Raw genomic sequence first — 113852 nt, 5'->3', positions numbered from 1 at the left:
ATTCGAACTTGCCGCTCGATGTGAATGGCGATGGCTGGACCGACATCGTCAGTGTGAACTATCGCAGCAAGAGCCTCTTCTGGCTGGAGAACCCGGGCGAAGTCATCAAAACCAAACCCGACACGCCGTGGGAAAAACGGCTCATCGATACGCCCGGGCCGATGGAGACGGGCCGCCTCGCCGATCTCGATGGCGACGGCGATCCCGACATTGTGCCGAACGGAATCGGCTTCGCGTGCTGGTATGAGTTCGACAAAGGGAAGTTCATCAAGCACGACCTGCTGGCGGAACTTTCGAGCCATGGCATTGGCGTGGGCGATATCAACGGCGATCGGCGGCTCGATTTAATCGGCACCGGCGGCTGGCTCGAAGCGCCCGCCGATCCACGCAACGGCCGTTGGATCTGGCATGCCGAGTTCAATCTCTCGCGCGACGCGAGCATTCCCGTTCTCGTGCATGATGTCGACGGCGACGGCGATGCCGATTTGATCTGGGGCCGCGGCCATCAGTTCGGTTTGTATTGGCTCGAACAAACCAAAAACGATGGCAACCGCGACTGGGAACGCCACACGATCGACACCGAGTACTCGCAATTCCATTCGCTACTGCTCGCCGATCTCGATGGGGATAAAAAGATCGAGCTCATCGCCGGCAAACGCTACATGGGTCACGAGGGGAAAGATCCCGGCGAATACGACACGCTCGGTATCTTCTCTTATAAATTCCTGCCGAAGACCCGCAGTTGGGAGCGCACAGCGATTCATACTGGCGGCGAAGTTGGTTTTGGAGTCGATCCGAAGGCCGCCGATGTCGATGGCGACGGCGACATTGATCTGGTGATGGGTGATCGCGATGGTTTCTTCTTGCTGGAGAATCGATTGGGAAAACCCGTCGAAGGTCCGCCCTTGACGCCTCCTTATCCGCAGCCAACGGTGCTCGATCCGAGCTATCACCAGCGGCCACTTCAAAAACAGCTGGAGTCGAAAATCGAACCCGTCAAAATAGCGGCAGACTGGGCGGCCCGCAAAGCAGAAATTCGCCGCGGCATGGAACTCGCCATGGGCAAGCTCCCCACGCCCGATCGCCGTGTGCCGCTCGATGTAAAAATCATCAGCGAAGAGGAAACGCCCGAATACACGCGCGTGCTGTTGTCATACGCCTGCGAGCGCGGCGATCGCACGCCCGCTTATCTGCTCATTCCCAAAGCGGTGAAAGCAAACCCCGGCAAACGGCATCCTGCCATGCTTTGCCTCCATCCGACGAACAAGGATGGCAAGCTGCAAACGATCGGCCTTGTCGGCGAACAGACGCGGCATTATGGCGATCAGCTCGCGAAGCTCGGCTTTGTTTGCCTGGTGCCCGACTATCCCAGCTTCGGCGATTACAAAGAGTACGACTTTGCTCAGAAGGACGCCGGCGGCAAAGAACCGCTCTACGTCAGCGGCACGATGAAGGCGATTTGGACGAACGTCCGCGCGCTCGACTTGCTCGAGACGCTCGACTACGTCGACGCCGAAAAAGTCGGTGCGATCGGCCATTCACTGGGTGGCCACAACGCGCTCTTCACCGCCGTGTTCGAGCCGCGCATTAAGTGCGTCGTGACGAGCTGCGGCTTCACGGGCTTTCACGATTACTACGGCGGTAAGCTCGCCGGTTGGACCAGCGACCGCTACATGCCGCGGATTCGCGACGTCTACGAAAACAATCCGGACAAGATGCCGTTCGACTTCCACGAAGTCCTCGCCGCCATCGCCCCGCGGCCGATCTTCGTCGCGGCCCCGCTGCACGATTCCAACTTCGACAATCCGGGCGTTCGCAAAGTCATCGCCGCCGCCGGCGGTGTGTACGAACTCTACGGTGCGAAAGACAAACTCACGGCCATCTATCCCGACTGTGCCCACGACTTTCCTGATGACGTTCGGGCGCAGGTTTATGATTGGTTGAAGAAGGAATTGAAGTAGATCGCTTTTTCGTACCAAATTCGGGCGAATTTGAAGTAGAAGAAAATCGTCCTCCGTTGTATTATATTACAACTCTTGAGTCGTGCCCTGCCGATGATTCAGGTGCGGAATGGATCGAGACATTCAGATTATCTGGGATATCGAAGATGACCCACAGGGAAACATTCAGCACATCGCCGAACACGACATCACTGTCGAAGAGGTAGAACAAGTGCTGCTGGATCCTGCGAGCCAATTTGCATCCAATCGGAATCCAGCGGGCAATAAGCTGACTTTCGGGTTTACCGCGGCGGGGCGCTACCTCGCAGTTGTTTGGGAACATGTCGGTGACGATCCGTTAACCGTCTACCCTGTTACAGCGTACGACGCGCCCGAGCCACGCAAACGGAAGGCAAGGTGAAAGATGATCCGCAAAGCTGCTACCAAAAAGCCGTTGAAGCCTGCGGCAGAAGTCCGTCGCCTCACTGCGGTTCGCGAAAAATTCCAAAGCGAACGACCGTCGCTGGAGACCCTGCTGGCGTCCGGTGAATACGACGCGATGCCGCAGGGAGAGCATTTTGCTCTGATGCGGGCGATCTCTGAATTGAAAGAGATTCGTCAACATAAGAAGCTCTCGCTCGCCAACCTCGCCAAACGCTCGGGCATCGACAAAGCCGCCCTGAGCCGATTGGAGAATGGGCAAAACTCTAACCCCACGTATTCCACGCTCTCCGCCATCGCCCGCGCACTCGGTGCGGAACTGCAGATCGTAGTGAAGGGAGCGAAGTAACTTCTGCGGAGTCGCCTCTCTCTGCAAATTGTTGCTTGAGCACACTTCCGGGTTTACATTCTCGCAGGTGCCAGCCGCGAACTGCTTTATCCGAGAGGAGTTCTCATGTCTGCCGAAAACATTGCGATTGCTCGCCGGTGGTTTGAAGAAGTTTGGAACCAACGGCGGGCGGAGACGATCGACGAATTGGTGACTCCCGACAGCTTGTGCTACACCGACAACGGTGTGATTCGGGGCGCGGACGAATTTCGCCAGCAGATGTACGAGCCGTTTCTCGCGGCGTTTCCTGAAATCGTCATTCAAGTCGAAGATGCGATCGGCCAGGGCGATCACGTGGTGGTCCGCTGGACGGCAGCGGCCAAACACGCCGGCGCTGGCCTCGGCTTCGCCAGCACGGGCCGCGACGTGCAGTTTCGCGGCTTAACCTGGGTGCAAATCCGCGACGGCAAATTCGGCGTCGGCTGGCAGAGTTCGAATATTCCGGAAGTGGTTCGCGGACTTTCGCTGCCGCAGGAGTGAGGAAGGGAGACGAGGGATGAGAGGCGGGAGAAGAACAACGAGGCAGCGGCGAAGCCGCTTGAACTCCCTCGCCCCGCTGCGGGGAGAGGGCTGGGGTGAGGGGTCGAGCAGCGAGTGTACTCGAAGTCTTGTTAGCTCGCCGCCGAGGAATTTGCGTCCGATCTTCTCGAGCAGTAGTTTAGGTGAAACCAATCACCGGAACCAACTGCCATGACAACGCTCAGTGCTCCTCGCCGTTCGTACTTGAGCTTTTCTTTTCGTACATTGCTGATCGCCATGACCCTGGCCTGTTTCGGTGCGGCATATTACCTCCATTGGCAGCAGCAGGAACGGCGAGCCGTCATTGCGCTGCGGTCCATGATGATCGACAGCCATTACGATCATGAGCATGCGGCGCTGCCGACAATGGAACTCGCCCACAGCAAAGGCCCGTTCGCATCATTGTTTCGGAAACGCACGCCAACCGAGCCCGATGCACCAAAGATCTTACGGCAAGTACTGGGTGACGATTACTTTCAATCGGTTACCGCCGTCAGCATCGTCACCAACGATGTCAACGAAATCAAAGCGGCCCTGCCGCATTTGAAACGGTTGCGAAATCTTCGCGAAGTTCTACTGCACTCCCCGTCGTGCATCATGGGTTCGACTTATGGTCAAGCCGAAGCCCTGCTGCTGAAAGAATTGCCGCAGGTGAAAGTCACCAGCTTTGGCAGTCTGCCAATCGTCGGCTAATCCTGCCGACGATGACGACTTACTTCGCCAACCCCAGCGACAACCCCGGCGCTGGCAGGCTGCTGTTGCCCATCAAAAACTCATCGATCGCGCGAGCAGCACCACGGCCTTCGTTGATGGCCCAAACGACTAGCGATTGGCCGCGGCGGCAGTCGCCGGCGGCGAAGACCTTTGGCACGCTTGTCGTGAACCGGCCGTGGGCCGCTTTGTAGTTGCTGCGCGGATCGTACTCGAGGCCGAGCATTTCCGTGGCGTATTGCTCGGGGCCTTTGAAACCCATCGCGAGCAGCACGAGGTCGGCTTCCCAGAACTTATCGGTGCCGACGAGTTCTTTCAGCTTCCACTGGCCGTCGATTTTGTTCCATTCGACTTGCACGGTGCGAATGCCAGCCACGCGGCCGTTTTCGTCGCCGACGAATTCCTTGCTCATCACGCAGTAGGTGCGCGGGTCGGCGCCGAACTTGGCGGCGACTTCTTGATGGCCGTAGTCAGTGCGATAAATCCGCGGCCATTGCGGCCAGGGATTGTCGGCGGCGCGTTCTTGCGGCGGCTGCGGCAGGAGTTCGAAATTCACCAGGCTCGCGCAGCCGTGACGCATGCTCGTGCCGATGCAGTCGGTGCCAGTATCGCCACCACCGATGACGATGACACGTTTGCCTTTCGCCGAAATGTATTGGCCGTCTTCGAGCTTGCTGTCGAGCAAGCTCTTCGTGTTCGCTTTGAGGAACTCCATCGCGAAGTAAATGCCGTCGAGACCACGGCCGTTGATCGGCAGATCGTTGGGCTTCGTCGCGCCGGTCGCGAGGCACACCGCGTCGAAGTCGGCAACAAGTTGCTTGGGATCGACGAAGTTTTCTGAATCCTTGTTGCCGACGTCTTGATTGGTGAGGAAGGTGATTCCCTCGTCGCGCAGCAACTGCACGCGGCGTTCGACCACGCCCTTGTCGAGCTTCATGTTCGGAATGCCGTACATCAGCAAACCGCCGATGCGATCGGCTCGCTCATACACGGTGACCAGATGGCCCGCTTTGTTCAGCTGAGCCGCCGCGGCAAGCCCTGCCGGACCACTGCCAATCACGGCGACCTTCTTGCCGGTGCGGCTCGGCGGTGGTTCGGGCTTCACCCAACCTTCGGCAAAGCCGCGATCGATGATCGCGTTTTCGATGTTCTTGATCGTGACGGCCGGATCGGTGATGCCGAGGACGCACGCTCCTTCGCACGGAGCGGGACAAGCGCGCCCCGTGAACTCCGGAAAGTTGTTGGTCTTGTGCAGGCGATCAAGCGCTTCGCGCCAGCGGCCGCGATAGACCAAGTCATTCCACTCGGGAATGAGATTGTCGATCGGACAACCATTGTCGCTCTGGCAGAACGGCACGCCGCAATCCATGCAGCGGGCGCCTTGCGTCTTCAGGTGATCTTCTGGCGGCTGCGTGAAGATCTCGCCGTAGTCCGCGAGCCGTCCCATCGGATCGCGATACGGGACGGCTTTGCGAGGATACTCTTTAAAACCAGTTGGCTTACCCATGATCAAAACTGTCGGCAGGAGCCGTTATCAAAAGGAACTTTGCGTGTGCGTGAATGAACGAACTAGCGGCCGCCGGCGACACCATGGACGCCTGCTTCGGCTTCTTCATCGTGGCGGGCCCGTTCCCGCAGCACGCGCTTGTAATCGGTCGGCATCACCTTGACGAACTGCGCGGTGCTTTCCGGCCAGGACGCGAGAATCTTCTCGGCGACCGTCGAGCCGGTGTACTTGAAGTGCAGCTCCAGCAGGTTCAGCAGCTCGGCGAGATCTTCCGGCGTTTCCACCGATTCGAGTTCGACGATGCCCATGTTGCAGCGAGTGCTGAAATCAAGTTTGCCGGCGGGATTCCAGATGTAAGCAATGCCGCCGCTCATGCCGGCTGCAAAGTTGCGGCCGGTAGGACCGAGGATTACCACACGACCACCCGTCATGTATTCGCAACCGTGATCGCCACAGCCTTCGATGACCGCTTGAGCGCCGCTGTTCCGCACGCCGAAGCGTTCGGCAGCGCGACCGCGGAAGAAAGCCTGGCCACTCGTGGCGCCATACAGCAGCACGTTGCCCGCGACAATATTCTGCTCGGGTGCGAACGAACTGTTCTTCGGCGGATAGACGGCGATGCGTCCGCCGCTGAGACCCTTGCCGACGTAATCGTTGGCGTCGCCTTCGAGTTCGAGGAACACACCCTTGGCCAGAAACGCGCCGAAGCTTTGACCAGCCGAGCCGGTGAACTTCACGTGAATCGTGGCATCGGGCAACAGGTCATCGCCCCAGCGTTTGGCAATCTCATGGCTGAGCGTGGTGCCGACCGTGCGGTTGGTGTTGATGACCTTGGTTTCGAACTTGATCTTCTCGCGGCGGTCGATGGCGCGGCGGGCTTTGCGGATCAGTTCGTTGTCGAGCGACAGATCGAGTTGATGATCCTGCTTCCGCGTGCAATAAACTTCCACATCGGGATGCGGCTTGGGCGCGGGCGTGAGGAGCGGCGTGAGGTCGATCCCCTTCGCCTTCCAGTGCGAGATCGCGGCGTCGATTTCGAGCAGATCGACTCGGCCGATCAGTTCGTTGAACGTGCGAATGCCCAGCGACGCCATGATCTGGCGAGCTTCCTCGGCGACCATGAACAAGTAATTGATCACGTGCTCTGGCTTACCGGTGAACTTCTGCCGCAGGACGGGATCCTGCGTCGCAATGCCGACCGGGCAAGTATTGAGATGACACTTCCGCATCATGATGCAACCGAGCGTGACGAGGGGCGCGGTCGAGAAACCAATTTCCTCGGCGCCAAGCATCGCCGCGATGACCACATCGCGGCCTGTCTTGATCTGACCGTCGGTTTGCAGCACCACGCGACTGCGCAGGTCGTTCATCACCAGCGTTTGGTGCGTTTCGGCAATGCCGAGTTCCCACGGCAGACCGGCATGCTTGATGCTCGTGAGCGGCGAAGCACCTGTGCCACCCGTATCGCCAGCAATCAGGATGTGATCGGCGTGCGCTTTCGCTACGCCCGAAGCAATCGTACCGACGCCCACTTCGCTCACCAGTTTCACGCTGATGCGAGCGGCGGGGTTCGAGTTCTTCAGGTCGTAGATCAACTGTGACAGATCTTCGATCGAATAGATGTCGTGGTGCGGCGGCGGGCTGATGAGACCGACACCCGGCGTCGAATAGCGGATGCGGGCGATGTTTTCATCGACCTTGTGCCCCGGCAATTCACCACCTTCGCCCGGCTTCGCGCCTTGGGCCATCTTGATCTGCAATTCGTCAGCATTCGTCAAATAGTTGATCGTCACGCCGAAGCGGCCCGAGGCAACTTGCTTGATCGCCGAACGCTTTGAATCGCCATTGGCCATCGGCAGGAAGCGTTCCGGGTCTTCGCCACCTTCGCCGGTGTTGCTCTTACCGCCGATGCGGTTCATGGCGATGGCGAGGGACTCGTGCGACTCGGCACTGATGCTGCCAAAGCTCATCGCACCAGTGCAGAACCGCTTGACGATCTTCGCGGCAGGTTCGACCTGCGTGATCGGAATCGCCTTACTGGTAGCTTCCTTGAATTTCAGCAAACCACGCAGCGCACTCTTGCGAGTTGCATCTTCGTTGGTGTGCTTGCTGAACTTCCAATAAGCGTCCGAGCTGTTTTCGCGAGCAGCAGCCTGCAGATCGGCAATCGATTGCGGATCCCACATGTGGCGTTCGCCATCGGCCCGCCAGTGGTATTCGCCGAAGTTCGGCAGCACCGGCAGCCGTTGCTGATCGCGGCTGGGATAACCAATCTCGTGACGACGAATCGCTTCTTGCGCGAGGACTTCAAAGCCCACGCCCTTGATACGACTGGCCGTGCCGGCCAAGCAGCGATCGATGATTTCGCTATCGAGACCCACGGCTTCGAAAATCTGCGCGCCTTTGTACGACTGCAGCGTCGAGATGCCCATCTTCGACATGACCTTGAGCATGCCCTTGGCGACCGACTTCTGATAAAAGCCGACGATCTTTTCATCGGTGTATTCAGCCGGCAGCAAGCCATCGCGCTGAGCGCTCCAGAGCGCTTCGAAGGCGAGGTAAGGATTGATGCCGTCGGCGCCGTAGCCGACGAGCAGGCAGTGGTGATGCACTTCGCGAGCCTCGCCCGTTTCGATGATCAGACCGATCTGCGTCCGCTTCTGAGCGCGAATCAAGTGATGATGCACCGCGCCGCAAGCGAGCAGCGAGCTCAGCGGCACGCGTTCGGGCCCGGCAGCACGATCGGAAAGCACGACCAGCGAATAGCCGTCGGTAATCGCTTGTTCGGCTTCGACACAAATGCGATCGAGCGCCGGCTGCAAACCCGCCGTGCCGTCCTGGCGATCCCAAGTGATGTCGATCGTCTTCGTCTTCCAGCCGCGATGATCGAGGTGCTTGATCGCCGCGAGTTCTTCATTGGTGAGAATCGGATGCGGCAGCATCAGGCGATGACACTGCTCTTCTTTCGTGGCGAGCAGATTCTTTTCAGGGCCGACGTAGCACTCGAGCGACATGATCACTTCTTCGCGGATCGAATCGATCGGCGGATTGGTGACCTGGGCAAAGAGCTGCTTGAAATAGTCGTAGATAATGCGAGGCTGATCGCTGAGGACCGCCAGCGCGGCATCGTTCCCCATCGAGCCGAGGGGATCGCGCTTTTCGGCGACGAGCGGCAGAAGCATGAACTGCATCGTCTCGACCGAATATCCGAACGATTGCATCCGCTTCTCGAGCGTCTCTGGATCAAAACCGTGAGCGTTCTCGCTCTTCGGCAGTTCCTTAAGCTCGATCCGCTGATTACGGAGCCATTCGGCGTAAGGCCGTTCGCTGGCGATGGAGTTCTTCAACTCATCGTCGGGAATAATGCGACCTTGTTCGAAGTCGACAAGGAACATGCGGCCCGGTTGCAAGCGGCCCTTTTCCTTGACGAGCTTGGGATCGACGGGAATCACGCCCACTTCGCTGGCCATGATCACGCGATCGTCAGTCGTGTAGTAATAACGACTCGGGCGGAGACCGTTGCGGTCGAGCGTCGCGCCGATGTAGCGACCGTCGGTGAAGACCACCGAGGCGGGGCCATCCCACGGTTCCATCAAACAGCTGTGGTATTCGTAGAAGGCCCGCTTGTTTTCCGGCATCGTATCGTGGTTTTGCCACGCTTCCGGAATCATCATCATGACGGCTTCGGGCAAGCTGCGGCCGGCCATCAGCAGCAGTTCGAGCACGTTGTCAAAAATACCTGAGTCGCTCGTCGACAGATCGGTGATCGGCAGCAGCTTCTTCAGGTCTTCGCCGAAGAGTTCGCTCTCGAGCTGCCCCTGGCGAGCAGCCATCCAGTTCACATTGCCGCGGAGCGTGTTGATTTCGCCGTTGTGCGACATAAACCGCATCGGCTGAGCGCGCTCCCACGAGGGGAACGTGTTGGTGCTGAACCGCGAGTGGACCATGGCCAGGTGGCTGGTGTATTCGGGGTTGAGCAAGTCGGGGTAATACAGCGGCACTTGCGGCGCGGTGAGCTGACCCTTGTAGATGAGAATTCGCGACGAAAAGCTCGTCACGTAATACATATGCCGTTGCGTGAGCGTTTCCTTGCGGAGCGCATGGAAAGCTTGTTTGCGGATCAAGTACAACTGCCGGCAGAATGTGGTGCGATCGCAATCGGGAGCAGCCGTGACGAACAGCTGTTCGATGGCGGGCTCACCCTTCATCGCGGTCGGACCGACGTCGGCCAGCGTGGGATTTGTCGGCACGACGCGCCAACCAACGACGTTCTGGCCCTGTCGCTTGACGTACTTCTCCAGCGTCCGCTTGCAGATATCGCGTTCGGTTGGATCCTTCGGCAGGAAGACCATCGCGATGGCGTACTGTCCCATTTCGGGCAGCGTGGCCATGAAGAGCTTTTGCGATTCGGCGCGCATGAACTCGTCGGGAATCGCCGTGAGAATGCCCGCGCCGTCGCCGGTGTTCGGTTCGCAGCCGCAGGCGCCGCGGTGATCCATGTTCTTCAGCGCTTCGAGCGCGTCGCGGACGATGGCATGGCTCCGCTCGCCCTTGAGATGCGCGATGAAGCCCACGCCGCAGCTGTCCTTCTCGAACGCCGGGTCGTACAAACCTTGCTTCTTCGGCAGGCCGTTCTCAAACTCAATTCCAACAAACTCAGTCGTCATCACCACACCTGCAATCCGCAGAGGAGCGTCGCGACGATGAATTTTGGTTACTTCGTCGCGGCACCGAATTACGAAACTTTCGGTCGCGCCGTGACTGCCAGCGAGGCAGCCTCGTCGCGTGCCGACAAATCATCAGCCGTGACGTCCGTGTCTTCCGTTGCGTCGCCAACTCCATCGGCAGCGTCGAGATCGATCCCTTCGAGGTCCGCGCCGGTAATTTCCAGCGAGTCAGCCGCGAGCACGATGCTCGCCGGATTATTGAGTAGCAGCCGCATGAACCGCTGGGCCGTTTGCCCCAGTTCCTTGCCGCGGCGCTGAATAATGCCGATCGGGCGTTTCAAGTCGGTTCCCGTCAGCGGTCGCGCTACCAGCGTGCCGAAGGTAATTTCGCGATCAACGGTCGGTTCGGGGAGCAAGCTCACACCGGCGTTGATCTCCACCGCCCGCTTGATGGTCTCGGTATTGTCGAACTCCATCGCCACGTGCGGTTCGACACCGGCAGCCGTAAAAGCTCGGTCGATATCGGCCCGAATCTCGAGTTCCGAATCAAACCCAACCATCTCGACATTTTGCAAATCGGCCAGCGAGACCTTTTCTTTGGCGGCCAGCGGGTGATCGGGGGCACAGACCAGCACCATCGGCTCTTCCCGCCAAAGGGTGGCTTTGATGGCGCGGGTCGACTTGGGAAAGCTCACGAGGCCGAAGTCAACGAGGTCGGTTTCGACCAATTCATATACCCGGTCAGGATGCTGATACTGCACCCGAACGTTGGCCTTGGGGTGGAGCTTCAAAAAGCTCTGCACAAAGCGGTTCATGTGCGACAAGCCGATCGAATAGATCGAGGCCACGCTCACCCGACCGGCGACTTCGGCCGACAAGGTTTTGACTTGTTCTTCGAGGGCGAAATACTGCTGCACCATCTTGCGGCAGCCATCGTAATAGATTTCGCCTTCAGGAGTTAAGACGAACGGCCGGCGGGTGCGGTCGAGCAGCTTAACGCCCAGTTCTTCCTCCAGCGTATTCACCACCTGACTGGCGCCAGACTGGCTAATGCCGTTCTCGGCCGCGGCGCGAGAAAAGCTGCGCCGGCCGACAATATCGCAGAACAATTTCAGCGATTTGAGTTGCATGAGCGGGAGGGAGAGGAGAATCGGAGTCGAACAGGAATCAGCCCGGCCGAATCAGTCGGGGCGATAATGAGGCCACGATGTATCAGCTAAGGATATGACAGAGTATTCCGACAAAGGTTCGGCGTCAATTACCATTTCGGAAATTTGCGCGTGGTACTATTAGGGAAACTGCTTTTGTGATTGTGGTGATAGCGTTGCAACGAGCTCCCTTGAGACTTTAGTCGGCACATAGAACAACGGTGGATAAGCCACCACTGACACGGCTCGGACCAGCTTTTACTCAGCCAAGCGAAAGCCCAGAACCCGGTGTACTTCGGCCCGAGAAGTGAGGCCGGCAGCTAGCAGATCGGCCGCTCGCTTCCGCAGCGGCACCATTCCCGCAGCCTCTACAATCGTTTGCAGCTCCGCTGCATCGGCATGCCGGAGAACTGCCGTGGCGATTTCGTTAGACAGCGGTGGCAACAGTTCCGCCGTGGCGATCCGGCCGCGATAACCACTCTGCAGACAGTCGCTGCAACCGCGCGGTTCACTTTGGCCGGCGGCACATGAGCACAAACGACGTAACAGCCGTTGCTGCAGCAACAAAGCCAGGCCGCTGCGCAGTAGATACGGCTCGATGCCCATCTCGGCGAGTCGCGAAATCGCTTCGCAGGCGCTGCCAGCATGAAATGTCGAGATCACCAATTGCCCTGTCAGCGCCGCTTGAAAAACAGCCGCCGCGGTCGGTTGATCGCGAATCTCGCCGAGCAACACGACCTCCGGATCTTGTCGCAACAACGAACGTAACCCGCCGGCCAGATCAAAGCCCGCCGCTGGATTCACCTGCGACTGCGAGACACCGGCGATGGCGACCTCGATGGGATCTTCGAGCGAAACAATACTCCGCGCGCCTTTGGTCGATCGCACTACATGCCGCAAACAGGCGTAAGCAGTCGTCGTCTTCCCACCGCCGGCTGGGCCTGTAATTAATAGTGCACCGCTCGTGCGTGCGAGCGCCTTCTCAAGTGCGCCGGCAACTTCATCTGGCAGTCCCAGATCTGCTAGCTGTAACAATTCCTGCGGCGCGACAAACAAACGAATCACAACGCGTTCGCCGTGCAGCGAAGGAAAGGTGCTGACGCGCATCTCCGTGCCGGCGCTCTCGGCGGGAATCCGGCCTTCCTGCGGAATATCGGTTCGATACGTCAGCAGCCGTGCTAGCACTTTCAACCGCGCTGCCACATCGGTTGCTTCACCGCGAGGAAACTCGCCGACGCCTTGCAACACGCCATCGAGCCGCCAGCGGATTTCGAGGCCGGTGGCCGTCGGCTGCAAGTGAACATCGCTGGCCTTTACGTCGTGGGCCGCGGCGAGTAACAGTTCGACAAACCGCGTGGCGTAGTTCACCTCGCGCGGATTGAGTTGCTGCAGTTCCGTCGCAATCGATGCTGGCATGACAGCAGCTTTCGGTAGGTTTGTCGATAAATTCTGCGCAACCGGCAAATCTTCTCAACTCTCGCCAGCCAACGGTCGAAAATCGCATGCGAGGCACTGCGCATTTTAGTTGGTGGGCCGCGCGAAGTACCGCTCGACCCACCCTACGAGCTCATTTTCAGAAACATCATGTCCACCGATTCCTCACTTCCGCAATCCCCGCAGCCAGCTTCCAACGGTGGTTGGTCGACGGCCATGGGCGATGCACTTGCCGATTGGGGCGGCGTGGTGGTCGATGGCGTGAGCACGATCGGCGACATCACGATCTTTGCCTTCCGCACATTGGCTTGGCTGTTCATGCGAGCGCCGAAGTGGGAAACGCTGCTGCCGACGTTTTATCAGGTGGGCGTGCTTAGCCTCCCCGTGATCGCCCTCACCGGCACGTTCATCGGCATGGTTCTGTCGATGCAGAGCTACTTCCTGTTTAAAGACCTCAACCTCGAGTCGTATCTCGGCGCGGTGATCAACAAGACGCTGCTCCGCGAACTCGGTCCGGTGCTCGCCGCGACGATGCTCGCTGGTCGCGTTGGTTGCGCCATGTCGGCCGAGCTCGGCACGATGCGCGTTACCGAGCAGATCGACGCGCTCGAAGGGATGGGGGCCGATCCGATTCATTATCTGGTGGTGCCGCGATTTCTTGCCTGCATCTTCCTGATTCCCACACTCACGATCATGGCCGATTACATGGGCGTGGTCGGCGGTTACTTTCATGCGGTGGTCGTGCTCGATGTCGACAAGCATTACTTCTGGTATCACAGCGAACGCTTTGTGAATACGTTCGATCTCTTCTCGGGCGTGCTGAAGAGTTTCTTCTTCGGCGCGGCGATTGCAATCATCAGTTGCCATCGCGGCTTCAACTGCACACCTGGCGCTGAAGGCGTCGGTCGAGCCGCGACGGCGTCGTTCGTGTTGTCGTTCGTGATGATCCTGATCATCGACCTGGTTCTCGGCCAGGCTTTGTATTCGGTTTATTACCGCATGTACCCCGAAGCGGAGAGCTTGTTCTAATGGCCATGCCCGCGTCGAACTTGCCGAACGTTCTCGAGATCCGCAAGCTGCACGTGCAGTTCGGATCCCAGACGGTGCTGCGCAATCTCGACTTCACCGTGCCGAAGGGGCAAACCCTGGCGATCATCGGTGAAAGCGGCTGCGGCAAGACAGTGATGCTCAAGACGCTACTCGGACTCGTGAAGCCCGCGCAAGGCGAAGTGCTGTTTGATGGCAAGAACTTGTCGAAGCTCAACGATCGTGATCTGGTCGAGCAGCGAATCCGCTTCGGTTATTTGTTTCAAAACGCAGCGCTCTTCGACAGCATGACGATCGGCCAGAACGTGGCCTTTCCGCTACGACAACATCGCAAGCTGCCGGAGCTCGAACTCAAACGAGTGGTACTCGATCGCCTCGCCGAAGTCGGTTTGCCCGACTCGGTGGTGGTGAAAAAACCGGCCGAGCTCTCGGGTGGTATGCGGAAGCGCGTCGGCATGGCCCGCGCTCTGATTTTGAATCCCGAGATGATGCTCTACGACGAGCCGACAACCGGGCTCGATCCAATCATGAGCGACGTCATCAATGAATTGATGATGCGCACGCGGCGGCAACACCAGGTAACGAGCCTGGTCGTGACGCACGACATGCGTACCGCTCGCAAGGTTGCCGATCGCGTGATCATGCTTTATCCGCTGGCCCGCCTCGGCGCCGGCGAATCGCAAATCATTTTCGACGGCCCGCCGAGCGAACTCGAAAATTTCCCCGATCGCCGCGTCCGCCAATTCGTCCGCGGCGAAGCCGGACAACGACTAATGGAACTCCGCGAAGCCCGCGGAGTGGCGAATGAAGACCTTTAGAAATGCAGAATGTAGAACGCAGAATGCAGAATGCAGAATGAAACATGGCTGAGTTGTCTTTCATTCTGCACTCTTCGTCCCGCATTTTCCCCTAGTCTCTAACCTCTAATCCCTTCAGCCCTGCCTGCTTCCCATGGACGAACGTACCCTCCGTCTCCGCGTTGGCGTCGTGGTTTTGGCCGCGATCCTGGTCACCGGCATCCTTGTGATGCTGATGGGTGACATGCCGTTGCCCGGACGATCGAGCAAAGTGATTTACGTTTTGTTCCCCGAAGCGCCTGGCGTTTCGGTCGGCACTCCCGTGCGCAAAAGTGGCATCACGATCGGCCGCGTGTCGCGCGTCGAATTGATGAAACCAACCGGCGTGCGGATCACCACCGATATCGATCCGCAGTTCACGCTGCTCGATAGTGAATATTGCCGCGTGAATAATGCCTCGCTGCTCGGCGATGCGCTGCTGGAGTTTGTTCCCGGTCTCGATTCGCGCAATGCCAAGCCGCTCGAACATGGCGCCGAAATTCAAAACGGCGTCGTCGCCGGAAATCCGATCAGCGCCTTCAGCAACCTGGAGCCGGATATCCGGGCCGTGCTCGCTCAAATGAACGAAGCGGCCAAGCAGTTCCAAATTACTGCGCAAACGCTGAATAACGTCGTCGCTAACAACGACGATCAGGTGCCGCGGATCATGCAGAAGTCGGAGCAAGCCCTCGACCAGTTCAACATGACCATGAAGTCGATGAACGACTTGCTGGGCGATCCAGAGCTGCGCGTCGGCCTCAAGAAAACACTCCGCGACGTGCCAGCTCTCTTTGCCGAAGCTCGCAGCACCTTGCAACAGGCTAACGAGAGTTTCGCCGGCATGAAGGTCGTCACCGACCGGGCCTCGAAGAATCTCGAAAACCTCGAAAACTTCACTCGCCCCCTCGGCGAGCGCGGCGAAGCCCTGGTGAACAACCTCGACGGCAGCCTCGCGAATGTGAATGCGTTGCTCGAACAACTCGTCGAGTTCACCGACAACCTCAACAGCAAGCAAGGCACACTCGGCCGGCTGATGAACGACGAAGAGCTCTATCAAAAGCTCAATCGCTCGCTGACGAACATCGAAGAGATTACGTTCAGCGTGAAGCCGATCCTGGCGGACTTCAAAGTCGTCTCGGACAAGCTCGCTCGCGATCCGCGGCAGCTCGGTCTGAAGGGTGCGCTCGACGGACGTCCTCTCGGCGTAGGCGCCAAGCAAGTCGGCTACGGCGGCGAATCGTTCATCCACGGTAACGGATACGAATACAACGAAGACGTCTATTGCCCGCCGTCGCAAGTGAATCAGTCGCGAGCCGCGATGCCGATTTTGAAACGATAAGCTGAATCGGCATGAACCGTGTGTGCCACTGGCTCCTTAGCCAGTGCCGATCAGCTTGAGCAGGTGGGTGAGCAGCTCAAAGCAAACGTCTCGACTTTTGGCACGACGTGACGTCATCAACCATTGGCTGTTACCAAAACAACCATCTGGCCGCCGCTCAACCTATTGCCAGAAGGTCCAATTTCACTGTCGAACAGCGATATCGCCCTCACTCGCCAATCCACACTGGCTCTGGCCAGTGGCACACTACTCGCTAGCAGCCGAAATGCGATGCCCGCGAAAAGATTGGCGTTGACCCTTTTCCTGGCGACTCCTACTATCTTCGCGCGGGCGGATTTCCGCGCGTGTTGTCACGATTGGCTGGACTTTGCTGATCGTGCCAACCGAATGGAAGAAATGGACGAGGTGTCAGTCAAGGATGACGGCCCGTTCACTTCAATTTACTAACAGACAACCCGGATCAGTGCGGACCGGGCCGCTTGCGGGCTGAGAAAGGATTCTCCTGCCATGCGCAGAACACGTTTTTCCAGTTTGAAGATCGCCACCTGCCTGGCTATTGGTCTGGTTGCTTCGAGCACTGGCTGCAAAATGGGCGGCTGGGGTGGTAGCTGGAACCCAAGCGCTTACGTCTGGAATCCGATGAAGATGTGGAAGAGCGATGCTCCTCCGCCCGCTTCGTCGCTTGCAGCGACGAGCAAGCCGAGCACGCAAGTCCCCACGCCGTCGCCAGCCGGCAGCGTGGCCACGCGCACCAGCACGCCTGCTGCAACCAACAGCTGGGCCACGAGCCCACCGCCAACGTACACCGCTGGCGCTTATGGCGGCGCTACTGCTCAACCGAGCGCCACGGCCAGCTATCCGAGCACGGCCGCTGCCAACGGCTATCCGACGCAACCCGCCACGAGCTACGGTTCGCCGAATCAACCTGGCGCTGTCGCTCCGGCCGCTGGTTACGGCGCCGGCGCTTACGGCATGGCTTCGCCAGCCGGTGGTACGGGATCGTATCAGCCGACCTACACCGCTTCGGCACAGCCTGGCTACCAACAGCCGAGCCCGTATCAAGCTCAACAAACGCAACAAGCTCCGGCTGGTTACCAAGGCTACCAGGGTTATCAGCAACCGGCCGCGGCTGCTCAACCCAGCTACGCTCAGCCGCAGCAATATGGCCAACCGGCTGATCAGGGCTACAACACGCAGTACAACAATCCAGCCGGCGGCTATCAAACACCGTCGTACAATCCGCCAGCCGGCGGCCAAACCACCACCGGTGGTTACATCCAAGGTGGCTACGGCGCTGGTGCGAGCACGCAAGCTCCTGCCGCTGCAAGTGGCTATGCTTCGGCCACGGCCAACAACGGTTATGACGCAGCTCCCGCTGCCGCCACTGGTGCCCCGACAGCTGACTATGCCACGGCCTATCAAACTCCCGCTCCTGCCGCCAACAACGGCATGGAAGTCTCGGGCGTGACGACCGGCGCTCCTGCCGTTCCGGCCTCGCTGAACGCTGCTGGCGGTTATCGCCCCGGCAGCACCGGCCGTGACACGGGCGTCGCCAACGCTGGTTACAGCCAACCCAGCACGGGTTACAGCAGCGGTGCCACGACCTACCGCTAAGCTCGCCTGCTGAGAAACTCAAATCAACGTACCGGCCGGAGTTCATTCTCCGGCCGGTTTTTTGTTGCGCTGAGGGCAATTTCAGCGAGCGCTCCCCTTACTTTGTGCAGAGCGCTTTGCGAAAGTAATGCCATGAACCCAGTCGTCACCATTGCGAAAAAACGCGACGGCCGTGAACTCTCGCGGGCCGAAATCGCTGACTTCATCGGCGGCTTTGCCACCGAGAAAATTCCTGACTATCAGATGGCCGCGCTGGCGATGGCCATCTACTTGCGCGGCATGACTACGGCAGAAACAGCTGCCCTGACCGACGAGATGCTCGGCAGCGGCCGCGTGTTGCAGTGGCAAGACGACGGCCGGCCGGTCGTCGACAAGCACAGCACCGGCGGCGTGGGCGACAAAACGTCCCTCATTCTCGCGCCGCTGCTGGCCTGCTGCGAACTGCGCGTGCCGATGCTTTCGGGCCGTGGCCTCGGCGCAACTGGCGGCACGCTCGACAAGCTCGAAGCCATTCCCGGTTATCGCACCAATCTCGACACCGACGAAATCGGCACGCTCGTCAACAGCATCGGCTGCGTCATCACCGGCGCGAGCCAGGAACTGGCCCCCGCCGATCGCAAGCTCTACGCGCTGCGCGACGTCACCGCCACGGTACCGAGCATTCCATTGATCACCGCGAGCATCATGAGTAAGAAGCTCGCCGAAGGTTTGAACTCGCTCGTACTCGATGTGAAGTGGGGAAGCGGCGCGTTCATGAAATCGGCCGCCGATGCGAGGGCTCTCGCCAATTCACTCGTCAGCACCGGCGAGCGCATGAATGTCAAAACAGTGGCCCACGTCACTGACATGAATCAGCCTCTCGGTCGCATGTGCGGTAATGCACTCGAAGTGAACGAGTCGCTCGATTGCCTCGTCGGCAAAGGCCCCGCCGATTTGTGGGAAGTCACCGAACTCCTCGCCGTGGAACTGCTGCTGCTCACTCAGCGAGCGCCTGATGCTGCCGCGGCCAAAGAGATTTTGAAGGGACACATCACCAGCGGCCGAGCACTCGCCAAGTTCGCCGAAATGGTCGCCGCTCAAGGAGGCGATCTCGATGCCCCTCGACCTCTGGCGCCAACTGCCGAGGTTCTCAGCGAGCGCGTCGGCAAGATCCGATCGATCGATACCGAGCAACTCGGCCTGGCCATCATCGAACTGAAAGGTGGCCGCAAGGTTCTCAGCGACAAGGTCGATTTCTCAACCGGCTTGGAAATGCTCGTCCGCCTCGGCGAGCGCGTGGAACGAGGTCAGCCGCTCGTGAAACTTTTCGCTCATCCGCAGCAGCGCGAAGTTGCCGAGCGGCTGATTCGCGAAGCCATCGCGGTGGCCGAAGAATAGGCCTCCGATTCTTGGCGGGATTTCAGCCATTCGGCTGGCGTTTGATTGTGGCGGCTGGTGGGTGTATCTAAACTGACGGTTTACCCGCCAGTGCTTTCCAGCAGCCGCTAGGAATCTCGCCGTGCAGCTCTCCCACCGATTCGTGTTCGTTGCCTGTCTGCTTTGGCCCGCGCTCGCTGCCGCAGCGCCCGGCAAGGTTAGTTTTCAACGCGACATCAAACCGCTCCTCACGCATCGTTGCTTCACCTGCCACGGCCCCGATGAAGCCGAGCGAAAGGCCGACTTGCGACTCGACCTGCGCGACGAAGCACTCAAAGGCGCGATCAAGCCCGGCGATGCGAAAGGAAGTGGTCTGTACGAACGAATCACCTCGACCGACCCCGAACAGGTCATGCCGCCGCCGGCTGGCAAGAAGCCCTCGATCAAGCCGGAAGAAGCCGAACTCATCCGCCGCTGGATCGATGAAGGCGCGCAGTACGACGCGCACTGGGCATACGTGCCACCTGCTCGTCCGGCGTCTCCCGCGATCAAAAACGCCGCCTGGGCTCGCGGTGAAATCGATCGCTGGATTCTCGCCGCGCAAGAGCAACGCGGCTTGAGCCCTTCGGCCGATGCCGACAAGCGAACACTCCTTCGCCGCCTCAGTTTCGATCTCACCGGTCTGCCAGCCACGCCCGAGGAACTTGATGCGTTCGTGAAAGACACTTCGCCGCAAGCGTATGAAAAAGTCGTCGATCGCCTGCTGGCCTCCGAGCACTTCGGCGAACGGATGGCCCTCTATTGGCTCGACGTAGTTCGCTTTGCCGATACGGCTGGCTATCACAGCGATAATCATCGCGACCTGGCGCCGTATCGTGATTACGTCATTCGTGCGTTCAACACGAACAAGCCCTTCGATCAATTCACGCGTGAACAACTGGCGGGCGATCTGCTGCCAGGTGCGACAAACGAACAGCGAATCGCCTCGGGCTACAACCGTTTGTTGCAAACAACCGAGGAAGGTGGCGCCCAAGCCAAAGAGTACACGGCGAAGTACGTCGCCGACCGGGTTCGCAATACATCGGCCATCTGGATGGCCAGCACGATGGGCTGCTGCGAATGCCACAACCACAAGTTCGATCCGTTCACCGCAAAAGATTTTTACAGCCTCGGCGCATTCTTCGCCGATGTGAGCGAAACCGCCGTCGGCCGCCAGGCACAAACGAAAGTGCCCACGCCTGCCCAGGAACAACAAGCAAAATCGCTCGAAGAACAATTGGCCGCCACCCGAGCGAAATACAACGTGACGACGTCGGAGCTGACGGCAGCGCTCGCGAAGTGGGAGCAAACGGCGAGCGAGTCGCTCCGCGAATCGGGCAACACCTGGGTCGCCGTAAATCCCGAGAAAGCAGAATCCTCCGGCGGTGCGAAGCTGACGCAGAAGGACGATCTGTCCCTCATCAGCACCGGCAAGAATCCCGCCAAGGATAATTACACACTGACGATCACCAGCAGCCTGCCGCAGATCACGGCGATTCGTCTCGAAGCGCTCACCGACGATTCGTTCCCCAACAAAAGCCTCTCGCGCGCGAATGGCAACTTTGTACTCTCTGAGTTCGAGGTCGAAAAAGTCGCTGCCGACGGCAAAGCGGAGAAGCTAGAGCTCTCGGCTGCGGATGCAGACTTCTCGCAGGAAGGCTTTCCCGTCGCGAACGCCATCGACGGCAACGCAGCCACCGGTTGGGCCGGCAACGGCCACCAAGAAGCCAAGTCGCGCATGGCGGCCTTCACATTCGCGATGCCCGTGAAGCTTGCCGCTGATGAACGGCTGCAAGTAAAGCTGATCCACCAATCGCAATACGCCCAGCACAACATCGGCCGGCTGCGATTGTCGTTGACGAGCGCAGAAAAACCGACGCTCAGCGGCAGTAGCCTGCCTGCCGAAGTTGCCACGATTCTGCTGACCGAAGCTGACGAGCGTTCGCCCCAGCAAAAGGAAAATCTGTTCGCGCACTTCCGCAGCATCGCGCCAGAGCTGAAGGTCGAACGCGATTTGGTTGCCCGCCTCGAGGCCGATCAGAAGTCGCTGAACGACAGCTTTCCTTCGACACTCGTTTCGATGTCGACCGCGCCGCGGATGGTCCGCATCCTGCCGCGCGGCAATTGGCTCGACGATTCTGGCGAAGCGATGCAGCCCGCCGTGCCGTCGTTTCTGAACAAGAATCCCACCAAACCCGAGCAGCGGCAGACTCGCCTTGATCTGGCCAATTGGCTTCTTGCGAAAGATCATCCCCTCACGTCGCGGGTGTTCGTCAATCGAGTCTGGAAGCTGTACTTCGGCCGCGGTTTGTGCCGATCGCTTGAAGACTTCGGCATGCAGGGGGAATATCCGACGCATCCCGAGTTGCTCGATTGGTTGGCTGCGGATTTCATCGACAACGGCTGGGACGTGAAGCAGCTGATCAAGCAAATGGTGATGTCGCACACCTATCAGCAAACATCGCAGGTCAGTGCCGAACTGAAAGAAAAAGACTCGACCAACACTTACTTCACCCGGCAGAATCGTTGGCGCATCGAAGCCGAACTCGTGCGCGACAACGCACTCGCAGTGAGCGGTCTGCTGATGAAGAAAATCGGCGGCGCAAGCGTCAAGCCGTACCAACCGGCCGGCTATTGGCAGTATCTCAACTTCCCCAAACGCGAATGGCAAAACGACAAGGGTGACGAACAATACCGCCGCGGTTTATATACCTACTGGCAGCGGACATTCATTCACCCGAGCCTCGCGGCCTTTGATGCGCCGAGTCGCGAAGAATGCACCGTCCAGCGCCCCGTAAGCAACACGCCGCAACAGGCGCTCGTATTGCTCAACGACCCAACTTACGTCGAAGCAGCCCGCGCGCTCGCAGGGCGTATCGTTTCCTCAGGCGGCGGCGATCTAACCACTCGCTTGCATTTCGCGTATCAACAGGTCGTTCTTCGTGACCCCACGGCCGCTGAGCAAAAGCTGCTCGAATCGCTCTACGAAAAACATCTGGCTCAGTACAAGTCCGACGCTGCTGCCGCCGTTCAGATTCAGACGGTCGGCGACCTCAAGCCGGCTGCGAATCAAGATGCTGCCGAACTAGCCGCTTGGACAAGCGTGGCGCGGGTGCTGCTCAATCTGCATGAGACGATTGTGCGGGAGTAGAATGATGGCGGTGCGGCTTAAGTAGCTGGAGGCAATTCATGATCACACGCTCGACAGAAACGGAACTACTCCGGCTCTCGCCAGCCGCAGCTGGCGTGATGCTCACGATCGAAGAATTCGATGCCATTGAAGAGTTCGAAGAAGGTTACCGTTACGAGCTAATTCGCGGAGTCGTCGTTGTGACCCCACCTGCCTCTGATGCGGAAATGGATCCCAACGGCGAATTGGAATTTTTGCTCCGTTTCTATAAATACCAACATCCAAACGGACACCACTTGGACGGCACGCAGATGGAACGCGAAGTTCGCACGCACGTCGGTCTGCGGCGAGTAGATCGGGCAATCTGGTGCGGACTAGGCAGGTCTCCTGATAGCCGGGTCGATTTGCCAACGATCATCGTTGAATTTGTATCGCCCGGCCGTCGTGCTTTTACACGTGACTATCAAGACAAGCGCAAAGAGTACCTGGAACTTGGCTGCCAGGAATATTGGATTATCGATCGCTTCCGACGTTGCCTGACTATCTACTGCCCCGACAAAGAACCAGTTGTTATTGAAGAGAAGCAAACCTACGAAACTAAATTGCTGCCAGGGTTTCAATTGCCTCTCGCTCGCCTTCTGAAACTCGCAGATCTGCATCCGGACGATCTCATTTGAAGTAGCAGGTTGCTCGATGAATCATTTATCCAAAGCATTCGCTTCCACGGTCTCCCGGCGCACGTTCCTCGGTCGCGGCGCTTGTGGCATTGGTTACGCTGCGCTCGCGACGTTGTTGAATCCGAGCGCGCGAAAGGCTTCTGCTGCCGAGGCCGATCCGCTGGCAACACTCGGCGAGCTCAAGCGGTTGCATCATGCGCCGAAGGCGAAGCGCGTGATCTTCTTGACGATGGCCGGTGGGCCGTCGCACTTGGAGACGTTCGACTACAAGCCCGAGCTCGCCAAGATGCATGGCGAGCCGATGCCGGAGTCGTTTACTAAGGGGCAGCCGATCGCGCAGCTCCAGGGGCAAAAGCTCAATTGCTTTGGGCCGCAGCACGAGTTCAAGCAGTTCGGCCAAAGTGGTCAGCGGATCAGCGAGATCTTTCCAAAGATCGGCGAAATCGCCGATGACATTTGCATCGTCAATTCGCTCCGCACGCAGGCCATCAATCACGATCCGGCCCACACGTTTTTCAACACCGGCACGACCATCAGCGGCCGCCCCGCGATGGGTTCGTGGCTGACGTATGGTCTCGGCCAAGTGACGCAGAACCTGCCGGGCTTCGTGGTTCTCACTTCCACCGGTAAGTTTGGCCAGGCACAGCCGATCGCGTCGCGGCAGTGGCACAGCGGATTTTTGCCGAGCCGTTTTCAGGGAGTCGAACTCCGCAGCAAGGGCGATCCGGTGCTGTATGTGAATCGCCCGAGCGGCGTGTCGGCTGGTCAGCAGCAGGACGTCGTCGAAGCGGCTGCGCAGCTCAATCAGTTGCACAACCAAGCCGTTGACGATCCGGAAATCGCGACCCGCATCGCGCAGTACGAACTAGCGTTCAAGATGCAGAGCAGCGTGCCCGAGCTAATGGATGTCAGCGACGAACCAGCCGCCGTGCTCGAAGCCTACGGCACGAAGGGTGGCGACGGCACGTTCGCGGCCAACTGCCTGCTCGCCCGCCGGCTGGCCGAGCGGGGCGTGCGGTTCATTCAGCTTTATCATCGCGACTGGGATCATCACGGCGGCGTGAAAGATCAGATCGCCGGCACGGCGAAAGAAGTCGACGGCCCTTGCGCCGCGCTCATCAACGACCTGAAGCAGCGCGACATGCTCAAGGACACGCTCATCGTCTGGACCGGCGAGTTCGGTCGCACGCCGATGGCGCAGGGCAACGGCCGCGATCATCACATCAAAGGCTTTTCGATGTGGCTTTGCGGCGGCGGCATCAAGGGCGGCCTGACCTACGGCAAGACCGACGAGCTCGGCTACAACGCCGTCGAAAACATCGTCGAAGTGCATGACCTGCACGCCACGCTGCTCCACTTGCTGGGCGTCGATCACGAACGCCTGACCTATCTCTACCAAGGCCGCGACTTCCGCCTAACCGACGTGCACGGGCACGTGGTGAAGGACATCCTGGCGTAGCGTTGCCATGCAAGAAATCGACTCGCTCATCAGCGATTTTGTCGCTCGGCGTTTTGAGTCCCATCCCTTCCCGCGGGCGCTCGCCATTGCGCGCTCGTCTCCAGCAAATGCACAGCTGCTCGCGCTGCGGTTGCTGCGGGAACTTCCTGAGCACGCCACGCTGCAGAATGCCATGTTCACCTTTGTGCCCGCCGATGGTTGGCAGGAATTGGTGAATGAGGCGATCGAAATTATGCGCACGGATCAAGCGCATGAGCCGGCAGCTGCCGTCATCGAGCATGCGGCGCTGCAATCGTTGGCGACTTTGCATCCGCATTTGCCCGAGCTATTTCGCTTGGCTCCCAATCGCGGTACGCATTGCGAAAACTGGCCGTGGCGGGAAGCGAGTCCCGCCGATGTCAAGCATTTGGTTGCTGTTATCAAGGCGTCTGCCGAAGAGCAAAGCGAATGCTTGCGGGCCTGGGAATACCTGCTGGAATCGCGTTCGCCGGAATTGCTGGAGCAAGCGCTGGTCTTGAGCGAGCGCGTCGAACTCAATTTGAAAATGAGCGAATGGGGACTGCCGCCATCACTGACGACGGCGGACTTTATGCATGAAGTGGGCGTTGAGCAATTAACAAACGGATTTCGTCAGCTGTATTCGCGAGACGCCTGGCATCTCGTCTTCGCCGAGGATTATTTCGTCGAGAAGAAACCCGTTTGGAGCTCGCGCGAGAATCATCCCACGTGGCAAGCTCCCGCCCATGGCGATTGCGAAACGGTGCAGATCGGTGGACCAGGAAGTTCCGTGTGTCGCAGTTGCCAAGGGGAACTGCATCGCCTCGTGTATTTCCCCACAACGAACGCAATGCCGGGAGTAACGCTGCCGCAGCTGTCGATCGAAACATGCCTTTCCTGCCTCGGCTGGGAGGTTGGGCGGATGTTCTATCAGCACGACGAGCAAGGACTTCCCAGTTGCCTGGCGAGCACCACCTGCAAGCCGAAGTTTCCCAGCACTGGGCTCGCCGCAGCCGCAGCGAAATTGGTTCAGCAGGGTGAACGCTGGCGCTGGCAGACCTGGGATGATGCCCAAAATCTGAATCGCGTCGGCGGCCATCCGGTTTGGGTGCAGTCAGCCGAGTATCCGCCGTGCCCGCTCTGTCACCAAACGATGTCATTCCTGCTGCAACTCAACAGCGAATTGACCACCACCAACCGCCGCGAGTTCATGTGGGGCTCGGGCGGTTTGGGATATGTCTTTTGGTGCGACGCCTGTCGTGTGAGCGGACTGCTGTGGCAATGCACGTGATTGCTCGCCTCACCCGCCCCACCAGCGTCTCAAAATTCCCGCAATCGCGAATTGCACTCCCAGAATCGTCATGACGGCCAGCATGTTGGTAAGACTCCATCGCCAACGCAGTGGAATGGCGACGGTCTGGCTCGCGCGCAAGCGGTTCGACCAGGTCCAATTCGCAATCGCCACGAACAGCGCGGTCATGTACAGCAACACCAGCATGTACCAGCGACCCTCGCGCAGAATGTTGCCCGTTCCCAGCAACATGCCCGTGTAATCGACAAAGGGAATCGTGAGCATGACGACGACGAAAACGAGCAGCTGCGTGATCGTTGTGGCCGCATCGCGATTGCGCTGGAAGATCGCCTGGTACTGCTTCCAGGCAACAAATAGTGTGATGCCGATCAGCAGCAGTGCGGGAGGGAGTACGGCGCCGATGATTTCGCGAGAATCGCGCATGCACAAGATGGCGAACGCGGCTGCCAGAAAGAGTTCGCAGCCCACCAGCACAACGCCGGCTCCCAGCAAGTGAAACCAGGAGGGGCGAGGTGGCTGCGGTGCGTTCATACTGTATTAGTTGAACAGGAAGTGGCAAATATCCCCGTCGCGCATGATATAGCCCTTCCCTTCGACGCGCATCTTGCCGTTGGCGCGGATTTCTTTTTCGCTGCCGTATTTTTCGAGGTCTTCCAGCGAATAGACTTCGGCGCGGATGAAACCCTTTTCGAAGTCGCTGTGGATCACGCCAGCCGCTTGCGGGGCCGTGGCGCCGACGGGAATCGTCCGCCCTACACGCGCATGTGCCGCACGCTCCGCGCGTGGTTCATTCAAACGGCGAATGAGCACACTGCAGAAAGAATCTAGAGCCTACGACTCAAATCGTCGCCAGGGTTTATCTTTGGCGACTCGCACTGCCGACCAGCCGGGCGGAAGATCTAAAATTGCCTTGATGGTCGGATCGAGTTCCTCGATTTGCTTCAGTGAGATGATCGTCGCATCCTTCTCGCTAACGTCGCCGCCATCGAGGAATTGCCAGTCTCCTTCGTCGTCATGCGTCACGTAGAGGATTGGCTTTTCTCCGGAAGTAATTCGCTTCAGCGTGATGGCTGCCACGGCCTCGTTGCCTGCGACCCGTTGGTCTTTGGCGGTTGGCGATTGCTCTGCTGGCGCGGTTTTTCCACAACCTGCCAGCACGCAGCAAATGAGCAACAGGCAACCAAAAGGAAGTTTCATGCGCGCAACCGGGATCATTAATTAAACAGGAAGTGGCAAATATCCCCGTCGCGCATGATGTAGCCCTTCCCTTCGACGCGCATCTTGCCGTTGGCGCGGATTTCTTTTTCGCTGCCGTATTTTTCGAGATCTTCGAGCGAATAGACTTCGACGCGAATGAAACCCTTTTCGAAGTCGCTGTGAATCACGCCAGCCGCTTGCGGGGCCGTGGCGCCGACGGGAATCGTCCAAGCGCGAACTTCTTTTTCGCCAGCCGTGAAATAGCTCTGCAGGCCGAGCGTGCGATAGGCTTCGCGGGCCAGCTTGGCGAGGGCCGGTTCGGTCAGGCCGACGCCGGCGAGCATTTCGCTGCGGTCGGGCTCTTCGAGTTCGGCGATTTCCGCTTCCAGCTTGGCGCACACGGGCACGATGCCTGCGGAAATCTTTGTCGCAAACTCGCGAACCTTTGTCACCATCGCGCCTTTGCCTTCGAGATCCGATTCGTCGACGTTGGCAACAAACAAAATCGGCTTGGCCGTCATCAGGCCGAAGCTTTGAATCGCTTCCTTCTCGAGCGGCGGCAGCGTCAAGCTGCGCAGCGGTTGTTCCTTCGCCAGATGCGCCATGCAAGCTTCGATCGCCGTCACGCGCAGCTTGGCTTCCTTGTCGCCGCTACGGGCGGCCTTCTGCGCCTTTGGCAGGGCAACTTCCAGGGCTTGGATATCGGCGAGCATCAGCTCCATTTCGATCGTTTCGATGTCCGACAGCGGATCGACATTGCCGGCCACGTGAATGACGTCGTCATCCTTGAAGCAGCGCACGACCTGCAGAATGGCATCGACCTGGCGAATGTGACTGAGGAATTTGTTGCCCAGCCCCTGGCCTTCGCTGGCCCCCTTCACAATGCCGGCGATGTCGACCAGCTTGAGAATGGCAGGGATGGTTTTTTGCGGTGGAATGAATTTGCAGATTCGCGCGAGCCGATCGTCGGGCACGCTCACAATCCCTTCGTTGGGCTCGATCGTGCAAAACGGATAGTTCGCCGCTTGAGCGCCCTGGGTGCTCGTCAGCGCGTTGAAGAGCGTGCTCTTACCGACATTGGGGAGACCGACAATCCCAGCTTCCATCGCAACTCTTCCTAAATGCTGACCTTCGCAAAACGCAAGCCACTTAGTTTCCCGTCAATGCCCAAAACGAACAAGGGCAGGTTCGCCGCAGATTTAACCGTCTAAAATCACCGCATGGACCTCACTACCCCCGCCGTGCTGTTCCCGGCCATCTCGCTGCTGTTGCTGGCCTTTACCAATCGCTTTTTAGGGCTGGCGCAGGTCATTCGCAGTTTGCACGAAAAGCATCGCGCCCAGCCCGATGAACTGATCGTCGCCCAGATCGGCAGCTTGCGGCGGCGCGTCCGCCTGATTCGCAGCATGCAGACCCTGGGGGTTTTAAGTTTGATCCTCTGCACCGTCTGCATCTTTTTGATCTTCGTGCAGCAATTGCGGATTGCCGAATATGTCTTCGGCGCGAGCCTGGTGTTGATGGTGGGCTCGCTCACGCTATCGCTCTGGGAGATTCATATCTCGGTGCATGCGCTCGATCTGCAGTTGCGCGACCTGGAAGGAAAGCCCTAGGGACGGAGCCGACCGTAGATTGCTTTTTTGGCGACAACCACGCAGAATGAAAGGCACTCTTCTCTTCTTGTCAGGAACAGATTCATGCGTCGCGGATTCACCGTCGTTGAGTTGCTGGTGGTGATCGCCATCATTGGCGTAATCACCTCCCTCACCATTCCTGCCGTGCAGATGGCCCGTGAGGCGTCGCGGAAGACAACTTGCTCCAACAACCTCAAGCAGCTGGCGATGGCTGCTCAATCGCACAATACGACGTTCGAATATTTTCCGAATGCAGGCGGCCTCAGTGGTGCGAGTCGCAGCAAGACGACGTCCGGCATTCCCAAACGGTCGATCGAGCAGGATTGGGGCGTATTTTATCAGCTGCTGCCTTACCTCGAACAGGAAGCTCTGTTTTCGAATACCAACGACGCCCAAGTCGCTGGCGCTAAGCTCAAGCTGTACTTTTGCCCCACGCGCCGGTCGCCGACCACTGTCAGCGGCAGCACGGAGAATGGTTTGACGGGAAGCGATCCGCGCGGCGGGGTCGACTATGCGGGCAGCGGCGGCGACCAGCAGGGAGCAGCAGCATTTCCTGCAACCGGCAACATGAACAACCAGAACGGCGTGATCCTACCTCGCCCGAATGCTGTTCCGATGATCGTCACGAATAGGATAACCTCGCAGGAGATCGCTGATGGGCTGTCTAACGTAGTGATGTTTGGCGAGCGCAATTTTAATCGCAAGCCGATCGGAACTCAGTTCGACGAAGACAACGGCTTTATCAATGGCTGGTCATTCGACACGATTCGCTGGGGCGCTAAACGTCCAAATCAAGACCGGCCGATATTGACCGAGAGCCTCACATCCACCTACGACTACCGCTTTGGCGGTTCACACTCTGGGGTGGTATACCTCGCCTTCTGCGACGGCTCGGTCAGGGGCTTCCTGCTTTCAAAGAGCATCGACGACTTAGCGTTTCGCCAACTCGTGAATCGGCGGGACGGAAAGTATCCGCAACTTGACTAAGTTTGGTCCAGTTGCCCGACAACTTGTAACCATTCACGCCAGCGTGAACAGCTACATGGCGCACCTACGCCGGACCAAAGTTGTCAGCGCTGCCGTGTCTTTGTCGAGCCGGATGGTCGGTCGGCGTGATCACCCAAGGCAACATAGAAGCTCAATTGCCACCACCCGTATTAGTGGCAATAAAGTGTGATATTTGGGGCGCGATATTGCAGGTTGTTTTTGTCACTAAGCCTTACCTAGAAAGGACTTGTGGACAGAACTGCTGTTTGCATCACCTGTTATAATCTAGGGGTATGAAAGGGGGGGCTGTGTTTCGCGGCCACCCTTCGTTCCGAGGTCGAAGTATGAGCCGGCGTGAACGGCTACTCGCTGGCTTTACTCGCCCGGCCACCTTTCACGCTCCGGACATTCACTTCCACCGGGCCGGTTCCCTCGACGAGCCAGCGAACGTACGTTACGCCATAGCTGCCGATCGAATCGAGCTTCACGGCAGCGGGGTCGCGCTTTTGTTCCGTCGGACTGCGAAAGAACGGCTCGTTGCTCTTCAGCGCGAGGACGACCTTTTTCAGATCCTTGCCGGTTAGTTCCACCATGTCTGGCGGCGTGATCTTGCGCTGCACGTCGGCCCACGAATGCGTCGGCACGAGCTTCGGGTTCTCGATGATCGCGGTCACTTCGCGCAAGCCATTGCCCAGGTCTTTGGCCGTCACCGACTGAACCGAGACCAGCGGCAGCGAATCGGCGTGATAGAGCGTGAAAGCCATGTTGCGATGGCATTCTTCTTCCAGCAAAAAACTCGGCGGCTGGCGGATCCAGTTCTTCCGCATGCCGCCTACTTCGATCTTGCCGTACTGCGGATGCTCGATTTCTTTCCACGGCGAAAACCCGTCGCCGAGCAGCATGTACTTGTCGAACATGTGCTGGGTTTCGCTGCTGCCAAAGAAGCCGTCATGGCCCGGCTGGCGGAAGTAGTTGAACGGCGTGAAGAGTTCGTTGGTGAACGTCCACACGCCGCGACTTTGATGCAACCAATCGACTTCGCCGCCCCACACTTCGTACAGATCATTCGCGATGTTCATGTAACGGTAGCCAGGCAGCATTTCCGCGGCCCGTTTGCCCATCACGTCGTACACGCGCAGATCGGCGCCCTCGAAGGAATCTTCCTTCGCGCCCGGCCCGCGCAGAATCATGCCGCCGGCATTGTGATAGGACTGAGCCCCCGCGATGTTCGGCCGCGAAGTGATGAAATCGGCGACGTGGCGATTCTCGAGAATCGAATACGGATAGCGATGCGCCCCGTTCTGAATGTAGTCGGGCTGCCAGTTCCAACCCCAATCGCGATTGGGATCGTAATAGCCGTCGCCATCCTCATTCACCCGACCGTCGCCGTCGTTGTCTTTCCCTTCCTGGCCCAGGAGCGTGTACTCGCCCTTCTCGCCTTCCTTCACCTGAATCATCAAGTTCGGATAATCCGGATGGGCTTTGTAGCGGCCGTTCTTATCGCGGACGCGCATCATCGTGATGCTGCCGTCGCCGTCGAGATCGTCGGGGCCATCTTCATCGACCAGGCCGTCCTTGTCGTCATCAAAGGGTCGCTGGCCGCTCCGCGGCGAGTGCGTGGTATTCGCTTCATAGAAATGCGCATCGCGCGAATCGGGGCTCATCATCGGCATGAGAAAGAAGACCCGTTCATCAAGCAGCCGCTTGATCGTTTCGTTCTCTCCGCGCATCTCCAGCAGCGTCCAAGCGGTGTAGAGCACCACTTCGGTGGCCTGGATTTCATTCGCATGAATGGCGCCGTCGATCCACATCGCCGGGCGGTCTTTGTCGTCACCCTTGGCAAAATTGGTGATCGTGAGGACCCACATCTCGCGCTTGCCATAGGTTCCGCCAACCGACTGCAGCTTCGCATACTCGGGATAAGCGGCGGCCAGATCGTGCAACAGCTTGGTGCTTTCGGTGTAATCGTGATAACGGTTCCACTGCGCCGGCACCTTCGGCGTCGTTGGTGTGCCGATGGTTTGGTAGGGCGTTTTTGGTTTCTTGGCTGGTTCTTGCGCAGTAGTCAGCTGACAAATACAAAAGCAAAGAACTGCTATCAATCCAAGGTTTTTCACAAGACTCCGCGTGTGCCACTGGCTCAGCCAGTGAGAGTTGCAGCCGAACACGGGTTTCTCGATCGTTGGATAACTCATTTCGCCACCGCCTCTCCGACTGCCGGAGCCCACGCTCGAACTTTGAATTCAAAACCTTCCGGCAATTTTCCGTCGCCCGGCAAGCGAATCAGCCAGGTACGCTCGCTCTTGCCAGTCACACCCGCGAGGCGATTGATTTCGCTACGCGGACTGCCTTGCACAAAGACCGTGTCCTTCGGCACCTGCAGTTCGACCTGCAGCGGATAAGGAATGCCGTTCACGCTTCCCATCTCCGGCATCGTCGGCAGGTAGCCACTGTTGGCCACTGTCACTTTCACGCGATAGACGCCGCCACCGAGTGCTTCGGCAGAGAATTCACGCAGTTCCAGCTTCGGCAAGAAGTCAGGAAGCTTCTGCAGGAACGTGACGTGCTTTTCGGCCAATTTATCGAGCTCGGCGGCCGGCGGATTGAGATCGACGAGCGGTTTGAAACCACCGACTTCAACCTTTTGATTCGGAAAATCGGGATGCTTGATCTCTTTCCATGCCACAAAGCCGTCAATCTTGTTCGCCGCTAGCCAGTTCAACAGATTGATCTGCTCACTGCCGCGTTTTTCGCCCGATGACTTTTTCTCTTCCTTCTTGGGATCGTCTTTTTTCGCCTCGTCCTTGTCGTCATCCTTGGCCTCTTCTTTTTTCGCTTCGCTCTTCGGCACCCACCAACTGCGGGCATTCAGCGACCACCGGCCGAAGTGAAAATAAGACCAACGGCTGAATTGACCATGTCCATCGGGCGGCGACGGTGCATCGCTGCCGCCGTGGATCTTGCGATACGTTTCGGCAATGAAATCCGCCGCCGTAGCGTCGCTGCCGAGAATGTTCTTCTTGATTCGTTCCTTCTCAGTCTGCGAGTTCGGCTTCCAAGTGTGGAACAAGTTGTCATCAAGCGAGAAGGTGAAAACGGCCGCGATGTGCGGATGATCGAAGAAGAAATCAGCCACCGCGCGGCATTCCGGTTCGCTCACCGCATTCGGGCCGGTGTTGGGGGTGAACGGCTTGTAGTTGAACGTGAAGTTGCGATCGAAGGCCACGCCATCACCGGCGTCTTCGTTCCATTGCTCGTCGTGATCGTCGTCGATCCCTTCGCTAAGGATGCGATACTTGCCGCGCTCGTTCTTCTTCGGATCTGCCGTGATCAGCACGCGCGGATCATCGGGATGCGGCATGAGCGTGCCGGCAGGGTCTTCGATGCGCATCTGCGTGATGAAACCATCGCCGTTGAGATCGTTCGGTGGATCTTCGCCAAAGGCAAAGTCGCGATCGTCGTCAGTCTTGCGATCGTTCCCTGCCGGCACGCGGAAGGGACGAGCAAAACATTTTTCACTGCCATCGGGATCAGGCCGAGGAATGATATAGAGCGTGACTTGCTCAAGCAGTTTTTTGACTTCGTCTTTGTCGGCATTCACGATCAACTGCTCTGCCATTCGCAGCGCGAGTTCGCCGCCGGACAGATGACTTCCTTGCACGTTGCCGACGACGGCGAGGGCTGGCTTTTTGTCCTTGTCCTTGCCGATCGTGATCAGCCAGACATCTCGTCCGCCGGCGCTCTTGCCGAGCGAAACAACTTCGGCGAGATCACTGTCGTCGAGCTTTTTGACGGCGGCTGAGAAGTCTTCGTGATTGCGATAGCCCACGAGGGCCGGACTCGTCGGCTCTTGTGCGGCTGCGATCACCGACACGCAGAGCCAGGCGGCTGCAACAGACCAGAAAATACGCATAGGCGGAATAATCGTGCGCGGGAGGAAACAGCCAGGGAACGGATCTTCAAGAATAGCATAGTCGGCGGGAGAGCTTCCCAATGGCTGACTGGGCCGGCGAAAACCCGATTGCTGGTATTTTGCCTTGCCGGAACCGGCGACGCTCCTGGCACGGATTGGGTCGCACAAAATCTCAGATTCCCTGTGAACCACCCCTTCGCTTTTGCGGTACGTCAGAGAAGCGGCCCGGTGTTGCTGCCATTTGCAGGCCGACGTTTTTCAGTCGCACTGCCCGGTTACTTGTGAAAACCGCGGCCACGCGATAGCTTCGATAGTTTACGCCGTTCTCTAGCGAGTCAGCCGTTTCATGCCCGTTTCGCAGATCATTCCGACGCACGAACCCGCCGCGCTCCCCGATCACCAGCGGATTGTCATCACTGGCATTGGCTTGACCGCGCCGAATGGCAACAACCTGGCCGAATATCGGGCCGCGCTACTCGCCGGCAAGAGCGGCGTGACGGCGTACGAAATTCGCTATGTCGGCGAGACCCTGGCCGGCGTGTGCAAGTTCGACGCGCTCCGCTATCAGTCGAAAAAAGATATACGCCGCGGCACCCGCGCGGGCAGCGTGGGCATCTACTGCACCAACGAAGCCGTTCGCGACGCCGGCCTCGATTGGGCCGCCGTCGATAAGAGCCGCGTCGGCATTTATCTGGGCATCACCGAGCACGGCAACGTCGAGACCGAGAACGAAGTTTATGCGTTGAAGGGTTACGATTACGACACGCAGTTTTGGTCGCACCATCACAACCCCCGAACCGTGGCCAACAACGCGGCTGGCGAAGTGGCCCTCAACATGGGCGTGGTCGGGCCGCACTACACCATCGGCGCCGCGTGCGCTGCCGGCAACGCGGGCTTGATCCAAGGCGCGCAGATGCTGCGACTCGGCGATTGCGATATCGCGCTCGCCGGCGGCGTGTCCGAAAGCATTCACACCTTCGGCATCTTTGCGAGCTTCAAGAGCCAGGGCGCTCTCGCCACGCATGCCGATCCCGAAAAGGCTTCGCGCCCCTTTGATGTGAATCGCAACGGCATTGTCGTCGCCGAAGGTGGTTGCACTTATGTGCTCGAACGACTCGATGACGCTCGCCGCCGCGGCGCGAAGATTTACGGCGAACTCGCCGGCTATGCGATCAATACTGATGCGACCGACTTTGTGCTGCCGAACCCCGAACGCCAGGCCCAATGCGTGGAACTCGCGCTGAAGCGGGCCAATCTCACGCCGCGCGACATCGACATCGTGAGCACGCACGCGACCGGAACGGGTCAAGGCGATGTGCAGGAATGCGATGCTCTGCGGCGTGTGTTTTCGGGCAGTGACAAAACGTATTTCAACAATACGAAGAGCTTCATTGGTCACGCGATGGGCGCTGCCGGCGCGCTCGAGCTCGCCGGCAATCTGCCGTCGTTTGAAGACAACGTGATCCATCACACGATCAACGTCGACGAGATGGATGAAGAGTGCGCACTAAACACGATCGTCATCGGCGAACCCCGCCGCGTCGAACGAGTCAATTACATCCTCAATAACTCGTTCGGCATGCTCGGCATTAACTCGGTCGTGATCATCAAGCGCCCAAGCTAATTGGCAGCGATCGTAGGGTGAGTCGAGCGGCACTCCGCGAGGCCCACCAAGCTGACGACATCCGGGAGGGCGAGGCGGGCTACGGAATTTCAATCCGCAGCGGGCCAGCCGTGAGAATGTTCGAATCGGGAGCCATCTCCACTCCTAGCGTCGTGGCCGTGTTGAACGCGGCGGGGATGTCGCCGTTGGCGGTTTGGATTTCAATGCGATAGTAGCCAGGCGCCAGGCCGTGCGGCTTATCGTCCGATTCAGGTGCGCTGGGCATAACCCGACCCTGAGCATTGGTCTGGCCGGCGCCGGCTTGCAAGGCGGTTCCTAAAAAGGACTCGGGAACGATCTTTACGTCGGCGCTGGCCAGCGGTTGGCCGTGGCGTGTGATCATGAGCACTAGCTGCATCCGCGCCACCTTGGTGTTGGCCCAGGCCGCGATTCGCCCGTTGATCTCCGCCGCCGAAAGCTTGCCATCTTGATCGGTATCGCCTTGCTTCAGGCCAGCTTTCAATCCCGGCGCCTTGGCCAGTTCCTGTTCGCTCAGCAGGCCATCTTTATCGGCATCGAATTGTTCGATGGCCGTAGCCGCTGCATTCCTGGCGGGGGCTTCGGGAATAACGCGCGAGGGCGCTCCAGAACAACCGACGAACAAAACGCCAAGGCAAAGTGTGCAGAGGAATCGCATGGGAGGGTGCATTCAAGGTTGCGTAAATCAAGCGAACAACGTCAGCAAATGCGAGCCGGCATTCTACAAGCCGGGGCGGGCTATCGCTGCGCGCGGGGCCGACTTACGCTACGAGTTCCGCCCGCGGTTTGTTGTAAGCTTCTAGTTCGAGAACGATCATGCTCAATCAGCAATTCACGCGTCGTCAGGTGCTCGGTTCGCTCGCGGGAACGTCGGCTGCCGTCGCCTGGGGAGCCTCACTGCCGGCGGTGCACGCCGCCGAGACCGACAAACCGGTGGCGTTTGCGCTGGTGAGCGACACGCACTACCTGGCCAACAAGGAATCGCCTGGCGAACTCTTTGCCGATTCGGCCGCGGTGACTTCGCAACTCATCAGCACGCTCAACGCGCTGCCGGGCAAAGCAATTACTGCTGAGGCCGGCGGCGGAATGGTGGCTGCCTTGCATGGTGTGATTCACGCGGGTGACCTGATCGACACCGGTGACAAATCCGGCGGCGCGCATGAAAAGATGCAAGCCACGGAGTTCGCCGCCTTCGAGCACGACTTCGGCCTGAACGGTAGCGACGGCAAATTGAAATTCCCTTGCTACGAAGTGCATGGCAATCACGACGCCCCGCGCGGTACAGGCCTGGTGCTTGACGGAATCAAGGCTCGCAATCAAAAACGGCCCGGCTTGAAAAATCTCTCTGCCAACGGTCTGCACTACTCGTGGGATTGGGGACCGGCCGATCACCAGGTTCATTTCATCAACCTGGGAATCGTCGTCGGCTCGTCGCAAGACAAAGAGAACCCGCGCCGCTACAACCCGCTCGACAGCTTGGAGTTTTTGCAGGATGACTTGCAGAAAAACGTCGGCGACAGCGGCCGGCCGGTGGTGATTACGCACCACGTCGACGTGCAGCGCTACTCTACGCCCTGCGATGCCGACCCGAAGAACTCCGCCAAGGAATGGCATCCTTGTGACGCCCGCGGCTTTCACGCCGCGCTGGCGAAGTACAACGTCATCGCCATTTTGTACGGCCACACGCACTCGCGAAGCGTGCTGAAATGGAACGGCACGCAGACGCGCACGGAACAGGGCCTCGATCTATTCAACGTCGACAACGGAGCCCACTTTCGCAGTGATACGCAGGCCTTTTTCTACTTCGAGGTCACGCCCAGCAAACTCACGGTTCGCGAACTAGCCACCACCGACCGCTGGCAAACCGCGAACTGGACGCCGCAAGTTTGGACGCGCGAACTGAAGAAGGCGTAAGCACGCGAGCAAATGGTGTCTAATCGGCCTCCACCGAGCTTGCTCGGTGGAGCCTTGATTTTGCACCAGACAGGCCGTTCCGTGCGTCTTTCGCCCCCACTGACCTTGGTCGGTGGAGCGAATGATTTCGTCACCACGCAATCACATGCTCCACCGAGCAAGCTCGGTGGGGGCAAATATTGTGAGGATTCTGTTCTGGTGCAGAATCGTTTCACCACCGAGCAAGCTCGGTGGAGTCATTTGAAGGATAGCTCGCTAATCCGAAACTTCTCCGCCGGCCATCGTGATCAGGCGGGCGACGAGGCGAATGTCGGTCCCCTTCGCGAGCAGCCTGACGCTGGCGTCACCCATCAGGGCGTGAGCGCCGCCGGGATGGAAGGCGTAGATCTCGTCCTTGTTACAGCAGTTGATGGCGCACTTATCGACAAGGGTCACGCAGTCGGGCGTGTAGCCGTGCAGCGTGTACGAACTATCAGGATCGGCCCAAGCGCTGCTGCTGCTCGCTGAAGTTTGGAGCTTTTGCGTCGTGTCATAGTTCTGTGGCCGGCCAGAGTCTTCGGCAATCCACGTGGTATTGGACAAGCCGTCGGTGATGTCGGCAAAACGATAGAGCTGATTTGTCCGCAGCGCGCCGTTGAGCATGTCGCCCTTCAAGCTGTCGACCAACCCCGCCGTCACCAATTCGGGCTGAACGGCCGAGACCGTTGCGTAGTCGCCACAGGCTGCTTTGTTAGTCGTGGTCCGTTTGTTGTTGGGCGTCGAAGGGCAGGCTTGCAGTTTTAGTTGCGTCTGTATCGCTTCGCGATTGGCTGCGTCATTCCAACTGACATTCAAGCTGTACTTGTCACGCAGATTTCCCTGCTCGACAAACGGCAGCAGAAACGCCACCCAGCCGTGCTCGGAACCATTCGGAATGTTGAACTTCAGATGAATCGCGTTGGGATAAGCGGCTGCCGACACGGTGCCGAGTTTGCCCGGCGGCAGGCAGCCGTAGGTATCGTGAAAATTCTGAAACGCGAGGCCCCACTGTCGCATATTGTTCGAGCATGACGAACGGCGAGCTGCTTCGCGGGCGGGGAGCAACAGTGCGACCAGCACGCCGATGATGGCGATGACCACCAGCAATTCGACGAGCGTGAATGCTGCGTCGTGCCGACGGGCGGAAGTGCGGCGGGGCAACCGATTCGGATGCATGGTGTTCGACTCTCTGGAGAGGTCCAGCGTAGATCGAGACAGATGAACAAGCCAATTAGCAAAACATCGCCCGCTTTGCTCCGTCTAGGTTATCGTTTTCTGGCGATAAAGCGAACTAGTTCGTGCGAATTTCCTCAACGAAATAGTCAACGGCCGCCTGCCCCGATCGCACGAATTCCGCTGCTCCTTAGCCCCGAACCACTGGATTCTTCAACACGCCAATGCCATCAATGGCAATCTCGACCACATCGCCCGCGTGGAGCGTGAAGGCGTTGTCGGGGACGATGCCCGTGCCTGTGAGGAGGAAGCAGCCGCTGGGGAAACTTTGGTCGCGGCCCAGCCAACTGATGAGGTTGTCGAAGGAACGGGCCATTTGGGCGGCGCTCGTGTGCCCTTCAAAGACCTTTGCGCCGGCGCGATGAATGGCCAGATTGATGCCGATGTCGGCGACGGCTGGCATGTCGCGATGGAGCGTGATCCACGGGCCGAGGCCGCAGCACTGGTTGTAGACCTTGGCTTGCGGCAAGTAGAGCGGATTGTCGCCCTCGATGTCGCGGCTGCTCATATCGTTGCCGATCGTGAAGCCGACGAGGTTCAACTTGCTGTTGAGCACCAGCGTCAACTCCGGCTCGGGGACATTCCAATCGCTGTCGACGCGAATCCGCACCGGCTTGTTCGGCCCTGAGACGCGATGCGGCGAGGCCTTGTAAAAAATCTCCGGCCGCGGCGAAGCATAGACTCGGTCGTAGCACGAGGCCGCCGTCTCGGATTCTTCCATTCGCGCGGTGCGACTCCGTTTGTAAGTGACGCCCGCGGCCCACACTTCTTGATGATCGATGGGCGCGAGCAATTCGACCAACGGCAGCGCGATCGGCTCGTGCGTGTGCGTCATGAAGTCGACGACTTCGTACGGATCGTCGGCTTCGAGAATGTGCGAGAGCGTCGGATAAGGACCATCGGCGGTGTGCAACGGCAGGAGTTGATCGCCTTCGATCCGACCGACACCTTGTTTGCCGTTATAGGCGTATTTTGCGAGTTTCATGAGAGAGTCTGAGGTTTGAATGTTGTTCCCTCGCCCCTGTACTCAGGGGAGAGGGTTAGGGTGAGGGGCGGAAGCTCATTGGTTGCGGCTACTCCGCATCAGCTTCTTCCCGGTGTTTCGCTTACTTCAGCAGCTTATCGATCAGGTAATCCGTCGTGCCTTTGTATTTCTCGTGAGGCATTTCAGGAGCCACCAAAACAACTTCCACGCCCGTTTCCTTCAGCTTCTCGGCGAGCTTCAAGCCGAGGACGCCGGAGTGAGTCGGGTCTTTGGGCGAGGAACCGACGACGGGCTTTTCGCCGCCGTAGAACAGGCCGATCGGTGGATCATCTTTGCTGACGAGTTCGATGGGCGAGTACTCCTTGATCCACGGCAGGATTTTCTCGCGCTCGTCGATCAGGGCTTGAAAATTCTTCAGGCCGAAAGCGTGCGCGCCGTAGCCGTAATTGGGCATCCACTCGCGGAGTTCTTTGCCATCGAGCGAAGTCTGAGCGCCGTTGACGGCGGCGCAGGTGAGACGCGTCGATTCGCGGGCGATCGGGTCGTCGCTCTTGGGATCGGCCAGGTCGTCGTGAAAGGCGAGCCACAGCGACGAAGCGCCGCCAGCCGAACCGCCGGTTGCGCCGACCCGGGTCTTATCGAGATTCCATTCCTTGGCCTTCGAACGTGTGAACTGCAGCGCGCGAGCCCCATCGCTCAGCGGAGCCTTCACCGGCGGTTCGACCTTATCTTCCGCCGCCATCTTTACGTAGCGATAGTTGATGGCGACGACCGAGATGCCCTTGTCGTTGAAGGCCTTGGGGTTGGTCTTTTTGTCGCCGGCCTGCCAGCCGCCGCCGTGAATGTAAAACACCACCGGCGTCGGCTTGTCGGACTTTGCTGGATAAAAATCGAGCACCTGCCGCGGATGTTTTCCATAAGGAACGTCAGTCAGCGGCTGCAGTTCCTCGGCCCGGAGTGCTGAAGCCAGGGATGAAAACAGAACGAGTACGCAGAGGAGTGCGTAGCAGGGAGTGATTCGCGCCATAAGAGAGAGCCCTCAGAGAGTTTGGGGATTTGACTGCCTGATTCAATCCGACTACTTCGGCAAACTATCGGCCAATTTTCTGATCCAGTTGCCATGCATGATACCGGCGATGTCGGGCTGACTGTAGCCGCGCTTTTCCAGAATAGGAGCGATCTGTTGCAGATCAGCAATCGAGTCGAGGTCCATGGCCGTTTGCTCAGTGCCGTAACCGCCGTCGAGATCGCTGCCGATGGCACAATGTCGCGCGGTGCCGGCGAGTTGGCAAACGTGATCGATGTGCAGGGCGATCGTTTCAATCTTGCAGCCGGTTTCCTGCGGCGTGGTTTTGCCACGGATCCAATTCGGCACCATCATCCAAGCATCGAACGCGCCGCCAATCACGGCATCGCGACGGATGAGTTCTTTCAGCTGTTCGTCGCTAAACTGCCGTTGATGCGGCACGAGCGCGCGACAGTTCTGGTGACTCGCCCAGACCGGGCCGCTCCATAGCGAAAGGGCTTCCCAAAAAGCATCATCAGTCAGGTGAGTCGCATCGAGACAAAAACCATAGCGGCCCATTTCCTTCACGAGCTCGCGACCCGCAATGGTGAGGCCACCTTCAGCGCCGGTGCCGGGACTGTATCGACCAGGGCCATAGTGCGCCGGCCCGATGCAACGAAGCCCGCTGGCCCAAGCCATTTCGAGATACGACAGGTCAACGATCGAATCGGCTCCCTCGAGCGTGAGGACATAACCGATCGGCGCGTCGGCAGGCGGGTTGTTCTGCCAGAGTTCGACATGCTGCAGCAGTCCGGCGCGATCGACGATCTGCTTCATCTCGCCAGCCCGTTCCATCGCGCGGTAATACGCGAGCTGCCCTTGCGTCTGGGCCCAAGCAATCTCCGGCGCGTGCCAACCCGGCAATGAATTTCCCTCGGCAACGTAGCGAGCGATCTGCGTCGCAATGCAGAGCCCGATTTGGCCGCGGCGCATCTCAGGAAACGTGCACACGCCCTTAGCTCGATCGACCTTGTCACTCTTGCCCAGTTCCCACCGCCGCACATCAGCGAGCGGCAGCGTGAGGTCTCGGTTCCATTCGAGCGCATTCATCGACAGATCGAGATGGCCATCGACCAAAAACATGGCGGGAGTCCTGAGGTGGGAAGTAGCGGAGAAGTGCAATGTAACCATGAGCGGAGCAGGTTGCCACTTTGGCCAAATAGCCGCGCGGCACGCTACACACCACTCGCCAACTCTTTCAGGGGGCGTTACTCGTGATTGGCGAGACTTCCGACCAATCAGCTCAGCTGCGGAAAGTGAAATCTCGCCGCTTTTTGTTGAATTCTCCGGCCTCGATGCTTTAAGCTAAGCAAGGGAAAGCACTTCGGGCTTTTTCTCTCCTGGGGATCATTTCCGGCGGAATCGCACGGATTTTGAACTCTGGGGACAGGCTATGGCACCCAATACTGACGTCGCACGAAGCAGCTTCGAGCTCCGTATATCATTCAGTAATCCAAACCCGGGCGGAAAGGACCAATGCCGATGGCGATCGACCTGCAAGACACCGCCCGGCAGCATTTCGACCGGATTCACCGGGCCGCCCTCGTGCTGAGCGGCAATCCCTGGGACGCCGACGATCTGGCTCAGGAAACCTTCCTGGTGCTCTCACGGCAAGGGGCGACCTTCGAGGGGCGGAGCAGCCTGTATACCTGGCTGTACGGCATTCTGCTGAATCTTGAGCGGCGGGAACGGCGCCGCGTTGGCATGCGGCGGAAGAAGCTGCAGGTGCTGTGGGATTCGGAGCCCGCCGAAGAGCGGACCACGCCCGGAGCCGACGCGCCGGCCGAAGTGCACGAGTGGAAGAACAGCCTATGGGCCCGCGTGGCTCAGTTGCCCGATGGCCAGCGGCAGTCGCTGGTGTTGCGGTTCAGCGAAGGGCTGCGCTACGAAGAGATCGCGGAGATTTTGGAGTGCCCACTGGGAACCGTGAAATCGCGGATTTTCCACGGTCTGGCCGCTCTCCGCAAATTGCTGGAACAAGAAGGGGAAGAAGCCAGCCAACTGCCAGCTTTCCCCGGTGAGGACCTCTCGCATGTCGTTTGATCCGATTCATGACCCGCTCGATGACCCGAATTTCGACGGCGAACTGCCGGATGATTTCGCCGCGCTCAGTGAGCAACTGCAGTGCGACGCGCAGCGGCTGAGCAGTGTTTATCCGGCCTGCCAGGCGCCGACCAAGCTGATGGAAGCGCTGGCCGCAGAGCCTCGCTCTTGGTGGCAGCGCCGACGGTTGCCGCTGGGGGTTTCGGCCGCCGCTGCCTTATTGCTGGTATGTGGTTTGACGCTGATTGTCCTCTCGCGTGGCAGCCAACAAACAGCCCAACCAGAAGCGAACCTCCCGCCCGAGAACGCTGTCGTCAGCGTGCCGGTTGTGAGCAATCCGGTGAATGACGCCGACCTGACGCCTGTTTCATTTCGCCCCGCCCTGGTCGATGTGAATGGTCCGGAGCTCGAAGGCTTGCTCGATCTCTGGCAGGAACAATCCCCTGTCGCTGGCCGCATTGCATTTTAGTTCTCGCAATCGATTATGACTCGCACCTTCCTCATCTTCGCTCTCTTGCTCGCCGCCAGCGCACCGCTGCCGCTGTGCGCGCAACAGGCTACCGGTGATTGGAAAGGGGCCGCCGCGAAACTGCAGCAGTCAGTGGTCACGGTTCGCATTCGCCGAATGGAAGCCGCGAAGCCAGCTGCCGAAGAAAAAGCCGCCGATGAACTAAGCGGCAAAGAAGAAACGAAGCCGGCCCCGCAAGCGTCGGTGATGGTCTGCACGGGCTTTTGCGTGTCGCCGAATAAGGTGGTCACGGCGACGCTTGTCGCCAGCGACGATCGCGTCCGTTTGACGCTCGCCGGCGGCGTGCAGAGCGATGCGAAGTTGCTCGCCGTTGATGAATACTCCGGCTTGTCGCTGCTCGGCTGCGAAGGAAAAGAGCTCACGCCGCTGAAGCTCGCCGCCGATGCTCCCGATGTCGGCGAACAAGTGATGACCGGCGCGGCTTGGGGTGTCGATCGGCCCATCGTTTCGGTCGGCATCGTGGGAGCGGTCGAACGAACATTGACTGGCCTACTATTGCCACCGCTATTGCAATGCGATCTGCGCACGGTCGAAACCTCAAGCGGTTCGCCGCTTGCCAATCGAGCCGCCGAAGTGCTTGGCATCATCCTCGCCATTGACGAACCGGTCGCACAGCGCGGTTGGACTTATGCGGTGCCAGCCAGCCACATCAGCCGCCTCGTTCGCAGCGTGGAAGCTGCCAACGGCAACGGCGTGGTGGTGCTCAAGCGTCGTCGGCCGGTGGTCGGCATGGTGCTCGACGGCAACGAAGAAATGGTGCTCGTGCAACGGATCACGGCGGGCGGGCCAGCCGATAAAGCGGGCCTGAAAGTGGGCGATCGCATCGTCGCCGTCAACGGCGTGCTGATTCGTTCAACCTATCAAGCCGTGCTACCGACCATGTACAAACAGCCGGGCGATACGATTCGCTATCGCGTCGAACGGGATGCAGGCGAGATCGAACTGACGATCACGCTCGGCGGCGGCGTCGAACTGCCGCAGCTACCGCACAACCAGCTCGGCCAGTTGATCCTGCCGCGCGTGGAAGTAGGTCGCAGTGCCGATGGCAACTACTTTGCCCAGTCGAGTCGCGGCCATGTTCGCGAACTCGCGGTGCCGCTCCCAGCCGACAAAGACAAAGAGCCGTTGCCGCCAACTGCCGAACAAAAGATCGATCTACTGATCAAATCGCTCGAGCGCTACCAGGCCGTGATCGATCACCAACAGCGAGAAATCAAATCGCTGCGGGAAGAGCTGAAGAAGAAGTAGTGCCTACTTCCGCGGCACATCAATGTTGAGTTCGCCATCGGCCTTAGGCAGATCCTGCGGAATGCTGCGCTCGGGAAACAAAGGCCTGCCGTTGGGGATCTCCGGACCGGCAACCCCATCGGTCGCATACACTCGTGCCATGTACTTGCCACCGACCGTTGCAATGCCGCCATCTTTGCGAGTATCAAACTCGCCATTCTTGATGATGGCAAATCCCTGTGGTCCGTCGGCGCCAGCTTGTAGGTCGGGGTCGAACGTGATGCTGCCGGCTGGAATGGGCTGGCCTTGGTACGTGATCTTGCCCCAGACGTGAAAGCGCTGCACCTTCTTTTCGCAACCACTCGCCGCAATCAAAGCGACCAACACAAAAACGGCGACCGACCAGCGGTGGAGCATGCGCGACTCGCTTCCTAGGATTTAAAAAATTGGCGACAGATGGGAAGCGGATTATTCGATCGTCTTCGGCTCGCCGCTGTTGCGGCTGGCAGTCGCTCGGTAAACGCCAAGATCGATGCTTTCGGTCACATAGCGAACCGCGCCGTCGCACATCGAAAAATTGGTGCCGCCAGGATGCTGGCTCCCCATCGTGATGCTGTTGAACAACGTGTTGGCCGCGAGCGTAGGCACGTTGATGCCGTCTTTAATGTTGCGGCAGCCGCAAATTTCGGCTGTCTGCGAAACATCGGTTCCACCGTTCGCGGTGCAGCCGCGGACCCAACTTCGAAATCGGGAACCGTATTTTTCATTGTGTTTCGAGTTCTCGCCGAGCATGAACGTGTTGGCCGTGCCGTCGATCACGTCCTTCAGCTTGTAGCTAACGTTGCGCAAGCACACGCCTTCCAAGCTCACGTAGTCATAACCATTGTCCATCCCGCTCTTCTCATAGGTGACGCCGGTCGTGCTTGCGCCAAGCGGCCCCATGTTGCCGTAGTAGTGGAACGTCCACGGAGAGTAAGTGCCCGCCGGGAAACCAGCAGGATTGGTGATGTAGTCGCCAGAGTTGTCGTAACTGTTGCCGCCCTTCATCATCTTTTGGGCTGGCGAACTCGGACACAGATAGGCGTCGATTTTGTTGATCGCCAGATGATTCTTCGAGGCTGCGGGCGTGTTGTAGTCGCCAGCCGTGAAGACGAACTTCTCATACAAGCCGCGCTGCTCGAGGTATGGCAGCACGAACACCGTCCAGTTCAAATCGTTGGTCGAGATGCACCCCGACGGCAGCGAGAGGAGTGAGTCGTGATAGTTGTGCCAAGCCAGCGAGACCTGCTTCATATTGTTCTGGCAGCGCATCCGCCGGGCGGCTTCGCGAGCAGCTTGCACGGCCGGGAGGAGGAGTGCAACCAGCACGCCGATGATGGCGATGACGACGAGCAATTCGACTAGCGTAAACGCCTGACGCAGCCCGCCAAACGAGCTCCGCCGATGCTTCCGGAGAGGAAGAAACATCGCAAACCTCCGCACAAGTGACTTCTGTTCCAGCCCAGTATCTTAACCGGCAGCAGCAGCGCGATCCAGAAAAATCGATCGCCCGCGAATTGCAGATTTTTAACTTTGCGCCATTCTAAGCGTCCGTACCTAACCAGAATAGAGCGACAAAGTTTCGGAATCGCACGGAAATGCGGAAAATCTTTGGCTGCCTACAGACGCATCAACATCAGCCAGGAAGCAATCGCGATGACTCCGCGCTGCGGAAATTCATCTATGTGGCCCTACCCCAATAGGAGTACGATACTGGCGGTTTTGCCAGATGGAGCAATACGAGTAGTTGAGGTGAGACATGGATGTCACGTTTGCGAAATGGTGCTGGGCACTTTTCCTGCTGTGCGGATTCGCCATCGGTTCAGCCGCACAAGCTGCGGATGATGCTGGCGTTGTAGCAGCGCAAATCGTCAAGGAATTCAAGGAACTGCGCGCAGCCGGCAAGACGGACGAAGCCGACAAAAAACTTCGCGATGCGGTGGAGACATACGAAGATCGGCTGCACCAACAGCCCAACGACGCCCAAGCTCACTTTGCGCTCGCACAACTAGTGGTGCATCTCGACCAAGTCGCGACCGCCGAAGTTCATTTGGAACAAGCCATTCAACTGGAACCAAACAATGCGGCCATGTACGCGTTCAAGGGAAAGTCGCATGGAGTCGCCAAGGAGTTTCCCGCGGCCATAAAAGCGCTCCGCCGCGCGCTGGAACTGGATCCTAAGAACGCCGAAGCCAGGATCTTGCTGGCCATGTGCTTAGCGAATCAGAACGAGACTGCCGAAGCGCTGTCGCAAACCCGCGAGGCACTTAAGTCGCTGCCGAAGAATCACGAAGCAACTACTTTGCTGGCAGTCATGCTCCTCGGCGCTAGCCAGCACGAGGAATGGGAACGCACGGTCCGTGAACTGGTGGCCGAGCGGCCGCAAGACGAGAAGTGCCGAGAGCTCTTGATAACTGGATTCCTCGTCCAGCAAAAGTTTGACGCGGCCTATCGCGAGTGTCTGGAGTTGCAGAAGCTCAAGCCGAACGATGCAGGGTTAGAAGAGCGGTTGGTCGTTCTAGCCACGCAGGCCAAGGAGCCTGCTTTGGCGGCCACGCATATCGAACGGCTACGTGAATATCGCAGGGCAGGCAAATTCACGGCGGGTGTCTTTCTCCGCGATCGATTTTTCCAGGGACCAAAGCAGCTTGCCGTCGAAGAAAAGTTTGAACTTGCGCCCGACGCGGGGACCAAGTTTGACTTTCACGTGCTCAACGACAAGGAGCAGGTCGACTACACGCTCTCCTTGATGTACTCGGAGGGCTTCAACGCATACTTGATCCGCGAGGGAAAGATCAAGGAAAACGAAAAGGCGTTCGTACTGGCAAAGTTGAAAAACGGCCAACCCGAAATCTTTGCCACGTTTACAACCCTGCCGACTTACGAAGAAGTTCGGAGCATGGTCGTCGAGGTCCTAGAGGGAACTCGACCGGGCGTAATTACGGCCAATCAAAAACGGCAGGCGCCAAATCGCTAACGGCAACCTAGCCCGTCATGCCGCCATCGACGGTTAGCACGGCGCCAGTCACATAGCTGGCTGCCGGGCTGGCGAGGAAGAGGACGCAGGCCGAGACATCTTCGGGCTTGCCGACGCGGCCGGCGGGGATTCGCTTCTTCACTTCGTCAAGAATCGAATCGCCGAGGACCTTCGTCATTTCGCTTTCGATAAAGCCAGGGCAAACTGCGTTGATGGTGACCTTGCGCTTGGCGAGTTCGCGGCTCATGCTGCGGGTGAAACCGATCAGGCCGGCCTTCGACGCGCTGTAATTCGTCTGGCCGGCGTTCCCCATCAGGCCGCTGACGCTCGACATGTTGATGATCCGGCCGTAACGCTGCCGCATCATCAAACGAGCCGCAGCGCGAGCAAAGAGGAACGGCCCGCGGAGGTTGGTCGCGATGACTTCGTCCCACTGTTCGTCGGTCATGACCGGCAGCAGCGTATCGCGGGTCACACCGGCGTTGTTCACGAGAATGTCGATTCGGCCCCACTTCTCGTTGATGTCGTTCATCAACTTATCGACGGCAGCCGATTCGCGCACGTCGCAAGGAAACGCTTCGGCCGTGCCGCCGGCAGCGGTTATGTCGGCGACCGTGGCCGCGAGCTTGTCAACGCTGCGGGCGATGCATGCCACCTTCGCACCGCTCTGGCCGAGGGCGATGGCGATCGATTTGCCGAGCCCCTGCGAAGCGCCCGTCACCACCGCGATTTGGCCGGTGAGATTGACTTTCAAGCTGTCGTAAGGATTGGCATCGGCCATGGCAATTGTCCTTGGATTTGTTTGGTTTGGTCCCCTCGCCTCGGTACTCCGGGGAGAGGGTTAGGGTGAGGGGTTAATGCGGGTGGATATGCAAGCGAAGGAAAGGTTTGCTGCGGCTCAGCCCCTCACCCCGGCCCTCTCCCCTGAGTACAGAGGCGAGGGAGTCCACACTTGCTGCGCAAGTGCATGGTTTTCATCAGCAATTAGCACTCAATCCCATCGGCGGCGACTTTGCGATCAATCCGCTTCAGCAATCCGCGGAGGACGCGACCAGGGCCGATTTCCCAGAAGGGAGTCACGCCCATGTTGAGCAGAACGCGCATCGAATCTTCCCAGCGAACGGGCGAGACGACTTGCTGCACCAGCAGGTGGCGAATTTCGTGCGGATCGTCGTGCGACAGGGCATCGACATTCGAGATGACCGGAATCCGCGGCGGCTTGATCGGCACATGAGCTAGCGCCGAGGTCAGGCGTTGCACGGCAGGAGCCATCAGCGGCGTGTGAAACGCGCCGGCGACCGACAAGCGAATGGTCTTCATCGCGCCGGCCTTTTCGGCGATGGCGGGGACTCGCTCACAGGCCGAAGTGTGTCCGCTGATCACGATGTTGCCGGGGCACAAATGATTGGCGATTTGCAGCACTTCGCCGGGTTGGCGAGCTTCGTCGCAAACGGCTTGCACCTTGTCCAGGTCAAGGCCGAGGACGCTGACCATGCCACTGGGAACGAGGTCGGCGGCGGCTTGCATGGCGCTGCCGCGCTCGGCGACCAGCTTCAAGCCGTCCTCAAACGTGATCGCTTCGGCAAAGACGAGCGCGGTGTATTCACCCAAGCTCAAGCCAGCGGTAGCTTTGGCTTCGGCGGCAACTTCCGGCTTCGTCGCTTTTAGCGATTCGAGGGCAGCGAGGCTGCAGACGAAGAGCGCGGGCTGGCTGTAGACGGTGGAGTCGAGCTTTTCGGCGGGGCCGTTGAAGCAGACTTCGGCCAGATCGTAGCCCAGGACGGCTTGGGCGCGGTCAAAGAGGGACCGCGCAGCAGGCAAGGACTCGGCCAATTGTCGACCCATGCCGACGGCCTGTGCACCCTGCCCGGGAAACAATAAGGCGATTTTACTCAAGACCTGTGGACTCGCGTTAGGTCTCTTCGGATTCGACAATCACTCGGCCCATGTAGTAGCCACACTTCTCGCACACAACGTGCTGGAGCGTGGCGTTGCTGCATTTGGGGCAGAACGACAGTTGCTTCGCCTTTTTGGCGTGGTGGGACCGGCGCTTGCGGGTCCGCGAATTCGACGATCGTCGCTTTGGAACGGCCATGACAGACTCTCAAACCAGGCGAAAAACCTGCGTACTCGTGGCAATAACTCGTGCCTGAAAACCGAGATAGGCAAGAAATGCCTTACTTGGCTGCTAAGCAGAGAAACGACCGATGTTAGGGATGCCAGGGCAGGCTGTCAAGGTCTGGTCGTCCCAGACGCACGCTAAGCCACGATCTGCCGAATCACCTTGCCCGCCACGTCCGTCAGCCGGAAGTCGCGGCCGGCGTAGCGGTAAGTCAGTTTTTCGTGGTCGAAACCAAGCAGGTGCAGGATCGTGGCATGCAGGTCGTGGGCACTAGTGGGGTTTTCTTCGGCTTTAAAACCGAACTCGTCGGTCGCGCCGTAGGCCTGGCCCCCTTTGATGCCGCCGCCGGCCAGCCACACACTGAAGCCGTAATGATTGTGATCGCGGCCGAGCTTGCTTTTGCCATCTCCATTGAGCTCGACCGACGGCGTGCGGCCGAACTCGCCGCCCCAGATGATGAGCGTGTCGTCGAACATGCCGAGACGTTTCAGATCGGTCATCAAGGCCGCGATCGGCTGATCGATTTCACCGGCGAGCTTTTTGTGAGCCCCGGCGATGTTGTCGTGATTGTCCCACGGCTGACTCGCGCCGTGCCAAAGCTGAACATAACGCACGCCGCGCTCCAGCAGTCGACGGGCAATCAGCGTTTGCCGGCCGTGGACGTGATCGCCGTAAGCGCCGCGCGTCTCCGCCGTCTCTTTGTCCAGATCGAACGCATCGGCGGCTTCGGTCTGCATGCGGAAGGCGAGCTCGAAGGTTTGAATCCGCGCGTCGAGGCGAGCATCGAGTCGCTGGGCCCGATGTTCAGCGTTCAGTTGCGCGAGCAAATCGAGCTGCCGCCGCTGAGTAGCCGTTGTCGCGTGCGGATGAGCGATGTTCTCGATCAGCTTGGCCAACTGCTGATGCTTGCTGTCGATGAAGGTCCCTTGAAAAGCACCGGGAAGGAACGCGCTCTGCCAGTTTTCGGCGTCCTTGATCGGAAATCCGCCTGGGCACATCGCGACAAAGCCCGGCAGGTTTTGATTCTCCGTGCCGAGACCGTACAGCACCCAGGAACCAACACTGGGCCGCGGCTGCACCGAGTCGCCGCAATTCATGAGCATCAGCGAAGGCTCGTGGTTTGGCACTTGCGCGTACATCGAGCGAATGACCGCGATGTCGTCGGCGTGTTGCGCGGTCTTGGCAAAGATCTCGCTGATCTCGAGGCCGCTCTCGCCGTATTTTTGAAACTTGAAGGGCGAGGGGAACGCAGCGCCGGTTTTGCGCTCGGTCAGCAGCGTTTCCGGCAACGGCTTGCCGGAATATTTCTCCAAAGCTGGCTTAGGATCGAACGTATCAACGTGCGACGGCCCGCCGTTGCAGAAGAAGTGGATGACTCGTTTAGCTCGGCCGGCGAAGTGCGGCTTCTTCGGAGCGAGAGGACCGGCTGCTTCCGCGGCTGGCAGATCGCCGCAGTCACTCAATAGCCCGGCCAAGCCGAGGGCGCCGATGCCCAAACCACTACGCTGCAGAACTTCTCGGCGAGTGAGCGGAAACATGGACGGACCCTCGGAGGAATCGCCAACTCCAAATCGTTAAGGCGAGCACCAGCCCGGTTGCGGCTTGTCCCACACTTGGGCCTGCCGACCAGCCGTGATCTTGGCCACGGCAGCTTCCGCATCGGCGACATCTTTTGCCGTGGGATGGACTTCGAGCGTGACGAGAAACGCCGCCCGCTTGCCGCCGGCAATCTTCACGACACGTCCTTGTTCGCCTTCGTAGCTGCGCGGATTGGGAAAATTCGTGCCCGGCTCGAGGCCCGTGACGTAACCATCGCCATCAGCCATCGTGTCCTTCCACAGGCTGAAGCACGGCAGCTGCCGTTTATTGAAGATGAGGCTGACACCCTGAGTGCTGTGAGCGTTCTTCAGCAGGGCACGAGTCCAGCCGTCGTCGGCGGCGTGCAGCTCCATGAAGTAGACCATTTCTTCCCAGCCCGGCTGCGGCGCGGGGTAGCTGTCCCAAGTCTTGATGCCACTCGCGGCCCGTTCGTTTCGCGGCACGATAGTCTTCGCCGGCAACACCACGCGCGAGCCGCCGTCGAGCAGCGGCAAGCCAAAGTTGACGTGATACAGCATCTGCATCTCGGCCTGCGTGGCGGAGAAGTTTTCGATCTCGTCGTGAATCGTCACGCCATGATCGTTGAACCGCGTAGTGTATTGCGTGACCATTCGCAGCTTGAGGAAGTGAAACCGCGTCTCTTCGACGATGCCACGAACGCTGATCTCTTGCGTGTCGGTATCGACGCTCACCGAAACGTGAATGGCCGGCCGATTGGCGATGCGGCCATGCAGCGGATATTTCAGGCGGTTTGTCTTGTCGTCGAACTCCGGCGCACCGTTGTTTTCGAGACCGCAGCGCACGAGCAGCTCATCGAAACCATCGAGCCAGCCGAGTCCGCTCGGTTCGCCCATGTCGACAAACTGCGGATGGACCGGCCCGCGGTTCGGCGACTTCCAACCGATCTCGAGATCGCCCAGCCAAGCCTTCCACAGGCCCATGCCGCGGGTGGGAATGATCGAGAACGACAGCTGGCCGTTGTGGACGCGGATCTCATCGACCCCTTCGCTCAAGCCGCCGTGCAGCGTGCGTTTTTCGATCTTCCAATGACCTTCGACGCCCAGATCTTGCGGCGAAATGGTGATTTCGTCGGTGCGAGTGTTATCGGCTTGGTGGAGGAGAGTCCAAGAACGGGTTGGCATGGGAGCTCAGTTAACAGGGTCTTCGTTGAAAACAATCCGCCGAATCGCCGTCGCTCGGCCGGTGGCTGAATCGACATCTACGATCGTGCCGTGCAATTGCACGTCGCCGGTCGCGACATCGAACTGCGTCGGTTGAAAAGTGATTGTAGTCTCCAGCACGCGGTCGATTCTACGGCCAAGAATGCTGTCGTGCGGGCCAGTCATGCCGATGTCACACTGAAACGCCGTGCCGCCGGGCAAGATCTGCTCATCGGCTGTCGTCACGTGCGTGTGCGTGCCCAGTACCGCGGAAACGCGGCCATCGAGATAGCGGCCCATCAGTTGTTTGTCGCTGGTCGCTTCGGCATGAAAGTCGACGAGGCGGATTTTTACCTCGGCAGGTATTTCGGAGAGCACTCGATCAGCCGCCGTGAAGGGGCAGTCGACGGGCTTCATGAAAATCCGCCCGAGCAGCGAGATGATCGCGACCCGTTCGCCACTCGCGGCTTGGATGATGGCGAAATTTTTCCCCGGCGCTTTGGCGGGATAGTTCGCCGGCTTGACGATGTTCGACTCGCTATTGAGAACGCTGGCGATTTCGTTGCGGCGATAAATGTGATCACCGAGCGTAATGCCATCGACGCCGGCGGCGATCAACTTCTTATAAATCGTGGGACTAAGGCCGCTCCCATCGAGCGCGTTCTCGGCATTGGCGATGACCAGATCAAGCTGCTCGCGTTGCCGTAACCCGGCGAGGGCCGTTGTAACGACACGCACACCCGGTTTGCCAACGATATCGCCGATGAGGAGGATTCGCATTTTGCCCCGCTCCAGTCTTCTTTCTCCCTCGCCCCGGTACTCCGGGGAGAGGGCCGGGGTGAGGGGCTGAGCAGCGAGTGTACCCGATTCGGCCCCTCACCCTAACCCTCTCCCCGGACTACCGGGGCGAGGGGACAAAATGCTCTTTTACCGCGCCACCTCAATAAACCGCGACTCCCGCACCACGGTGACCTTGATCTCACCCGGATACGTCAGCTGTTCCTCAAAGGCCTTGGCAATGTCGCGACACAGCTTCGCTGCCTTGGTGTCATCCGTATCGCGCGAGCTGGCGAGCACGCGTAGTTCGCGCCCCGCTTGAATGGCAAAAGCTTGTTCGACGCCAGGGAAGCCGCAGGCGATCGATTCGAGTTCTTCCATCCGCTTGATGTACCGCTCGAGCGATTCGCGGCGAGCACCAGGGCGCGAAGCGCTGCAGGCATCGGCAGTCGCGACGAGCATCGTGTACGGATACTCCGTCACGATTTCATCGTGGTGGCCGAACGCGGCGTGGACGATTTCCACCTTTTCGTTGTGACGCTTGAGCAGGTCGGCGCCGATCTTGGGATGGCCACCTTCGAGCTCGTGATCGGCGGCTTTGCCGATGTCGTGGAGCAGGCCCGCGCGACGGGCCAGTGTGCCGTCGAGGCCGACCATTTCGGCGAGCAGGCCGGAGAGGAATGCCACTTCGACGCTGTGCCGCAGCACGTTCTGGCTGTAGCTGGTTCGGAAGTGCAACCGGCCGAGCATGTAGAGCACGCGCGGATGCAAACCATGTGCGCCGACTTCTTCGGCAGCTTCTTCGCCCTTCTTCTGAATGAACGACTCGATTTCCTTGGTCGTCTCGGCGGCGATCTCTTCGATCCGCGACGGATGAATCCGGCCGTCGGCAATGAGCTTGGCCAGCGACTGCCGAGCCACTTCGCGGCGAACTGGGTCAAAGCCGCTGACGATCACCACGCCGGGAGTATCGTCGATGATCACATCGACGCCGGTGGCTTTTTCGAAGGCGCGAATATTGCGACCTTCGCGGCCGATGATGCGGCCCTTCATTTCGTCGTTGGGAATGTCGACCGTGCTCGTCGTGCTCTCGGCGGTGTGGGCCGAAGCATAACGCTGAATCGCCGTGAGGATGATGTCGCGCGATTTTTGTTCAACCTGCTCTTGAACACGCCGTTCGTGACGCAGCACGATGCTGCCGAGTTCGCTCTGCAGTTCATTTTCCAGCGTATCGAGCAACCGCTTGGTGGCTTCGCCGGGCGAGAGACCACTAAGGTTATGCAACGTCTGCCGCTGGGCATCGACCATCTTGCCGAGCTCTTCGTTGCGACGGCTGGCATCCTCAAGCCGTTCGGCCAGGCGACGTTGGGTGGTTTCGACAATCCGCTCTTGTTTTCGCAGGTCGTCGCCCTGTTGCTGCAGGGTCTCTTGCCGCTTCTCGATGGTTCGCTCGCGCTCGCGGAGCTCATCGCGACTCTTATTGAGTGCCTTCTCGGTCTCCTGCTTCGAGACCAGCTCCCGCTCCTTAATCGCGAGCTCGGCTTCTTTGACTTTGTTGCCAGCATCGCGCGAGGCGCGATCGAGAATCTCCTTGGCCTGATTTTCGGCATCGACTTTGCGTAGTCGATCGAGAAACTTGACAGCGCCCCACATCAACAGCGCCGCGACCACTGCCGCCACGCCAATCCAGATCGGATGAACCACAACGCCTCCGCTATTCTCTGGCGGAGCGCAAGAACGCAACGAGGAACCGACGACCTGCCTGCGTCGTCAGCCCGGCGAACGAACAAACGTTATGACGAGAACCAAACTCGATGAGTTACCGACCGAGCTGCCAGGCGATTGCCCGGCAACCATGCAGGCCGCGGTTGCGAGTGAGAGGTGGAGTCTGTTTTGTTGCCGGCAAAAATTTCAAAGCGACACGAACCGGAACCGCCGATCTACTCTGGCCAAACCACCAGCCGACCGCGGTAATCCATTCGCGCATGCCCGCTTCACGCAGACCGATCCGTGTGGTTCGGCAGGGAAGCAGACTGGCGACCGACTGCGGCAGCACCACGCGCTCGCCCTGTGGCGAACAACGAAGGCAGGCGCACAGCCAATGCCAGACAATCGCGACAAACTCCATAACGCACGCAACCTTCGACCAGCGACTTGCGTCAGCTGGCCAAGCGACCAACCATCTGCCGACGCTTCGAGCCCACTGGGCCTGACCGTCGACCTTACGCAACAACCGAAAATTCAAACGTCAAAACGCTTGCCCGCTCCGTTCGAAGCGAGCTTACACCATCAACCAGTTTAAATTGCCCATTAGGTGGAAAAAGCGAACCCAATGTCGCTTTTCACAACACTGGTAGCATGTTAGCAGAGTCTTAACGAATCGCAAGAATGGGGGTTTAGCGAGGGATGAAGGGTTGAAGAGAGGAAGGGTTGAAGAGGAAGATGCAGGCCCCGATCACCCTTTCAACTCATCGCCCCAACGCTCGATCGCGCTCCATGGATTTCCTCGCTCGCCTGAAAATCGCCTGGCCCGTTGAAGCGTGGCGAGATGTGTCTGTCGTCGTTGCCGTTTCGGGCGGGGCCGATAGCGTGTCGCTGGCATGCGCTATGTCTGAGCTGCGCGAGCAGGCCGCGCCGGGGAAGTTGATCGTTGCCCATTTCAACCATCGGCTCCGTGCCGCTGGCGAAGATGACGCGCGGTTTGTGCAGGAATTGGCCAGGCAGCTCGGCTTGCCCTGCGAGATCGGCGTTACCGATCAACCGCTCGAGCAATCGGGCGGCGATGGCGTGGAAGCGGCCGCCCGAACTGCCCGCTATGCGTTCCTGCTGAAGACGGCTGAGAAGTCTGGAGCCCGCTACGTGGCGACGGCCCACACAGCCGACGACCAGGCCGAGACTGTGCTCCATCGTGTGATCCGCGGTACGGGCCTCGCCGGGCTCGCCGGCATTCCGCGAGTTCGCTTGCTCAGCCCCGCCGTCACTCTCATTCGACCGTTGCTCGACTTCAGTCGGGCCGATGTCGTCGAGTATCTCGCCGCCCGGCAGCAAACGTTTCGTTTGGACGAAAGCAACGAGGATCCGAGCTTCACCCGCAACCGCATTCGCCACGCCCTGCTGCCGCAACTCGCCGCGCAGTACAACTCCAACGTCCGCGAAGCCCTCCTCCGCCTCGGCCAACTCGCCGGCGATGCTCAGCAGGTGATCGAACAGCGGGCCGAAGAACTCATGCAGCAAGCCGTTCGCAATAGTCCGAATGGCATCGCCATCGACGCTTCTTTGCTCCGCGATCAGCCTCTGCATCTCGTGCGCGAAATGCTGATCCTCGTCTGGAAGGAGCAACGTTGGCCGCTGCAGCAAATGGGGCTCGGCGAATGGCAATCGCTAGCCGCGGCACTCGTTTCTGAAGCACCGAATCAAACCTTTGATTTGCCGGGCCAAATCCGCGCTCAAAAGAGCCGTGACGCCCTCACGCTGACCAAAATCACGCAGTAAGTCCAAGTAGCTGAATTCAAACCAGGCAAACAGACGTCACCAGCTGAATTCTGGCGAATTCAGCTACTTTCATGCGGCGAAAAGCCACAGTAGGCTATCGCCGATGAAACGCACACCTGTCGCACCTCTCGATCTCGCCAAGCTCCAGGTTTATCCCCTCGCCGAAAGGCAAAGCCTGACGCGCGTTGAGGATATTCTCATCGCGCCCGCCGCGCCGCCTCGACCGCTGCGTGATCCAGCCCAAGCTGCCGTTATTCAGGAGTGCGCCAAAAAAGTCCGAGCAGCTCGCGACAACGGCCGCAGTGTGATGCTGGTCTATGGCGCTCACTTGCTCCGCAATGGCGCTGCTCTGCTGCTCGATGAGCTGATGGGGCAAGGCTACCTCACGCATCTCGCCACTAACGGCGCGGGGACGATTCACGACTGGGAATATGCCTGGTTCGGCGCGTCGACCGAAAGCGTTGAGATGGGCGTCGCTGGCGGCAAGTTCGGTACGTGGCACGAAACGGCCCTCAACATTCACGTCGCTCTCATGGCCGGCGCGCTCGATGGCCTCGGCTACGGCCGTGCCCTCGGCAGGTTGATTCATGAAGACGGCGTGACCCTGCCGTCGGTGAATGAGCTCCGCGAACTGATTCATAACGAACCCGCTCATCCACTCACTGCAGCGCGGGCCGATCTGCTGCAAGCGATGCTCACGCAGCAACTCCCGGCCGGCCGCATCGACGTGAAGCATCCGCACAAGCGAGCCTCGATTCTCGGCAGTGCTTACAAGCACGGCGTGCCGCTGACGGTACATCCGGGCATCGGTTACGACATCATCGCCAATCATCCGATCTTCAGCGGCAGCGTGATCGGTCGCGGCGGCGAGCTCGATTTCAAGCTCTTCTGCGGCAGCGTCGCGAATCTCGAAGGGGGCGTCCTCCTCTCCGTCGGCAGCGCGATCATGGGCCCTCAGGTGTTCGAAAAGAGCATCAGCTGCGTGAACAACCTCCGTCTGCAAGCCGGCCAGCCGGTGATCAGCGACCTCGGCATCTACGTGGTCGATCTGCAGGACGGCGGCAACTGGGATTGGAAACAAGGCGAACCGCCAAAGACCAACCCGGCTTACTATCTCCGTTTCTGCAAAAGCTACTCCCGCATGGGCGGCCAAATGCAGTACCTGCAATGCGACAACCTGGCCTTCATACAGCATCTGGCAGCTGCGCTGCGGGGCTAGGGACTAGGGACTAGGGAACAGCATCTGTATCCGCATTCGCATTTCCCCCAGCCCCCGAGTTCCCAGTCCCCTCCCAATTTGCTTTTTCCGCCGCTCTCCATCAGAATCGGTTCATGGCAACGATCACCGAAAATCCGCAGATCCAAAAACAATCGCCGCCCCCGCGCCGTAAAGACATGGTCATGGGGGTGTCGGCCTACGATCAGGTCTCGGGCTTGCTTATTTCCGTGCTCACCGGTTTCGGCGCCGTGGTCGGGCTGATGTTCATCGTCTGGTGGTCCAGCCGCGTCTATATTCCCACGCCTCCCGTCGCCGTCATGGTGCTGGAAGACGTCGGCGGTGGTGGCAAAGGCAGCGGCGGCGGCGAGCGGGTTGTCGATGAAGAATTCGAAGAGCCCTCGACCGACGAAATTCCTCCCACAGCCGAAGCCAAGGTCGAAGAATCGCTCGACGCCATTTCCCTGGCAGCCGCCCAGCCCGAAGTGATGGCCGAACTGACGCTCGGCGAAATGAGTTCCTCGTCCGGCAACGGCGAAGGAACCGGCCAGGGCGATGGCCGCGGCCCTGGCCCCGGTGGCCCTGGCACGAGCGACGGTATTCCCTCGTGGGAACGCTGGGAAGTCCGGCTCAATGCTCCAACCATCGACGAGTACGCCCGCCAGCTCGATTTCTTTAAAATCGAACTCGCCCTCGCCGGCGGCGGCAGCCCGGTGGTGACTTACGTCACCAATGTCGCGACCAGCAAACCGACTGTCCGCACCGGCGATCCGAAAAAAGAGAAGCGGCTGCGGTTCATGCATCGCAGCGGCGCCCTCCGCGACGCCGATCGCAAGCTGGTGCAAAAAGCGGGAGTCGATCCGAGCGGCAAAGTCGTCTTTCAGTTCTACAGCCAGGAAACTTACGACAAGCTGCTGCTACTCGAGAACATCCAAAAAGGTCAGCGGCGGATCATCGAAATCCGCCGCACCATCTTCGGCGTCCGGCAGGCAGCCGGCAAATACGAGTTCTTCGTAATCAGCCAGGAATATCGCTAAGAGCGAGGGTTCTTCCCTTCGCTTCATCGCCGCCGATCCTCACAACACTTTCGTGCCCAAATCGTATTCTGCTCAAGCCTCACGGCTGTCAGCACTTGCGCAAAATATCTGCCGATTTCTGGCGATTTTTCACAACAGTTCGCAACAACAGGCTTTTAAACTCTTGCGCACTTGTCGCGCCGCCGAACATCATCCCGGCCAACAACTTGCCGCGAACCGCCGTTCTCTAAACCGTTGTTCAGCGTTCTCAGAGCACAACAACACTCCACTCACCCAAACAACAACTGAAGTTGTCGCGCTAGAGGCGACGACGGAATTTTTCGGCAATCCCCTCGACTTACACCCCAGCAGGCAATCAAACTGAGGGGTCGAATACCTCGACCTCGCACGCCAGAGCGATGCGCTCGCTGGAGATGACAGCGCGCAGGGGATTTTCGTTCGCAAGCATATCCCGATTCTGTTTCGCTGCTGGAGGCCGCTTCGATGCGCTGGCTCGTTGCAATTTTTATCGCCCTGACGTTTGTCTCGTTTGTTCACGCCCAGGACGAAGATGCCAAGGCCACAGCGCTGAAGGATATTCGCAGCGCGATGTCGGCCCGTGACTTGGCCACCATGAAGACCAAGCTCGCCGCGGCTGGCAAATTGCGAGGCGAAGAGAAGTTCGACATCGAACTCGATCGGCTGCAACTGCTGGCCGATTACATCACCAGCTTCTGGGAAGCGGTCGATCGCGCAGGCAAGAACATGCAAGCGAAGGCCGGCACCATTCAGGAGTTCGTAGTCGGCGAAACGATGGTGCTGTTCGTCGAATATTTCGACCGGCGGCTAGTCGTCCGCACGGCAGGCAAGAATCACGAATATGTGCTGCAGAACATGCCGTACAAAGTGGCCCTCGCCGTCGCGCAACAGGAACTCGATCCCAAGAGTGCTGCCAACAAAGTTTACTTCGGCGCGTTCCTGCTGATGGATGGCAAGGGCGATCGCAAGCTCGCCGCAAAGATGTGGGAAGAAGCAGGCCGCGGCGGTTCGGACGTGAAATCGCTCCTGCCGGAACTCGGCTCCGAAGCAGCGGCGGGCGCCGTGGCTCTCCCTGCCATGACGCCGGCGATCAAAGCTCAGCTGTCGGCAAAGAACTGGTCACTCCGCACCAAGGGCCCGAAGAACTGGCAGAAGAAACCACTCGCCACCGACAACGCCTCGCAAGACGCCGACGGCCGGCTCGTCGTAACTGCCCCCAGCGATGCCGACGCGCAGCTGGTCTTCAACCGCCAACTGGCGCCCGCCTTTGTCTGTCGTATTTATCTCGATGGCGTGAAGAAGGGACAAACGATCGGCCTGGTCTCGGTCGACGGCGACGAAGACGCCATGACGCTCGCCCTTCCCAGCGGCACGGTCTTCATCGAATTCGGTCGCCAGGCCGGCCAGCTCAAGGCCCGCATTGGTGGCGAAGATGTGGAGTTCGCGGCGGCAGAAAAAGGAAACCCGCGCATGCCGGCGATTCTAGGAATCTCGCTCCCTGCCGGCAGCAAACTTACCGTGGCCTCGATCGAACTCGGCACGCGGTAGGTAGCAGCAAGAAAAAGAAACAGGACGGAGCCGTGGTGAAACCATAGCCCCGTCCTGCTGAGTTTTTTGCAGACGGACCAATGGTCCGTCGCTACTGGTTTGCTTCGCAAACTTGCTTACTGAGCGCCGATGGCGCCGTTGATCTGACCCTTGAACTGTTCCAGCAGTTGTTCGAAGCCAACTTGGAAATTGATGGTCAGGGTTTCTTCGTCGGTCTTGGCCTTCACGCTGCGGAGGACTTCCTTCACTTCGGCCGGAGTGGTTTCGTCTTGCTGAGCGGCCCGCATGCCGAGGTCGAGCAGAGCCTTCAGTTGGTTGGCGGTGTCGGCATTGGTGCAATCCAAGCCGGCGGTCAGCGTCAGGTTCTTCTTGTCGGTGTTGGCCGTGAAGGTGGCAATCTTCAGGTTGGCAAGCATTTCCGGAGTGATCGGCAGGCCGGCCGGAATCTGCGAAGCGCCTTGCTTCACCAATTTGTCGAGCGTGGCCACGATGTAGATCTGCTGATCGTCACCGATGTTTTCCCAAGCCGAGCTGAGGGCTTCAGAAACTTCGGCTTCGTCGTCGCGCTTCAGCACGGCGGTCAGGGTCTTGGCCGGACCGACAGCGATGGTGGTCTCGTCAACGAGGCACAGGGCCTGGCCGTTGGTGAGGGTGTACAGCGTGTACTCACCGATCTTCGTTCCCTTGGTCTGCTGCTCTTCGCTCAGCACGGCGTCGATTTCGGTTTCTTGCGTGAGATTGAAGACGATGACGAAGTCTTGCTTCTCGGTGTTGGCGGCAACAAAGATCGAGCTGAAGCTGCGCGGCGTGAGCTTGCTGTCTTTTTCGAGCGGCTGATCGAGAGCCTTGGCGACTTCCGGATAGGCGCTGGTGATCTTGGCGAACAGCGGGCTATCGATGATCTTGCCCACTTCGACCAGGGCGAGGACATCGGGATTATTAGGAGCGAGTTCCAGGCCTTGCTCTTCGGCGCGGGCAAAACCGGCGAAGAGAACCAGGCAGCTGGCGATGGCTGCGCGGAACAGGTGCGAAATGGTCATGAGATTCTCCGAAAGATGGCCCGGGCTCGGCAGGCGGGTTTTAGGCGGGTGTGTGGAGGAGCCTTTCAACAGTTAGCACGAATTTCGCGCAGCAGCGGCTGTCCGCAACGGCGTTGCCGAAGCTGCCGCGCAAGGAAAAAGATTCAAGTCCGTGCAGAACGGGCGTGCAGATTATGCAGGCAAATCGAAGCGCGAGCGGCTGCCGACTTGTCGCAGCAGTTGCTCGAGCGCGAGATAAAGATCGGTCGTTGTCAGAATGCCAATCGCTCGGCCGTTCTCAACCACCGGCAGGCAACTGATGCCGTTTTCGACGATCAACGCCACCGCTTGCACGAGCGAAGTTCCCTGCTCGACGGTCACCAGGTCGGTGCTCATCAGCTCGCCAGCCGTCAGGGCTTCGAGGGAGTTGCGCTCGGGAAAATCATCGAGGCCGAAGAGGCGAATGACATCGCGGTCGCTGATCACGCCGACGAGTTTGCCATCTTCGACAACGAGAAAATGCCGGAACCGCCGCTCGTGAAAATGCTGCACGAGCACCGCCGCGGTCGTGCTGATGCAGACCGTGTGCGGGTTGCGGGTCATGACGTCGCCTACCGTGAGCGCGTTCAGCCGTTGCGCTTGCGCAGCTTGCTCGAAAGCAAGCTGCAGAGTGTCGCGCTTTTGTTCGGCTCGATTCACGAAAGGTTCGCCTTGGTAAGAAGCACCAGCCCCTGGTCGCTTGTATCGAAAGCGTAGGTTCAGAGATTTCGCTCGGCAAACGAATCGGCGACAGTGCGCGCATTTTCCAGCGGCTTGGTGAACGTTTCGCCCGCGTTGACCACCTATAGGGGCTGTGTTAGTTATGCCGAATAACCGCTCGCACCGATTTTCCCGCCGCCCAAGCTTACACCGCCCGCTACGACCAACTCAGGAAACACTCCGTTGGGTACTGACATTCATATGTATGCGGAGTTTGAAGAAGAAAATGGCGCCTACCAAGCCATTGCCGACGGCGAGTTTTGGATGCCCAGGGACTACGATCTCTTCGCTGCTTTGGCGGGCGTGCGCGGGCGCGAGAAAATTCCTCCTAAGTTTCCGCAGCGCGGTATTCCAGCCAACGTCAGCGCCGATACGGCGAGTCATTTCTATCTGCCGGTAATGTCTGCCGAGCGAGCTGCCGCCTGGGGAGTCGTTGAGTATTTCACGCCCGAGGAAGCGCGTGAGCTCGAGGCGCAGCAACGAGCAAGTTGGCTTCCAGAGGGAACGACGATTCCTTGGATCGCTTCGCCCGAAGGCCACCTCACGAATCCGGGCCGGCATTCACCAAGTTGGCTGACCGCAGCTGAAGTCGTCGAAGCGCTCTCGCATGCCAAGTATCCGCTGGCTCAGTGTCCCCGCGAACTTCGTTTGCTGCTGGAGTATCTGCAGAAGTACACGGCAGAGACCAATCGCATTGCGCGGATCGTCTTCTGGTTTGACAGCTAATTGGCGAAACGCGCGACGAGTAGGTCGTCCGTCAGAACGCCGCTGGCCCAGCCGTTTCGCCCGCGTTGACCACCTATAGGGGCTGTGTTAGTTTTGCCGATTCCCCTCTCGCACCGATTTTTCCGCTGCCCAAGCGAAACTCTTATGTCGCCGACCATCTATTACACCCAGACCGACGAAGCTCCTGCGCTCGCTACTTACTCGCTCCTTCCCGTCGTGCAGGCCTTTGCCCGGCAGGCGGGAATCAACGTCGAGACCCGCGACATCTCGCTCGCCGGCCGCATCCTGTCGGCCTTCGCCGATCAGTTGCCAGCCGCCCAAAAAGTGCCCGATGCTCTCGCTGAGCTCGGCGCGATGACGCTCAAGCCTGATGCCAACATCATCAAGCTGCCGAACATCAGCGCTAGCGTGCCACAGCTGCAAGAAGCGATCGCCGAATTGCAAAAGCATGGCTATGCAGTGCCGAACTATCCGGAGTCGCCCAAAAACGACGCCGAGAAAGATGCCAAGGGCCGCTACGACAAAATCAAAGGCTCGGCAGTGAATCCGGTTCTCCGCGAAGGAAACTCCGACCGCCGCGCGCCGAAAGCGGTGAAGGATTACGCCAAGAAACATCCGCACTCGATGGGGGCTTGGTCGTCGAGTTCGAAGACCAACATCGCCACGATGGGGAAAGATGACTTCTTCTTCAACGAAAAGAGCGTGACCGTTCCTGCTGCGACGAATGCTCGGATTGAATTCGTTGCCAAGGACGGTGCTGTCACCGTGCTGAAAGATAAGACGCCGCTCCTCGCTGGGGAAATCCTCGACGCCACCTGCATGCGTGTCACGGCGCTCGTCGATTTCATCCACAAACAGATTGCCCGTGCCAAGGCCGAAGGGCTGCTGTTCTCGGTTCACCTCAAAGCCACGATGATGAAGGTCTCGGACCCCATCATCTTCGGTCACGTCGCCAAGGCGTTTTTCAAAACGTTGTTCGACAAGCACGGCGAAACATTCACCAAGCTTGGCGTCGATCTGAAGAACGGCTTTGGAGATCTCGTCGCGAAAGTCGCGACACTTCCTGCTGCCGAGAAGGCCGCCATCGAAGCCGACATTAAGTCTGCCTTTGAAAATGGCCCAGGCGTGGCCATGGTGAACTCCGATCAAGGCATTACCAATCTGCACGTCCCCAGCGACGTGATTGTCGATGCGTCGATGCCTGCGATGATCCGCGCCGGCGGCAAGATGTATGACAAAGACGGCAAGCTGCAAGACACGCTCGCCGTCATTCCCGACAGCAGCTACGCCGGCATCTACCAAGCCACCGTCGACTTTTGCCGTCAGCACGGCGCGCTCGATCCGAAGACGATGGGCTCGGTGCCGAACGTCGGCCTCATGGCGCAGGCAGCCGAAGAATATGGTTCGCACAACAAGACGTTCGAAGCTCCGGCCGCGGGTGTGATCCGCATCGTCGATGGCGATGGCAAGACACTGATCGAACACAACGTGGAAGCCGGAGATATCTGGCGCGCCTGCCAGACGAAAGATGCCCCGGTGCAAGATTGGGTGAAGCTCGCTGTCAATCGCGCTCGCCTCTCGAACACGCCTGCCGTCTTTTGGCTCGATAAGAATCGCGCGCACGATGGCCAGATCCTCGCCAAGGTCGACAAGTACCTGAAGGATCACGATACGAAGGGTCTCGACATCCGCATCCTGCCGCCTGCCGAAGCCTGTAAGTTTTCGCTGGAGCGGATCAAGCAAGGGCTCGATACGATTAGCGTCACGGGCAATGTGCTCCGCGATTACAACACCGATCTCTTCCCGATTCTCGAAGTCGGCACCAGCGCCAAGATGCTCTCGATCGTCCCGCTGATGAACGGCGGCGGGTTGTTCGAAACGGGTGCTGGCGGTTCGGCACCCAAGCACGTCGAACAGTTCCAAGAAGAAAACTACCTCCGCTGGGATTCGCTCGGCGAGTTCTTCGCGCTGGCCGCATCGCTCGAACATCTGAGCATCGTCGAGAAACACGCGAAGGCCAAAGTCCTGGCCGATACGCTCGATGCTGCGAATGGCAAATTCCTCGAGACCGACAAATCGCCAGGTCGCAAGCTCGGCACGATCGACAACCGCGGCTCGCACTTTTACTTGACGCTCTACTGGGCCCAAGCTCTCGCGGCGCAAAACAACGACGCTGACTTGAAAAAGATCTTCACGCCAATCGCCGAAAAGCTGACGGCCAGTGAAGAGCAAATCGTCAAAGAACTAATCGCCGTCCAAGGCAAGCCTGTCGACGTCGGCGGCTACTATCAACCGGATGACAAGCTCGCGTCGGCAGCACTGCGGCCGAGTGCGACGTTCAATGGCATCCTCGCGGCACTTTAGAGAGGGGCGAGAGGCGGGAGGCGAGAGACGAGGGACTGAAGACTCGGACTTGCAGCCCAGCTTTTTGCCTTTCCTGTTTGCATTTCCCCCGTCTCTCGCCTCTCATCCCTCGCCTCTCGACTGCCATGAAAGCTCTCCAACTCGAAGCCCCGAAGAACTGGAAACAGATCGACATTCCGCAGCCGGAGAAGCCGGGGCCGGGCGAGGCCATCGTCCGCGTGCATAATGTCGGCATCTGCGGGACCGATCTCAGCGGCTATCTCGGCAAGATGCCGTTCTTCAGCTATCCGCGCATTCCGGGGCACGAGCTCGGCGTGGAAGTGGTCGAGGTCGGCCCGGATGTGGCCAACGTGAAAGCCGGCGATCGCTGCTCGGTCGAGCCGTACATCAACGATCCCAACAGCTATTCGAGCAAGCGCGGTAAGCCGAACTGCTGCGAAAAACTGCAGGTCCTCGGCGTGCATCGCGACGGCGGTTTGCGGCCGTACTTTGTCTTGCCCGCGCGCAAGCTCCACGTTTCGGCCAAGCTCCAATTCGAGCAACTGGCCCTCGTCGAAACGCTCGCCATCGGCTGCCACGCGGTCGACCGGAGCGAGCTGAAGAGCGACGAGTATTGCCTCATCATCGGCGCTGGCCCGATCGGTCTCGCCACGCTCGTCTTCGCGAAGCTCACCGGCGCAAAGATCATCGTGCTCGATATGAACGAGCAACGGCTGAAGTTTTGCCGCGAAGTGATGGGCGCCGATCACACGGTGCTGCTGAACGAAAATCTCGAGAAGAACCTCCGCGATCTGACCGAGGGCCATCTGCCCGAAGTGGTGATCGATGCCACCGGTTCTGCCGCGTCGATGTCGAACGCCTTCGGCCTGGTCGCTCCCGGCGGCCGCCTCGTGTACGTCGGCATTACGACCGACGAAGTGAAATTCAAGCACCCGGTCTTTCATCGGCCGGAAGGAACGCTCCTCTGCTCGCGCAATGCCCTGCCGCGCGACTTCACGCGGATCATCGGCTTGATCGAAGCGGGTCAGATCAACACGACGCCTTGGATCACGCATCGCTCGCAGTTCGAAGACCTGATCGAGGTCTTCCCGTCCTACACGAAGGCCGAGACCGGAGTTATCAAAGCCGTCGTTGAGGTTGGGCTATGAGCTTTTCGAAAAACGCGGCCTTGCCCGAAACCGTGCTTCAATTCGGCGCCGGCCGTTTTCTCCGCGCCTTCGTCGATCGCTTCATTCAGCAAGCCAACGACGCTGGTCAGCAAGTGGGCCGCGTCGTCGTCGTGCAGCGCGAGATCGACGGCCGGGCCGATTCGCTTCAGGCTCAGGAGAGTTTCACGGTTCTTGTTCGCGGCTACGAACATGGCGAACTGATCGAGCGCCCCGAGCCTGTTGCCAGCATCAGCCGCTCGATTGTCGCTGCCGATGATTGGCGCGAGGTGCTGCGGATCGCCTGCTCGACCGAACTGAAATACATCGTCAGCAATGCGACGGAAGCAGGTTACAAACTCGACCCCGCCGACAAACTCGTCAGCCATCCGCCGGCCTCGCTGCCGGGCAAAGTAACTCAAACGCTCTGGGCCCGTTTCAATCATCGGCTCCGCGGCATCACGATTCTGCCGTGTGAATTGATTGAACGGAACGCCGATAAGTTGCGAGCTCTTGTCCTCGAGCAAGCAACGGCATGGGAGCTACCGACCGAGTTCAAGACTTGGCTGACGAATGAATGTCTCTGGCTGAATAACCTGGTCGATTGCATCGTGACTAGTCCGCCCGCGGATCATCCACTCGCCAAAAACGACGCGCTGCTCACCTGCGCCGAGCCTTATGCCCTCTGGGCCGTCGAACGGCCGGCGAATGGCAACCTGGTTCTTTTCAACCATCCAGCCATGCAACTCGTCGACGATCTGTCGCCGTTTTATCTCCGCAAAGTTCGCATGCTGAACGGCCTGCATAGCGCGATGGTGGCGAAGTTCAAGGACCGCGGCTTCACGACGGTGCAGGACGTTCTCAAAGACCTGAAGGCCACGCGTTGGATTCGCGACCTGCTGTACGAAGAGATCGTGCCGACGATTGCCTATCGCATTCCCGGCGTCGCCGACTTTGCCGATGCGACGTTCGATCGTCTGCGCAATCCTTATCAACAACACAAGCTGGCCGACATCGCTCTCAACCACGCCGACAAAATCCGCGTGCGATTGCAACCGACGCACGACGAGTACGTGAAACTCTTCGGCCGCTCGCCGACGAAACTAGCGGAAGTATTAGCGACGAAGGTGACCTGAACATCTCTCTCGATCGAGCATGGGCCGGTGACGATGACGAATTTAAAGTTGCCCCAGCTGAGTCGCATCGAATTCTTTCGCGCAGAGGAAGACGAACTAGCGTCAGCGTTGGCAAAGGCGATCGCGAACCACCAGGAGCATTTTCCGGATTCGCCGCTCTCGCCCCTCCACGCGGTGGTCGCAGCCTGGTCGGCGGCTGCATACAACGTCCTCAACGGCGGCTTCACGCAGTTCTTCTACAACCACCGTGGCAACCGGGGTGTGGTCGAGTTGGCCGCTCTGCTCGATGAACTCGAGTTGCCCAAGATCGCCACGGCGCTACGCAGCGCCGAGACGATTTATCTGCAGCACCAAGCCGAGTTCAACGTCGACAATCCGTGGGACGGGCTGTTCGGCAGTATTCCGGAGTTTGAAAAACTAGATCGCGCTTTCGCCATCTCCAAGAATCGCGGCAGCAAAGCGATTCAAGCTTGGATCCGTACCCACATCAGCGAACTAGCGACCGATGAAACGGGCCAGCCGATCGATGTGAACTTTACTGGCACGATCGAGTCCCGCGACGAGAGTGGCAACCTGAAGGAATCGCTGGAAGTCAAAAAAGGCAAGCCGCACGGGGTGTACCGCGAGTACTTCGACGATGGGAGTCTGCGCGACAGCGTGTTTTATAAATCGGGCAAGGTTTCCGGCGACTTCTGGCCCAATGGAAATTTGAAGTACAAAGAGTCGAAACGCGGCACGAATCTAATCAAGGAATGGTTCTATCCCAGCGGCGCGCTGCAGAAGCGTTATGTCGCCGAGAAGAGCGGCTACACTTCGGAACCAATTCAAGTCTTTCACGAGAACGGCCAGCTTGCCGAGGAAGTTAATACCATCGAAGCAGACAAGGTTGGCCGCTGGGTGAAGTTTTTTAACGATGGCTCACCCGAACTGGAAGCCGAATACAAGTCCGACAAAGTGCTGGTGGTGCACAATGCCTGGAACGCAGGCCGTCAGCCAATCGTGACAAACGGCCAGGGAACGTTTCGCGAGCCGGACGGCGATCTTGCCGTGTCGCATGAACTCTTTTTCGAGAAGTTGTTCGTGCGCGAAGCGGAACTGCAGGACGGTATTCCTCACGGCAAGGTGACGACCTGGAGTAAGGGCGTACTATGGGGAATCGAGCACTATGTCGCTGGAATCAAAGAAGGCGAAGCGACGAGTTATTGGAACAACGGGCGAGTCCGCAAGATTGCCAGGTTTGTGCAGGGCGAAGAAGAGTCCGTTCAGGAGTTCCCGAAGTTCGATCGTCCCGTTCCGGCGGTGGTGATCGAACTCGAAGCCAATGAAAGGCTCTACACCATTTGGCGGCACATCGCGGTCGACGAATATCCGCAGCCGCTGAACTTGCCCGAAGTGCAAGCCGAACTGCAGATTCCGCAGTTCTTGAAAGAAGTGCACGAGCGCAACCAGGCCGGCACGATCAAGTCGAGCTACGAAGATTGCAGTTCGTTCGAAGATGGGATCACGTATTTTCTCACGGTCGACACGACAGGCCAGGTGACCGCCGCGAAGGCGAACGGCAGCAGCATCTACTCGGGAGGGAATTGGAACACTTATCCGCCGCTACTCACCCAGCTTCGTTTCCAGCCAGGCCGGCTGCGCGGTCACGCCGTCGAATGCCGAGTGATTGCACGCGTGGAGCATACTTTTGTCGAGGGCCGGTAACGCAGCATCGCGGTTGCCCACACCCCCTACGCTGGGTATGCTGGAAACATACCGTTTCCTTCATGTGCGGGCACCTTTATGAACAACCAGTGGTATTGTTCCATCGCCTCGCAGCAGTATGGCCCGCTACCATTCCAGCAGTTGAAGCAGTGGGTGGATGAAGGGCGACTACGACTCGACGACCATGTTTGCCTGGTCGGGCAGCAGCAGTGGACGCTCGTTCGTAACGTGCCGGAATTGGTTTCGCCGGCGGCATACGGGGCCGGAGCCAATTTCCCCCAGGTTGGTTATCAGCAACCAGCATTTCCGCAAGCAGTTTATCCGCAGGCGGCGGCGACTTCCGCGACTGGCTTCACCATCGATACGGGCCCCAAGTCCTACAGTTCGACTCCAGCGACTTACTCCGCCCCGCGCGCGTCACGACGAGTCGAAAAAGATCAGGCCTACTACAAATGGCTCGGCGGACTCGTGGTCACGGTTCTCGTCGTCTTGGGGTTTGTCGCGCGAGTGGCGCGAGTCGTTCTGAATGAAGCCCGAGACGACCAGCGACGCGAAGTTCAACGCGTGGTGGATCAAGCGGAGCTACGTGATGAACAACGTCGGCGCGAAGCCCTCTCCCAAATATCGAAACGGCAAACCAAAATTCCTGCCGATCGCCCAACCTTCGATCAAGAAGAATTCAATCGGCAAAATAAGAAAGTCATGCAACCCTGGCAGAAATGACGCGCTCATTGCCGCGGTTCAATGTATGGATTCGAGTACAGCGAACCGCCCCCGACGTAGACAGAGTGGCAGACAAAACCTTTCTCAGCCGCTGGGTCAAAACGAATTTCAACCGTGTAGCTATGCGTCGCCCGCTCCGACTGTCCGTTGAGCGCGCGAACATGACCGTGAACGCGATAATATTTTCCTCGGCCCGGAATACGTTCGACATAGTCGCCCCGCCGTAGCGTCACGAACGTTGGTTTGTCGGCGGCCCCGAGGTAGTGCGTCACCAGGGCCATGGCCAGTTGATCGGCCAGCCGTTCTTCGCGATCGACTTCTTCACGGTTAATACCCAGCCGGGCGTCTTCGGCGGCGGCCTGGCGGCGTTGCAAGATGCTGACCGTCGCAAAAATCCCCACCAGAGTCAGGATCATGCCCGCCGCAATCAGCACCTTCGCCGTCGGCGACAAAATCATCATGCCATCGGGATCGCTACTCGGCTTGGGCAGAGGCAGCTGATATCGCGTCGGCGGACTGCCGCTCGATTTCGGCTCGGCTGGTGGCAACGTCGTCACAGGTGCAGCCGGCTGCACAGGACCGGTGCCTGGAGTGCGCAGCGGCGCGCGACAAGCAGGACAACCAATCACTTGCCCCGGACCAATGCCGGCGCAGTTGATCGGCTGATGACAATGCGGGCAGGGCAGTATCATGGTCGCACGCAACAGAGAGGCCGAATTAACAGTCGCTCATCATGCGGGTTTCATTGAAGCAAATCAATCACTTGCCGCCGGTCTCGTTCTTCCGCACGGCCGCATCGATCGCACGCAGCAGTGATCGCTCTGTCGGCACATCAAGCCCCAGTTCCCAAGCCATGACCCCACCCAGGCGAGATTCCAACGCATATTCGGTTTTGCGCGTGATGGTGGCGGGGCCGTTGAAATAGATGCTGTCGATCAGATCGACGTCGGGCTTAGGATCATGGCGGGCGATGATCTCGCGATAGGTAAGTGTGCGATTGCGGCGCGTGGTGTCTCTGCCGTAGAAGGGAACGCCGAGCACGATCTTCTCGGCGGGTGCGCCGGCGTCGCGCACGGCTTTCACATCGGCGATGGCGGCCTCGAAGGTCGCGTGTTCGCCATCATGATCGTACGACATGACTTGCACCCAGTGGACTGCGGCGAACGCCTCCTTCGGCATCTTCTGCCAACCGGCGATCGTCACCGAGAGAAGCAAGCCATGCGGCTGAAAGGCGGCTCGCAGTTCGGTCAGCAGCGCGGCGTAACCTTCCTGCTCGGCGGCATCGCGAGGATGTTCCCAGTCGAGATCGATGCCATCGAGTCGTTCATCAAGACAGAGCTTGACGACTTCCTTCACAAACGTCTGCCGTTTCTCCGGCGAAGTCGCCACCACGGCAAAGTGCTTCGAACGTTCCCAGCCGCCGATGCTGAGGATCAAACGAACTCGCTCTTTGGTCTTCCACGCGCGCAGCTGATCCAGGGGAAATTTTTTCAGGCGAGAAATCTGAATCTCGCCCGTCTCGGTCGGTTCTACGGAGAACAAAATCAAATCGGTAAGTAACCGCGCCAGCCGCGGCTCAAAATCGGCTGCGCGATACTCCGGCAAATAGGCGGCGACACGAAAGCCAGGTGCGTCAGGGCGAGGCTGTTCCTGCGCGGGGAGTTCCCACGCCAGCAAACCCAATACCAGGATCGGCAACAAACAAAACCGCATGACAACTCCTTCGGCCGGATCTCTTCGGCAACCGTGCAACCAATTTATCGAGTAACGCGGTTCACTCGCATTTCAATCCCGCGCTCACGCGAAACGTATGGCCGTCGGGATGAACCAGATGAAATTCGCGCACACCCCAAGGCTCATTCGTCGGTGGGTGTGTTACCAACATGCCGTGTTGCAGTGCGAGAGCGTGCGTCTCGTCGACCACGGCTGGCGAGGCGACCCACCAGCTCATCCACACTCCGCCAGTGTCGCCGTCACAAGTGTTCTGCGGAATCGGGCCGCCGCGCGAACCTTGCGAGCCTTCGCACAAAAAGATCTCGACTTTGCCGCTCCCCACGGCGCCAAATGTCGGCGGCGAGCCCCAATCCCAGAGCTTCTTCCAGCCGAGTTTTTCGAACCAGGCAAAGCTGGCGACAATATCGGAGACATTCAGAATCGGTGTCAGGCCGTGGACTTCCATCGAAACCTCGGTTGGGCAAGGCGTTGCAGCTAATCATCAGTTCAATCCTGGAGACCGGATAATTCGCGAGCAACTAGCTGCTCGCAATTTGGCCAGAAAGCGAATTTGAAAGCAAGAACCGGAGTTTTCGCCTTTCGATTTTGCGCTACCATGGAGCTATGAGCAGGAAACAGAAAACTTCGCACACAACTCCGGTCGCGCGCTACACCAACGATGAAAGTCGCTGGCAAGCCATCGTCGACCGCGATGCGAATGCCGATGGAGCATTTGTTTTCTCGGTGCGCACGACGGGTATTTATTGCCGGCCGAACTGCGCTGCTCGCAGGGCGTTGCGAAAGAACGTTGCTTTCCACGCGAACTGGGAAGCTGCCGAGCGAGCGGGATTTCGGGCCTGCAAACGTTGCAAGCCGAAAGGTGCGGCGCTGGCGGAAAATCACAGCGCTGCCGTGGCCCAAGCTTGCCGACTCATCGAGCAGTCGGTCGAACTACCCAGCCTGGAACAACTCGCAACTGCCATCGGTTGGAGCGTGTTTCATTTTCATCGCGTTTTCAAGCAGCACACAGGTCTCACGCCGAAGGCGTACGCTGTTGCCAACCGTTCGCGGCGTGTTCGCGAGGAACTCATGCAAAATCAAAATGTCACGACGGCGGTTTACAACGCTGGCTTCAACTCCAGCAGCCGTTTTTACGAGTCTGCCGATGCTGCGCTCGGCATGACGCCGACAAACTTTCAGCGAGGCGGGCGAGGCCTGGCAATCAAGTTCGCGATCGGTGAGTGCAATTTGGGTTCGATTCTAGTCGCCGCAACCGATAAAGGAATCTGCGCGATTCTGCTCGGCGACGATGCGGAGTTACTGTTGCGCGAACTGGAAGAATGTTTTCCTAACGCAGAGTTGACCGGCGGCGATGGGAAGTTTGATAAACTCGTAGCCGAAGTCATCGGCCTCGTGGAAAATCCGGCCCTTGGCAGCGAGTTGCCGCTCGACATTCGCGGTACTGCATTTCAGCAACGCGTGTGGCAAGCTTTGCAACAGATCCCGCCCGGCGAGACCGTCCGCTATGCAGATATTGCCCGGCAGATCGGTTCGCCGCAGTCCTTCCGCGCGGTCGCGCAGGCTTGCGGCGCGAACAAGCTCGCCGTGGCGATTCCTTGTCACCGCGTGGTGCGAACCGATGGTAATTTGTCGGGCTATCGTTGGGGAATTGAACGCAAAGAGCAACTGCTGCAGCGCGAAAAAGCTTAGATCAAGTACGAAATCAACTCATGGAAAAACGCTTACTCGATTACCTGCAGAAAATTCTCAACGCCCGCGTGTACGATGTCGCGATCGAATCGCGACTAGATCCCGCGACCAAATTGTCGCAACGCCTCGGCAATCAAATCTGGTTGAAGCGCGAAGACACGCAGCCCGTCCACAGCTTCAAGTTGCGCGGTGCTTACAACAAAATGGTGCGTCTCTCGCCCGACGAACTCGCGCGCGGCGTGGTCTGTGCCTCGGCGGGCAATCACGCCCAAGGAGTTGCTCTCAGCGCGCGTCGGCTCGGCTGTCAGGCCGTCATCGTCATGCCGGTCACCACTCCTACGCTGAAGTCCGATGCCGTCCGCTCGCTCGGCGGCCAGGTCATTCTGCACGGCGACAGTTATTCCGATGCGTATGCCCATGCCCTCGAGCTCGAGAAAAAGCACGGCTACATCTTCGTTCATCCATTTGACGATCCCGACGTGATCGCAGGCCAGGGGACGGTCGGCATGGAGATTCTGCGGCAACACCAGCATCCTTTGCACGCGGTGTTCGTCGCGATCGGCGGCGGTGGGCTGATTTCCGGCGTGGCTGCGTACATCAAAGCGGTTCGGCCAGAGATCAAAGTCATCGGCGTGCAGATGACCGACTCGCGAGCCATGCTGAATTCGGTCACGGCGGGAGAGTTAATCTCGCTCCCCGACGTCGGCCTGTTCTCGGATGGAACGGCCGTCAAAAAAGTTGGCCAGGAAACGTATCGTCTCACGCGCGAACTCGTCGACGACTTCGTGACGGTCGATACCGATGCGGTTTGCGCCGCGATCAAAGATGCCTTTGAAGATACCCGCAGCATTCTCGAGCCCGCTGGCGCCATGGGCATTGCCGGGCTGAAGCAGTACATCGCTCAACACAACTTGCGCGGCGAAAGTCTCGTGGCGATCACTTGCGGCGCGAACATGAACTTCGACCGTTTGCGTTTTGTCGCCGAGCGGGCCGAAGCGGGCGAAGAACGCGAAGCCCTGCTGGCCGTCACCATTCCCGAAGAGCGCGGCAGTTTCCGCCGCCTCTGCGAAACCATCGGTCCGCGGAACGTAACCGAGTTTAACTATCGCATTTCGCACGAACGAACGGCTCACGTGTTGGTCGGCATTTCGATCAACAATCGGGGCGAAGTTCCCGAGATCCGCCGGTCGCTCGCTACTCAAGGTTTCAGCGCGCTCGACCTGGTCGACGACGAGCTCGCGAAGGAACACCTGCGGTACATGGTTGGCGGCCGCAGCCAACTCAACGCCAACGAACAGCTTTATCGCTTCGAGTTTCCCGAGCGACCGGGAGCACTCATGCGATTTCTCTCCGGCATGCATCCCGACTGGAACATCAGTCTCTTTCACTATCGCAACCAAGGAGCCGACTACGGCAGGATCCTCGTCGGCATTCAAGTGCCGCCCGCTGATCTGGCCACCTTTCGGACGTTCATCGATTCCTTGGACTATCGCTATGTCGATGAGACCCAGAACCCGGTTTATCATTTGTTCCTCTGCTAGTGCCGAGTCGCATTTTGCCAACTAAGGAGCTACTCGCGGTTCTGGATTGAGGAACGGGAACGAGGGGAACAAGCTCGCCGACGGTTCGGGATTTGTAACCGGCAGGACGCGCGGGATCGGCTTGGGTTCGTAGATATATTGGCCGTCGGAAACGAGGCAGATGGCGATGCGAGCACCTTTCGTTCGTTCGCGGCAGTTTCGCAAAGCCGTTTCCATGGCTTCGGTGTTGCTGGCGTCGTCGCCAAAGGTCCAACCAGTGCCATAGCGGCCCACTTCGTCGCCGATGGCGAGAGCACAGAAACCGCGATTGACCCAGCAGACGATCTTGGCGTCTTTCTCGGTCAGGCGACGCAGGGCCGCCTGTTCGGCAGAGGCTCGGCTGCCGTGGTTGTAGGAATAGCTAAAATTGCCGGTCGACGGAGCATACGCCACGGCGGCATAGCTATCGTCGCTCACATCGAGGCCCCACACCGTGGAGCACAACGCGGCCAAACAAACGAAAACGCTGGCGACACAAAACATATGACGAAGGTTCATCGGCGGGCTCCTGGTTAGGGGGATTGCCAGGCGAAATCTGCCTGACGAAACCCATACCAGCGACGAAGCCCGTTGTGACAGCGCTCTGCCAATAATCTTTTATTTGCCGTCGCGGTCCTTTTCTTTCAACAGCTTGGCGATCTTGGCCAACCGATCGTTGGTATCTACCAATTGCCCAAACAGGGGTTCGATCGCCCAGCGAATGATGGCGCATAGAAAAATGACCGAAGCCACCACAGAGACTATGTGGCCGACCAGCGCGAAAAAGCCATAGTGCCGGTCCGAAAAACCGATGATTATTAGCACGCCGCCAACCACACCCAAGAAGACGGCCACGACAAACAAGCTACGCCAGTTCAGTTGTCGCCGATTGAGAGGAGTTATCTTCGTGTTCGTGCGAGACGGCGGCGCACTCTCGTCGTCAACTTCATATTCCGGTCGCCGTCGTTGCCGTAGTGCGAGGATGAGCTCCGTAACTCGATCGGCCTGAAGCCACTCGCCATCACCGCAACGGACGAGTGAATCGTAAGCCAGTTCCCCAGTCTGGGCTCGTTCGGCCAATTCGCTCAGCGTGTGCGGACCATGCACGGGAGCGGTGCGGGCAAAATCGCGATAGAACCAATTCTGCGATTCGGTAGTCACGGTGAAAACACCTCGTCTGTGAATCCTGCCCTAGGATCGCGTATGACGCCAATTGCGGCTGGCAGTATAGCGTTGCCAGGGGCACGTTTCCCCATCTTTTAGGAAGACGACTGAATTTGGGCTGCTGTTGCGCGACCGGGCTCGATTGGTATGATCGATCGCGTCGTTTCTCTCCCCGCGATGACCAGGAAAACCGACATCATGAAATCGAAAATGCTGAAGACCATCGCCCTGACGATGGCGCTGGCGTGTCTCGCCGTTCTGTTTCTCTCGCTGAGTGCTCACGCGCGCGAAAAGTGGACTCCCGAGCAAGCCAATGCCTGGTACGACAAACAACCCTGGCTGGTCGGCGCGAACTACACGCCCGCGTATGCGATCAACCAACTCGAAATGTGGCAGGCCGAGACGTTTGACCCCGCCGTGATCGATAAGGAACTCGCCTGGGCGAAGTCGCTCGGCTTTAACTCGATGCGCGTCTTTCTGCATCACTTGCTGTGGGAGCAAGACAAGGAAGGGCTGCTCAAGCGGATGGATCAGTTTTTGGAGATCGCGCACAAGCACGGCATTGGGATCATGTTCGTGCCGTTCGACAGCGTGTGGGATCCGAGCCCCAAGTTGGGCAAACAGCGCGAGCCGCAAAAGGGAGTGCACAATTCGGGATGGGTGCAAAGCCCGGGCAAAGCGGACCTGCTCGATAAGTCGCGGCATGGCTTGCTGGAAGAATATGTCCGCGGCGTGGTTGGCCGTTTTAAGGACGACCCGCGCGTGCATGCCTGGGACATCTGGAATGAGCCCGACAATATGAACGACAACTCCTACGGCAGGAATCATCTCAAGACCGAACCCGATGCCGCGACCAAACAAGGCGCAACGCTCGAACTGCTGAAGAAAGCATTTGTCTGGGCTCGCGAAGCCAACCCAACGCAACCGGTCACTTCGGGCCCTTGGCTGGGCGGTCACAAGGCCGATCCGGCGAGGCTGATTCCGATGGAGAAGGTTCAGCTCGAAGAGAGCGATGTGATCACCTTTCACACCTACGGCAAGCTCGGCGAAGCCAAGGCGTGGGTGGCGAATCTTCGCAAACACAATCGGCCAATTCTCTGCACCGAATACATGGCCCGTCCCGTCGGCAGCACGTTTGACCCGACGCTCGCCTATTTCAAAGAAGAGAAGATCGGCGGCTATTGCTGGGGCTTTGTCGCCGGCAAGAGCAACACCATCTTCGCCTGGGAAACATGGCAAAAGCCTGAGCCGAACCCGGAACCAAAAGTTTGGTTCCACGACATCTTTCGCACCGACGGCACGCCTTTCGATGCGAAGGAAGTGGAGTACATTCAGAAGGTGACTGGCGTCAAGAATTAATCCGAAATGCCTCAGGTGCCAGTGTGATTCCCGCTCTAGTTACCGCCGGGATTGTGGTCTTCGTGTCAACGCTGTTGTTGATCTGGCAGCGCCGTCGACGTGCGCAGCCAGATGGCGCGACGGAAAAAGAATTCCCCCGCGCCGACTGCAAGTACTGTGGCAAGACACTGCTGTTTCGCAGCCCAGGCCACGGCAATCAGATCGAGTATCTCGATCAAGATGGCTACTGCTATCTGTGGTATCCCGGCAACACAGTGATTCTGACCGGCAAATGGCGGATCGACGAAACGAGTATCTACTTCCAATACGGAACCGATACCTATAACCCCGTGACGAACGTGCATGGTGGCGGTTGGGAAGAGCAGTCATTCGACGAATGGTCGAATGACATTGTCGATCAGGAGACAGGGGATCTTTTTGGAATCAAACGCGGCTTGCCGTTTGTGCTCGCCGCCGATCCTCCGCTCAACTCGCTACGTGAGTTGCTGTCCGCCAAGTAAGCAGAGCAATTACTTCTTCTCGCGCGCGCCCGTGATATCGAACTCCGTTTTCTGGCCGGCGCGGTCCGAAGTTCCTTTGCCCTTGAGTTTGTCGCCGTCGATGGTCAGCTTGTAAGTGATGGCGATCTCCATTCCCATAACTTTCCGCGTGGCAGCGCCGGTCAATGTGCTGCCGTCGAGTTTCAGGTCCTTGATCTTTTCGTCCTTTTGATCCGGCCAACTCATCGTGCCGGCGAGTGCATCGCCATCCTTCTTGATGGTCAGCTCCGACGTCCGCGCTTGGTCGCCGATTTTGTATTCGCACTTCCAAGTTCCCACCGGATCGGCTGCGCTTGCCAGACCAGCGATCAACAACAACGCCAACGAAAGAATCGCCTTCATAATCTACTCCTCGAGGTAAGACGTGATTTCTGCCACACAGGCGGAGCGATATTCTCGCAACTGGCGAACCGGCAAACCAGTCAGCGTGCCAGTGAAATTTCACAGTTCAGTCGCTGCGACCGCGCTGCTAATCCGTTCGGCCAATGATCGATAGCGCAGCAAGTGTTGATCGCAGGGCTTCCAAACTGCTGCCATTCCTTTCAAACCACCATAACCCGAAGGCCAACCGATGGCTTCCCCATGATCGACCGACCACTCCGCAATGGGTGGGCGTGACGCATGACAGGCCGATTGGTAATGCACGACGCCGTCGTTGGGCCCGTAGAGTTCACCAATCGCGCGAGACAAGCCGAACAGCGGTGATGTGGCCAGCCAACTGTCGTTCTTTCTCACACAAGCGACTTCCAAGTACGTCACGCCCTCGCAATCAGGATCGTGCAGTTCATCTCTGGTCGCCAAATCGGGAAGTGCCCCGGCATGATGCTGTAGCGCGCTCAACAACCAACCGGGAATGTGAGCTAAGACATTCGGACACCTGCCGAGGACCGCGTCGGCAACCGGCGAACCAAAGTGCGGCGTTCCCACCGTGACCAGGAGTTTGATTCGGTTTCCGACGATTTGGTCCCGGTGAATCACGCGCCGCGCGTCCAGGCCTCCCATGCTGTGCGCAATGACCGCGATCGGTTCGTCACCGGGCCAATGAGCTTGGATTTGCCTCGCCAGCTGTCTGCTACGGGCATCCAACGATCCGAGCGGCGCCACCGTTGGGGCAAAGACCTCATGCCCTTGCTGCTCCAGCATTCCCCTCACGCCGTTGAAATAGCCGATACCGAACGGCAACAAGCCACCGCCAAAACCCAAAATGCCGTGAGCCAATACGATTTTCATCAGCGTGGTGAAACGGGCTGGTTGTGGTGATTTAACGCTTAAATCCTATTCGCCCCAAGCCAGATCTGCTTGGCTGTCCGTTTGGGAGTGAATTGGGGAATATATCTTCTCGCGCGTTCCGAAGTATCAATAAGAAGATTTCTACGCTGGCGCGCCAGGCTAGTGACGTAATACCTCGCAATCGTTGAATCTACGGTCGCGGGGTGTGGCTACTTACTGGCGGAGACCGCGCGTATGGGGTTGCGATCGTGGTGGTTGCGTCTTTCTGGCGTCAGCGAAACTCAGTCGACACCGGCCGGCGACAAGCCGCAACTTGTTGCTGTCCAGAGCCTTGCGCCAGGCGGTGATGATAAGTCCCCCGAAGAGATCGAGCGAGATCAGCGCGAAGCGGCCGAGGCAGCGACCCGGCAGCAAATCTGCTTTGCTGGCAGTGTGGTAGCCCATCTGACCGTGCTGCTGGTGCTGGCAATCGTCCTTGGAAGCTACCTGCCCCCGATTAAAGCGCCGACGGAGTTCGTGTTTACACCTTCGTACGGCGAGCCTGCCGAGACCCTTGAAATTGTGCCACTCGGAGACGAAAACGCTCGCGGCGAAGACTCTCTGACAACTGCCGCTCAAGATCCTAATGCCACTCAGAATCTCATCGAGTTGGCCGAACAGCCCGGCAATCTAATCGATGCTGGCCAGGCCTTCGCCGAAGAGGGCGTCGAGTTCATGCCGAAGACCGTTTTCGAAACCGACGCCGCGAACTTTTCGAACCCACTGCAGTCGATGGCCAGTTCTGGATTCTCGCCGACCGGCAGAGGACAACTCCTCACGCCGCTGCCTGGCGCCACCGGCATGGGGAGCGGCTTCGGACTCGGCAACAGCGACCTGAAACAAAAATTCACGCAGCGACTCAGCCGAGCCCGAGCCAAGAAGGGGGACGTGCAGATTTCGTTGATCTGGAACAACGTCAACGATCTGGACCTGAGTGTGATCACGCCTAAGGGGGAAACGATCTTCTTCGGCTATCGAAAGTCGCGCTGCCAAGGCGAACTCGATGTCGACATGAACAGCACTGCGGCGACCACGCGCGAGCCGGTCGAAAACATTTACTGGGGCAAAGGGAACGCGCCATTGGGTAAGTATCAAGTCTTTGTGAATCACTTCTGCCCGCACGGCGATCCGGATCCGACTGCTTATGAAGTGCGCATCATCGTCGATGGCAGAACGCAATTCGTGCGCGGAGAGCTGACCTTTCCCAATCCGCGCAAGATGGTGCATGAATTCGAGCGAACCGCGCGCAGCATGGAACAAAGTAGTCCCAGCGCTGACAAATGAACTTCATCGCAGACGCAAAAAAGTTCTCGCCGCAGCTACGCGACTTTGTGATGCAAGTTCGGCAAAAACGCGGTAAGCAAACCAATCATCGGTAGGAACGCGCACAAGTTGTAGACGTAGCTGATGCTGGTTTGATCGGCGAGCCAACCGAGCACCGCAGCTCCCACGCCACCCATGCCGAAGGCAAAACCGAAGAATAGCCCGGCCACCATGCCGACGCGACTCGGCAGCAGTTCTTGGGCGTAGACCATGATCGCCGAAAACGCCGAAGCGAGAATCAAGCCGATCGGCACCGTCAGAATCGTGGTCCAAAACAAATTGGCATGCGGCAGCGCGAGTGTGAATGGCAGCACGCCGAGGATCGATCCCCAGATCACGGCTTTGAAGCCCAGTCGATCGCCGATGGGGCCGCCGATGAATGTGCCGAGAGCCACCGCGCCGAGAAACACGAACAAACGAATCTGCGCGCTCGGCACCGAGACGCCGAAGGTATCGATCAGATAAAGCGTGTAATAACTACTCAGGCTGGCCAGGTAAAAGTACTTCGAAAAAATCAGGCACAGCAAAATCGCGATCGCCAAAATTGCCTGGTTGCGCGAGACCGGTGAAACCTTAGTCGTCTTCTTCTGCGCCGGCTTCGACAGATGATTGAAGTACCACAGCCCCACACGCACCAGAATCACCATGCCGATAACGGCAGCGATCGAAAAGACGCTCAGGCTCGCCTGCCCCCAAGGAACGACGATGAATGCTGCCAACAAAGGCCCCAGGGCCGAGCCGGCGTTGCCTCCGACTTGAAACAACGATTGAGCCAATCCATGGCGACCTCCCGAAGCCAACCGCGCCATGCGCGATGCTTCGGGATGAAAGATCGCTGAACCCATGCCGATGAGCGCGGCGGCCAACACGATGACAGGAAAGCTGCCAGCCACCGAAAGCAACAGCAAACCACTGAGCGAGATCCCCATACCCGTCGCCAGCGAAAACGGCAATGGTCGCCGGTCGGTATACATGCCCACGAGCGGCTGCAGCACCGACGCTGTCAATTGAAAGGCCAGCGTGATCAAGCCGATCTGCGTAAACGACAGCTTGTAGTTTTCCTTGAGAAGCGGATAAACGGCGGCAATCAACGACTGAATCGTATCGTTGAGCAAATGCGATACGCTAAGGGCCACCAAGATTGCAAAGGCAGTGTTAGTCACCGCTGTTGTATGAACGCCTGATCGACTCGCTTCCAGACTAACTTCACCTGCGCGCGACATATCACTCGTTTTCAGAAGAGGTGCGGATTGTCCCTGCTCAAAGACAATGTACCCGCACACTCATTTCGGGTTCGCGCTAGCGACTAAATTTGCAGTGAACCGCAGCAGGCTTCTTTCTGCGTTTATTTATGCACGTTGCTACGACCGCAATGCTTTCGCGCGGTCCATCCACAGCGCGGGATCGAGTTCAAAGCGCAAGCTGGAATTTCACTCTCGACTTCTTCGACAGCCAGAGCGACTGGCGTCGAACTCGCTTGCGGCCGCACATCAATGATCGTGGCAAAAGTGAACGTCGTGGCGGTGATGATGCTGGTGCCCATAATTGCTCCAGTTGTGTCTCGGGGAGTTGGGGGCGACTTAACGACGCCAGCAATTGCAGCCCGCATGCCAGCGAGTCTTTGAAGGTGCCAACAATGCACATTGCCGCAATAAAGGCCGCATTCCTCGCAGATAAATTGCAGCGTCATCCGCTTCACGATTCGGACCTCTGCAAAGTCACCCTCCATCAGGCCGGTCACCTATTCTTATTTCGATACTGCGTCTTGAAATGAGACTCTGCTCTCGCGCGCCACCGACCGGCAATCAGCCGTCGCGGTTGAAATCGATTCGCTCTCCGCACGAGGAGCGTGATTTGGAATCGCCGTCCTCAATGGGTCGGTAGACACTTAGTGCGTCCGTGATTGGTGCCGAAATTTCAGATCGGCCAAGTTGAGCATGCCGCGAGTAAGCTCTTCGTCAAGTCATTTGCTGAACTGACATCGTCACGAGGCAGAACCTTGTGAAAGAGCTTGCTCCCCTAGGCATCGGCCTGCAAATTACCGTATGTGCGATTTTGCTCGTGCAATACCGTTAGCGTGACAGCAACGTGGTCGCTGTGCGGTCAACACTGGCCCGACAAAACGACCTCGCTGCAATTTGTGGGCGACCTTGCACAGCAGCATCCCTACAAAATTTTCGCATTCGTCGATTCCAATAGACCGTACGACAGATGGCACCCGAATTGCTCGCGGCAAGTCCCTTCCTATTTTGCACCGTCTCAATTGCGGTGGACCAACAGCGCCAGAAGGCCTGACCGCTTCAACTCTGTTGCCGGTAAAATCACACGCAACAATTTTGCGCGGCGATTCATAAAGTTCTCGTTTTCAAAGAAACACATGGCGGACCAGCTGACTTTTTCACCGTTTCTGAGCCAGCAGCCAGTGAAGATTCTCTTGGTGGACTCTGATCCAGCCAATTTGCTCGCTTTACGAGGCTTATTAGAAAACGACAATCAGAATTTGGTGGAAGTCACCTCCGGCGAAGCAGCGGTCAAACTCGCACAGTCCGAAGAATTCGCGGTGATTCTGCTCGATGTTTCATTGCCTGGGATGACCGGCTACGAGACGGCGGAAGCGCTCCGTAAAACGTCGCGGTCGCGTACGGCACCCATCCTATTTATCACTGCTGGTGACATCGAACGAGCGCAGTTGGAGCGCGGCTATGCGCTGGGAGCTGCCGATTTTTTAGTCAAGCCGATTCTCCCCGCGGCAATCCAAGCCAAGGTGCGTGGCTTCGTCGACCTGTTTCGCGACAAGCAGCAGGCGATGCGTGAGGCAAGGCAACTACGGCTACTCGTTCACGGCACTTCGGAGTACGCCATTTTCTTGCTCGATGCGAATGGCTGCGTTGCCAGCTGGAATGCGGGCGCCGAACGTCTCAAGGGCTACCAGGCGGACGAAATCATCGGCAAACACTTCACCAAATTTTACCCGCAGGAAGCTATTGATCGCCGCTGGCCAGAATACGAATTGACGGTGGCCGCTGCCGAGGGACGGTTCGAAGACGAAGGCTGGCGAGTGCGGAAAGATGGCTCGCAATTCTGGGCCAATGTTGTCATTACTGCCCTGCGCGACGAGGCGGCCAACTTGCTGGGCTACTCCAAAATCACCCGCGACATGACGGAGCGGAAGCGATCGGAGGAAAACGCTCGACAACTGGTCGAAGAAGCGACGGCTCGCCGCATGGCCGAAGAGAACTCGCGTGTGATTGATGAAGATCGCGAACGCTTAGCCGTGACGCTGGCGAGCATCGGCGATGCGGTACTCGCCACTGATACGGCTGGCAGAATCACGAACATGAACGCCGTGGCGGAGTCGCTCACTGGCTGGACGACCAGCGATGCCCAAGGCAAGCCGCTGGAAGAAGTCTTTCGAATCGTCAACGAAACCACGCGGCGAACGGTCGAAAACCCCGCCACCCGTGCACTGCGCGAGGGCGTGATTGTTGGGCTCGCGAATCACACGGTGCTGATTGCAAAGGATGGCACCGAGCACCCGATCGATGACAGTGCAGCACCGATTCGCTCCAAACAAGGTGACATGATCGGCTGTGTCTTGGTGTTTCGCGATGTCACCGAGCGGCGGGCGGTCGAGAAGGCGCTCAACGACAGCGAAATGCGATATCGACTAGTCGGACAGGCTGCCAACGACGCGATTTGGGATTGGGATCTGGTGACCAACGGCGTGGTGTGGAACGAAGGGGTCCGCCGCGTTTTTGGCTATGCAACTGCCGATGTTGGCGCCGACGCTGGCTGGTGGATTCAGAACATTCACCCTGACGATCGCGATCGGATTTCCGACGACATCCACCACGCCATCGATCGCGGCGCCGAGTTCTGGCAGAACGAATATCGCTACCAGCGCGCGGATGGCAGCTATGCCGAAGTTTTTGACCGTGGACAGATCGTCCGGCACGAAGGTCAGCCGATCCGCATGGTCGGTTCGATGCTCGATCTGACGGAACGCAAACAAGCTGAGGCAGCACTCAAAGCGGCCGAGGAGCGTTTCAATTTCGTACGCCGGTCGAGCGGCGTCGGATTCTGGTACTGCGATCTGCCCTTTGACGTGTTGCGCTGGGACGAACGAGTAAAAGCTCACTTTCATCTGCCACCGGACGCGCACGTCACGATTGAAACCTTTTATGAGCGGATGAATCCCGACGATCGCGCACCAACACAATCTGCGATCGAGCGCAGCATCCTGGAACGATCTGCTTACGATGTCTTCTATCGGACCGTCTCCGACAGCGGTGAAGATGAGAAGTGGATCCGCGCAATCGGGCGTACAACTTATGCGCCGAACGGCGGCCCCATCCGCTTCGACGGCGTGACGCTCGATGTCACCGAACAAAAGAATGCCGAAGCCGAGCTACGAAGAGTGGCAGCCGCACTGTCGGAAGCCGGTCATCGCAAGGATGAGTTTCTGGCGACGCTTGCTCATGAGCTGCGCAATCCGCTAGCGCCGCTCCGCAACGCCTTGCAGTTGCTGCGACTCTCGAGCGATCCAGAAACGCTAGACCATGCGCAAAATCTGATGGAGCGACAGTTGGCGCAGATGGTGCGGCTCGTCGACGACCTCATGGATGTGAGTCGCATTACGCGCGGCAAAGTAGACTTGCGCCGCGAAAAAGTTCCTCTGTCACTGATCATCAACAACGCCGTTGAAACGAGCCGTCCGCTCATCGATAAAATGGGACACGCGCTGAGCGTCAAGCTGCCGCCTGAACCCGTGATGATCGATGCCGATGTCACGCGCTTGGCTCAGGTCTTTGCCAATCTGCTGAACAACTCTGCCAAGTACAGTGAACCTGGCGGCCAGATCTCACTCACGGTTGAGCAACGCGATAGCACTGTAGTCGTGCAAGTGCGCGACACCGGAATCGGCATCGCCGCCGATCAGCTGCCGCATATTTTTGACATGTTTGCCCAGGTCGATCGGTCATTGGAACGTTCGCAAGGCGGACTTGGCATCGGACTAACACTGGTCAAACGTCTGGTCGAAATGCACGGCGGCAGTGTCGCCGCCGCGAGCGTAGGGCTCGGCCAGGGTTCGGATTTCACAGTTCACTTACCACTCGCCACCACCAGTGCTCAGCCCGGAAGTCACGCGAGAAATGAGACTGCGGTTCCCAAGACTTCGCTGCGGATATTAGTCGTCGACGATAACCGCGACGGCGCCGATAGCCTGTCGCTCATGCTGAAGTTCATCGGTAACGAGACGCGCACCGCTTACGACGGGGAAGAAGGCGTCCGTCTGGCCGGGCAATATCGCCCCGACGTCATTCTGTTTGATATCGGCCTGCCGAAGTTGAATGGCTTCGAAGCTTGCCGCCAGATTCGCGCGCAACCTTGGGGGAAAACGCCGATTCTCATCGCGGTCACTGGCTGGGGACAGGATGAAGATCGCCGTCGCTCGCAGGAAGCCGGCTTCGACTACCACTTGGTCAAACCGGTGGATCCGCGCGAACTCATGAAGTTGCTGACGGCGTTCCAGCAAAAGAAGCACAGCTGAGCGACCGAGATCAGCCAGCTGTCCGGGCACTTTCTCGAGGATGGCATGAGCTTCAAATTGTCGCCGAAAACAAATCTTCTCCGTCACTGGCGCGATCAATTCGTCGCGCTTAAAAAAATCGGATGGCAACCGCGGGGCCGGCCGCTTCGACAACCTCAAGCGATCAGTGACCGATTCGTTGCCTTCATCGGAGACGGGGCAGCGGTTGAACGTGTGAATGAGTCGAGATACCGGGAGTTCTTCTTAAACGTCACTCAGAGCGAGCACGGCGACTACTACAAGCGCGACACCATTCCGTCATTTTCGTGCCTTCCTTCGGTTTCTTTGGCAGGAGCGACAGATCGAGCAGATCCGCAATCTTGATTCGCGACGGTGCGCGTTGTCGATCCGGCGATTCAGCACTTCACCGCTGATGAACTACGAGCAATTCCCACCACTGCCCAAGGGCCACTGCGGTTTTTCCCTTGCCGATTTCCTTATGACGATCGAGTTCAATTGCTGGGCGCTTCATTGTTCGTGGCATTAGCCACCTTAGGTGGCATGGTGTGGACCGATCCGCGGTTCGATCGTTTTACTCCAGCCAGGCATTGCAGCCCACCACGCTTAGCCATTAATCAAACTGCTCTGGAATCCACCAGAGCCCCCAGAGACTGAGGCATCCGAACAGAAAGCCAGCGGCTGGGTTCAGGTGCCAGAAAAGCGTCACGAGTCCGAGGAGTCCAAGGAAGCAGCCAGCAACCATTGAGCCCATGTAGAAGCGGCCGCGTTCTTCATCAGGCACTTCCTTTCTATCGAAATACATCATTAGGCTCATTGTCATCGACAGCAGCGGGATGCTCGCGGCAAACGCGAAGACGGTCCAGAGCAACGCCCCCTCGCCCACAGTCGGTAGCGATGCGAGTTGGACGACGATTACGGTTTCGAGCGCGAGTACTGCTCCGATGATCTGGCTCATTGCATTTTCACCTTGCAATCTCTGCCCGATTTGAGGCGGCGCTTTTTGTTTGAGTGGGCAATTGCGGCTGCCCGATTCAAAAAAGTGAAAATTCTTTTCTGCCCAAGCGATTGCCCAAAGATCAAGCTGCCCAAGATTGGCAACGCGCAAACGCCTGCAGCTAATCGACTTAAGGAATGGGCGGTGGGGGACTCGAACCCACGACATCCACTGTGTAAGTTGGGAGACTGGTTCGAGTTCCCTTGCAGCGTAAGGAGTTACGTACCGAAAAACTACCCCCTAAAGCCCCAAAACTTTCCCAGGGGGTAGTTTTCAGGGGGTAGTCAGATCGACCGACCACGCTAAGCTTCTCGCTCCCGTTTCCAGTCCCTTACCGGAGCGAACCCATGCCACGCAAACGGCATCTGACTTTCAACGCAGCGAACGGTCAATGGCGTAAGCGAATCACCGTAACCGCCGCAGTTCAAGACTACCTCAAGCAGTCCTTGAACAAGATTCGGAAACTTGGCGACAAGCACGACTTCTATCTCGGCGCTGGCTCGGCGAATGACTGGGAAAGCCACGATGCAGCCCTTGCGAAGTGGAGCAAGATCGAGGGAGCAATCAAGTTGCTCGATAAGGCGAATGCACCGAGCGGCGTTTCAATTCAAGTTCGATGGTCGGCAGAGTCAGCGAACGGCAAGGGATTCGAGCCTGCCGAAATTGAGGAGGTCATTTTCGGTTCGAGCGATGACACTGATTTCAACGCCACGAAAGCTCAGAAAGAGATTGCGGCGTTTATTCAGTCCATGCCCAATCTCGCAGCGCCAGCGATTACCAAGGCCGTCAACACGATTGCTGCCACTGTCAAGCGTTACCTTGACCTCAAATTAATCGGGACATCTGCCGGACGTGTGGACAATCTCGGCTACAGCCTCAACCACTTTGCCGATGTCTGCGGCGGCGAGCGGGACATCAAGACGCTTGCTGAGGCAGATTGGGAAGCGTACTTCGTGGCATTGGCAGGGTGCAAGTTTAAGGACATCACAAAGGTCACTCGGCAGAAAGATGTGAAGCAGTTCATCGAGTGGTGTTGGCGGGAACGGCTTTGCGAACTCCCCCGTAATCTCAAAAGCCCTGAATATCGCCACGCAGCCGACAGCGAGGAAATCGTCGTCTTCACGGTTGATGAAGTTGGCTCGATTCTCGGGGCTGCTACTGGAATCTCTCGGGCTGCTTACTTGCTATTTCTAAACTGCGGATTCACAGCCATCGACGTGTCCTCGTTGAAGCATACCCAATTGGACGAGGGCCGAATTACGCACAAACGAGTGAAGCGGCAGAAAGGGAAGAAAGGCAGTCGCATCCCAACCGTGGTTTACAAACTCTGGCCAGAAACAGTGGCTGCGATTGCAGAATGCAAGAGCAGCCATCCTGAGTTGCTGTTTACCAATCGGAACGGCTTGCCGCTCGTGAAGGACACAAGAGAGAAGCGAAGCCGTGGCGATGCAATCGGAGCAGCATGGCAGCGAAACTACAAGAAGAAGGTCAAGACAAAGAAGCAGATTCACAACCTGCGACATACGGCTTCCTCTCAGATTGCCAATAAGTTCGGGGAGGGACTTTCACAATGGTTTCTTGGCCATGCGTCAAAAACTACCGCCGGTCGTTTTTACAACAAGAAGGATTCTGACGTTCTCGACGAGGCGATTGACCATCTGCGGCAGCACTTCAAGATTGAAGCCGCCTGCGAGGGGTACGAGCCTGCCAAGAACCCGAAGCCGAAGAAGAAACGAAAGACCGCAGCAGCCTAACCAAAACCCAAAATTTTGGGTTTCTCCCTACCCGCTCGGAGCGCTCCGAGCGGGTTTTCTTTTGCGCTGCCACCAGACTTCTTTCAGCGCCCACGCCAAGCTGTTTCCCGTTTCGATTTTCAGAACTCAAACGGGAGAACGAACGTGGAAGGCAATTCAGTCGGCAAGGGTTTTGGTGTGACGATAGGCGTGATCCTGGCGCTGTCTCTGCTAGGCATGATTCCGATTTGCGGTTGCGGCGGGTGTCTGATGGTCGGCTTCATCGCAGCGCCTCTGAATCCGCCGAGCGCCGAGGATAGGGAGTGGGGCGAACGCTTGCAGGAGCAATTGCGGCAGCGGAAGGCACAGCGAGAAGCCGAACGAGCGAAGCCGGTCAGCGAGTAGCCCAAAATTTTGGGTTTCAGATGAACCCTCGCCGAGCGCTCGGCGAGGGTTTTTTATGCGCCGAGGCAACAGCCCCCCTGAAAGATAGTTTTCTCAAAAGGGGGGATGCGCTTTGCCGCAAAGTGTTTTGCGTGCTACGGCCAGAAACATTGATTAGTCCATCACAACAACTCTTTTTACCCACTGAAAGAGCTGAAGTTTCCCTATCAAAAGAAAACGTCGACGGGTGTGTACGTGCGAACGCTTTGCGAAGGTCGCACAGCACCGTTTTTACTTCTTTCGGTGGGGTTTCAGTGATGAAGAAAGAGCCATGCAAAGACTGTCCGCTCAACGGTCGTAAGTTCATCAATCAGGCAATCGACAACGCAATCACTGCTGCGTGGAACGATCCGACCGAGCCGAATAGCCAACGGGCTATTCTGCGGCGGCTGCCGCAACACCTGCAATCCGAGAAACACCGTAAGCAGATCGGGCGCAGGATCAAGGTTTTGCAGGGCAAGAAAGTCATTGGCCCATTGTCCCAGACCAAGGGACTCGACGGGCGAACTCGTAACCTCGCAGGGCTGTACGGCAAAAATAACAACCGCACCCCCAACGACGCCTACTATACCCCGCCGCATGCAATCGCCTCTCTGCTTGCCAGAGAGGCGTTCCACGGCATCACGTGGGAGTGTGCCCAAGGAGACGGGCGTATCGTTGCGGCGCTCAAGGATGCGGGCTGTGAAGCGTTCGGTACGGACATTGAGAAGGGGGAGAACTTTCTCACGACTGAACGCACGGCTGCAAACATCGTGACCAACCCGCCGTGGAAACTCAAAACCGAGTTCATCGAGAAGGCGCTGTCGATTGCTGCTGACAAAGTAGCGATGTTGTTGCCATTGAGCGGCTTGACTTCTATCGAGCGAATCGAGCATTTCCACAATGCAGAGTTTCCACTCAAGTGCATTTACGTTTTTCCAAGGGCCGTTCAGTTCGATGAGAATCGAACTGACAACGGCAATGGGATGCTTTATTGCGCATGGTTCGTGTGGGATCGCAACCATGTCGGCAAACCGACGATTGAGTGGGTCGCAAAGGAGGAGGAATCAAATCCGTTCCCGCCGCTCGCTAAACGTCCGTTGCATTTGCGGCAACGAGCCGCCAACATCCCCGACCGAATCACGAACGTCGTTCAGGGGGACAACAGCGAGTTGATTGCTACTGTTGCGGCGCTGCACTTCAAGCGTGAAGGACTCAGGATTGCAGACGTGACCTATGGCGAGGGAGGCTTCTGGCGGAAGCTCGATCTGACCAAGCATAAGTTTCTGCCTAGCGACATCGAGCGCTGGAAGGACGTTGAGGGAGTTGCACAGCATGACTTTCGCAAACTTCCCTACGAGAGCGATTCACTCGATGTTGTTGCGTTCGATCCGCCCTTTGCTCGCCATACGTCGCCTTGGTTCGATAAGCGTTATGGCACGGCGAAGTTCAACCTACATCAACCCGCCGTGCAGGAACTCTATCGAGAGGGGATGACGGAAGCGTTCCGAGCCTTGAAGGTCGGCGGGCTGCTACTGGTGAAGTGTCAAGACTGCCGAGAGGGGAGCAGGAATTGGCGAACGTCTCACAAGGTTCTCGAATACGGCGAAGCGCTCGGACTGGAAGACGTGGATAAGTTCATCTTGCTGTTCCCTAGCAAGAGGCTCGGTGATCCTCGGGCAACCGAGCAGCACCACGCTTACAAGGCCGAGTCCTATCTCTGGGTGTTGCGAAAACGGAAGCCTCGGAAGCCCAAAATTTTGGGTTAGGGCGTCAATCGCCTCGTCTTTGTCGGGATAAAGAGAAAGAGCCGCTCGTGAGATCACGAGCGGCTCTTGTTGCGGATCGAACTTTTGCCACTGCTTCATGCAGGCTATGTAGGCGACTCGCTGGGCGATTCATCTTCGGCAACGATGATGTAGCCCTTATCGTCAACACAGCCCTCTAGCAGTCCGTCAAAATCACGACGTACATACATACCGCCGCAATGTTCCTTGATTAGGGCGGCAACCTCGTCACCCGTTTTTTTGAACATGCCTGCGGACAGTGCTGGCCAGTTATCTTGAGCCACGCAGACGTTGAGCCACATTCCATTGCCGCAGTCAATCCACGTTTCGATCAGGGAGAAATCATCACTGACGACTGTTGTGCCGTCCTTCTCAGTGTAGACCCATTCACTCATGCGCCACCTCACCGAAAGTGACCTTAACTTCGTAGTTCGAGCCATCCCAACTCCCTGCTACATCCTTGTAACTAGTCTGGCCAACGCCAATCCTGCGAGTTGCAGAAACAAGCAAGTTATCCTGCATGATTGCAATTAGAGTCGCCACATCGCCGAACGCAGCAACCGCCGCAGGAACTGTTCCTGCTTCAATGGTTATCTTCATGCCGCCACCGGGTAATGATTCTAACAGCCGCCGCTTAACCGCAGGGGTTAATAGACTGCTATCCTTCGTGCATGCCGCCCACAATTCATCGGCAGGCAGTTGCAAGGCTTGTTGTTCGGTTAGTTTCATGCTACCACCTCGTCTGCTTTGAGTTCGGGGGCTTCATCTTCTGCGGCCAGTTCCTCGGCAACTTCCGCCGCCATAGCAAAGTGCGCAGCAAACTCCTGATAGGCCTCTGCCTGCAAACGACAGCAAAACTCGTCGCCAACGAACTCGTCCAGCGATTCGAGCAATGCCATTGCGACGGCTTCTGCGTCGTAATCGAAATCGTTGGTCAATGCTTCTAGCATGACCGCAATTCTGTTTTTGCAATCCTCTTTGTCTTCAATGAATATCATTTGATGTTAGTCCTCTTTCGATGTGAAGCGAGCAGATAGCTCGCCGTGATAAGACGCCTCAGCTACTGCGCCGAGACGATATGGGAGCAAGAAAGTTTTCTGCTCCCTACAGATTCGGATCGAGGCCAAACGAAACTTAACTATTTTTGTTCTCAGGTCGAATAGTTAGATTGCCGCTACTCAATTAGGGCGGAACAAATACCAGCTACAGTAGCTGAACATCCAAATCAGGAGAAGCTAACAAAATGACCATAACCGCAGCAGACTTCCGGCACTTGACAGTTCGTACCAACACCAAGGAGTTGATTGATCAACTGTCGGAAGAGACAGGATTAAAGCGATATCGACTAATTGATGACGCAATCAAGTTCTGGCGAGACAATCGCCACAAGATCGAACAATTGAAGAAAGAAGGTGAATAATGATCACGAACTGCCTGTCATTCGGCAAATACAAAGAAGTCCCAACGGAGGAACTTCCTGTGGACTACCTCACATGGCTGCAAGATCAAGACTGGCTCAAAGAGCCTACGAGGTCAGCGGTAAATGCGATGTTGGAAGAGCCGCCCACGGAAGAGCAAGAAGAAATGATGCGGCACTCTATTGAGAATCGCTGTCAGACACTCAAAGGCCGAGAACTGCTTGAACTGTACAGTGTGATCCAGGCCGCATACCCGACCTATAAACAAAATCAGCCTCGCCGGAACGTCCGGCGAGGCTGATCTACTTACACAAAGAAAATGAGGGCTAATGACAAAAACCCTGCAACACATTGAAAGGACAACACCAATATGTCTACCTATAATATCGTCACGGCGACGGAATTACTTGCGCCAATCTTCGAGAACTTCCCTGAGGCCCTGACCTCAAAACCTCAGTGGGTTTTGTGGCGACTCGAAGAAGTCAGCGGGCGTCCAACAAAAGTCCCCTATCAGTCTAATGGTCGAAAGGCGAGCAGCACCGATCAGCAGACGTGGGCAACATTCGACCATGCAAAAGCCGCCTACGAAAACGGTCTCTTTGACGGCTTGGGATTCGTAGTTACTGATTCAGGCCTGACCGGAATTGATGTCGATAAGTGCGTCACTAATGGCTCGTTAAACAGCGTAGGAAGCGCTGTAGCCAGCGCTCTGCCCCAGACCTATACGGAACTCTCTCCGAGCGGGAAGGGCCTGAGGATCATCACACAGGCGATCAAGCCGACTTCCAAATGCGTCAAGACAGTTACGGACAAAGAGGGAAACGCCACGAAGGTGGAGATATACGACGAAGGGCGGTTTCTCACGATTACGGGGCATCCATTCGAGGGAAAGCTTTTGCCGGTCAGCGACCGGCAAAAGCAACTCAACAAACTCTGCGAAGCCCTCTGGCCTGCGAAGGAATCGATGCCCCCAGCGGCGGCAAGGCCGAACAACATCGAGGATAGCGAACTGCTTGAGCGAGCAAAGGCCGCAGCCAACGGCGACAAGTTCTCGGCGCTCTGGAATGCGGACTCAACTGCCCTCGGAAAACTCTATCCGTCGGATCACGACGACTTTGATCGTTCGTCTGCCGATCAGGCGATTTGCAATCAACTTGCTTTCTGGACTGGCAACGACGCCGAGCGGATCGACGCACTGTTCCGCCAATCGGGCCTGATGCGTGATAAGTGGGAGCGAGGATCGTATCGTGTGCCCACAATCGATAAAGCGATTGAAGCCGTTGGAGCGGAAACCTATGAAGCCGACACCACGATCACGCCTGAGCAAGAAGCCATTATTGCGGCATCCCAAACTGACATTCAGAAACCTGCCGTCATCGAGTGGCTTGACATAACAGCCCCTGACTTCCTTGATAGCAAGCAGGAACAATGGCTGCTTGAGGACTTCATCGCTAGGGGCGATCTGATGACGCTCGCAGCCCCTAGCAAATGCGGCAAGTTGTTGTTCGCAATCTGGGCGATGCAGTCCATCATTTACAACGAGCCGTTCCTTGGGGGATGCGCAGGCCCTGCCGTGCCCATTCTGTATCTCGACTTCGAGAACCGCCGCAACTACGTCCACAGTTGGTACTTCACATTCCTTGGGGAACGTGATCCTCAGCCAACAGCGAAGTACCTCAACTACAAATGCCGTGGCGGCAAGGACGGCGTGAATGGCAAATGTCCATTATTCCTCGATGCTGGCTGGATCAGGGAGGCAACAAAGCCAATTGAAGACAAGTATGGCCAGCCGGGATTGGTCGTCGTTGATACCTGCCGTGGGGCGTTCAATCAGACTCCCAAGATCGACCCCAATTGGGAAAACGGCGGAACTGTCGGCCAGATATTACGACCGGTTCAAGATTGGTGTCACGACAGCAGTTGGTCAGGCATCGTGATTCATCACTGCAACAAGACAGGCGGTATTTCGGGATACACCGACTTCAAGGCTGCTGTCGATCATAGTTGTACTTTCTCCAGAGACATGGCCAAGAAGTCCAACGTGTGCTACGTCGATCTTGAAGGACGATACACCAAAGCCATGCCGATCAAAGTAGCGACCTTTGAAGGCGATAGGTTTCAATATCGTGGCACTGCTGACGACTGGGAGCGAAGCGGCAAGGAGACCAAGCCCACAGACCTTTGGCGTTGTGTCGGGGAAGTAGTTCGCATCATGTCTGATCGGCAACTCACGAGTGCGCAAATCGACGAGATTGTGGCCGGTACGATCTGCAAGAAGAATGAGCGGCCAGAGGTCAAGCGGCTGTTAAGTAGCGTTGTCAATGTCGAGCGTGCTGGGAAGTCAATGTTATGGTCACGCATGGATACAACTGACATACAAATCGATCAACACAAGGTATTACCAGCCTAATTCACTTGCGGGCTTTAGGGGAAGTATCATCTTCCCCCCCCTCCGTAGTCTAGGACTACTACGGGGGGAGGATGATGATTACTGCCCCCCAGCTTTGCCCCCGACAGCGTGGGAAACGACAAAAAAACATGCGGGGGGAGAATGATGGCGACACACTCACTTAACACATGAAGCAAGTGCAGTTTGGACTGACGGATGTGTGGGAAATAGAGCCGGACGAATTGAAAGCCCTCGCTGCCGCTCGGCTTTCAATGGCCCAGATTGCGGGACGATTCGGCAGGCAGATCATCGAAGCGCTTGACCGGTTTGATGAGCAAAGAAAGCGCCGCCGAATGTTCTTTCGTGGCGAGTACATTCCCGATCCTGCTGCATAGATACGACAACAAATAAGACGCCCGAATGGGCAAAAGGAACATAGATGGAACAAGCAATTTCACTCAGAGAACAACGTGCCGCCCTCGTACATGACGCCCGCAATATTTGGAACGCAGCAGGGCATCGAGAGATGACCTCAGATGAGAACTCGCAGTTCGCCGACTTGATGGATCAGATCGAATCGCTCAAGCAGCAGATCGACGACGCAGAGAAGCCGAAGGAGCAGGCATTTGAAGTCGGCGATGTCGTACGGCTCAAGAGCGGGGGCGAGAACATGACAGTGATTGCAGTCGATGCCACGCTTAGCCTCATTGGTTTGGCGCAGCATAGCAGGGAGAGGTTCGGTTGGCTCATTCTGAGTTGGCAGAGAGGTGGTTCCGTAAGTCAAGCGACACTGCCTGTGAAGGCTGTGGAGCGAGTTGGGTCATACATGTACGAGCGAATTAGCAAAGAGTTGGAAGGTAAACGCATCGTGCAGTGCGATGTGAGAACCGACCATCAGATTGCCGGTTACAGGACAATGACCGTGCAGTACGACCACAGCGACGAGGTGAAGTAATGTTGAAACCACTAGACGACAGGCTCATTGTTGAACTACCGAAGCCAAGGACAAGAACCGCAGGCGGCTTATATTTGCCTGCTGAATCTGTCGAAGCCCCCAAGACTGGCAGAGTCATCGCACGTGGCCCTGGCCGCTTCCTAGAGAACGGAGAACGCCAACCTTTGAGCGTGCGTGTCGGCGATGAAGTCGTGTTCCTCAACTATGCAGGGACTGACATTGAGCACGACGGCGACAAGATAAAGATTCTGCGAGAGGCCGATGTTCTGGCGATTGTGAGCGACCAATGAACAAGGAAGTACCAAACCCGTTTTATCAGTCTGGCGATCTAGTTCGCCTAAAGAGCGGCGGGCCAACGATGACAGTCGAGACGGTAACGCCTGCGGGGCTGCTGGTGTCGTGGTTCGATGGCAACACGCTGCATCGTGACAAGTTGTTTTTCACGCTTGTGGAGCCGACGACCAAGCCGACGTGGCACGACAAGAAGAAAGAGTACCGAGTATGAGCGATTCACTATTCGGCCACCCCATCGTGCAGAGCGAGCAAGCGCCCAAGGCCGCTGAGGGCGATGTCGTATTAGGAAGCTTCGAGTCGTGGAATGAAGAGAAGCGCAAGGAAGCCGCCGAGGCTATTGCCCAAGCACTTTGGTGGGGCAAGTTACCGCTGCCACGTTTTGTGATGTTGCCCGAAGGTATTACTACCACGCCGCAACCACGCCTCATGCTCACCGCCAACGCAGAAGTCTTGAAGGCGAATCCACCAGAGCCGCAGGACGGGTCAATATGATTTGGCCGTGGCCGTGGCCGTGGTTCTTCTCCGACGAGGATGAGAAGCCAAGAGAACCAAGCACCACCGTCTCTCATCGCATCGAACCTGATTTCACCATCGACAAGGACCGTAGTGTTGAGACGGAAATCATCATGCGACGTGGCGCTGATGAATGTTCATTCCGAGTCAGGATCGACGGCGAGTACGAATGCTGGGCAGTAACGCACGCTATGCCTGGATTAGTCACCGACAGAGAACGGAGAGAACGCAATATCCCTCTGGCGCCAGTCACGTCAAATGACTTCCGCAGAATGTTGGCGTCAGCCGGAAGTTGGATCAACAACTGGTTTCTTTCAGGCCGACCGATGTTGATAAAGCGTGAGATTGATTTGATGACACCGGACGAACTCGACAATCGCACGCATCGTGATTATTGCGAGCATTTCGGCTTTGATCCTGATGACGTTCCGATGTTGCAGAGGAATCCGCCAGAGCCGCACAACGGGTGTGAGCGACTGAACCCGCCTGAGCCACAGTTCGGCGAATGATATGAATGCCGGTCAGGCCGAACTTCACTTCAAACTCGTCTGACTTGCTTACCTTGCTAAATGCGAGTCTTGCGATGTACAGCCCAGCGCCAACAACAAGCACGGCAATCCCAAAGTGCCAGCCGTTCATTCCGATCCCCTTTGCGTTTGTGGCCCGCAATGGCCTCTTTTTAAGTGCAATGGAAAATCTGGCAACCGCCCCTTAGGAACAAATCTCTTGTTGCCCCCCGGAAGGCGGGAGAGTTCGCCATCCTGTTAGACGCAAGCCGGCGTCTAGCGTTCCACAACTATCTTGCTCTGCTCCTGCGACATCGATTCGCATATAGCAACAATTCAATTACTTTATATTCAATGTATTATGACTAGCGCTAAGGCCTAAATATGTGATGCCTCAAAGAATACCCTACTTCAAGCCCAAGGTTCCGCCGACAACAGCCAACGCAGGCCGAGCCGCAATCATCAAGTTCCGCAATTCCAAAGCGTGGCGCTCACTCTCGCAGTTTCACTTGCGAGAGTTCCCGCTCTGTGCGATCTGCAAAGAACCCGCCAATCAGACGCACCACTTGAAGCCGGTGGCCGAGCATTGGGATTTGCGTTTCGACCCTGAGAACCTTTCGTCACGATGTCAGTCGTGCCATAGCAAGGAAACGATGGCCGAGAATCGAGCGAAGGGGAATCTGTGAGCGGTCACACTCAGTTACCGCATGACAAACAAGTCTCATCGTGAAATCTCAGTTGCCGTTGGTCTGCTTTCGCTCGTAGTTCTCAACACTGGCGAGGAGTTCCCAAACGAGAGGCTGGCGAACATGATTTCAGGCTCAATCACATCGTGGCTCGAAAGCGGAATGCGAATCGACAACTTCCTCTATGCGAGCGGCGTCGATGTTGACGAGATCGAACGCATCATTGGCGCTCCGATCAGCGAATTGCTGAATGGGGACGAGTCAATCTGACCCGCCCCCCCTATGCCGGTCGTGAAGCTCCAGCCCTGACCCCCAACACCGTAGCCCAGTGTTGCGTGTTTTTGCGCAATGTTTGGAAGTGAAAAGCTAGGTGTCATTGGGGTTGTCCCCTTCCTGCTCCTGCCAAGCGAAGTTGGCGCTGATGATCTTGCCAACACTGACACCTCCTGAAAACTTCTTTGGTCGAAGCGTCTTCATTTTGAACAAGAAGACACACAGAAACATTAATCCCCAGACTCCAGCGACGAGGATTGCCGCAAGCCAAACGTGATTGGTTTCCATTTGTAAATTGCCCCTCGTGATTATCGCTGCTATAAATGCATTCTAGGTAATGAGTTACGCCAATTGACAGATACTTGCATGTTTCCAGGCAAGCCCGCTTCCTAACCTTTAGACGCCGTTTTTTTAGTTTGGTTCCCGAATCCCTGCTCAATCTCGAAAATCGGGATTCCGTTCAACGGATACCTGAAAGTTAACGGTCGATTTGGAGAGATCGACGTTCCTTTTGAAGCATCTGCGGTAAGGGGGTCAAACTTCAAGCACCATTAGGGACACTAACAATGCCACCGAGGTTAGCGGCACGAGCGACATCGCCCTGATACAGCAATGCCTCGGAATGCGATGTTTGCTTTTGCTCACCTAAATACCGCATGAGACGCAAGACAAACGCCCAGAAAGTCACCGAGGGCAACCCAGGCCGACGCCCGATCACCGCTGATCCCGATTCCATCAAGGGAATGCCCGCACAGCCGCCGATTCTGCGAGGCGAGGCCCTCGCAGAATGGCGGCGGATGATTTCCTTGCTCGACAAAGCGGGTATTCTCACGACCATCGACGGCGCAGCCCTCACCATGTACTGCTTGAGTTGGGCCAGATACGTGCAGGCCGAGCAGAAACTCCATGAGCAAGGCCCAGTCTTTGAGGCGAACGGTTTTCTAAGACTCTCGCCGTGGGCAAAAATCAGCGACGAAGCGGCCAAGCAGTGCCGGGCGCTGCTGATTGAGTTCGGTTTCACGCCGGCCTCAAGGCATCGAGTGGATATTCAGACGACGATCACGCCAGAGGCCGACGAGTTTTCCCAGTTCGTAGCATCGAGGAACGTTGGGTAAGGCGAAAACGAGGCTCACGAGCCAGAAAGAGATTGCCAAACACGTCGATTGGTACGGGAAAATTGATGCGGCGGCGCTGAAAGAGGGCTGCACGTTCGATCTGGCGGCGGCAAATCACGTTTGCCAGTTCTTTGAGAACTATCTCCAGCACTCGAAAGGTCGTTGGGCAGGCCAACCGTTCATCTTGCAGCGTTGGCAACGTCGGGAATTGATGAGGCTGTTCGGTTGGCGTCGTGGAAATGTCCGTAGGTTCACATCCGCACTATTTGCCGTTAGCAAGAAGAATGGGAAATCCGCCCTTGGGAGCGGAATTGCGATTTATTTGCTTTGTGCTGATGGGGAGCCGGTCGCTGAAATCTACTCGGTGGCTACGGATCGAAGCCAAGCCAAAATTGTGTTTGACGAAGCCAAGAGAGCAATCCTTGCGAGTCCGAAACTTAGGCATCGCTTCACGATCCTGAACAACGTGATCGTGCATCGGGCGAGCCAGAGCAAATACGAGGTCTTATCGGGCATCGCCGCCAACGCTGACGGTAAAAATATTCATGGCTGTTTATTCGACGAACTTCATCGGCAGAAAAGTCGTGACCTATTCGATACGTTGACTTATGGCGGGGCTGCGAGAGAGCAGAGTCTCATGGTCAGCCTCACCACTGCGGGGCATGACCGCAAGAGTATCTGTTACGAGCAGGTAGAGTACGCACGCAAAGTCAATGAAGGCACGATTCTTGACACTTGCTTCTTCGGTTTCATCGCAGAAGCGAGTCCAGAAGACGATTGGACTTCTCCCAAAACTTGGAAGAAGGCCAATCCGTCGATGGGCGTCACGATCAGTGAGGCCGACCTAGCCCGACGATGCAAAGAGGCTCAAGACAGCCCAAGCAAAGAGAACGCCTTCAAGCGATTCCGGCTCAATCTTTGGACCGAGCAGGAAACAAAGTGGTTGAGTGCGGCGCAGTGGCAAGCGTGTGAGCGGAAGAAGTTCGATTGGGAGTCATTGGAACATCAGCAATGCTGGGCCGGACTCGATTTGGGCATTCAGAATGACATCAGCGCCCTGGTTTTGCTCTTCAAGACCGAAGACGGCTACGCAGTGAAGCCGTTCATGTGGTGCTGCGAGGAAACGATCAACGGCAAACGTGAGCCGTGGTATCAGCAGTGGAAGAAGGCGGGGCTAATCAAGATGACGGACGGCAACGCTGTCTCGTATGAGCAGATCAAGGCCGACATCATCGACATCGCCCAGGAATATCAGATCGAAAAGCTCGCTATTGATCCGATGAACGCTTCTCAATTGGCGCAAGATTTGGTCAATGAAGGAATCGAGGTTGAGTTCTTCCGACAGAACTTCGGGCGCATGAACGAACCGACGCAGGCGCTTGAACGGATGATTCTGCGGCAGGAGATTTTCCACGACGGCAACAAGTGTATGGAGTGGCAGTTCGGAAACATCGTCATCGACTCCGATCCCTACATGAACATCAGGATCAACAAGAAGAAGTCATCCGACAAAGTGGATGCTTGGATCAGTCTCGTAATGTCTGTCGGCCTCGCCATCGCCGATGACGGCGGCTCGGCCTTCAATTAGCCGGAGATAAGTAAGCCACGCCCCTAAATACGGGATGCAATGGTTATCAAATCTCTTTGAGCGTGTCAGCAGTTTCCGGTGGCGAGATATTTCGGGCGTCAATCCCTCGCAGCCGTTGTGGTGGTCACCACCAACGGCTGCTGGAATCGAGATTACCGAACACACGGCAGTAAATCTCAGTACCGTCTCGGCTGCACTGACGGTCATCGCAGGAACGGTGGCAAGTCTTCCGCTCCCCGTTTATCAACGGCTCGCTACAGGCGGCAAGCGACGGGCCGCTGAGCATCCTCTCTATTACTTGGTACACGATGAGCCGAACCCCGAAAGTTCGGCGTTGCAGTTTCGAGAGTCCCTGCTCGTTCATGTTTTGCTGCACGGAAATGGATACGCCGAGATTGTTCGTGACGGCGCAGGCCGACCGATTGAGTTGTGGCTGCTGAATCCAGGCCAAGTGACACCTTTCTACAACAAGAGAGGGGACTTGCGCTACGAGGTCATCAGCAACGGCAAGCCCAAGACTCTTTGGCCCGAAGACATCATCCACGTTGCAGGTCTCGGCTTTGACGGTGTGCGGGGCTACGGTGTGATTGCTAGGGCCAGAGAATCGTTGGCACTGACTGCGGCCACAGAACGATTCGGCGCTTCGTTCTTTGGCAACTCTGCGAAGCCCTCAGGCGTCTTCACGCATCCGGGCAAACTGAAACCGGATGCAATCGCCAAGTATCGGGAGAACATCGAGAAGCAGCATCAAGGCGTCGATAAGGTTGGCAATTTCATCATCACGACCGAGGGGACAACCTACACGCCGTTCACCATTCCACCGGAAGAAGCACAGTACCTTGGTACACGTGAGTTCCAAATCTCAGAGGTCGCTCGCTGGTTTTCGGTACATCCGTACTTTCTCGGAGATATGAGCCATTCGACATTCTCGAACGGCGAACAGGCAATGTTGCATTTCACGATGCACACGATTCGCCCGCTTTGCGTGCGAATCGAATCCGAGTTCAACCGCAAGCTCGTAATGCCGGGCGAGCGCAGTGAATACTTCTGCGAGCACTTGATTGATGGGCTGCTGCGTGGCGACATGATCACCAGATACACGGCCTATGCGATTGGAAGAAACAATGGTTGGATGTCGGCGAATGACATCCTTCGCAAGGAAAACGAGAACCCGATTGCAGGCGGCGATGTGTATTTGCAGCCGCTCAACATGGCGAGCGCCGCACCAGTTCCGCCGCAGCCTTCGGTGACTCAGCCAGCCAATCCGCCGAACGATACGAGCACTGGACTACTCCAGCAGCAAGCGAGCCTCTATTCCTTCCCGCAGAGAAATGCAGGATTTGCAGAAAATGCCGGACACCAGGTCCGTACTAATTGGGACATTGACCAAGTTGCGCCCGCCGCTCTGGAAGCGGTGCAGGGAACGGTTCGAGATGCTTACGGCAGAATGAATCGGCGAGAAGCAACCGCACTTCGCCGAGCGATCAAGAAGCCGAATCTCGCAGAGTGGGCCGACGAGTTCTATCCACAACATCGCTCTTTGCTCATTGAGTCTCTGGCGCCGAGCGTCCGTGCTTACCTCGCCGTGACCGGCTCGGCCAGCACTCCAGAGCAAGTGACCGAACAACTTGCCGAACGGATCACGAGGGAGCGCCGTGCGTGGCTTACAGACGCCCTAGCGGCCAATCCTGAAATTGGGCAGGGACTCGAAACGATGTTTGAGAAAGCCGCCTCCGATCTTGAAGTCAGCACTGACGACATTCTGATGATGCTGAAACACATTGCCGAACACCCAGAGAGTTTGCCAACATCGCCCACTAAATAGGGCATGAACAAGTCATCGCCGAACGTCCCGCCGAATCGTGAAACAAGAGCCTTCCACCGTGCAGCCACGGTAGAAGGCGAACAAGACAAGCCAATGATCGTTGGCTATGCCGTCGTCTGGGATTCAGTCAGTGAAGTGATTCACGAGCGAGGCAAAGTCTTTCGTGAGGTGGTCCGCAAAGGCGCTTTCACAAAGTCCCTGCCGCATGCCGACATCATGGCGCTGTACGACCACAACACCGGCTTGCTTCCCCTCGGTCGGAACAAAAGCGGCACTCTCCGGCTCGTAGAAGATGACATCGGACTTCGAGTTGAGATTGATCCGCCAGACACACAGCAGGCGAGGGATATTGTCGTGAGCCTGCGGCGTGGTGACCTCGACAAGATGAGTTTCGGTTTCTGCGTCGTGGTTGATGAGTTCCGCCAGGAAGGGGACGAACAGGTTCGAGAGATCATTGAGGCCGACATTTTCGATGCCTCAATCGTTTGCTTCCCCGCTTACGCCGACACGAGCGTTGGCCTTCGCCGCCTTGAATCATGGCGGCAGGACATGCTCGCCATTGCTCAACGACACACTGAGCGACTGGCTTACCTTGAGCGGTCGCTGCGCCTTGCAGAAGCCGAACTCGGAAATTCTGCACAGGCCCTCTAAATACTCTCGCAGGCCATCGCTACCGACGGCCTTCACTCTCGGCTGCTTGTGATGCAGTCGATTCGCAACTTGCCAGACGGCGAACCGTTTACGGCATGAGCACAAGCAACGTTGGCAGAAGTCTGCCTTTCCCCGTTTCGCAACAAGTTGGAGAACGATGAAGTCCGTAGCAATAAGAGAACAACGAGCAAAGCTCGTACACGACGCACGTGAAGTACACGAGCGTCACAAGGCCGAAAACCGTGACATGTCGGCTGATGAGAAGTCGCAGTTTGAAGCCATGATGGCCGAGGTCGATGCACTCAAGCAAAAGGTCGATGAGATCGAAGCAGGTGAGGCCGGCGAAGCCGCTCAAGAAGAGCAACTCGCAAAGGCCGAGGAAGAATTGAAGTCGAGTCAGGGCCGCAAGGTCGCTGCTGACTTCCGCAGTCGCAACAACGACCGCAGCTCCAAGGATTCAATGGACAGCTTCCGCCGCTGGTTGAATACCGGCGACACTCGTGGACTTGTCGCTGACACCGACAACTCCGGTGGTTACTTGGTCGCACCGCTTGAGTTCAATGCAATGGTCTTGAAGACCGCTGATGAACTCTGCCCAATTCGACAACTCGCCACCAAGCGCACACTGGGCAACGTCAAATCGCTCGGTACTCCGACGCTCACCAAGATGAGCGCCGCAACCTGGACAACGGAAGTGTTGATCGGCTCTGCTGATTCCACAATTGCGACTCCAAGCCGTCGTGACTTGACGCCTTACAAACTTGTGAAGCTCGTTAAGGTCACCAAAAAGTTGCTCAACATTGGAACTGTCGATCCAGAGAATGTCGTCGCCGAGGAGTTCGGTCGCACGTTCGCTGAGACGGAAGAAAATGCCTTTTCAACTGGTGATGGTTCAAGCAAGCCTCTTGGCGTGTTTTACGCCTCGGCTTCCGGTATCAGCACCGGTCGTGACGTAAGCACTGACAACACTTCGACAGCCTTTACTTACGACGGTCTGATCAATGCACAAGCATCGGTCAAGGGCGTCTACCGGAAGAGCAAAAGTGCTGCGTGGATGTTCCACCGTGACGGTATCGCAATGGCTCGCAAGCTCAAGGACGGCGAAGGTCGTTACTGCTGGCAGCCAAGCGTTCAACTCGGCGAACCTGACACGTTGTTGGGCAACGCAGTGTATGAGTGCGGCTTCGCACCAAACACGTTCACGACTGGGTTGTACGTCGGTATCTTCGGCGACTTCTCGTATTACTGGATTGCTGACCGAGGCACTATGGACGTTCAACGATTGGTTGAACTCTATGCCGCTACCGGCGAAATCGGCTTCATTGCAGAGCGTTACCTTGACGGTGCGCCAGTCATTGAAGAAGCCTTCGCTCGTGTGAAGTTGGCGTAGTCCAATCGTAAGATCGAAACACTCAATCGCCCTCGCCGGTCTGACCGGCGAGGGCGATTTCATTTCCCAAGGAGGCCCATGTCCAATGACTATCTCGATAACTCAACGCTGGAAGACACCATCGCACGATTCCAGGCCGCAACAAAGGAAGGTCGAACGAGCGAAGCAAAGCAACTTGAGGACCAACTAGCCCGCTACTTCTACGTGCTGGCAGAGAACATCATCGTCGGCTTCAAGTTCAAGTCGCTCGACTTCGACGATGCACTTCAAGAGGGCGTTTGTGTCGCTCTCCAAAAATGCAAGCGGTTCAATCCATCGTTTGTTGGAAAGAGCGGCAAGAAGCCGAAGGCCTTCAACTACATGACAACGTGCATCCTGAACCACCTGCGGCAGATGTTTCGGAATTGCAATCGGGTACACGACACACACAAGCGCTTCTATGAACATCTTGTGAATCAGAAAACTGATTCGCAGCCAACTAGATACTCTCGCTCCGATGTTCATCGTAACTAGGTGAGCAATTCCGCTCACTGCAACCAATCGGGCGAAGAGGTTTCTCATGGCAAATTACGCACCCAAAATCTACAAGGACAACGGCGGCAATCGAATGACGTTCGGCGCTGGCTCTTCTCTCGTGAAGGGCGACAGCACATCGAACAAGGTCAAGTTCTCAATCGCCTCAGGTTCGTCCAACATCAGCAACGTGACGATCACGGTCGCTGACCTCGATGACACGGCAGCCGCTGCTGTTCATCACCTTGATGTGTGGCTCTCTGATGCTGCTTCCGGCGCAGGCCTGACCGGAACGACTGCGAGCGGCACTGTTACGAACAAGTCAGCAAGCGGCGTGGTCCTCAGCACCTACACGGCCAAGAAGGCATTGCGAGTTCAGACTCTCGCAACAGGTGTCTTCACTCTTGAAATCACGGACACCGCCAAGAGCGGGTTCTATGTTTGCGCTGCTGGGCCTGATGGCCGAGCATTCGTTTCGAGCCAACTCGTGACAGGCAGTTACGGTTAATCGGCCTGTCAGATCAATATTGAAAAACACACTGCCCCGCCGTGAGAACGGCGGGGCAGTTTCATAGGGAGGTAAATGAATTGCGAGAAGATCAAGCACGACACTCAGGAACTAGCGCTGCGGCATGTGATCCGGTTGCACGGCTACAGTAGCGAGCGTGTTTGTCAGAAAGTGTTGAACGCCTATCACTGTGAAGAATGCCGTGCGTGGCACATAGGACATTCTTACATGGGCAAAAGTCATCGTCGTTGGCTCGAAACCGTAAGGGTGATGGTCAAGACTCACCCGTGGGAAATGGCCTGCTTGATGTGTCTTCACCTTTACCGGCAGATGCAGCGTGAGCGAGTACCAACTCACCATCAAGACACTGATTGCTGACTCTCAAAGACTATTTCCGAGAAAATCTTTCATGCACCCCGAAGGAGGTGCAGTCAGGATTTTTCGATCCGACAAGATACCCGCAGTCACGAGCAACTTCGCTCTGGCAAACCGGTTTTCTGAAAGGTTCTGAATCATGGCCGCTAAGTCCACCAAGTCCGCCGCTCCCTCCGTCACCGCTCCTGCTCCTGCTGAAAAGAGCAAGGCGCAAATCGTGCAGGATTACAAGAACGCCAACCCAGAAGCCACGCCGAAGGCTATCGCCGAGGCGCTGGCTAAGCAGGGCGTGGAGATTAACGCCCCGCACGTCTCGTCGATTCTCTCCCACGCTCGGGCAGGAAACGGCGGCGGTAAGGGAAGCAGTGTTGAGAAGTTCAAGGATCAACTGCGACTCGCTGGTGCGTTCGCCAAACAGCACGGCGACATCAAGAAGGCCCTTGCTGCCATTGAGAGCGTCGGCGGCTTCATTGATGCCTGCGGCTCGTCGGAGAACGCCAAGGCCGCACTTGCTGCGTACAAGGAGATGGCTGATTCGCTTGGTGGCTAGTCCCTTGCTGAATCGACGCACGGATTGCTAACAAACGCCCTCGGAGTTCCGAGGGCGTTTTCGTTTCTGCCCACCTAAATACTCCATGCGAGTAATCCTTATCAAGTCAATCCACGGCGCTGTCGGCAGTTTCGACGAGGGCCAAGAAGCCGACCTTCCAGAAGCAATGGCGCTGGCACTCATCGAAGCGAAGGCCGCAAAGGCTGTCGAACCTCAGCCCAAGCCAAAGCGAACGAACTGCCGCAAGCCAAAGGCGGAAGAATGAGCAGTTCGCTAGTGACACCACCGGCAGCCGAACCGCTGACGACTGACGAGGCCAAGCTCTATTGCCGGATTGAATCCGACTTCACGGCTGAGGACACGATCATCGCTGGCATCATCCAATCGGCTAGAGAGTATGCGGAGACATTCCAGGCTCGGCAACTCATTACCGCCACTTGGAAGTTGAAGCTTCATTGCTTCCATTACGAGATCGAACTGCCACGCCCGCCGTTGCAAAGCGTCACGAGCATCACGTACATCGATCCTGATGGCGTCACGCAGACGCTTTCCACGAGCGTCTATTCAGTCGATACCGACTGCACCCCTGGAGTCATCAGGCTCAAATACGGGCAGATGTGGCCAAGTGTGCGGGGTCAAAATGACCCGCCCATCGTCGTTACGTTCATCGCTGGTTACGGCGCTACATCGTCATCAGTCCCCGCCAGGACCAAGGACGGAATGGGCATCTATTGCGATTGGCGCTATCGGGATCGTGATGGAACAAGGCCGATGCCTCCGGCCGTTGATTCGCTCCTGATGGGCGAATGCTGGGGGCAGTACGCATGAGCTACGGCTTAGGACTTGAAACAGGTTCGATGCGTTGGCGTGTTGAGTTCCAAAAGCCAGCAGACGTTGTGACCTACGACGAGACGAACGCCCCGATTGAAACATGGGAAACCGTTTCAACCCGTTGGGCCGAAGTCAAAGCATTGAGCGCCGGGGAGCGTGTCGCCGCTCAGTCGTTGCAGGCCGAGGTTACGCATCAGATCACCCTCCGTAGCGGCTTCGATGTGTTACCCACTTATCGCATCAAGTTGGGAACAAAGATTCTCAACATCGTCTCGGTCGTGCCTGACATCGACCGCACGACGATCACGGCAGTGCAAGTCATCGGGGAGACCTAATGACCAAGCCGCAAACGATCAAGGTCGAAGGACTCCCGCAACTCATCAAAGCGCTTGGCGAATTTGAAAAAAAGATTTTCAACAAGGTTCTCAAGAAGGCGTTTCGTGAAGGTGCGAAGGTATCGCAGAAAGCCATCAAGGCCCTGATTCCCAAGGGGGAAACGGGAGCGCTTCGCAAAGCCTTGAAAGTTCGGACGCTCGCCAGAAAAAAAGATCGAGTAGGCATCTCCGTGCAAATGGGCGAAGGCTCATTTCAGGGTGCGACTTTTTACGGCGGGTTCCTCGAATGGGGAACGAAGAACAAGGAAGGCCAAACGAAGATCGAGGCCCGAGAGTTCATCAAGAAAGGTTTCAACGACTCGAAGGAAGCCGCTGCCGCCGCAATGGTGAGAACGATCAAGGAAGGCATTAACGCAGCAGCCAAAGAAGCGGCCCGAGAATCGGGAGCGACTGCGGCTTAGAAAGTTGTTCGCTCGCACTAAATACCCCTGAAACCCTTTTTCAGGCAGGTATCAGTGAGCAATTTCAGTGACTATTGCGAAGTAAAAGTTATCGACCACATCCTGAGGTCTAGCACTTTCTCAAAGCCCTCAGGAATCTACTTGGCCCTCGTTACGACGCTGGCCACGGACTCAAGCACAGGTAGCACACTCGTTGAGCCAAGCGGCGGCGGTTACGCCCGCTACAGTCTTGGCGCTCCTGCTGATGCGACTTGGACAAGAGGTTCAAGCACAACTGGCGTGGCCACGAATGCAGCGAGCATCACGTTCACAGCGAGCGGTGGCAACTACGGGACGGTGGTTGGAATCGCATTAGTGGATGCCGCTACTAACGGTAACGTGTTGCTCTATTCAGGAACGCTCACCGGTGGCTCTAAGACGATCAACGACGGCGACAGCCTCGTTTTCGCAATCGGAGACATTTCCGTGACCGTGGCCTAGTGACTCAATCAATCGAAGCAAACATCAGCCTCTGGCTCGTGAAACGAGTCAGAGGCTTTTTCATGCGCTGGCCGTCCTAAATACGACATGGCCTTTACTTCAATCCTCGGCAGCGACGACGCCAAACTAAGCAACATCATTCTCGGATTCACCCCAGAGGATGAAGGCGGAGGCGGGACCACTTACGACGGAGCGGCATCGCTCACCGTATCCGGTTCGCTCGCCTCAAATGCTCATCTATCAGCCAAGGCAGCGTCAGCCCTTTCAACATCAGGCACGGTCTCAAGTGCGGCACACCTTTCTGCTAAAGGTTCTGCATCGATCACGGCTTCCGCCGTTCTCACGTCGAACGCCTCTAAAGTCCGTTACGGCGCTGCATCGATCACAGCAGCCGCTACGGTATCTGCGAACGGTCATTCGGTAGCCAAGGGTGCAAGTTCCCTGACTTGTACTGCGACCGTATCAAGTGCCGCTCACTTGTCCGGTAAAGGTTCGGCAGCTTTGACCGGTGCTGCGACTATGAGTGCCAACGGATCACAAGGGAAGTTTGGCGCTGCGTCCCTGACTGCGAGCGGTACGTTGACAGCCGCCGCAAGTCGATCAGCGAGGGGAGCGGCATCGCTCACCGCTGCGGCTTCATTGATGGCGAGCGGACTCAACGTGAAGTATGCCGCTGCTGCAATCGTGGTCAACGCTTCATGCAGTGCAGAAGCGACCAAGGGAAAGGTCTCCGCCGCCACCATGATCGGCGCTGCGGCTTTCTCGGCGAGTTGCACGGCGATTGTCCATGGTCAGGCGAACTTGATCGGCTCAGGATCATTGACGGCAGAAGCGACGGCCACGAAGCCTGCCGCCGCTGCAATGTCCGCAACTGGGACAATGACCCAGACGGCCCACCGTATTCAACATGCAGCCGCTTCAATGCTGGTTTCAGGATCGACGACGGTTTCAGGGCATCGAGTTGCAAAAGGACAAGCAGCGCTCACAGCCTCGGCGACAATTGCCTCGGCTGCTCACTTGGAAGCCCAAGGCTCTTCGGCCCTCGCAGGCTCTGGAACAATTCAAGCGACCGGCGGCAAGAGGAAATATTCTGCCGCCGCAATGACGGTTTCAAGTGCGTTGAGCGGTTCGGCCCATCGACTGGCGAAAGGAAAATCATCGCTCACGGCAGCGGCCACGGTCAGCGGAAGTGCTTCACGCCGCCGAGCCGCAGGAGCCACGCTACAGGGGGCTGGAAGTCTACAGGGCCGAGCAGTCGCTCAGAAGCCTTCGAGCGCCGCTGTGGCCTTCTCTGGAAGCCTGGAAGCCGAAGGAAAACGCTCTCGAACGGCAGCGGCGGCGGTCTCTGGCTCAGGAAGTCTTTCAGCGGCGGGAAGGATCAATCGGGCCTACTCCGCAGCGGCTTCGATGACCGCTCACGGCTCTCTTTCAGGATCAGCGAAACGAACTCAAGAGGCAGCAGCATCGCTCACCGTTACCGGTTCGCTCGCTTCCACAGGACATCTAACAGGCAATGGAGCAGCGACCCTTTCAGCAACAGCCCAACTGTCGGCGAACGCTCACACAGTCGCCAAAGGTTCGGCGGCGATGTCGGGCGTCGTGACTCTTGAAGCGGCAGCGTGGGAACACATCGTTACAGCGACCGTCTGGCACTTGCTCCACAGTGTAGAACTCTCGGACCTGGTCGGAAGTCGCATTTATCCGAGTTACGCAGTTCAGCAAGGACACTTCAAGGCCAAGTCTCCGCTCATCCTCTACGAAATGACCGACTACCAGCACGAACACGATCTTGATGGAGCGGCAGGCGTTGCTCTCGCCACGATTCAGTTCGACGTGATGAGCAACAGCCACTCAGAGGCAATCGCCGTGGCGAATGCTCTCAAAGCCGAACTGCAAGGCTACAGCGACATGCTGCACAGTCGGGACGCTTTCAATGTCTGGTTAGAGAATCAAAGCGAAGCATCAGAGCAGCCCGACCCTGGCTCTGATGTGACCATCTACGTACAGACGCTCATCTTCAATGTGCTGCATCGTGAAACGAGTCCGATGTTGCTGCTGCCATATGACCTCGGCAGCAAGCAAGTCGAGAAAGGTATAGTCACGTACTTGCTTTCTCAACCAAGTCTGTCGGCCATCGACAACCGGTTGTTCCCGCTTCGCAGGCCGCAGCGTTCGGAACTTCCTGCGATTGTGTATCGCAGGAAGAGTACGACCGAAGATTTGGACCTCGAAGGCGGCATCGACATTGTGCAGCCGGTGTTCGAGTTCGAGATCATCAGCGACAACCACGCCGAGGTCTATCTCTTGAGTGAGCACTTGCGAAACGTGCTCGATGGACTTACCGGCGCCATAGGCGAAACGAACACACTCACTGTCACGATGCTTGGCGAGTCCGAGGCGTGCGAACTGCAAGGCGCAGGAAAGCAGACGGCATATTACCGTCTGACGCAGGAATACGAGTTCATGCACCGAAATTGAAACTGCCTTCCCTAAATACCTCGTCACCATTTTCAGACGAGGACTCATGGCAATCATCAAGGGCAGCAAGACAAAGTTTCGTATCGGGGCAGACATTGTGGCCCATCGAGTTTCCATCTCTGGCGTCAATGTCACGGTTGGAAAGTGGGATGCCACAGACCTCGACAGCGACAACGTGGTTCAAGCGCCGACTCTTCCTGATCCTGGCGAAGTCACCATCACCTACAACGTCGATCTAAGCGAATCGGTTCACGTCGATATGCTCAACGACATCGGCGTTGAGAAAGCCATGAGCATCGAGTACCCCACTGGTGAGACCAACAAGTTCCTCAACTTCCGTGGTTGGATGAGCACCACCAACATCGGCGAATCGAATCCGACGAACTACGCCCAAGGCACAAGCACGATCACCCTCGTAACACTGCCAGCGTGGGGCAGCTCCGCCGTCACCTCGTAAGGAATCAATTGGACAAAGAAACTCTGCTCGCATTGTGCGAGCCAATTAAAGCCGTGACCATTGGGAGCGATACGTTCCACCTGCGGCGAATCGGCCAACTCGCAAAGATCGATCTGACCGACAAGTACATTAGGCCGTTCATTGAAGACAAGCCAGAGAGACGCAAGAAGCTCACACTGGCCGAACGTCGCAGTCTCTCGGTTGATGCCAAAGCCAAGGCCCATCAGGAGGACCGTCGCAATGCTGAAATGCAGCTCGACGTTCTGACGCTCTCACTCTGCGATGAAGCAGGTGAGCCGCACTTCTCTCTGGCCGAACGTGACACCGTGGCCGCATTCCCAACCGCCATCTACAACGGCTTGGTTGATGTCGCTTTCTACCACTCGTTCGACAACGCAACCGTCGAAGCAGACGCCGACGCTAAAAAAAACTAATCGAGGACAACGAGCATCTTCGTTTCCTACTTCGCTGGGCGCTCAAACTGGGCAAGACCAAGCGGCAGCTCCTTTCTGAAATCACCTACGAGGATTTCATAGAGCAATTTGCGTTCTACCGGTTGGAGCCATTCGGTGACGAATGGCGACAGACGGCGACTATCGCACTTCCCCATTACGTCAGTTCCGACAACTCCATTGAACTCGAATCGCTGATGCCGATTCCTCGGAAGCCTGAACAGCCCATCGACGAGAGCGAGGACCAGGATATTGCAGCCGAGATTGAGAAAACCAACAGAATGTTTGCCCGCAAGGGAATCAGGCTGAAAGACGAGACGGAAAAATTACCTCCATGACACTACCCTAGAGTATGAGTGTTAGTGAAAAAGACAAAGAGCGGATGCGAGCGTACTACGCAAACAACAAGGAACAGTTTCGGGCGTACAAAGTCGCCAACAGGGCCAAGTACAACGATTATCGCAAGACTCGTAGGCGACAGTGCGGCTACGAACCCAGCCACCCCAATCACAAGAAAGGCCGACACGGCTCTTGGCAACAAAGGCGATTGCGGTTCTATGCGTTAATTTCGCAAGTGAAGTTGATGTACGGCTGCATGAATCCCGATTGCGGCTGGTGCAAGGCGTTCTCTGCTGAACAACTTGATTATCACCACATTGAACCGAAGTCACATTGCGTCTCGCAGATGTCGGGAAAGCCCGTGACGGCGGTAGTTGCTGAAATCAATAAATGCGTTGTGCTGTGCGGAAACTGCCATAGGCGCCATCATGCTGGGGGACTAGACCTGTCTGGAATTGAGCGATGCAATGTCGATGAAGAAGGTCGGCTCGTTGGCTAAATACCAACATGGCAGTCATCGGCGCTCTCAACGTACTTCTTCAAGCTTCCACCTCCGGCCTCACGGCAGGACTCGCAAAGGCTAAGGAGAAAGCCACGGATTTTGTTAAGTCGTGGATTCCGTCGTGGCAGAGTGTCGGCCTTGCAGTAGGTGCAGCGGCTCTCGCTGCTGGCGCAGCGTTCGCCGTCCTCGCCAAACAAGCAGCAGATAACGCTGGGCGTCTTGATGACCTCGCACAAAACATCGGCACGACTGTCGATCATTTGCACGCCCTCGAATACGCCGCACACATGAGCGGCGTATCAGCTGGCGACCTCGAAGGCATTCTCTCGAAGCTCAACATTCTGCTCGCAGAAGCAGCAATGAACGGTGGGCCGACCGCTAAGGCCCTCGAACGCATCGGCCTTTCAGCGTCTGAACTCACTAAGTTGGACATTACCGACGCTTTCAAAAAGATCGCTGATGGACTCGCAGGCGTTGAGCATGAAGGCATGCGTGCCAGTCTCGCAATGGACATCCTCGGCAAGGCAGGAACAAAGGCGATTCAGTTCGCTGGGCGGGGAGCGAAGGGCATCGAGGAACTCGAAGCCAGAGCGAAACGACTCGGCATCGTGATGAGTCAGGTCGATGCTGACAAACTCAATGCCGCTCAGGATGCTTTGGACGACATTGCGTTCGTCGTGCAGGGACTCGGCGCCAAACTCGCTGCTGACCTCGCACCGGCGCTCGTCTCAGTGGTGGAACTCTTCACCGAAGGCGAGACGACCGGCAAAGACATGCTCGACATGATTAACGACATCGCAGATGTGACAGTCATCGCCGGTGCAGTTGTCATCGGCGTATTCGATGCGTTCTACGACTCCATGATGTTGGCCCGCACTGGCTTCTATGCGACTGAACAAGCAGTGATCGAATCCGTTTCGACAATCACCAAGGCTGCAAACCGAGCCAGCAAAGCGCTAGGTCTTGGCAAAATCATTGACACAACAGAGATCGAAAACTTCCGCTCCGATGTTGAGACAGCCAGAGCGGAAGTTGATCGTTTGACCGGCATCGCCACGAAGTCAAATGCAGGTATCGACTTCTGGGAGAAGTACAACCATCAAACGAACGTCTTCACTGAATCGCTCAAGAAGAACCGTGATGCTTTGATTGCTCAAGCAGACGCCATGAATAAGGGCGAGGCCGAAGCCGAGAAGTGGATTGAACAACTCCAAGAGCAGCTTCAAGTCGTGGGCATGAGCACCGACGAGGCGAAACTCTGGAAGTTGGAACAGCAGGAGATCAATAGCCTGCTGACGAACCAAGCACGCAGCCTACTTGAGCAGATCAAACTCAAG

The 113852-nt window shown here is 57.7% G+C and carries 112 protein-coding genes (2 of these 112 cut by a window edge); 71 read left to right on the top strand and 41 right to left on the bottom strand.

Annotated features, from left to right (window positions below; all coding sequences use genetic code 11):
- From M9Q49_RS34950 to M9Q49_RS34930, 5 genes are all read left to right on the top strand, one after another.
- Nucleotides 1-1961 carry the 3' portion of an alpha/beta fold hydrolase gene (locus M9Q49_RS34950; protein WP_254513982.1) on the top strand. 253 nt of this gene lie to the left of the window's left edge, so the window shows 1961 of its 2214 coding nt (coding positions 254-2214); its start codon lies beyond the left edge, outside the window; the stop codon is at nt 1959-1961.
- A 109-nt stretch (nt 1962-2070) separates the two neighbouring features.
- Nucleotides 2071-2361 carry a DUF4258 domain-containing protein gene (locus M9Q49_RS34945; RefSeq protein WP_254513981.1) on the top strand — a complete coding sequence of 97 codons (291 nt, stop codon included), beginning with the start codon at nt 2071-2073 and terminating at the stop codon, nt 2359-2361.
- Nucleotides 2362-2364: 3 nt separating this feature from the next.
- On the top strand, nt 2365-2730 hold the full coding sequence (locus tag M9Q49_RS34940) for a helix-turn-helix domain-containing protein (RefSeq protein WP_254513980.1): 366 nt from the start codon (nt 2365-2367) through the stop codon (nt 2728-2730).
- Nucleotides 2731-2835: 105 nt separating this feature from the next.
- The gene (locus M9Q49_RS34935) at nt 2836-3249 is read left to right on the top strand and encodes an ester cyclase (RefSeq protein ID WP_254513978.1); all 414 of its coding nucleotides are present in this window, start codon (nt 2836-2838) and stop codon (nt 3247-3249) included.
- 210 nt (nt 3250-3459) lie between these two features.
- Nucleotides 3460-3981 (top strand): hypothetical protein, encoded by a 522-nt coding sequence (locus tag M9Q49_RS34930; protein ID WP_254513976.1) that lies wholly within the window; start codon nt 3460-3462, stop codon nt 3979-3981.
- Between the two features lie 19 nt (nt 3982-4000).
- Here M9Q49_RS34930 and M9Q49_RS34925 read toward each other — a convergent pair whose 3' ends face one another.
- The 4 genes from M9Q49_RS34925 to M9Q49_RS34910 all read right to left on the bottom strand — a co-directional run bounded on the left by M9Q49_RS34925 (nt 4001) and on the right by M9Q49_RS34910 (nt 12737).
- Nucleotides 4001-5506, bottom strand: a complete 1506-nt coding sequence (locus M9Q49_RS34925; RefSeq protein ID WP_254513975.1) for a glutamate synthase subunit beta — start codon at nt 5504-5506, stop codon at nt 4001-4003.
- Between the two features lie 62 nt (nt 5507-5568).
- A complete protein-coding gene (gltB, locus tag M9Q49_RS34920; protein WP_254513974.1) occupies nt 5569-10173 on the bottom strand; it encodes a glutamate synthase large subunit in 4605 nt (1534 codons plus the stop codon).
- A gap of 68 nt (nt 10174-10241) precedes the next feature.
- Entirely contained in the window at nt 10242-11303 is a 1062-nt protein-coding gene (locus M9Q49_RS34915) for a LysR family transcriptional regulator (protein ID WP_254513973.1), read from the bottom strand.
- Between the two features lie 276 nt (nt 11304-11579).
- Nucleotides 11580-12737 carry a GspE/PulE family protein gene (locus M9Q49_RS34910; protein WP_254513972.1) on the bottom strand — a complete coding sequence of 386 codons (1158 nt, stop codon included), beginning with the start codon at nt 12735-12737 and terminating at the stop codon, nt 11580-11582.
- 168 nt (nt 12738-12905) lie between these two features.
- Here M9Q49_RS34910 and M9Q49_RS34905 point away from each other — a divergent pair, with 168 nt between their 5' ends.
- From M9Q49_RS34905 to M9Q49_RS34860, 10 genes are all read left to right on the top strand, one after another.
- Complete coding sequence (locus M9Q49_RS34905) at nt 12906-13784, top strand: MlaE family ABC transporter permease (protein ID WP_390845644.1); 879 nt, start codon at nt 12906-12908, stop codon at nt 13782-13784.
- Nucleotides 13784-14620 (top strand): ABC transporter ATP-binding protein, encoded by an 837-nt coding sequence (locus M9Q49_RS34900; RefSeq protein ID WP_254513971.1) that lies wholly within the window; start codon nt 13784-13786, stop codon nt 14618-14620. Before M9Q49_RS34905 ends, M9Q49_RS34900 begins: the two co-directional genes overlap by 1 nt.
- A gap of 133 nt (nt 14621-14753) precedes the next feature.
- Entirely contained in the window at nt 14754-15977 is a 1224-nt protein-coding gene (locus M9Q49_RS34895; RefSeq protein ID WP_254513970.1) for an MlaD family protein, read from the top strand.
- A gap of 123 nt (nt 15978-16100) precedes the next feature.
- Nucleotides 16101-16424 (top strand): hypothetical protein, encoded by a 324-nt coding sequence (locus M9Q49_RS34890; protein WP_254513968.1) that lies wholly within the window; start codon nt 16101-16103, stop codon nt 16422-16424.
- A gap of 60 nt (nt 16425-16484) precedes the next feature.
- Nucleotides 16485-17591 (top strand): hypothetical protein, encoded by a 1107-nt coding sequence (locus tag M9Q49_RS34885; RefSeq protein WP_254513966.1) that lies wholly within the window; start codon nt 16485-16487, stop codon nt 17589-17591.
- A gap of 132 nt (nt 17592-17723) precedes the next feature.
- A complete protein-coding gene (locus M9Q49_RS34880) occupies nt 17724-18968 on the top strand; it encodes a thymidine phosphorylase (RefSeq protein WP_254513965.1) in 1245 nt (414 codons plus the stop codon).
- Nucleotides 18969-19089: 121 nt separating this feature from the next.
- Nucleotides 19090-22137, top strand: a complete 3048-nt coding sequence (locus M9Q49_RS34875; RefSeq protein WP_254513964.1) for a PSD1 and planctomycete cytochrome C domain-containing protein — start codon at nt 19090-19092, stop codon at nt 22135-22137.
- Nucleotides 22138-22235: 98 nt separating this feature from the next.
- Complete coding sequence (locus tag M9Q49_RS34870) at nt 22236-22793, top strand: Uma2 family endonuclease (protein WP_254513963.1); 558 nt, start codon at nt 22236-22238, stop codon at nt 22791-22793.
- A gap of 16 nt (nt 22794-22809) precedes the next feature.
- Entirely contained in the window at nt 22810-24252 is a 1443-nt protein-coding gene (locus M9Q49_RS34865) for a DUF1501 domain-containing protein (RefSeq protein ID WP_254513962.1), read from the top strand.
- Between the two features lie 7 nt (nt 24253-24259).
- Nucleotides 24260-25540 carry a hypothetical protein gene (locus M9Q49_RS34860; RefSeq protein ID WP_254513961.1) on the top strand — a complete coding sequence of 427 codons (1281 nt, stop codon included), beginning with the start codon at nt 24260-24262 and terminating at the stop codon, nt 25538-25540.
- 9 nt (nt 25541-25549) lie between these two features.
- On the opposite strand, the gene M9Q49_RS34855 is transcribed toward M9Q49_RS34860, so the two are convergent.
- Genes M9Q49_RS34855 through ychF form a run of 4 tightly spaced genes read right to left on the bottom strand, consistent with a single transcriptional unit; the run spans nt 25550 to nt 27864 of the window.
- Complete coding sequence (locus M9Q49_RS34855) at nt 25550-26092, bottom strand: hypothetical protein (RefSeq protein WP_254513960.1); 543 nt, start codon at nt 26090-26092, stop codon at nt 25550-25552.
- Between the two features lie 6 nt (nt 26093-26098).
- Nucleotides 26099-26371, bottom strand: a complete 273-nt coding sequence (locus tag M9Q49_RS34850; protein ID WP_315861230.1) for a DUF933 domain-containing protein — start codon at nt 26369-26371, stop codon at nt 26099-26101.
- Between the two features lie 21 nt (nt 26372-26392).
- Complete coding sequence (locus tag M9Q49_RS34845; protein WP_254513959.1) at nt 26393-26758, bottom strand: hypothetical protein; 366 nt, start codon at nt 26756-26758, stop codon at nt 26393-26395.
- A 17-nt stretch (nt 26759-26775) separates the two neighbouring features.
- Nucleotides 26776-27864, bottom strand: a complete 1089-nt coding sequence (gene ychF, locus M9Q49_RS34840; RefSeq protein ID WP_254513958.1) for a redox-regulated ATPase YchF — start codon at nt 27862-27864, stop codon at nt 26776-26778.
- Nucleotides 27865-27978: 114 nt separating this feature from the next.
- Here ychF and M9Q49_RS34835 point away from each other — a divergent pair, with 114 nt between their 5' ends.
- The gene (locus M9Q49_RS34835; protein WP_254513957.1) at nt 27979-28368 is read left to right on the top strand and encodes a DUF2721 domain-containing protein; all 390 of its coding nucleotides are present in this window, start codon (nt 27979-27981) and stop codon (nt 28366-28368) included.
- 27 nt (nt 28369-28395) lie between these two features.
- Nucleotides 28396-29376, top strand: coding sequence for a DUF1559 family PulG-like putative transporter (locus tag M9Q49_RS34830; RefSeq protein WP_254513956.1), 981 nt, complete (start codon nt 28396-28398; stop codon nt 29374-29376).
- 362 nt (nt 29377-29738) lie between these two features.
- Here M9Q49_RS34830 and M9Q49_RS34825 read toward each other — a convergent pair whose 3' ends face one another.
- Both M9Q49_RS34825 and M9Q49_RS34820 read right to left on the bottom strand, forming a co-directional pair.
- On the bottom strand, nt 29739-31571 hold the full coding sequence (locus tag M9Q49_RS34825) for a M14 family metallopeptidase (protein ID WP_254513955.1): 1833 nt from the start codon (nt 31569-31571) through the stop codon (nt 29739-29741).
- Complete coding sequence (locus M9Q49_RS34820; protein ID WP_254513954.1) at nt 31568-33289, bottom strand: M14 family metallopeptidase; 1722 nt, start codon at nt 33287-33289, stop codon at nt 31568-31570. The genes M9Q49_RS34825 and M9Q49_RS34820 overlap by 4 nt, the downstream gene beginning before the upstream one ends.
- Nucleotides 33290-33635: 346 nt before the next feature.
- Between M9Q49_RS34820 and M9Q49_RS34815 the strand changes: the two genes are divergently transcribed.
- Nucleotides 33636-34913, top strand: coding sequence for a beta-ketoacyl-[acyl-carrier-protein] synthase family protein (locus tag M9Q49_RS34815; protein WP_254513953.1), 1278 nt, complete (start codon nt 33636-33638; stop codon nt 34911-34913).
- A 79-nt stretch (nt 34914-34992) separates the two neighbouring features.
- Here M9Q49_RS34815 and M9Q49_RS34810 read toward each other — a convergent pair whose 3' ends face one another.
- Nucleotides 34993-35589, bottom strand: coding sequence for a hypothetical protein (locus M9Q49_RS34810; protein WP_254513952.1), 597 nt, complete (start codon nt 35587-35589; stop codon nt 34993-34995).
- Nucleotides 35590-35747: 158 nt separating this feature from the next.
- On the opposite strand from M9Q49_RS34810, the gene M9Q49_RS34805 reads away from it, so the two are divergent.
- Complete coding sequence (locus tag M9Q49_RS34805) at nt 35748-36845, top strand: metallophosphoesterase (protein WP_254513951.1); 1098 nt, start codon at nt 35748-35750, stop codon at nt 36843-36845.
- A gap of 255 nt (nt 36846-37100) precedes the next feature.
- Here M9Q49_RS34805 and M9Q49_RS34800 read toward each other — a convergent pair whose 3' ends face one another.
- From M9Q49_RS34800 to M9Q49_RS34785, 4 genes are all read right to left on the bottom strand, one after another.
- Nucleotides 37101-38039 carry a DUF1559 domain-containing protein gene (locus M9Q49_RS34800; RefSeq protein WP_254513950.1) on the bottom strand — a complete coding sequence of 313 codons (939 nt, stop codon included), beginning with the start codon at nt 38037-38039 and terminating at the stop codon, nt 37101-37103.
- A gap of 187 nt (nt 38040-38226) precedes the next feature.
- The gene (locus tag M9Q49_RS34795) at nt 38227-39081 is read right to left on the bottom strand and encodes a fumarylacetoacetate hydrolase family protein (protein ID WP_254513949.1); all 855 of its coding nucleotides are present in this window, start codon (nt 39079-39081) and stop codon (nt 38227-38229) included.
- A 121-nt stretch (nt 39082-39202) separates the two neighbouring features.
- Nucleotides 39203-40108, bottom strand: coding sequence for an alpha/beta hydrolase (locus tag M9Q49_RS34790; protein ID WP_254513948.1), 906 nt, complete (start codon nt 40106-40108; stop codon nt 39203-39205).
- 51 nt (nt 40109-40159) lie between these two features.
- Nucleotides 40160-41230 (bottom strand): dipeptidase, encoded by a 1071-nt coding sequence (locus tag M9Q49_RS34785; RefSeq protein WP_254513947.1) that lies wholly within the window; start codon nt 41228-41230, stop codon nt 40160-40162.
- A gap of 393 nt (nt 41231-41623) precedes the next feature.
- Between M9Q49_RS34785 and M9Q49_RS34780 the strand changes: the two genes are divergently transcribed.
- The 3 genes from M9Q49_RS34780 to M9Q49_RS34770 are packed head-to-tail and all read left to right on the top strand — an operon-like array spanning nt 41624 to nt 43967.
- Nucleotides 41624-42190 (top strand): RNA polymerase sigma factor, encoded by a 567-nt coding sequence (locus M9Q49_RS34780; RefSeq protein WP_254513946.1) that lies wholly within the window; start codon nt 41624-41626, stop codon nt 42188-42190.
- Nucleotides 42180-42659, top strand: coding sequence for a hypothetical protein (locus tag M9Q49_RS34775; RefSeq protein WP_254513945.1), 480 nt, complete (start codon nt 42180-42182; stop codon nt 42657-42659). The genes M9Q49_RS34780 and M9Q49_RS34775 overlap by 11 nt, the downstream gene beginning before the upstream one ends.
- 15 nt (nt 42660-42674) lie before the next feature.
- Nucleotides 42675-43967, top strand: a complete 1293-nt coding sequence (locus tag M9Q49_RS34770) for a S1C family serine protease (RefSeq protein ID WP_254513944.1) — start codon at nt 42675-42677, stop codon at nt 43965-43967.
- 3 nt (nt 43968-43970) lie between these two features.
- On the opposite strand, the gene M9Q49_RS34765 is transcribed toward M9Q49_RS34770, so the two are convergent.
- Nucleotides 43971-44363 carry a hypothetical protein gene (locus M9Q49_RS34765; protein ID WP_254513943.1) on the bottom strand — a complete coding sequence of 131 codons (393 nt, stop codon included), beginning with the start codon at nt 44361-44363 and terminating at the stop codon, nt 43971-43973.
- Between the two features lie 51 nt (nt 44364-44414).
- Nucleotides 44415-45413 carry a DUF1559 domain-containing protein gene (locus M9Q49_RS34760; RefSeq protein ID WP_254513942.1) on the bottom strand — a complete coding sequence of 333 codons (999 nt, stop codon included), beginning with the start codon at nt 45411-45413 and terminating at the stop codon, nt 44415-44417.
- Between the two features lie 331 nt (nt 45414-45744).
- Here M9Q49_RS34760 and M9Q49_RS34755 point away from each other — a divergent pair, with 331 nt between their 5' ends.
- Nucleotides 45745-46962, top strand: a complete 1218-nt coding sequence (locus M9Q49_RS34755) for a tetratricopeptide repeat protein (RefSeq protein ID WP_254513941.1) — start codon at nt 45745-45747, stop codon at nt 46960-46962.
- Nucleotides 46963-46969: 7 nt separating this feature from the next.
- Here M9Q49_RS34755 and fabG read toward each other — a convergent pair whose 3' ends face one another.
- The 7 genes from fabG to rny form a co-directional block, all read right to left on the bottom strand.
- The gene (gene fabG / locus M9Q49_RS34750; protein WP_254513940.1) at nt 46970-47743 is read right to left on the bottom strand and encodes a 3-oxoacyl-[acyl-carrier-protein] reductase; all 774 of its coding nucleotides are present in this window, start codon (nt 47741-47743) and stop codon (nt 46970-46972) included.
- 203 nt (nt 47744-47946) lie between these two features.
- Nucleotides 47947-48858, bottom strand: coding sequence for an ACP S-malonyltransferase (fabD, locus tag M9Q49_RS34745; protein WP_254513939.1), 912 nt, complete (start codon nt 48856-48858; stop codon nt 47947-47949).
- A 16-nt stretch (nt 48859-48874) separates the two neighbouring features.
- The gene (gene rpmF / locus M9Q49_RS34740) at nt 48875-49057 is read right to left on the bottom strand and encodes a 50S ribosomal protein L32 (protein WP_254513938.1); all 183 of its coding nucleotides are present in this window, start codon (nt 49055-49057) and stop codon (nt 48875-48877) included.
- Nucleotides 49058-49221: 164 nt separating this feature from the next.
- Nucleotides 49222-50622, bottom strand: a complete 1401-nt coding sequence (locus M9Q49_RS34735; RefSeq protein WP_254513937.1) for a DUF1501 domain-containing protein — start codon at nt 50620-50622, stop codon at nt 49222-49224.
- 36 nt (nt 50623-50658) lie between these two features.
- Complete coding sequence (locus M9Q49_RS34730) at nt 50659-51825, bottom strand: aldose 1-epimerase family protein (protein ID WP_254513936.1); 1167 nt, start codon at nt 51823-51825, stop codon at nt 50659-50661.
- A gap of 6 nt (nt 51826-51831) precedes the next feature.
- On the bottom strand, nt 51832-52623 hold the full coding sequence (locus M9Q49_RS34725) for a TIGR00282 family metallophosphoesterase (RefSeq protein WP_254513935.1): 792 nt from the start codon (nt 52621-52623) through the stop codon (nt 51832-51834).
- Between the two features lie 147 nt (nt 52624-52770).
- A complete protein-coding gene (rny, locus tag M9Q49_RS34720; protein WP_315861229.1) occupies nt 52771-54324 on the bottom strand; it encodes a ribonuclease Y in 1554 nt (517 codons plus the stop codon).
- A gap of 792 nt (nt 54325-55116) precedes the next feature.
- On the opposite strand from rny, the gene tilS reads away from it, so the two are divergent.
- From tilS to M9Q49_RS34700, 4 genes are all read left to right on the top strand, one after another.
- Complete coding sequence (tilS, locus tag M9Q49_RS34715; RefSeq protein WP_254513934.1) at nt 55117-56112, top strand: tRNA lysidine(34) synthetase TilS; 996 nt, start codon at nt 55117-55119, stop codon at nt 56110-56112.
- 103 nt (nt 56113-56215) lie between these two features.
- The gene (locus M9Q49_RS34710; protein ID WP_254513933.1) at nt 56216-57331 is read left to right on the top strand and encodes a hypothetical protein; all 1116 of its coding nucleotides are present in this window, start codon (nt 56216-56218) and stop codon (nt 57329-57331) included.
- A gap of 113 nt (nt 57332-57444) precedes the next feature.
- Nucleotides 57445-58365 carry a hypothetical protein gene (locus tag M9Q49_RS34705; protein WP_254513932.1) on the top strand — a complete coding sequence of 307 codons (921 nt, stop codon included), beginning with the start codon at nt 57445-57447 and terminating at the stop codon, nt 58363-58365.
- Nucleotides 58366-58848: 483 nt separating this feature from the next.
- Entirely contained in the window at nt 58849-59931 is a 1083-nt protein-coding gene (locus M9Q49_RS34700) for a hypothetical protein (protein ID WP_254513931.1), read from the top strand.
- Nucleotides 59932-60047: 116 nt separating this feature from the next.
- On the opposite strand, the gene M9Q49_RS34695 is transcribed toward M9Q49_RS34700, so the two are convergent.
- Both M9Q49_RS34695 and M9Q49_RS34690 read right to left on the bottom strand, forming a co-directional pair.
- Nucleotides 60048-60971, bottom strand: coding sequence for a hypothetical protein (locus M9Q49_RS34695; protein ID WP_254513930.1), 924 nt, complete (start codon nt 60969-60971; stop codon nt 60048-60050).
- A gap of 171 nt (nt 60972-61142) precedes the next feature.
- Nucleotides 61143-61649, bottom strand: a complete 507-nt coding sequence (locus M9Q49_RS34690) for a CBS domain-containing protein (RefSeq protein ID WP_254513929.1) — start codon at nt 61647-61649, stop codon at nt 61143-61145.
- Between the two features lie 243 nt (nt 61650-61892).
- Between M9Q49_RS34690 and M9Q49_RS34685 the strand changes: the two genes are divergently transcribed.
- From M9Q49_RS34685 to M9Q49_RS34660, 6 genes are all read left to right on the top strand, one after another.
- The gene (locus tag M9Q49_RS34685; RefSeq protein WP_254513928.1) at nt 61893-62435 is read left to right on the top strand and encodes a hypothetical protein; all 543 of its coding nucleotides are present in this window, start codon (nt 61893-61895) and stop codon (nt 62433-62435) included.
- Nucleotides 62436-62579: 144 nt separating this feature from the next.
- The gene (locus tag M9Q49_RS34680; protein WP_254513927.1) at nt 62580-64799 is read left to right on the top strand and encodes an NADP-dependent isocitrate dehydrogenase; all 2220 of its coding nucleotides are present in this window, start codon (nt 62580-62582) and stop codon (nt 64797-64799) included.
- 125 nt (nt 64800-64924) lie between these two features.
- Complete coding sequence (locus M9Q49_RS34675) at nt 64925-65947, top strand: zinc-binding alcohol dehydrogenase family protein (RefSeq protein WP_254513926.1); 1023 nt, start codon at nt 64925-64927, stop codon at nt 65945-65947.
- A complete protein-coding gene (locus M9Q49_RS34670; RefSeq protein ID WP_254513925.1) occupies nt 65944-67080 on the top strand; it encodes a mannitol dehydrogenase family protein in 1137 nt (378 codons plus the stop codon). Before M9Q49_RS34675 ends, M9Q49_RS34670 begins: the two co-directional genes overlap by 4 nt.
- A gap of 33 nt (nt 67081-67113) precedes the next feature.
- Nucleotides 67114-68784 (top strand): toxin-antitoxin system YwqK family antitoxin, encoded by a 1671-nt coding sequence (locus tag M9Q49_RS34665; RefSeq protein WP_254513924.1) that lies wholly within the window; start codon nt 67114-67116, stop codon nt 68782-68784.
- Between the two features lie 78 nt (nt 68785-68862).
- Nucleotides 68863-69507, top strand: coding sequence for a DUF4339 domain-containing protein (locus tag M9Q49_RS34660; protein WP_254513923.1), 645 nt, complete (start codon nt 68863-68865; stop codon nt 69505-69507).
- A gap of 5 nt (nt 69508-69512) precedes the next feature.
- On the opposite strand, the gene M9Q49_RS34655 is transcribed toward M9Q49_RS34660, so the two are convergent.
- From M9Q49_RS34655 to M9Q49_RS34645, 3 genes are all read right to left on the bottom strand, one after another.
- Complete coding sequence (locus M9Q49_RS34655; RefSeq protein WP_254513922.1) at nt 69513-70199, bottom strand: hypothetical protein; 687 nt, start codon at nt 70197-70199, stop codon at nt 69513-69515.
- Between the two features lie 67 nt (nt 70200-70266).
- The gene (locus tag M9Q49_RS34650; RefSeq protein WP_254513921.1) at nt 70267-71220 is read right to left on the bottom strand and encodes a glycoside hydrolase family 18 protein; all 954 of its coding nucleotides are present in this window, start codon (nt 71218-71220) and stop codon (nt 70267-70269) included.
- A 61-nt stretch (nt 71221-71281) separates the two neighbouring features.
- Nucleotides 71282-71686 carry a bleomycin resistance family protein gene (locus tag M9Q49_RS34645; RefSeq protein WP_254513920.1) on the bottom strand — a complete coding sequence of 135 codons (405 nt, stop codon included), beginning with the start codon at nt 71684-71686 and terminating at the stop codon, nt 71282-71284.
- 158 nt (nt 71687-71844) lie between these two features.
- On the opposite strand from M9Q49_RS34645, the gene ada reads away from it, so the two are divergent.
- Nucleotides 71845-72930 carry a bifunctional DNA-binding transcriptional regulator/O6-methylguanine-DNA methyltransferase Ada gene (gene ada / locus M9Q49_RS34640; protein WP_254513919.1) on the top strand — a complete coding sequence of 362 codons (1086 nt, stop codon included), beginning with the start codon at nt 71845-71847 and terminating at the stop codon, nt 72928-72930.
- Nucleotides 72931-72950: 20 nt separating this feature from the next.
- On the top strand, nt 72951-74471 hold the full coding sequence (gene ilvA / locus M9Q49_RS34635) for a threonine ammonia-lyase, biosynthetic (RefSeq protein ID WP_254513918.1): 1521 nt from the start codon (nt 72951-72953) through the stop codon (nt 74469-74471).
- Nucleotides 74472-74492: 21 nt separating this feature from the next.
- Here ilvA and M9Q49_RS34630 read toward each other — a convergent pair whose 3' ends face one another.
- Nucleotides 74493-75008: a DUF4189 domain-containing protein gene (locus tag M9Q49_RS34630; protein WP_254513917.1), complete on the bottom strand. Its 516-nt coding sequence runs from the start codon at nt 75006-75008 to the stop codon at nt 74493-74495.
- Nucleotides 75009-75107: 99 nt separating this feature from the next.
- Nucleotides 75108-75650, bottom strand: a complete 543-nt coding sequence (locus M9Q49_RS34625; protein WP_254513916.1) for a GYF domain-containing protein — start codon at nt 75648-75650, stop codon at nt 75108-75110.
- 201 nt (nt 75651-75851) lie between these two features.
- Here M9Q49_RS34625 and M9Q49_RS34620 point away from each other — a divergent pair, with 201 nt between their 5' ends.
- Entirely contained in the window at nt 75852-77012 is a 1161-nt protein-coding gene (locus M9Q49_RS34620) for a cellulase family glycosylhydrolase (RefSeq protein WP_254513915.1), read from the top strand.
- A 62-nt stretch (nt 77013-77074) separates the two neighbouring features.
- A complete protein-coding gene (locus M9Q49_RS34615; protein ID WP_254513914.1) occupies nt 77075-77512 on the top strand; it encodes a hypothetical protein in 438 nt (145 codons plus the stop codon).
- Between the two features lie 9 nt (nt 77513-77521).
- Here M9Q49_RS34615 and M9Q49_RS34610 read toward each other — a convergent pair whose 3' ends face one another.
- Together M9Q49_RS34610 and M9Q49_RS34605 are read right to left on the bottom strand one after the other, a co-directional pair.
- Entirely contained in the window at nt 77522-77893 is a 372-nt protein-coding gene (locus tag M9Q49_RS34610; protein ID WP_254513913.1) for a hypothetical protein, read from the bottom strand.
- A 99-nt stretch (nt 77894-77992) separates the two neighbouring features.
- The gene (locus M9Q49_RS34605) at nt 77993-78781 is read right to left on the bottom strand and encodes an esterase/lipase family protein (protein WP_254513912.1); all 789 of its coding nucleotides are present in this window, start codon (nt 78779-78781) and stop codon (nt 77993-77995) included.
- 234 nt (nt 78782-79015) lie between these two features.
- Between M9Q49_RS34605 and M9Q49_RS34600 the strand changes: the two genes are divergently transcribed.
- Nucleotides 79016-80104, top strand: coding sequence for a YfaP family protein (locus M9Q49_RS34600; protein WP_254513911.1), 1089 nt, complete (start codon nt 79016-79018; stop codon nt 80102-80104).
- A 35-nt stretch (nt 80105-80139) separates the two neighbouring features.
- Here M9Q49_RS34600 and M9Q49_RS34595 read toward each other — a convergent pair whose 3' ends face one another.
- Together M9Q49_RS34595 and M9Q49_RS34590 are read right to left on the bottom strand one after the other, a co-directional pair.
- Nucleotides 80140-81306 carry an MFS transporter gene (locus M9Q49_RS34595; RefSeq protein WP_315861228.1) on the bottom strand — a complete coding sequence of 389 codons (1167 nt, stop codon included), beginning with the start codon at nt 81304-81306 and terminating at the stop codon, nt 80140-80142.
- 182 nt (nt 81307-81488) lie between these two features.
- On the bottom strand, nt 81489-81884 hold the full coding sequence (locus M9Q49_RS34590) for a hypothetical protein (RefSeq protein WP_254513910.1): 396 nt from the start codon (nt 81882-81884) through the stop codon (nt 81489-81491).
- A 636-nt stretch (nt 81885-82520) separates the two neighbouring features.
- Between M9Q49_RS34590 and M9Q49_RS34585 the strand changes: the two genes are divergently transcribed.
- A complete protein-coding gene (locus tag M9Q49_RS34585; protein WP_254513909.1) occupies nt 82521-85694 on the top strand; it encodes a PAS domain S-box protein in 3174 nt (1057 codons plus the stop codon).
- A 45-nt stretch (nt 85695-85739) separates the two neighbouring features.
- On the top strand, nt 85740-86057 hold the full coding sequence (locus M9Q49_RS34580) for a hypothetical protein (RefSeq protein WP_254513908.1): 318 nt from the start codon (nt 85740-85742) through the stop codon (nt 86055-86057).
- 247 nt (nt 86058-86304) lie between these two features.
- Here the strand turns inward: M9Q49_RS34580 and M9Q49_RS34575 are convergent, their stop codons facing one another.
- Nucleotides 86305-86799: a hypothetical protein gene (locus M9Q49_RS34575; protein ID WP_254513907.1), complete on the bottom strand. Its 495-nt coding sequence runs from the start codon at nt 86797-86799 to the stop codon at nt 86305-86307.
- Between the two features lie 236 nt (nt 86800-87035).
- Between M9Q49_RS34575 and M9Q49_RS34570 the strand changes: the two genes are divergently transcribed.
- The 3 genes from M9Q49_RS34570 to M9Q49_RS34560 all read left to right on the top strand — a co-directional run bounded on the left by M9Q49_RS34570 (nt 87036) and on the right by M9Q49_RS34560 (nt 90613).
- On the top strand, nt 87036-88442 hold the full coding sequence (locus M9Q49_RS34570) for a tyrosine-type recombinase/integrase (RefSeq protein ID WP_254513906.1): 1407 nt from the start codon (nt 87036-87038) through the stop codon (nt 88440-88442).
- 144 nt (nt 88443-88586) lie between these two features.
- On the top strand, nt 88587-88826 hold the full coding sequence (locus tag M9Q49_RS34565) for a hypothetical protein (RefSeq protein ID WP_254513905.1): 240 nt from the start codon (nt 88587-88589) through the stop codon (nt 88824-88826).
- Between the two features lie 296 nt (nt 88827-89122).
- Nucleotides 89123-90613 carry a hypothetical protein gene (locus M9Q49_RS34560; protein ID WP_254513904.1) on the top strand — a complete coding sequence of 497 codons (1491 nt, stop codon included), beginning with the start codon at nt 89123-89125 and terminating at the stop codon, nt 90611-90613.
- Between the two features lie 104 nt (nt 90614-90717).
- On the opposite strand, the gene M9Q49_RS34555 is transcribed toward M9Q49_RS34560, so the two are convergent.
- Genes M9Q49_RS34555 through M9Q49_RS34545 form a run of 3 tightly spaced genes read right to left on the bottom strand, consistent with a single transcriptional unit; the run spans nt 90718 to nt 91629 of the window.
- The gene (locus M9Q49_RS34555) at nt 90718-91026 is read right to left on the bottom strand and encodes a hypothetical protein (RefSeq protein WP_254513903.1); all 309 of its coding nucleotides are present in this window, start codon (nt 91024-91026) and stop codon (nt 90718-90720) included.
- The gene (locus M9Q49_RS34550; protein ID WP_254513902.1) at nt 91019-91360 is read right to left on the bottom strand and encodes a hypothetical protein; all 342 of its coding nucleotides are present in this window, start codon (nt 91358-91360) and stop codon (nt 91019-91021) included. Before M9Q49_RS34550 ends, M9Q49_RS34555 begins: the two co-directional genes overlap by 8 nt.
- Nucleotides 91357-91629: a hypothetical protein gene (locus M9Q49_RS34545; protein ID WP_254513901.1), complete on the bottom strand. Its 273-nt coding sequence runs from the start codon at nt 91627-91629 to the stop codon at nt 91357-91359. The genes M9Q49_RS34550 and M9Q49_RS34545 overlap by 4 nt, the downstream gene beginning before the upstream one ends.
- A gap of 245 nt (nt 91630-91874) precedes the next feature.
- Here M9Q49_RS34545 and M9Q49_RS34540 point away from each other — a divergent pair, with 245 nt between their 5' ends.
- The 11 genes from M9Q49_RS34540 (at nt 91875) to M9Q49_RS34490 (ending at nt 97662) form a co-directional block, all read left to right on the top strand.
- On the top strand, nt 91875-92051 hold the full coding sequence (locus tag M9Q49_RS34540) for a hypothetical protein (protein ID WP_254513900.1): 177 nt from the start codon (nt 91875-91877) through the stop codon (nt 92049-92051).
- The gene (locus M9Q49_RS34535) at nt 92051-92350 is read left to right on the top strand and encodes a putative quorum-sensing-regulated virulence factor (RefSeq protein WP_254513899.1); all 300 of its coding nucleotides are present in this window, start codon (nt 92051-92053) and stop codon (nt 92348-92350) included. Before M9Q49_RS34540 ends, M9Q49_RS34535 begins: the two co-directional genes overlap by 1 nt.
- A gap of 69 nt (nt 92351-92419) precedes the next feature.
- The gene (locus M9Q49_RS34530; protein WP_254513898.1) at nt 92420-94459 is read left to right on the top strand and encodes a phage NrS-1 polymerase family protein; all 2040 of its coding nucleotides are present in this window, start codon (nt 92420-92422) and stop codon (nt 94457-94459) included.
- Nucleotides 94460-94626: 167 nt separating this feature from the next.
- Nucleotides 94627-94833 carry a hypothetical protein gene (locus M9Q49_RS34525; RefSeq protein WP_254513897.1) on the top strand — a complete coding sequence of 69 codons (207 nt, stop codon included), beginning with the start codon at nt 94627-94629 and terminating at the stop codon, nt 94831-94833.
- Nucleotides 94834-94877: 44 nt separating this feature from the next.
- Nucleotides 94878-95393: a DUF2158 domain-containing protein gene (locus M9Q49_RS34520; RefSeq protein ID WP_254513896.1), complete on the top strand. Its 516-nt coding sequence runs from the start codon at nt 94878-94880 to the stop codon at nt 95391-95393.
- On the top strand, nt 95393-95683 hold the full coding sequence (locus tag M9Q49_RS34515; RefSeq protein ID WP_254513895.1) for a co-chaperone GroES: 291 nt from the start codon (nt 95393-95395) through the stop codon (nt 95681-95683). Before M9Q49_RS34520 ends, M9Q49_RS34515 begins: the two co-directional genes overlap by 1 nt.
- Nucleotides 95680-95898 carry a DUF2158 domain-containing protein gene (locus M9Q49_RS34510; protein ID WP_254513894.1) on the top strand — a complete coding sequence of 73 codons (219 nt, stop codon included), beginning with the start codon at nt 95680-95682 and terminating at the stop codon, nt 95896-95898. Before M9Q49_RS34515 ends, M9Q49_RS34510 begins: the two co-directional genes overlap by 4 nt.
- On the top strand, nt 95895-96179 hold the full coding sequence (locus M9Q49_RS34505; protein ID WP_254513893.1) for a hypothetical protein: 285 nt from the start codon (nt 95895-95897) through the stop codon (nt 96177-96179). Before M9Q49_RS34510 ends, M9Q49_RS34505 begins: the two co-directional genes overlap by 4 nt.
- Nucleotides 96176-96709, top strand: coding sequence for a hypothetical protein (locus M9Q49_RS34500; protein ID WP_254513892.1), 534 nt, complete (start codon nt 96176-96178; stop codon nt 96707-96709). The genes M9Q49_RS34505 and M9Q49_RS34500 overlap by 4 nt, the downstream gene beginning before the upstream one ends.
- Before the next feature lie 386 nt (nt 96710-97095).
- A complete protein-coding gene (locus tag M9Q49_RS34495) occupies nt 97096-97392 on the top strand; it encodes an HNH endonuclease (protein WP_254513891.1) in 297 nt (98 codons plus the stop codon).
- Nucleotides 97393-97515: 123 nt separating this feature from the next.
- A complete protein-coding gene (locus M9Q49_RS34490) occupies nt 97516-97662 on the top strand; it encodes a hypothetical protein (RefSeq protein ID WP_254513890.1) in 147 nt (48 codons plus the stop codon).
- 96 nt (nt 97663-97758) lie between these two features.
- On the opposite strand, the gene M9Q49_RS34485 is transcribed toward M9Q49_RS34490, so the two are convergent.
- Nucleotides 97759-97953 carry a hypothetical protein gene (locus tag M9Q49_RS34485; RefSeq protein WP_254513889.1) on the bottom strand — a complete coding sequence of 65 codons (195 nt, stop codon included), beginning with the start codon at nt 97951-97953 and terminating at the stop codon, nt 97759-97761.
- 368 nt (nt 97954-98321) lie between these two features.
- Here M9Q49_RS34485 and M9Q49_RS34480 point away from each other — a divergent pair, with 368 nt between their 5' ends.
- The 12 genes from M9Q49_RS34480 to M9Q49_RS34425 all read left to right on the top strand — a co-directional run bounded on the left by M9Q49_RS34480 (nt 98322) and on the right by M9Q49_RS34425 (nt 108287).
- Nucleotides 98322-98780 (top strand): phage terminase small subunit P27 family, encoded by a 459-nt coding sequence (locus tag M9Q49_RS34480; RefSeq protein ID WP_254513888.1) that lies wholly within the window; start codon nt 98322-98324, stop codon nt 98778-98780.
- Nucleotides 98773-100368, top strand: a complete 1596-nt coding sequence (locus M9Q49_RS34475) for a terminase large subunit (RefSeq protein ID WP_254513887.1) — start codon at nt 98773-98775, stop codon at nt 100366-100368. Before M9Q49_RS34480 ends, M9Q49_RS34475 begins: the two co-directional genes overlap by 8 nt.
- Before the next feature lie 34 nt (nt 100369-100402).
- A complete protein-coding gene (locus M9Q49_RS34470; protein ID WP_254513886.1) occupies nt 100403-102193 on the top strand; it encodes a phage portal protein in 1791 nt (596 codons plus the stop codon).
- A gap of 3 nt (nt 102194-102196) precedes the next feature.
- On the top strand, nt 102197-102844 hold the full coding sequence (locus M9Q49_RS34465; RefSeq protein ID WP_254513885.1) for an HK97 family phage prohead protease: 648 nt from the start codon (nt 102197-102199) through the stop codon (nt 102842-102844).
- 157 nt (nt 102845-103001) lie between these two features.
- On the top strand, nt 103002-104234 hold the full coding sequence (locus M9Q49_RS34460; protein WP_254513884.1) for a phage major capsid protein: 1233 nt from the start codon (nt 103002-103004) through the stop codon (nt 104232-104234).
- Nucleotides 104235-104312: 78 nt separating this feature from the next.
- A complete protein-coding gene (locus M9Q49_RS34455; protein ID WP_254513883.1) occupies nt 104313-104747 on the top strand; it encodes a hypothetical protein in 435 nt (144 codons plus the stop codon).
- Between the two features lie 46 nt (nt 104748-104793).
- The gene (locus tag M9Q49_RS34450) at nt 104794-105255 is read left to right on the top strand and encodes a hypothetical protein (protein ID WP_254513882.1); all 462 of its coding nucleotides are present in this window, start codon (nt 104794-104796) and stop codon (nt 105253-105255) included.
- 514 nt (nt 105256-105769) lie between these two features.
- Nucleotides 105770-106180, top strand: a complete 411-nt coding sequence (locus tag M9Q49_RS34445) for a hypothetical protein (protein WP_254513881.1) — start codon at nt 105770-105772, stop codon at nt 106178-106180.
- Nucleotides 106181-106441: 261 nt separating this feature from the next.
- Nucleotides 106442-107008, top strand: a complete 567-nt coding sequence (locus M9Q49_RS34440; RefSeq protein ID WP_254513880.1) for a head-tail connector protein — start codon at nt 106442-106444, stop codon at nt 107006-107008.
- Between the two features lie 29 nt (nt 107009-107037).
- Nucleotides 107038-107346, top strand: a complete 309-nt coding sequence (locus tag M9Q49_RS34435; RefSeq protein WP_254513879.1) for a phage head closure protein — start codon at nt 107038-107040, stop codon at nt 107344-107346.
- Nucleotides 107346-107807, top strand: a complete 462-nt coding sequence (locus M9Q49_RS34430) for an HK97-gp10 family putative phage morphogenesis protein (RefSeq protein ID WP_254513878.1) — start codon at nt 107346-107348, stop codon at nt 107805-107807. The genes M9Q49_RS34435 and M9Q49_RS34430 overlap by 1 nt, the downstream gene beginning before the upstream one ends.
- A 54-nt stretch (nt 107808-107861) precedes the next feature.
- A complete protein-coding gene (locus M9Q49_RS34425; RefSeq protein ID WP_449224123.1) occupies nt 107862-108287 on the top strand; it encodes a phage tail fiber protein in 426 nt (141 codons plus the stop codon).
- A 473-nt stretch (nt 108288-108760) separates the two neighbouring features.
- Here the strand turns inward: M9Q49_RS34425 and M9Q49_RS34420 are convergent, their stop codons facing one another.
- The gene (locus M9Q49_RS34420; RefSeq protein WP_254513876.1) at nt 108761-109063 is read right to left on the bottom strand and encodes a hypothetical protein; all 303 of its coding nucleotides are present in this window, start codon (nt 109061-109063) and stop codon (nt 108761-108763) included.
- 811 nt (nt 109064-109874) lie between these two features.
- On the opposite strand from M9Q49_RS34420, the gene M9Q49_RS34415 reads away from it, so the two are divergent.
- From M9Q49_RS34415 to M9Q49_RS34395, 5 genes are all read left to right on the top strand, one after another.
- Complete coding sequence (locus M9Q49_RS34415; protein WP_254513875.1) at nt 109875-110765, top strand: hypothetical protein; 891 nt, start codon at nt 109875-109877, stop codon at nt 110763-110765.
- A gap of 46 nt (nt 110766-110811) precedes the next feature.
- Complete coding sequence (locus tag M9Q49_RS34410; protein ID WP_254513874.1) at nt 110812-111222, top strand: hypothetical protein; 411 nt, start codon at nt 110812-110814, stop codon at nt 111220-111222.
- A gap of 8 nt (nt 111223-111230) precedes the next feature.
- Nucleotides 111231-111656, top strand: a complete 426-nt coding sequence (locus tag M9Q49_RS34405) for a hypothetical protein (RefSeq protein WP_254513873.1) — start codon at nt 111231-111233, stop codon at nt 111654-111656.
- Nucleotides 111657-112026: 370 nt separating this feature from the next.
- The gene (locus M9Q49_RS34400; RefSeq protein WP_254513872.1) at nt 112027-112512 is read left to right on the top strand and encodes a hypothetical protein; all 486 of its coding nucleotides are present in this window, start codon (nt 112027-112029) and stop codon (nt 112510-112512) included.
- Between the two features lie 8 nt (nt 112513-112520).
- On the top strand, nt 112521-113852 hold the 5' portion of the coding sequence (locus M9Q49_RS34395) for a hypothetical protein (protein WP_254513871.1). It continues 486 nt past the right edge of the window; only the first 1332 of its 1818 coding nucleotides appear in the window; the start codon lies at nt 112521-112523; the stop codon falls past the right edge of the window.

Origin of the sequence: Anatilimnocola floriformis, from assembly GCF_024256385.1 — a bacterium.
In the GTDB taxonomy this organism is placed as follows: domain Bacteria; phylum Planctomycetota; class Planctomycetia; order Pirellulales; family Pirellulaceae; genus Anatilimnocola; species Anatilimnocola floriformis.
The sequence above is the reverse complement of the archived record's forward strand: the minus strand, read 5'-3'. Positions and strand labels throughout refer to the sequence as shown.

Bases quoted from the DNA above. Each gene is read 5' to 3' on its own strand.
- M9Q49_RS34765 (WP_254513943.1), bottom strand. From the start codon at position 44,363: ATGCTCCACCGCTGGTCGGTCGCCGTTTTTGTGTTGGTCGCTTTGATT.
- M9Q49_RS34900 (WP_254513971.1), top strand. From the start codon at position 13,784: ATGGCCATGCCCGCGTCGAACTTGCCGAACGTTCTCGAGATCCGCAAG.
- M9Q49_RS34775 (WP_254513945.1), top strand. From the start codon at position 42,180: ATGTCGTTTGATCCGATTCATGACCCGCTCGATGACCCGAATTTCGAC.
- M9Q49_RS34450 (WP_254513882.1), top strand. From the start codon at position 104,794: ATGGCAAATTACGCACCCAAAATCTACAAGGACAACGGCGGCAATCGA.
- M9Q49_RS34540 (WP_254513900.1), top strand. From the start codon at position 91,875: ATGACCATAACCGCAGCAGACTTCCGGCACTTGACAGTTCGTACCAAC.
- M9Q49_RS34500 (WP_254513892.1), top strand. From the start codon at position 96,176: ATGATTTGGCCGTGGCCGTGGCCGTGGTTCTTCTCCGACGAGGATGAG.
- M9Q49_RS34940 (WP_254513980.1), top strand. From the start codon at position 2,365: ATGATCCGCAAAGCTGCTACCAAAAAGCCGTTGAAGCCTGCGGCAGAA.
- M9Q49_RS34800 (WP_254513950.1), bottom strand. From the start codon at position 38,039: ATGCATCCGAATCGGTTGCCCCGCCGCACTTCCGCCCGTCGGCACGAC.
- M9Q49_RS34905 (WP_390845644.1), top strand. From the start codon at position 12,906: ATGTCCACCGATTCCTCACTTCCGCAATCCCCGCAGCCAGCTTCCAAC.
- M9Q49_RS34630 (WP_254513917.1), bottom strand. From the start codon at position 75,008: ATGAACCTTCGTCATATGTTTTGTGTCGCCAGCGTTTTCGTTTGTTTG.
- M9Q49_RS34845 (WP_254513959.1), bottom strand. From the start codon at position 26,758: ATGAAACTTCCTTTTGGTTGCCTGTTGCTCATTTGCTGCGTGCTGGCA.
- M9Q49_RS34680 (WP_254513927.1), top strand. From the start codon at position 62,580: ATGTCGCCGACCATCTATTACACCCAGACCGACGAAGCTCCTGCGCTC.
- M9Q49_RS34695 (WP_254513930.1), bottom strand. From the start codon at position 60,971: ATGACCATTTCGCACCTGTTCCGCGCAGCCATCGCCAGCTGCCTGGTT.
- M9Q49_RS34790 (WP_254513948.1), bottom strand. From the start codon at position 40,108: ATGGCGCGAATCACTCCCTGCTACGCACTCCTCTGCGTACTCGTTCTG.
- M9Q49_RS34495 (WP_254513891.1), top strand. From the start codon at position 97,096: ATGCCTCAAAGAATACCCTACTTCAAGCCCAAGGTTCCGCCGACAACA.
- M9Q49_RS34525 (WP_254513897.1), top strand. From the start codon at position 94,627: ATGAAGCAAGTGCAGTTTGGACTGACGGATGTGTGGGAAATAGAGCCG.
- M9Q49_RS34430 (WP_254513878.1), top strand. From the start codon at position 107,346: ATGACCAAGCCGCAAACGATCAAGGTCGAAGGACTCCCGCAACTCATC.
- M9Q49_RS34785 (WP_254513947.1), bottom strand. From the start codon at position 41,230: ATGTTTTTGGTCGATGGCCATCTCGATCTGTCGATGAATGCGCTCGAA.
- M9Q49_RS34915 (WP_254513973.1), bottom strand. From the start codon at position 11,303: ATGCAACTCAAATCGCTGAAATTGTTCTGCGATATTGTCGGCCGGCGC.
- M9Q49_RS34665 (WP_254513924.1), top strand. From the start codon at position 67,114: ATGACGAATTTAAAGTTGCCCCAGCTGAGTCGCATCGAATTCTTTCGC.
- M9Q49_RS34415 (WP_254513875.1), top strand. From the start codon at position 109,875: ATGTCGGGCGTCGTGACTCTTGAAGCGGCAGCGTGGGAACACATCGTT.
- M9Q49_RS34710 (WP_254513933.1), top strand. From the start codon at position 56,216: ATGAAACGCACACCTGTCGCACCTCTCGATCTCGCCAAGCTCCAGGTT.
- gltB (WP_254513974.1), bottom strand. From the start codon at position 10,173: ATGACGACTGAGTTTGTTGGAATTGAGTTTGAGAACGGCCTGCCGAAG.
- M9Q49_RS34550 (WP_254513902.1), bottom strand. From the start codon at position 91,360: ATGAAACTAACCGAACAACAAGCCTTGCAACTGCCTGCCGATGAATTG.
- M9Q49_RS34485 (WP_254513889.1), bottom strand. From the start codon at position 97,953: ATGGAAACCAATCACGTTTGGCTTGCGGCAATCCTCGTCGCTGGAGTC.
- M9Q49_RS34855 (WP_254513960.1), bottom strand. From the start codon at position 26,092: ATGAACGCACCGCAGCCACCTCGCCCCTCCTGGTTTCACTTGCTGGGA.
- M9Q49_RS34885 (WP_254513966.1), top strand. From the start codon at position 16,485: ATGCGCAGAACACGTTTTTCCAGTTTGAAGATCGCCACCTGCCTGGCT.
- M9Q49_RS34910 (WP_254513972.1), bottom strand. From the start codon at position 12,737: ATGCCAGCATCGATTGCGACGGAACTGCAGCAACTCAATCCGCGCGAG.
- M9Q49_RS34570 (WP_254513906.1), top strand. From the start codon at position 87,036: ATGCCACGCAAACGGCATCTGACTTTCAACGCAGCGAACGGTCAATGG.
- M9Q49_RS34530 (WP_254513898.1), top strand. From the start codon at position 92,420: ATGTCTACCTATAATATCGTCACGGCGACGGAATTACTTGCGCCAATC.
- M9Q49_RS34470 (WP_254513886.1), top strand. From the start codon at position 100,403: ATGCAATGGTTATCAAATCTCTTTGAGCGTGTCAGCAGTTTCCGGTGG.
- M9Q49_RS34870 (WP_254513963.1), top strand. From the start codon at position 22,236: ATGCTCACGATCGAAGAATTCGATGCCATTGAAGAGTTCGAAGAAGGT.
- M9Q49_RS34545 (WP_254513901.1), bottom strand. From the start codon at position 91,629: ATGATATTCATTGAAGACAAAGAGGATTGCAAAAACAGAATTGCGGTC.
- M9Q49_RS34725 (WP_254513935.1), bottom strand. From the start codon at position 52,623: ATGCGAATCCTCCTCATCGGCGATATCGTTGGCAAACCGGGTGTGCGT.
- M9Q49_RS34460 (WP_254513884.1), top strand. From the start codon at position 103,002: ATGAAGTCCGTAGCAATAAGAGAACAACGAGCAAAGCTCGTACACGAC.
- M9Q49_RS34880 (WP_254513965.1), top strand. From the start codon at position 17,724: ATGAACCCAGTCGTCACCATTGCGAAAAAACGCGACGGCCGTGAACTC.
- ada (WP_254513919.1), top strand. From the start codon at position 71,845: ATGAGCAGGAAACAGAAAACTTCGCACACAACTCCGGTCGCGCGCTAC.
- M9Q49_RS34700 (WP_254513931.1), top strand. From the start codon at position 58,849: ATGCGCTGGCTCGTTGCAATTTTTATCGCCCTGACGTTTGTCTCGTTT.
- M9Q49_RS34515 (WP_254513895.1), top strand. From the start codon at position 95,393: ATGTTGAAACCACTAGACGACAGGCTCATTGTTGAACTACCGAAGCCA.
- M9Q49_RS34925 (WP_254513975.1), bottom strand. From the start codon at position 5,506: ATGGGTAAGCCAACTGGTTTTAAAGAGTATCCTCGCAAAGCCGTCCCG.
- M9Q49_RS34600 (WP_254513911.1), top strand. From the start codon at position 79,016: ATGGGGTTGCGATCGTGGTGGTTGCGTCTTTCTGGCGTCAGCGAAACT.
- M9Q49_RS34605 (WP_254513912.1), bottom strand. From the start codon at position 78,781: ATGAAAATCGTATTGGCTCACGGCATTTTGGGTTTTGGCGGTGGCTTG.
- M9Q49_RS34410 (WP_254513874.1), top strand. From the start codon at position 110,812: ATGGCAATCATCAAGGGCAGCAAGACAAAGTTTCGTATCGGGGCAGAC.
- M9Q49_RS34465 (WP_254513885.1), top strand. From the start codon at position 102,197: ATGAACAAGTCATCGCCGAACGTCCCGCCGAATCGTGAAACAAGAGCC.
- M9Q49_RS34735 (WP_254513937.1), bottom strand. From the start codon at position 50,622: ATGTTTCCGCTCACTCGCCGAGAAGTTCTGCAGCGTAGTGGTTTGGGC.
- M9Q49_RS34825 (WP_254513955.1), bottom strand. From the start codon at position 31,571: ATGAGTTATCCAACGATCGAGAAACCCGTGTTCGGCTGCAACTCTCAC.
- M9Q49_RS34555 (WP_254513903.1), bottom strand. From the start codon at position 91,026: ATGAGTGAATGGGTCTACACTGAGAAGGACGGCACAACAGTCGTCAGT.
- M9Q49_RS34815 (WP_254513953.1), top strand. From the start codon at position 33,636: ATGCCCGTTTCGCAGATCATTCCGACGCACGAACCCGCCGCGCTCCCC.
- M9Q49_RS34770 (WP_254513944.1), top strand. From the start codon at position 42,675: ATGACTCGCACCTTCCTCATCTTCGCTCTCTTGCTCGCCGCCAGCGCA.
- M9Q49_RS34510 (WP_254513894.1), top strand. From the start codon at position 95,680: ATGAACAAGGAAGTACCAAACCCGTTTTATCAGTCTGGCGATCTAGTT.
- M9Q49_RS34730 (WP_254513936.1), bottom strand. From the start codon at position 51,825: ATGCCAACCCGTTCTTGGACTCTCCTCCACCAAGCCGATAACACTCGC.
- M9Q49_RS34835 (WP_254513957.1), top strand. From the start codon at position 27,979: ATGGACCTCACTACCCCCGCCGTGCTGTTCCCGGCCATCTCGCTGCTG.
- M9Q49_RS34795 (WP_254513949.1), bottom strand. From the start codon at position 39,081: ATGAAACTCGCAAAATACGCCTATAACGGCAAACAAGGTGTCGGTCGG.
- fabG (WP_254513940.1), bottom strand. From the start codon at position 47,743: ATGGCCGATGCCAATCCTTACGACAGCTTGAAAGTCAATCTCACCGGC.
- M9Q49_RS34780 (WP_254513946.1), top strand. From the start codon at position 41,624: ATGCCGATGGCGATCGACCTGCAAGACACCGCCCGGCAGCATTTCGAC.
- M9Q49_RS34705 (WP_254513932.1), top strand. From the start codon at position 57,445: ATGGCAACGATCACCGAAAATCCGCAGATCCAAAAACAATCGCCGCCC.
- M9Q49_RS34810 (WP_254513952.1), bottom strand. From the start codon at position 35,589: ATGCGATTCCTCTGCACACTTTGCCTTGGCGTTTTGTTCGTCGGTTGT.
- ychF (WP_254513958.1), bottom strand. From the start codon at position 27,864: ATGGAAGCTGGGATTGTCGGTCTCCCCAATGTCGGTAAGAGCACGCTC.
- M9Q49_RS34535 (WP_254513899.1), top strand. From the start codon at position 92,051: ATGATCACGAACTGCCTGTCATTCGGCAAATACAAAGAAGTCCCAACG.
- M9Q49_RS34445 (WP_254513881.1), top strand. From the start codon at position 105,770: ATGGCCGCTAAGTCCACCAAGTCCGCCGCTCCCTCCGTCACCGCTCCT.
- M9Q49_RS34490 (WP_254513890.1), top strand. From the start codon at position 97,516: ATGATTTCAGGCTCAATCACATCGTGGCTCGAAAGCGGAATGCGAATC.
- M9Q49_RS34755 (WP_254513941.1), top strand. From the start codon at position 45,745: ATGGATGTCACGTTTGCGAAATGGTGCTGGGCACTTTTCCTGCTGTGC.
- M9Q49_RS34660 (WP_254513923.1), top strand. From the start codon at position 68,863: ATGAACAACCAGTGGTATTGTTCCATCGCCTCGCAGCAGTATGGCCCG.
- M9Q49_RS34935 (WP_254513978.1), top strand. From the start codon at position 2,836: ATGTCTGCCGAAAACATTGCGATTGCTCGCCGGTGGTTTGAAGAAGTT.
- M9Q49_RS34895 (WP_254513970.1), top strand. From the start codon at position 14,754: ATGGACGAACGTACCCTCCGTCTCCGCGTTGGCGTCGTGGTTTTGGCC.
- tilS (WP_254513934.1), top strand. From the start codon at position 55,117: ATGGATTTCCTCGCTCGCCTGAAAATCGCCTGGCCCGTTGAAGCGTGG.
- M9Q49_RS34655 (WP_254513922.1), bottom strand. From the start codon at position 70,199: ATGATACTGCCCTGCCCGCATTGTCATCAGCCGATCAACTGCGCCGGC.
- M9Q49_RS34455 (WP_254513883.1), top strand. From the start codon at position 104,313: ATGTCCAATGACTATCTCGATAACTCAACGCTGGAAGACACCATCGCA.
- M9Q49_RS34480 (WP_254513888.1), top strand. From the start codon at position 98,322: ATGAGACGCAAGACAAACGCCCAGAAAGTCACCGAGGGCAACCCAGGC.
- M9Q49_RS34945 (WP_254513981.1), top strand. From the start codon at position 2,071: ATGGATCGAGACATTCAGATTATCTGGGATATCGAAGATGACCCACAG.
- rpmF (WP_254513938.1), bottom strand. From the start codon at position 49,057: ATGGCCGTTCCAAAGCGACGATCGTCGAATTCGCGGACCCGCAAGCGC.
- M9Q49_RS34820 (WP_254513954.1), bottom strand. From the start codon at position 33,289: ATGCGTATTTTCTGGTCTGTTGCAGCCGCCTGGCTCTGCGTGTCGGTG.
- M9Q49_RS34930 (WP_254513976.1), top strand. From the start codon at position 3,460: ATGACAACGCTCAGTGCTCCTCGCCGTTCGTACTTGAGCTTTTCTTTT.
- M9Q49_RS34860 (WP_254513961.1), top strand. From the start codon at position 24,260: ATGCAAGAAATCGACTCGCTCATCAGCGATTTTGTCGCTCGGCGTTTT.
- M9Q49_RS34670 (WP_254513925.1), top strand. From the start codon at position 65,944: ATGAGCTTTTCGAAAAACGCGGCCTTGCCCGAAACCGTGCTTCAATTC.
- M9Q49_RS34585 (WP_254513909.1), top strand. From the start codon at position 82,521: ATGGCGGACCAGCTGACTTTTTCACCGTTTCTGAGCCAGCAGCCAGTG.
- M9Q49_RS34805 (WP_254513951.1), top strand. From the start codon at position 35,748: ATGCTCAATCAGCAATTCACGCGTCGTCAGGTGCTCGGTTCGCTCGCG.
- M9Q49_RS34645 (WP_254513920.1), bottom strand. From the start codon at position 71,686: ATGGAAGTCCACGGCCTGACACCGATTCTGAATGTCTCCGATATTGTC.
- M9Q49_RS34580 (WP_254513908.1), top strand. From the start codon at position 85,740: ATGAGCTTCAAATTGTCGCCGAAAACAAATCTTCTCCGTCACTGGCGC.
- M9Q49_RS34435 (WP_254513879.1), top strand. From the start codon at position 107,038: ATGCGTTGGCGTGTTGAGTTCCAAAAGCCAGCAGACGTTGTGACCTAC.
- M9Q49_RS34650 (WP_254513921.1), bottom strand. From the start codon at position 71,220: ATGCGGTTTTGTTTGTTGCCGATCCTGGTATTGGGTTTGCTGGCGTGG.
- M9Q49_RS34520 (WP_254513896.1), top strand. From the start codon at position 94,878: ATGGAACAAGCAATTTCACTCAGAGAACAACGTGCCGCCCTCGTACAT.
- M9Q49_RS34760 (WP_254513942.1), bottom strand. From the start codon at position 45,413: ATGTTTCTTCCTCTCCGGAAGCATCGGCGGAGCTCGTTTGGCGGGCTG.
- M9Q49_RS34675 (WP_254513926.1), top strand. From the start codon at position 64,925: ATGAAAGCTCTCCAACTCGAAGCCCCGAAGAACTGGAAACAGATCGAC.
- M9Q49_RS34560 (WP_254513904.1), top strand. From the start codon at position 89,123: ATGAAGAAAGAGCCATGCAAAGACTGTCCGCTCAACGGTCGTAAGTTC.
- ilvA (WP_254513918.1), top strand. From the start codon at position 72,951: ATGGAAAAACGCTTACTCGATTACCTGCAGAAAATTCTCAACGCCCGC.
- M9Q49_RS34400 (WP_254513872.1), top strand. From the start codon at position 112,027: ATGAGTGTTAGTGAAAAAGACAAAGAGCGGATGCGAGCGTACTACGCA.
- M9Q49_RS34620 (WP_254513915.1), top strand. From the start codon at position 75,852: ATGAAATCGAAAATGCTGAAGACCATCGCCCTGACGATGGCGCTGGCG.
- M9Q49_RS34505 (WP_254513893.1), top strand. From the start codon at position 95,895: ATGAGCGATTCACTATTCGGCCACCCCATCGTGCAGAGCGAGCAAGCG.
- M9Q49_RS34865 (WP_254513962.1), top strand. From the start codon at position 22,810: ATGAATCATTTATCCAAAGCATTCGCTTCCACGGTCTCCCGGCGCACG.
- M9Q49_RS34610 (WP_254513913.1), bottom strand. From the start codon at position 77,893: ATGAAGGCGATTCTTTCGTTGGCGTTGTTGTTGATCGCTGGTCTGGCA.
- M9Q49_RS34440 (WP_254513880.1), top strand. From the start codon at position 106,442: ATGAGCAGTTCGCTAGTGACACCACCGGCAGCCGAACCGCTGACGACT.